Consider the following 113,786-nt stretch of genomic DNA (forward strand, 5'->3'; position numbering starts at 1 on the left):
GGCGACCAGCTGGCCGCCGCGGCCGACCAGCGCCAGGGCCAGGGCCGACTTGCCGGAACCCGACATTCCGAGAATCAGCAGGCCCCGGCCCGCGAAGGCAACCGCAGATCCGTGTACGATGGTGGACAACGGCAATCCCACAGGTTGATTGTTCCCTTCTTTCGGATGCGAACGAAAACGAAAGCGTATCCCAACAGGACGCGACACCGGGAGCCACGGTTTTCGCGGAATTCCCCATTCATTAACCGAATCTGCACGAACGGGGCATGGGCGTCCATGTTATAAGTTCCGTCACGTCCCGCTGCCGTGGCCGCGGGAGCGCGGGTCATTTGAGAGTTCCGGCCCGGTCGGGTGTGGAATAACGGAAGGGTGAGCAGGCATGACGACGATGTTCAAGGTCGCGGAAGAGGTAAACCCTCGTATGACATTGGAAAACACGGGATTTTCTGGCGCTGAGAAGGTTCATTACAACCTGCTGGAGCCGGCGCTGGTCGAGGCCGCGGTCGCGCGCGGCGAAGGGCGGCTGGGGCAGGGCGGGGCCTTCCTCGTCTCGACCGGCCGCCATACCGGGCGCAGCCCCAAGGACAAGTTCGTCGTGCGCGAGCCCTCGGTCGTCGATGCGATCTGGTGGGACAACAACGGCTCGATGACCCCCGAGCATTTTTGCAGGCTGGCGGCCGACATGCGGGCGCACATCCGCGGCGGCGAGCTTTTCGTCCAGGATCTCTACGCCGGCGCCGACCCCGCGCACCGCGTCAATGTTCGCGTCATCACCGAGCTGGCGTGGCATGGCCTGTTCTGCCGTCACCTGCTGCGCCGTCCGGCGCGTGACGAGCTGAAGTCGTTCATGGCCGACTTCACCATCCTGAACTGCCCCACCTTCCAGGCCGACCCGGCCGTCCACGGCTGCCGCTCCGAGACGGTGATCGCGATCTCCTTCGAGCAGAAGCTCATCCTGATCGGCGGCACCGCCTATGCCGGCGAGAACAAGAAGGGCGTCTTCACGCTCTTGAACTACCTGCTGCCGGCCAAGGGCGTCATGCCGATGCACTGCTCGGCCAACCACGCGCGCGACAACGAGGATGACGTCGCCGTCTTCTTCGGCCTCTCGGGCACCGGCAAGACCACGCTTTCGGCCGATCCGGCCCGCATCCTCATCGGCGACGACGAGCATGGCTGGTCGGACGCGGGCACCTTCAACTTCGAGGGCGGCTGCTACGCCAAGACCATCAACCTCTCGCCCGTGGCCGAGCCGGAAATCTACAAGACCACCACGATGTTCGCGACCGTGGTCGAGAACATGGTGTTCGATCCGGTGACGCGCGCGCTCGACTTCGCCGACGACAGCCTGACGGCGAACACCCGTTGCGCCTATCCGCTCGAAGCGGTCTCCAACGCCTCGCCCACGGCGCGGGGCGGCACGCCGCGCAACATCGTCATGCTGACCTGCGACGCCTTCGGCGTGCTGCCGCCGATCGCGCGGCTGACGCCGGCGCAGGCGATGTACCACTTCCTCTCCGGCTTCACCTCCAAGGTCGCCGGCACCGAGCGGGGCGTGACCGAGCCGCAGCCGACGTTCTCCACCTGCTTTGGCGCGCCGTTCATGCCGCGCCGGCCGGAGGTCTACGGCGCGCTGCTGCGCGACCGCATCGCCCAGTCGGGCGCCTCGTGCTGGCTGGTGAACACCGGCTGGACCGGCGGCGCCTACGGCGCCGGCAAGCGGATGCCGATCGCCGCGACCCGCGCGCTGCTGACCGCCGCGCTCGACGGCTCGCTCAACGGCGTGGAGTTCCGGGTCGATCCGAACTTCGGCTTCGAGGTGCCGGTGGACCTGCCGGGTGTCGATGCGGCGCTGCTCGATCCGCGCGGGACGTGGGCCGACCCGACCGCCTACGACGCCCAGGCGGCGAAGCTCGTCGGCATGTTCGCCGAAAACTTCCGGCAGTACGAGGCGCATGTCTCCGACGAGGTCAGGGCCGCCGCCATCGGCTGACGGTCACTCCGCGTGCATCCCTCCGCCGCGCCTCTCCGGGGCGCGGCGGCCTCAGAGCATGCTGCGTCGCAGCAGGTTCAGCCCGGTCAGCAGCAGCACGGCCAGCGTCGCCTTGCGGAACACCGCCTGGTCCAGCCGGTCGTGCACCTGATAGCCGACGAACATCGCCAGCATCGCCGGCAGCGTCATCCACGCGGAGGCGGGCAGGGTGGTGGCGTCGAGCACCCCGGAATGGAGGTGCGCAAAGAACAGCACCACCGACCCGACCAGAAACATCAGGCTCTGCACCCGCACCATTTCCGTCTTGGAAAGGTTCAGGGTTATCAGATACATGACCAGCGGCGGCCCCCAGATTCCGCTCACGCCGCCGAGGATGCCGGCGACGAACGCCACCGCTGCCTCGACCAGCCGCCGGTGGTGGGCCGGGAAGCGCGGCTGCCACCCGACCAGCTGGCTGGCGGCGAAGAGCACGACCACGGCGCCGAGCAGCCCGAACAGCAGCCGCTCTGGCAACAGCACGACCAGTTGTGCCGACAAGGCGATCATCACCGCAAGGACGAGCAGCATCTCCCTGAACCGGCTCGCACTTTCCAATGCCGGCCCGACCCCGTGGCGCAGCGCCTGCACCAGGTTCGACACCAGCATGGGCACGATCAGCAACGCCACGGCGACGTCGAACGGCACGAACGAGCCGGCGAGGCTGACCCCGATCAGCGGCAGCGCGAAGCCCACCACGCCCTTGGCAAAGCCGCCTGCCGCCATGGCAACCGCCGCGCCGATCGCCGCGCCCATGCCGTAGGTGGCGATGAAACTCTCCAGTCCGACCATGACCTTCCTCCCGCTCGCGACTTCGCAGGTCGGACCCTGCGCCGCAACGCTAATAAGATTCCCGTTGGCCCCGCCCTGGCGAGATGATTATTGCGCAAGAAATTGACGCCCCGCCTCACCGCGCCTATCGTCTGCGCAACCGCAACGACCGATTCCGCGCCGCACAACCCCGGCGCCACCCCGAAAGGATCCCGATGCTCAACCCCGCCCGAGCCCTCGAGCCCGCCTCCCCCCTCCTGCCCGACCTGCTCGGCCTCGCTTTCGCGGCGTCGGATGCCGCCGGGGGGCTGGTCCAGGCTGCGCGCAGCGGCCTCGCGGCACGGATCAGCCGCGCCGGGCGGATCTCGAACGCCGCGCTCGAGGCCGACCAGTTTGCGGCTCATGGCCTCGCGTGGATGGCGACCTATGCCGAGTCCCTGCGGGAGATGGCGAACTGGGCACGTCAGCTCGGCCAGGAGGGGCGGTTCGGCGAGACCGAGGCGCTGATCCTGCAGATCGCGTTCGGCGAATACTTGGGCCAGCTCGCGGGCGGCATCCCCATGTCGCAGACCGAAGTCGTCCGCCCGGAGACCGTCGGGCTCGACGACGCCGTGCTCGCGGCGTTCCGCACCGCGGAGGTCCGCACCCTCATCGCCGCCGGCAACACCGACGCCGCCCGCGCCCGCCTTGTCGAGCTGATGGTCGAGCAGGCGGGCAGCACGAGCTTCGGCGCGACCGGCCTCGACGAAGACTACGAGATGATCCGCGACCAGTTCCGCCGCTTCGCCGACGAGAAGGTCGTCCCCTTCGCGCAGGACTGGCACCACGACGATACCCTGATCCCGATCGAGATCCTCGAGGAGATGGGCGAGCTTGGCGTCTTCGGCCTGACGATCCCCGAGGAATACGGCGGCGCCGGCCTCTCGAAGACCGCGATGTGCGTCGTTTCCGAGGAACTCAGCCGCGGCTACATCGGTGTCGGCTCGCTCGGCACCCGCTCCGAGATCGCGGCCGAGTTGATCCTCGGCGGCGGCACCGAGGCGCAGAAGGCGGAATGGCTGCCGAAACTCGCCTCGGCCGAGGTGCTGCCGACGGCCGTCTTCACCGAGCCGAACACCGGCTCCGACCTCGGCTCCCTGCGCACCCGCGCCGTCCGCGACGGCGACGACTGGGTGGTGACGGGCAACAAGACCTGGATCACCCACGCGGCGCGCACCGACCTGATGACCATGCTGGTCAGGACCGACCCGGCCACCACCGACCACACCGGCCTCTCGATGCTGCTGGCGCCGAAGCCGCGCGGCACCGAGGCCGATCCGTTCCCGGCCGAAGGCATGACCGGCGGCGAGATCGAGGTGCTCGGCTATCGCGGCATGAAGGAATACGAACTCGGCTTCGACGGCTTCCGCGTGCCCGGGGCCAACCTGCTCGGTAGCATCGAGGGGCAGGGCTTCCGCCAGCTCATGCGCACCTTCGAGAGCGCCCGCATCCAGACCGCCGCGCGGGCCATCGGCGTGGCGCAGTGCGCGCTCGATCTGGGCATGAAGTACGCCCAGGACCGCAAGCAGTTCGGCAAGGCGCTGATCGCCTTCCCGCGGGTCTACGGCAAGATCGCGATGATGGCTGTGGAGATCATGGTGGCGCGCCAGATCACCTACTACGCCGCCCGCGAGAAGGACGAGCATCGCCGCTGCGACCTCGAGGCCGGCATGGCCAAGCTGCTCGCCGCCCGCATTGCCTGGTCGAACGCCGACGTGGCGTTGCAGATCCACGGCGGCAACGGCTTCGCGCTCGAATACCCGATCAGCCGCGTGCTGTGCGACGCCCGGATCCTGTCGATCTTCGAAGGCGCCGCCGAAATCCAGGCGCAGGTCATCGCCCGCCGCCTGCTGGAAGCGAACTGAGCGGAAAGCCGGCCCGACCGCGGAAAATTCCGGGGCCGGGCCGGCTTGCGTCAAACCGCTTGCGCGACTCCGTGGACTTGGGGCACGCTCAACCCGTCGTACCCCGCGTGCGTGCCCACTCCGGAGGCCAATTGGCGATCACCGCCCAGAACCCCGCGATGCCGGAGGATGCGTCCGACACCATCCTCGAGTTTCCCGACAACCGGCTGCTGATCGACCTGTGCGGCGAGCTTGACCGCAATATCGCGCAGGTCGAGTCGCGCATGGGCGTGACGATCAACCGCCGCGGAAATCACCTGACGCTGCACGGGCCAGGCCCCGACCGCGACGCGGCCGAGGCGGTGCTCCGGTCGCTCTACGAGCGTCTGGAGCAGGGCCGGCCGCTGACGCCCGGTGACATCGAGGCGGCGATCCGCCTCGGGCCCGCGCCGGCGCCGGCCGCGCCGCCGGAGGCGCGCGGCGGTGGCCAGCTCGAGATGTTCTCCGGCGAGTTCGATCGAGATCCGCACCCGCCGCAAGCTCGTCGAGCCGCGCACCACCGCCCAGAAGGTCTACGTGCGCAACCTCTTTCGCAACGAGCTGACCTTCGGCATCGGCCCGGCCGGCACCGGAAAGACCTATCTCGCCGTTGCCGCGGCAGCGGCGATGTACATCGAGGGCCGGGTCGACCGGATCATCCTCTCCCGCCCCGCCGTCGAGGCCGGTGAGCGCCTCGGCTTTCTGCCCGGCGACATGAAGGAGAAGGTCGATCCCTACATGCAGCCGCTCTACGACGCGCTGAACGACTTCTTTCCGCCGAAGCAGGTGCAGAAGCTGATCGAGGAAAAGCAGATCGAGATCGCGCCGCTCGCCTTCATGCGCGGCCGCACGCTCGCCAACGCCTACGTGGTGCTCGACGAGGCGCAGAACGCGACCGCGATGCAGATGAAGATGTTCCTGACCCGCCTCGGCGAGGGCAGCCGCATGGCGGTGACGGGCGATCCCTCGCAGGTCGACCTGCCGAAGGGTGTGCCCTCGGGCCTCATCGAGGCGGAGCGGGTGCTGTCCGGTGTCCCCGGCGTCTCCTTCTCGCGCTTCGGGGCCGAGGACGTGGTGCGCCACCCGCTCGTCGCCCGCATCATCCGGGCCTACGAGACCGCGCGGCCGGCAGATGCCTGACGCGGAGCCACTGGTCGAGGTGATCCTCGAGGATCCGCGCTGGCACGAGGCGGGGCTCGAGCCGATGGCGGAGCGCGCGGCGCGGGCCGCGCTGTCGGCTGTGGGGCGCGATCCCGACCGGCACGAGATCGCGCTGCTCGCCTGCTCCGATGCGCGCATCGCCGGGCTGAACGCCGACTTCCGGGGCAAGCCGAAGCCGACCAACGTCCTGTCCTGGCCCGACCACGACGGCGCCGTGCCCGAGCCGGAGGGCGCGGGGGCCGGGGAGCGGCTGTTTCTCGGCGACATCGCCATCGCCTTCGACACCTGCGCGCGCGAGGCGGAGGAGGGCGGCCTGCCCTTTGCCGATCACGTCAGCCATCTGGTCGTCCATGGCGTGCTCCACCTGCTCGGCCACGATCACGAGGACGACGCCGAGGCCGAGGCGATGGAGGCGATCGAGACGAATGTGCTTGCCAGCATGGGCGTGCCGAACCCATATTCGCGGGAGGAGCGCCCCTCGGGCGCGTCACCTGGATAGGGAGACATGAACGATATACCGGTCGGACAGGCGCCTGGCGCGCCGGGCCTGTCCGTGGACGAGGACCCGGACAGTCCTGACGGCGGCGCGCGACAATCCTTCTTCTCACGCCTGTTCCGCCGCGAGGCCCTCGATGGGGCCGGGTCGCGGCCGCTGGGCGTTGGTGACGCCGATCTTGCGCTGAACCTGCGCCGGATGCTCCGGCTCCGGGTCGACGACGTGAGCGTCCCGCGCGCCGACATCGTTGCCATCCCGAACGACGCCAGCTTTCCCGAGGTCGTGGCCGCGTTCCGCGCCAGCGAGCTGTCGCGCCTGCCGGTCTATGCCGAGACGCTCGACCGGCCCGAGGGGCTGCTGCTGTTCAAGGACGTGGCGCTGCGCTTCGGGTTCGGTGCCGACGACGGCGGACCCGGCGCTGGACAAGACGGCGCTGGACAAGACGACGCTGGGCAGGGAGGCGCGCCGTTCGATCTCGCCGGGATGCTGCGACCGCTGCTCTACGTGCCGCCCTCGATGCCGCTCGCCACGCTGCTGCAGAAGATGCAGTCGGCGCACATCCACATGGCGCTGGTCATCGACGAATACGGCGGCGTGGACGGGCTCGTCACCATCGAGGACGTGGTGGAGCAGATCGTCGGTGCCATCGCCGACGAGCACGACGAGGCCGAGGTGCCGCTCTGGCAGGAGGAGGCGCCCGGGGTCTATCTCGCGCAGGCGCGCATGGACCTCGAGGAAGCGGAGCGCGCGGCCGGCCTGCCGCTGATCGACGCGGACCTCGCTGAGGAAGTGGACACGCTGGGCGGTCTTGTGATCCGCCTCGCCGGCCGGCTGCCGGCCCGCGGCGAGGTGGTGGCGCATCCCGCCGGCCACGAGTTCGAGGTGGTGGAAGGCGACGCCCGCCGGCTCGATCGCGTGCGGGTCCGCCTCGCCCCGGCCCGCTCGGCGGAGGCCGCGGAATAGGCAACGTCGTCGCGCGCCCGTCCGGGCAGGTGGGCGCCGCCGGCGTCTGGCTCAGCCTGCTCCTCGCCCTCGGAGCCGGCGCCGCCCTGGCGCTCGGGCAGCCGCCGCTGTCGTGGCCGCTGGCCGTGCTCGCCGCGCTGCCCGTCCTGTTCCGGCTCTTCGACGCGGCGCAGGGGACAGGGCGGGCGTTCCTTCTCGGCTGGGCGGCGGGCGTCGGCTATTTCGGCGCCGGCATGTTCTGGATCGTCGATCCGTTCCTGGTGCAGCCGGAGATCTTCGGCTGGCTCGCGCCGTTCGCGCTCGTGGGCATGGCGACCGGCCTCGCGCTGTTCTGGGGCGTGCCCTTCGCCGTCGCGCGGGCGATCGTGCCGCGCGGCCGGCGTTCCGGCGTTGCGGGCGCGCTGCTGCTGGCCGCGCTGTGGTTCTTCGCTGAGTATGCCCGCGGCCATGTGCTCACCGGCTTTCCCTGGGCGCTGCAGGCTTATGCCTGGATCGGGACGCCGGTCGCCCAGACCCTCGCCCTCGGCGGGCCCTACCTGCTGACCCTCGCGACCCTCGCGGCCGGCCTCGTGCTGGGCGCGGGATCGTGGCGCGCGGCGGTCGCCGTCGGGCTGCTCGTCGCGGCGGGCTGGGGCTGGGGCAGCTGGCGCCTCGACCAGCCGGTGCCGCCGCGCGCGCCGGCGCTCTCCGTCCGGCTGGTGCAGCCGAACGCCGCGCAGGCCGACAAGTGGCGGCCGGAGAAGGAGCGGGAGTTCTTCGCCCGCCACCTCACGCTCACCGCCGGCGCGCCGCGCGCCGACGTGACGATCTGGTCGGAGACCGCTGTTCCCTTCGCCCTCGGCGACCGCCCGGACCTGCAGGCGGAGAGCGCCGCCGCGGCCGCTCCGGGCCAGCTGATCCTCGGCATCGTCCGCGGCGAGCCCGCCGCCGACGGCACCGCCCGCTGGTTCAACTCGCTCGCCGTCCTCGGCCCCGACGGCGCGCCGCTCGCGATCTACGACAAGCACCATCTCGTTCCCTTTGGCGAGTACATCCCCTTTCCCCGCGCCATCGCGGCGCTCGGCATCCCCGCGCTCCAGCCGCTCACCCAGGGCGGCTTCACGCCCGGGCCCGGCCCGCATCTCGTGCAGGTGCCGGGCCTGCCGCCGTTCCTGCCGCTGATCTGCTACGAGGCGATCTTTCCCGGCAGCCTGCGCGCACCCGAGGGGCGCGCCGAGTGGCTGGTCCAGGTCACGAACGATGCCTGGTTCGGTGAGGCGTCCGGCCCGTGGCAACACCTCGCGCAGGCCCGCGCCCGCGCGATCGAGCAGGGCCTGCCGCTGGCCCGCGCGGCGAATACCGGCGTGTCCGCAATGATCGACCCTTACGGCCGCATCGTCGCGAAGTCTCGGATTAGGAGAGTCGGGTGTTGTCGATACAATGCTGCCGGGTGCCCTACAACCAACGGTCTATGCAACCTTCGGCGATAATCCTGCGATAGTTGTAGGTCTCGCCATTTTGGGATTAACTGTCTTTATTTTTTACAGTGGTATTTTCAGCGACCGCCGGAGATAACTCCCAGTACGGAGGGAGAGGTGGGGTGACCTTGCCGCGCCGGGTGTATCAGGACAAATGGTGAAGGTTGGCATGGTCATGTCAGCGGCAGAGATTGACGTTTACGTCGGGACGAAGATGCGGCGCCGGCGCGAGGCGCTCGGGATCAGCCAGGGGCGGCTTGGAAGGCATCTCGGCCTGACTTTCTCGCAGATTCAGAAGTACGAAAAGGGCACGAACCGCATCGGCGCCGGGCGGCTCTACCAGATCGCGAGCTTCCTCGGCGTGCCGCCCAGCCACTTCTTCGAGGGGCTCGAGGGCATGGATGGGCAGGGGCTGCCGGATGCAGCGCACGGCATGTCGCGCGACGACATGCAGGTGCTCGGTGACGCGTTCAGCGGCATCGTCGATCCAGAGACCCGCGCCTCGGTGCTGGCGCTGGTGCGGCAGCTGGCATCCGACTCCGTCCCCCGCCGCCGCTGACCCGCCCGGGCGCCACCGATCGGTGCCTGCGCCGCACAGCCTGGTGGATCGCGATGCGCGCATGGCCCGGCCATTGCGACGCTGGTCTCCGCCGTGCGAAGCGCGCCGTGCATCCTCGCTGCGTCGATCTTCGGCGGGCCCATCGTTGCCGTGCTGCTGCTTGCGGGACGCGTCCGAGGCCTTGCGGGCAGCTGCGCCGGCCGCCCGGCCCGTCGCGCGTGTCCTTCGTGGCCGCCTGTTCCGGTCACCCGCTCCTGGTCGCGCTTCGGCGCGCGCGGGGGGCGCTTGTTGCCGCTTTCCGCGGTTGACCCAAGGCCCGCTCGCCAATAGGGAGTGGCCGACCGAACGGTAATTGGGTGAACGATGAGCAGTCGCGAGGATTATCTCTTTACGTCGGAATCAGTGTCGGAAGGCCATCCGGACAAGGTTTGCGACCGGATTTCCGACGCCGTTCTCGACGCGTTCCTGACCGCTGAGCCCGAGGCCCGCGTCGCCTGCGAGACGTTCGCCACCACCGACCGCGTCGTCGTCGGCGGCGAGGTGCGCGGCCCCGGCGACATCCTGTCGCACATCGAGGACATCGTCCGCGCCTGCGTCAAGGACATCGGCTACGAGCAGAAGGGCTTTCACTGGGCCAACCTGCGCGTGCACAACTACCTCCACGGCCAGTCCGAGCACATCGCCCAGGGCGTCGACGCGGGCGACGGCAAGGAAGAGGGCGCGGGCGACCAGGGCATCATGTTCGGCTACGCCACCGACGAGACCGCCGAGCTGATGCCCGCGCCGATCCACTACGCCCACGGCATCCTCCGCCGCCTCGCCGAAGTGCGCAAGAGCGGCGAGGAGCCCCGCCTCGGCCCCGACGCCAAGAGCCAGGTGACGCTGCGCTACCAGGGCGGCGTCCCCGTCGAGGTGGCGAGCCTCGTGCTCTCGACCCAGCACCTCGACGAGGACATGACCTCCGCTGACGTGCGCGAGATGGTCGAGCCCTACATCCGCGGCGTGCTGCCCGAGGGCTGGATCACCGATCAGACCGTCTGGCACGTCAACCCCACGGGCAAGTTCGTGATCGGCGGCCCCGACGGCGACGCCGGCCTGACCGGGCGCAAGATCATCGTCGACACCTACGGCGGCGCGGCCCCGCACGGCGGCGGCGCGTTCTCCGGCAAGGATCCGACCAAGGTCGACCGCTCCGCCGCCTATGCCGCGCGCTACCTCGCGAAGAACGTGGTCGCCGCCGGCCTCGCCAAGCGTTGCGTGCTGCAGCTCTCGTATGCGATCGGCGTCGCCCGGCCGCTGTCGATCTACGTCGACACCATGGGCACCGGCACCGTGCCCGAGGCGGTGATCGAGAAGGCCGTCGCCGGGGTGATGGACCTGACTCCCCGCGGCATCCGCACCCAGCTCGGCCTCAACCGCCCGATCTACCAGCGGACCTCGGCCTACGGCCACTTCGGCCGCGCGGTCGACAGCGAGGGCGGCTTCTCGTGGGAGCGGACCGACCTCAAGGACGCGCTGGCAAAGGCCGTCTGAGGCGCGATGACAGACGCTGACCTCCAGGGGCGGGACCGCCCCTGGCGCAACCTCTACGGTCGCCGCCGCGGCAAGAGGCTGAAGCCGAACCAGGCGCGCCTGCTCGAGACGCTGCTGCCCCGCCTCGCCGTGCGGGGCGTCTCGCCCGTCGACAACCCCGACCGTGTGCCGTTTGCGCCGCTGTTCCCGGACGGCCGCCCGCTCTGGCTCGAGGTGGGATTCGGCGGCGGCGAGCACATGGTGGCGCAGGCCGAGGCGCACCCGGGCGTCGGCCTCATCGGCTGCGAGCCCTTCGTCAACGGCGTCGCCATGGCGCTGAACCACATCGACGGGGCAGGGGTGGAGAACATCCGCCTGCACGCCGGCGATGCGCGCGACCTGATCGAGCTGCTGCCCGAGGGCGGGCTCGCCCGGGTCTTCCTGCTCTACCCCGATCCCTGGCCCAAGGCGCGGCATGTGCGCCGCCGCTTCATGAGCCTCGAGAACCTCGCGCTTCTCGCCCGGGCGATGGCCCCGGGCGCCGAGCTGCGCGTCGCGACCGACATCGCCGACTACGCCGACCATGCCCGCGCCATGGCGGCCGAGGCGCCCGGCTTCGCCCGCGTCGGCCGCGACGAGGCGGCGCCGTGGGACGGCTGGCCGGGCACCCGCTACGAGGCCAAGGCGCTGGCAGCGGGGCGGGTGCCGCAATACATGAGCTTCGAGCGCGTCGACTGAGGGCGGGCGCGCCTGTCGCCGGCCATGGACCGATCGGCGCCGATCGCTTAAAGACCCGACGAAACTCACCGGGAGAGTCACGATGGCCGGGCACGGCGCAGCGAAACCGATGGTCGCCACCGCCGGCGCACCGCTCCGCGGCGCGGCCGAGATCCCGGGCGACAAGTCCGTTTCCCACCGCTCGCTGATCCTCGGCGCGCTCAGCCTCGGCGAGACCCGCATCACCGGCCTGCTCGAGGGCGAGGACGTGCTCGACACCGGCAAGGCCATGCGCGCCTTCGGCGCCACGGTCGAGCGCACCAGTCCCGGCGCGTGGACCGTGCGCGGCGTCGGCGTCGGCGGCTTCCAGGAGCCGGAGGACGTGATCGACCATGGCAACGCCGGCACCGGCGTGCGCCTCGTCATGGGTGCGATGGCGACCACCGACATCACCGCGACCTTCACCGGCGACGCCAGCCTGCGCCGCCGGCCGATGGGCCGGATCATCGACCCGCTGGCGCTGTTCGGCGCCGAGGCGCGCGGCCGGCGCGGCGGCCGCCTGCCGATCACGCTGACCGGCGCGGCCAACCCGCTGCCGGTGCAGTACACCACGCCGATGCCCTCGGCGCAGGTGAAGTCCGCCGTGCTGCTCGCGGGCCTCAACGCGCCGGGCGAGACGGTGGTGATCGAGCGCGAGGCGACGCGCGACCATACCGAGCGGATGCTGCGCGGCTTCGGCGCCGAGGTGTCGACCGAGGTCACGGCCGAGGGCCACGTCATCACCCTGCGGGGCCAGCCCGAGCTGCGGCCGCAGACCATCGCCGTGCCGCGCGACCCGTCGTCCGCCGCCTTCCCGGTGGTGGCCGCTCTGCTCGCCGAGGGATCGGACGTGCTCGTCCCCGGCATTGGCCTCAACCCCACGCGCGCCGGGCTCTACGATACGCTGGTCGAGATGGGCGCCGACATCACCTTCGAGAACCGCCGCGAGGAGGGGGGCGAGCCGGTCGCCGACCTGCGCGTGCGCTTCGGGCCGCTCACCGGCATCGAGGTGCCTCCGGAGCGGGCGCCCTCGATGATCGACGAGTACCCGGTGCTCGCCGCGCTCGCCGCGACGGCCGAGGGCACCACCACCATGCGCGGCATCAGGGAGCTGCGGGTGAAGGAGAGCGACCGCATCGACGCGATGGCCCGCGGCCTTGAGGCGTGCGGCGTGACGCTGGAGGAGGGCGAGGACTTCCTCATCGTCCACGGCCGCGGCCCGGGCAGCGTCGCGGGCGGCGCCACCGTCCGCTCGCACCTCGACCACCGCATCGCCATGGCCTTCCTCTGCCTCGGGCTCGCGGCGAAGGCCCCGATCACCGTCGACGACGGCGGCCCGATCGCCACCAGCTTCCCGTCGTTCCTGCCGCTGATGCGCGCGCTCGGCGCCGACATCCGCGAGGCAGCGCCGGAGACCGCCGCATGAGGCCGCGGCAGACCGGCGGCTGCGCCTGCGGGGCCGTGCGCTACCACGTCCACGGCCCGCTGCGCGACGTCATCGACTGCCACTGCTCGGACTGCCGCCACGCCACCGGCCACCATGCCGCGCTGACCGCCGCCGCCCGCGAGGACGTCGAGATCACCGGCGACGTGCGCTGGTACGCCTCCACCCCCGGCACCCGCCGTGGCTTCTGCCCGACCTGCGGCGCGCCGCTGTTCTGGGACGCGCTCGGCCGGCATCGGCTGTGGATCCACGCGGGCAGCCTCGACCAGCCGACGGGCCTTGTGACCCGCGGCCACGTCTTTGTGGCCGACATCCCCGACTACTACGCCATCACCGACGGCCTGCCCCAGCGGCCGGGCGACGACGAGGAGCTCTGCGCGTGATCTTCACCGTCGCGATCGACGGCCCGGCCGCCGCCGGCAAGGGCACCATCGCCCGCGCCGTCGCCGACAGCTTCGGCTTCGGCCACCTCGACACCGGCCTGCTCTACCGCGCCGTCGGCGTTCAGGCGCTGCACGACGGCCGCGGCGTCATCGACCCGCACTGGTCGGCGGAACTTGCCCGGCGCCTGACGCCGGAGGACCTCGCCCGCTCCGACCTGCGCACCGCCCGTGCCGGCCAGGCCGCCTCCAAGGTCGCCGTCCTGCCCGAGGTGCGCGCCGCGCTGCTCGACTTCCAGAAGCGCTTCGCCCGCCGCGAGGGCGGCGCCGTGCTCGACGGCCGCGACATCGGCACGGTCATCTGTCCGCAGGCCGAGGCGAAGCTCTTCGTCACCGCCTCCGACGACGCCCGCGCCGGCCGGCGGGCGGCCGAACTCGGCGCCGATCCTGCCTCGGTGCTCGCCGACCTGCGCGCCCGCGATGCCCGCGACGCCAGCCGCGATGCGGCGCCGATGGTGGCGGCGGCCGATGCGCTCTTGCTCGACACGACGGAACTGTCTATAGACGCGGCCGTCGCAAGGGCCGTCGCCTACGTCAAGGATCGTCTGCCGGACGGGGCCGCGTGAGCCCTGCGCCGGCCATCCCCACATCAGGCACGGACCGGACGACGGGTCAAAGACCGGCGGAATCCAACCGCTTGGCCAGAAAACTGCAATGAACTGGAGAACTGGATGCCAGCTGCGGCACTGAAGGATGATTTCGAGGCCCTTCTCAAGGAGAGCTTCGAGCTTGTGACCCCCGACGAGGGGACGGTCGTCAAGGGCATGGTCCTGGCGATCGAGGCCGGTCAGGCCATCATCGACATCGGCTACAAGATGGAAGGCCGGGTCGACCTCAAGGAATTCGCCCAGCCGGGCAAGGCCCCCGAGATCGAGGTGGGCGACACCGTCGAGGTCTACCTCGACCGCGTCGAGAACGCCCGCGGCGAGGCCGTCCTCTCCCGCGAGAAGGCTCGCCGGGAAGAGGCGTGGGACCGTCTGGAAAAAGCCTACGCCAAGGAAGAGCGCGTCGAGGGTGCGATCTTCGGCCGCGTCAAGGGCGGCTTCACCGTCGATCTCGGCGGCGCCGTGGCGTTCCTGCCCGGCAGCCAGGTCGACGTGCGCCCGGTGCGTGACGCCGGCCCGCTCATGCACATGCCGCAGCCGTTCCAGATCCTCAAGATGGACCGCCGCCGCGGCAACATCGTCGTCAGCCGCCGCGCCGTCCTCGAGGAGTCGCGCGCCGAGCAGCGTGCCGAGATCGTCGCCCGCCTCACCGAAGGCGACACGATCGACGGCGTGGTCAAGAACATCACCGAGTACGGCGCCTTCGTCGACCTCGGCGGCGTCGATGGCCTGCTGCACGTCACCGACATGGCCTGGCGCCGCGTCAACCACCCCTCCGAGATCCTGTCGATCGGCGAGACCGTGAAGGTCCAGGTCATCAAGATCAACAAGGAGACCCAGCGCATCAGCCTCGGCATGAAGCAGCTGCAGGCTGATCCGTGGGACACCGTCGAGAACAAGTTCCCGATCGACTCGCGCCACACCGGCCGCGTCACCAACATCACCGACTACGGCGCCTTCGTGGAGCTGGAGCCGGGGATCGAGGGCCTCGTGCACGTCTCCGAGATGTCCTGGACCAAGAAGAACGTCCATCCGGGCAAGATCGTCTCCACCTCCCAGGAGGTCGAGGTCGTGGTGCTCGAGATCGACAGCCAGAAGCGTCGCGTCTCGCTCGGCCTGAAGCAGACCCAGGGCAACCCGTGGGACAACTTCGCCGCCAGCCACCCGAACGGCACCGTCGTCGAGGGTGAGGTGAAGAACATCACCGAGTTCGGTCTGTTCGTCGGCCTCGACGGCGACATCGACGGCATGGTCCACCTGTCGGATCTCGACTGGGACCGCTCCGGCGAAGAGGCGATCCAGGACTATCGCAAGGGCGACATGGTCACGGCCGTCGTCACCGACGTCGACGTCGAGAAGGAGCGTATCTCGCTCTCGATCAAGCAGGTCGGCGGCGACAAGTTCGCGGAAGCCGTTGCGGGCGTGAAGCGGGGCGACATCGTCACCGTCACCGTCACCGCGATCGAGGACGGCGGCATCGAGGTCGAGCACGACGGCATGAAGTCGTTCATCCGCCGCTCCGACCTCTCGCGCGACCGCGTGGAGCAGCGCCCGGAGCGCTTCACCAAGGGCGACAAGGTTGACGCGCGCGTCACCAACATCGACGCGAAGACCCGCCGCCTCGGCCTCTCCATCAAGGCGCGCGAGATCGCCGAGGAGAAGGAAGCGGTGGAGCAGTACGGTTCGTCCGACTCGGGGGCTTCGCTCGGCGACATCCTCGGCGCCGCGCTGAAGCGCCGCGACAACGTCTGATCCTGACGGCATGGACCCGATCACTCGGGACTTCTACGAGGAGCGGCGCCGCAAGTGGCGCCGCTCCGCGTTCTGGCGGGGTTTCTTCGTCGCCCTTGCCGTGGCTGGCATTGCCGCGGCTGTCTTCGGCAGCGGCGAGATCGAGACCCGCCGCGCCCACATCGCCCGGGTCGAGGTGAGCGGCGTCATCGCCGACGACCCCGACCGCGACCGGATGCTCGAGACGATCGCCGACGACGATGCCGTGAAGGCCGTCGTCCTGCGCATCAACTCGCCCGGCGGCACCACGGCCGGGTCAGAGGCGCTCTACGACTCGCTGCGCATGATCGCCGTGAAAAAGCCGGTGGTGGCCGAGCTTGGCGAAATCGCCGCCTCCGGCGGCTATGTCGCCGCCATTGCCGCCGACCACGTCGTTGCGCGCGGCAACACGCTGACCGGCTCGATCGGCGTCATCATGGAATACCCCGATCTCACGCAGATCATGTCCAGGCTCGGCATCGGCCTCGAGACCGTGCGCTCGTCCGAGCTGAAGGCCGAGCCGTCGCCGTTCCGCCCGACCAATCCCGAGGCGCGCGCCCGCGACGAGGCGCTGGTCGCCGACGGCTTTGCCTGGTTCCGCGACCTCGTTGGTGAGCGCCGGCACCTCGATGGCGCGGCGCTCGACGCGGTGGCGAACGGCGGCGTCTTCTCCGGACGCCTCGCGCTCGACGCCGGCCTCGTCGACGAGATCGGCGGCGAGCCGCAGGCGATCGCCTGGCTCGATTCGCGCGATCGTGCACTCTCGGGCCTGCCTGTCCGCGAATGGCAGGTGGAGCGGGAGGAGCGGGGCCTCGCGGGCCGCCTTCTCGGCAGCATGGGTACAACCGGCGGGATTCTTGGAGAAATATCGCGGCTGACCGGCCCGAAGCTCTATTCCCTCGGCCCCTGAATCCTGCCAGTATGGCCGGGCGCCGCATAACGGCGCTGTCTGCGCAGGGGTGGAGTGCATGGCAAGCGGGTGCCGCCGATGATAAAATCCGAGCTGATCCAGAAGATCGCCGAGGCGAACCCCCACCTGTTCCAGCGGGACGTGGAGCGCATTGTCGGCACCGTGTTCGAGGAGATCATCGAGGCGATGGCCCAGGGGCATCGCGTCGAGCTGCGCGGCTTTGGCGCCTTCTCGGTGAAGAAGCGCGACGCCCGCCAGGGCCGAAATCCCCGCACGGGCGACTCGGTCACGGTCGAGCAGAAGTTCGTGCCGTTCTTCAAGACCGGCAAGCTGCTGCGCGACCGGCTGAACGGCATCGACAATCGGGACAAGGACTGACCTCTTGCGGACGCTCAAGCTCCTGATCCTCGCGATCTTGCTCGTGGTGATCGTCGTCGTCGCGCTGGCGAATCGCGAACTGGTGACGCTGAACCTGCTGCCCGCCGGCATGGCGCGGGTGATGCCGCTGTCCGTGCAGGTGCCGCTCTTCGTCGTCGGCCTCGCCGGGGTCGTGGTCGGCATGCTGATCGGCTACATCTTCGAGTGGCTGCGGGAGCACAAGCATCGCCGCCGTGCCCGGCAGAAGTCTCGCGAGGCCGATCGCCTGTCGACCGAGATGGACCGCCTGCGCAAGACCACTGGCAAGCACGAGGACGACGTGCTGACGCTGCTCGGCAATTGACCGGCGACATGCGGGTCAAGATCTGCGGGCTCCGCTCCCGCGCCGAGGTGCGCGCGGCGGCCGAGGCCGGGGCGTCGTATGTCGGGGTCGTGTTCTTTCCGCCGTCGCCACGGCACATGACGCTGGCCGATGCCCGCTGGACGCTCGAGAACGTGCCCGAGGGCATTGCCCGGGTCGCGCTCACGGTCGACGCCGACGACGCGACGCTGGCGGACATCGTCGGCCTCGGCCGCATCGACCTGCTGCAGCTGCACGGCCACGAGACGCCGGAGCGCGTCGCCGAGGTGCGGTCCCGCTTCGGCCTGCCGGTGATGAAGGCGCTCGGCATCGCCGCGCGCGAGCATCTGGCGGCGATCGACGCCTATGCCGCGGTGGCCGACCAGTTGCTCATCGACGCCCGCCCGCCGCACGACGGCGCGCTGCCGGGCGGCAACGGGCTCGCCTTCGACTGGCGCCTTCTCGCCGGCCGGGCCTGGCAGGTGCCGTGGATGCTGGCCGGGGGGCTCACGCCCGACAACGTGTCGGAGGCGATCCGTCTGACCGGGGCGAACCAGGTGGACGTCTCGTCCGGCGTCGAGGCACGGCCGGGCGAAAAGGACCCCGCGCGCGTCGCCGCGTTCATCCGCGCGGCCCGCGCCGATCCGCTGCCCGCCTGACGGGCGGGGCCACCGCTCCGCCGGAAGCGCCGGATGGGTGCTCTGCACCCGGCGCCTCCGGCATCAAGGCAAGAGTGTTACACGTTAATCTCCGCCTTTTCAGGGGCATAGTGGCCATTCACGCGCGAAGTCGCTTGATTTCCCGCCGCGATCGTCCCTCGACGCGCCGCCGCCGCGCGGCTAGACAGGCGGCACCATCCGAAGGGGGCGCCGCCATGACCGCAGACAAGCCGAATTCCTTCCGCACCGGCCCCGACGAACGCGGCCGTTTCGGCATCTACGGCGGCCGCTTCGTCTCCGAGACCCTGATGCCGCTCATCCTCGACCTCGAAGCCGAGTACGAGAAGGCCAAGATCGACGCCGCCTTCTGGGCCGAGATGGACGACCTCTGGACCCATTACGTCGGCCGCCCGTCGCCGCTCTATTTCGCCGAGCGGCTGACCGAGCGGCTCGGTGGTGCGAAGATCTACTTCAAGCGCGACGAGCTGAACCACACCGGCGCCCACAAGATCAACAACGTGCTGGGCCAGATCCTGCTCGCCCGCCGCATGGGCAAGGAGCGCATCATCGCCGAGACCGGCGCGGGCCAGCACGGTGTCGCCACCGCCACGGTCTGCGCCCGCTTCGGGCTGAAGTGCGTCGTCTTCATGGGCGCGACCGATGTCGAGCGGCAGAAGCCCAACGTCTTCCGCATGCGTCTGCTCGGCGCCGAGGTCGTTCCCGTCACCTCCGGCCGCGGCACGCTGAAGGATGCGATGAACGAGGCGCTGCGCGACTGGGTGACGAACGTGCGGGATACGTTCTACTGCATCGGCACCGTCGCCGGCCCGCACCCCTATCCGGCGATGGTCCGCGACTTCCAGTCGATCATCGGCAAGGAGGTGCGCGAGCAGATCCAGTCCCGCGAGGGCCGCCTGCCGGATTCGCTGGTCGCCTGCATCGGCGGCGGCTCCAACGCCATGGGCCTGTTCCATCCGTTCCTCGACGACCCGGACGTGCGCATCATCGGAGTGGAGGCCGGCGGCCACGGCGTCGACGACCGCATGGAGCACGCGGCGTCGCTGACCGGCGGCCGCCCCGGCGTCCTCCACGGTAACCGGACGTATCTGCTGCAGGACGCCGATGGCCAGATCATCGAGGGCCACTCGATCTCCGCCGGCCTCGACTACCCCGGCATCGGGCCCGAGCACGCCTGGCTGCACGACATGGAGCGCGTCGAGTACGTGTCCGTCACCGATCAGGAGGCGCTGCAGGCGTTCCAGCTCTGCTGCACCACCGAGGGGATCATCCCGGCGCTGGAGCCCGCGCACGCGCTCGCCCACGTGACGAAGATCGCCCCCGGCCTGCCGCGGGACCACCTGCTCGTGATGAACATGTGCGGCCGTGGCGACAAGGACATCTTCACCGTCGCGGACGCCCTCGGCACGGCCCTCTGAACCACGGGCTTGCGGCGCGGGCCGGATCGGCATACATCCGGCCGCTCAGTGCGGCCCCCATGGCCGCCATTGGGGATTCAAGCGACATGGATGTGACTTTCGAGATCGGCGACCTGGTTGTCCTGAACTCGGGCTCGATGCGGATGTCCGTCGAGGGCGTCGAGGGGGGCCGGGTGGCCTGCGTCTGGTGCCACGAGGGCCGGATCGGCCGCGACAGCTTCGACGTGCGCCTGCTGAAGAAGTGGGAGCACCGCGAGGACGAGCCGCGCGCCCCGCGCGGTGACAGCAAGCCCTACCGCGGCGACCGCGAGGGCGGCGGCAAGCCGTTCCGCCCGGCCGATCGCGACGACCGGCCGCGCAAGACCGGCTGGGACGGCAAGCCGCGCGAGAAGAAGTTCTTCCGCAAGGACGGCTGAGCCCGCAACCCGGGCGCCCGGCCGCGCGTCTCATTGTCGGACGGCAAGGAGGGGATCATGCGCCGGCTGCTTCTCGGACTGGTGACGGCGCTTGCCGCCTGCGCGCCCGGCGGCGGCGACGCCTCGCTGCCGGCGATCCGGCCCGGACCTGTGAAGGGCGCGACATTGCCCCCGGCGCAGGGCGAGGCGGAACTCGTGGTCCGCGCCGTCCAGGCGAGCGCGCCGGAGCAGGACATCGCGGGCGCCACCTGTACCGCGGCCTCGCCCTACTTCACCGCGACGTTCGTACCGCCCGCGCGTCTGCTGGTGCCGGATTTCGGCTCGGCCGCGCCCACCGTCACGGTCACGTGCAAGGCGGGGTCGGCCCAAGGCTCGGCGCTGGTCGCGCCCGAGGCGGTGTGGAGCGGCGGCGCGGGCGGTTTTCCGACCGTCGGAATTTCCGTCGGCACCGGCAACATGAGCGGCGTCGGCGTCGGTGTCGGCTGGTGGGGCGGCGGTGGCGCCGGCATGAACGCAGGCCACCCGGTCACGCGCTATCCCGCGGTGCGCATCCCGCTACAGTAGAATCCCTTGTCGGCGGCTGAAGCTCGACGCCGAGGCGGTGCGCCTCGCGCACGTAGAGCCGTTCGAGCAGCGTGTCCGCGAACGCGCCTCCCAGCCGCTTGCGCCGCAGGAGAATGACGCCGCGCAGGAGCAGGCGTTTCTTCTCGTCGTCGGTCTCGTGCCAGTACATCCAGAGCGTGAGAAAGAACTGGCGATAGGGGTCCTTCGACGAGGGGCGAGCAGATGCCATGGCGCGGTCCTCCGATCCCGTCTCCGGGCACTCACCCCATGCAGGGATAGAACCGCGTCACCACCGTGGTCGTGCATCGGCCGTACAGGTCGTAGGCCCGGCAGGCCTCCTGCCAGCCCGCGAACTCGTCCGCGCCGTCATACCCCCAGGCGCGACACCGCCGCCCGGCCTCGGTGGCGGCCTGTCGCCAGTCCGGGCTGACCGGATTGTAGAGCGTGCCGGTCGAGGCCATCGTCACGATGCCATCGTGCCGGCTGCCACCGGCGAAGCCGGGCTTCACCCCCGCCGGCGCACCGGCACAGCCCGCGAGCGCGAGCGCCGCGGCCACCATCAGGAAACGCATTGTCGGACCCCCACCCGAGCGAGCGGGACCACGCTGCCCGCCGGCGGCAAATCCGTCAACTTTGCCGACAACTTGCGGTTAATGCGTCAGACGCCGTTCCGGGCGCTGGCGCGGCGCTCACGCGAGGTCGGCCGCCGGGGCGATGGGGAAGAACCGCCCGCCGGACCAGACGCCGAACTGCGCCACGCCGTCGACGGCCTCATCACGGCCGAGATCGACGAGGCGATAGAAGCTCTTGCGGTCGATGAGCGCCTCGAGGTCGCGGCGGATCAGCACGTAGGGCGCGGGCTCGCCAGTCGCGGGGTCGAGCGCCACGCGGATCGGATGCTCGGGGCCGGCGGTCGCGTGATCGCCGACCTGCGTCTCGAACGTGAGGCACTGGCCGCGGCCGTGGCCTTCGGCGGTGAAATCCACCGCGACGAAGGGCGCGTCGTCGACGGTGATCCCGACCTTCTCCACCGGCGTCACCAGAAAGTAACGCTCGCCCTCCCGCTTCAGGATCGAGGAGAACAGCTTGACCAGCGCCGGCCGGCCGATCGGCGTGCCGAGATAGAACCAGGTGCCGTCGCGCGCGATGCGCATGTCGAGATCGCCACAGAACGGCGGGTTCCAGAGATGCACCGGCGGCGGCCCTCGGCGGGCGGCGCCGGACGCGGCGGCGGCGAGGCCGTCAGCGGTCGGAGGGGGCGTCTCGGGTCCGGCCATGGTCGGATTTCCGTGCTGGTCCCGTCCTCGATAGGCCGGATCGACCCGGGTGGCAACCGACCGGGCCTGCGGAGCACCGCCGAGCGGATGCCCGGATTGTGAACGCGGAAGCCCATTGTGGCCGGGCGGTGGCGGGGTACACTCGCGACGGAACCAAACGCGGAGGCAGACGCGCGATGACCGAGACCGACGACCTGATGCCGGAGATCGAGGCGACCGGCGCGAGGCTCGTCGCGGCGCGCGAGATGATCGCCCGGCGCATCATCGGCCAGGACGACGTGGTGGAGCAGACGCTGATCGCCATCCTGTCCGGCGGCCACGGCCTGCTGGTCGGCGCGCCGGGCCTCGCCAAGACCCGGCTGGTGGAAACGCTCGGGACGGTGCTCGGCCTCGTGGCGCATCGGGTGCAGTTCACGCCCGACCTGATGCCGGCCGACATCCTCGGGGCCGAGGTGCTCGAGACCGGCGCCGACGGGACGCGGGCGTTCCGCTTCATCGACGGCCCGATCTTCTGCCAGCTGCTGATGGCCGACGAGATCAACCGGGCGAGCCCGCGCACCCAGTCGGCGCTGTTGCAGGCGATGCAGGAAAAGGAAGTCTCCGTCGCGGGTCAGCGGCGTTTCCTGCCACGGCCGTTCCATGTGCTCGCCACCCAGAATCCGATCGAGCAGGAAGGCACCTATCCGCTGCCCGAGGCGCAGCTCGACCGCTTCCTGCTGCAGATCGACGTGGGCTATCCCGACCGGGCGTCGGAGCGGCGGATCATCCTCGCCACCACCGGCGTCGACGAGGCGGTGGCCGAGCCGGTGTTCAATTCCGCCAGCCTGATGGCTGCGCAGCACCTGATCCGGCGGCTGCCCGTGGGCGAGGCGGTGGTGGAGCGCATCCTCGATCTGGTGCGCGCGGCACGGCCGGACACGGCCGACGCGCATCCGGCCGTGCGCGATGCCGTCAGCTGGGGGCCGGGGCCGCGCGCGGCACAGGCCCTGATGCTGGCGATCCGCGGCCGCGCGCTGATCCAGGGCCGGCTGGTGCCGAACCTCGACGACGTGGCGGCGCTGGCGCGGCCGGTGCTGATCCACCGCATGGCGCTCGGCTTCGCAGCCCGGGCCGAGGGGCAGACGCTCGATGCGCTGATCGGGCGGCTGGTCCACGACGTGATGGGCGTGGAGGCCGCCGCGTGATCGCCGCCCGCCCCCGCGGCCGGGACAAGCCGCAGGGGCCCGTCGGGCTGCGCCGGGACGCGGAGAAGGTCGGCGGTGCGCTGCCGCCGCTGCTCGCCGAGGCGGAGCATCTGGCGGCGTCGGTGGCCATGGGCTTCCACGGCCGGCGCCGGGCGGGGCACGGCGAGAACTTCTGGCAGTACCGGCAGGCGGTGCCCGGCGATCCGCGCTCGTCGGTGGACTGGCGGCGGTCGGGCAAGTCGGACCAGCAGTTCATCCGGGAAATGGAGTGGGAGGCGGCGCAGACGGTCCATCTCTGGGTCGATGACGCGCTCTCGATGGATTATCGCGACTCCGACGACGTGAAGGCGCGCTCGAAGTTCGAGCGGGGGGCGCTCCTGTCGCTGGCACTGGCGCTGCTGCTCGTGAAGGCGGGCGAGCGCGTGTCGCTGCTCGGGACGGACGCCACGCAGCCGCGCGCCGGACGGACGCAGCTGAACCGCATGGCGCTGGCGCTCGGCGGTGCGGCGCGGGAGGATCGGCCGGACTATGGCGTGCCGCCGGCCGACCGGATGGTACACGGCGCCCGGGCGGTGTTCTTCTCGGATTTCCTCGGCGACATCGAGGCGATGCGGCCCGCGCTCGCCCATGCTGCAGACCAGGGCGTGCGCGGCTGCTTCGTGCAGGTGCTCGACGAGAGCGAGGAAGAGTTTCCCTTTGACGGACGGATGATCTTCGAGAGCATGGGCGGCGGGTCGGAGTTCGAGACCCAGCGCGCCCGGGCGTTGCGTGCCGCCTACCGCGAGCGGCTGGCGGCACGGCGCGGCGCGCTCGGTGACATTGCGCGGCACCTCGGCTGGCGGGCGCTGTTCCACCGCACCAGTGCCAGCCCGCGGCAGGCGCTGCTCTGGCTCTACATGGCGGTGGGCGCGCGGGCGTGATCGGATCTGTCGCCTTCCTCTCGCCATGGCTGCTGGCCGGCCTTGCGGTGCTGCCGGTGCTGTGGTGGCTGCTGCGCGCGGTGCCGCCGGCGCCGGGGCGGCGGGCGTTTCCGGGGGTGCGGCTGCTCCTCGGGCTGAAGGACCTCGAGAAGATGCCGGAGCGCACGCCGTGGTGGCTGCTGCTGCTCCGGATGCTGGCGCTCGCCGCGGCGATTCTCGCCTTTGCCGGGCCGGTGCTCAATCCGCGGCCGGTCGGGTCGTCGGATCCGCTGCTGGTGCTGATGGATGGCGGCTGGGGCGATGCGCCGGAGTGGAACCGGCGGGTGGATCGCGTGGCCGCCGCGCTCGACGAGGCGGCGCGTGACGGACGGCGGGTGGCGGTGCTCGAGGCGGCGGCGCCGCCGCAGCCGGCCGAGGATATCGAGTGGCGGGCGGCGTCCGAGTGGGCCGAGCGGCTGCCCGGGCTGGCGCCGAAGGGCTGGGCGCCGGATCGGGCGGCGCTCGCGGCCTGGATCGGCGGGCGGGTCGGGCGTTTCGAGACGCTGTGGCTGACCGACGGGATCGCGGACGGCGGCGAGGGGCCGCTGGCGCAGGCCCTGCTGGCGCACGGGCCGGTGACGCTGGTCCGGCCGCCGCAGCTTGCCGTGGCACTGACCCCGCCGCGGCTCGAGGGCGGCGAGATGATCGTCACCGCGCTGCGGGCGCAGAGCGGCGCGGCGCGGCCGGTCGGCGTCGTCGCCCTCGGCCCGGATCCGAACGGCGTCGAGCGGGCGCTCGGCGGCGCCGACGGCAGCTTCGCGGCCGGGGCGGATCGGGTGGATCTGAAGATCGACATGCCTGTGGAGCTTCGCAACCGGATTGGGCGCGTCCAGCTCGGCGACGGCCGGTCCGCGGCGGGCGTGGTGCTGGCCGACGACAGCGTTCGCCGGCGCAAGGTGGGCCTCGTTTCCGGCCGCGCGGGAAGCGAGGCGCAGGAGCTGGTCGATCCGCTGCACTATCTGCGCGCGGCGCTGGAACCGTTCGCCGAGGTGATCGAGGCGCCGCTCGGCGAGATGCTGAACGCCGCCCCGGACGTGCTCATCCTCGCCGACGTGGGCAGCCTCGGCGAGGCCGAGCGCGCCGAGCTTCTGCCCTGGGTCGAGAAGGGCGGCCTGCTCGTGCGCTTTGCCGGACCGCGGCTGGCGCAGTCCGGCGTCGGCCAGCTCGACGAGGATCCGCTGCTCCCCGTCCGGCTCCGCGCCGGGGGCCGCTCGATCGGCGGGGCGATGTCGTGGGGCGCGCCGCGCAAGCTGAAGCCGTTCCCGGACACCAGCCCCTTCGCCGGGCTCGCCCTCCCCGGCGACGTCGACATCTCGAGCCAGGTGATGGCCCAGCCCGACCCGGACCTGCCCAGCCGGGTGATGGCGAGCCTCGAGGACGGGACGCCGCTCGTCACCGGCAAGCCGGTCGGCGACGGGCGCGTGGTGCTGTTCCATGTCACGGCCAGCCCGGACTGGTCGAGCCTGCCGCTGTCGGGCCTGTTCGTGCAGATGCTGGAGCGGCTGACGCAGAGCGCGGGCGGCCTCGCCACGGCGCCCGAAACCCTCGCGGGCGTGATGTGGACGCCGCAGCAGGTGCTCGACGGCTTTGGCGAACTCGGCTCGCCGGGGCTGGTCGCCGGCGTCCCGGGCGAGCGTCTGGCCGAGGCGCACCCCTCGCCGGAGACGCCGCCGGGGATTTATGCGAGCGGCGACCGGCGCGTGGCGCTCAACGTCATGCGCGCCGACAGCGCGCTCGCGCCACTGGCGGCGTTGCCGCAGGGGGTCGTCACCGAGACGATGGACCGGCCGGAGGAGATCCGCCTCGGGCCGTGGCTCATCGCGCTGGCGCTGCTCTTCCTCGCCGCCGACGTGATCGCCACGCTGGTCGTCTCCGGCCGGCTCGGGCGGCGCTTTCAGTACGCGCGCGCGGCGGCGGGCGCTGGCGCGCTCGTGCTCGCCGTCGGGCTCGCCGCGGCGCTCGCACCCGGACGCGCCGAGGCGCAGGCGGGCCCGAGCGATGCCGAGGCGATCCACGCCGCCACCCAGACCGTGCTCGCCTATGTCGCGACCGGCGACCCGCGGGTCGATGCGGTGAGCGCCGCCGGGCTGAAGGGCCTCAGCAAGGTGCTCTACGACCGGACCGCGATCGAGCCGGCCGACCCGGTCGCGGTCGATATCGAAGCGCACGACATCTCGCTTTACCCGTTCCTGTACTGGCCGATCACCGAGAGCCAGCCGCCGCCGTCGGACGCGGCCGTGGCGAGGGTCAACGAGTTCTTTCGCTCCGGCGGCATGATCCTGTTCGACACGCAGGACGCCGATCTCGGCGGCGCGGGCGCGGTGACGCCGAGCCGGCGGGCGCTGCAGCGGATCGCCGCGCGGCTCGACATCCCGCCGCTCGAGCCGGTTCCGTCGGACCACGTGCTGACGCGGACGTTCTACCTGCTCCACGACTTTCCGGGGCGCTGGGCGAATTCGACGGTGTGGGTCGAGGCTTCGCCCGCCGCCCAGCCGGTCGACGGGATGCCGTTCCGCAACCTCAACGACGGGGTGACGCCGGTGGTGATCGGCGGCAACGACTGGGCCGCGGCCTGGGCGATCAATGACGGCGGCGCGCCGATGTTCCCGGTCGGCCGCGGTCTCGCGGGCGAGAACCAGCGCGAGATGGCGCTCCGCTTCGGGGTGAACCTCATCATGTATGTGATGACTGGCAACTACAAATCCGACCAGGTGCATGTGCCCGCCCTGCTGGATCGGCTGGGGCAGTAGATGGACGCGATCGACTTCTCGCCGCTGCTGCCGCTGCCGGTGATCGCCGGGCTCGCGCTGATCGCGGCGGTCGCGACGGCGGTTGCGCTCTGGCGCGGGCTGACCGGCTGGTGGCTGCGGGGACTTGCGGCGCTCGTGCTGCTCGCGGCGCTCGCCGGGCCGTCGCTGCGGCGGGAGGATCGCGCGCCGGTCTCCAACATTGCCCTCGTTGTGGTCGACGACAGCGCCTCGAACCGGATCGACGGGCGCGACGGCCAGACCGGCGAGGCGGTGGCGGGCCTCGCGGAGCGTCTCGACCGGCTGGCGCAGGGCGGCAGGCTCGAGGTGCGCACGATCCACGTCGCCGATCGCGGCGAGGATGGCACGAAGCTGCTCTCCGCCCTTGCCGAGGCGGCGGCGGAACTGCCGGCGGACAGGATCGCCGGCGCGGTGCTGGTCACGGACGGACAGGTTCACGACGCCGACGCGCTGCCCGGTTTTCCGGGGCCGGTGCAGGTGCTGCTGACCGGACATGCCACCGACTGGGACCGCCGGGTGGTGGTCGAGACGGCGCCGGCCTTCGCCATCGTCGGCGAGGCGGTGAGCCTGGTGCTCAAGGTCGAGGATCTCGGCGCACCGGCGCAGCCTGCGGGGATCGCCACGCTGTCGATCTCGCTCGACGGCACCGAGCCGATGCGCTTCGACGTGCCGGTCAACCGCAGCGTCACGCTGCCGGTGACGCTGAACCGCGGCGGGGTGAACGTGCTGCAGATCTCGACGCCGGAGGTGGCGGGCGAGCTGACCGGGCGCAACAACGCGGCGATCGTGTCGATCAACGGCGTGCGAGACCGGCTCCGGGTGCTGCTCGTCTCGGGCGAGCCGTATCCGGGCGAGCGGACGTGGCGGAACCTGCTGAAGTCGGACTCGTCGGTCGATCTCGTGCATTTCACCATCCTGCGGCCGCCGGAGAAGCAGGACTTCGTGCCGGTGTTCGAGCTGTCGCTGATCGCGTTCCCGACGCAGGAGCTGTTCATGGAGAAGGTCGACCAGTTCGACCTCATCATCTTCGACCGCTACAAGCGCCGCGGCATCCTGCCGAACGCCTATTTCGAGAACATCGCCCGCTACGTCCGCGACGGCGGCGCGCTGCTGATCGCGAGCGGCGCGGACTTTGCCGGGGCGGAGTCGCTCTACCGCTCGCCGCTCCGCGAGATCCTGCCCGTCGAGCCGACCGCCCGGGTGATGGAGGAGGGTTTCGTGCCCAGGGTGTCGGAGGTCGGGCACCGGCATCCGGTCACGGCGGGGCTCGAGGACCACGCGCCGCGGCCGCCGGCCGAGGACGGCACGCCGGGCTGGGGCCGCTGGTTCCGCATGGTCGACGTGAACGCGACGGCCGGCGAGACGGTGATGGAGGGGCCGGAGGGGCGGCCGCTGCTGGTGCTGGCGCATGAAGGCGAGGGGCGGATCGCGGTCCTGAACTCGGATCAGGCATGGCTGTGGAGCCGCGGCTACGAGGGCGGCGGGCCGCAGCTCGAGCTGCTGCGGCGGCTGGCGCACTGGTTGATGAAGGAGCCGGAACTCGAGGAAGAGGTGCTGCGCGGCACCGGGCAGGACGGCGCGGTGGCGATCGAGCGCCGCACGCTGGCCGACAGCGTGCCGCCGGTGACGGCGACGAGCCCGTCGGGCGTCGAGAGCCAGGTGCCGCTGGTCGAGACCTCGCCCGGGCGCTGGGAGGGCCGGATCGACGATGCCGAGAACGGCCTCTGGCGGCTGGCGAACGGCGACCAGACGGCGGTTGCGGTCGTCGGGCCGTCGTCGCCGAAGGAATTCGCCGACCCGGTGTCGACCGCGGACGTGCTGGCGCCGCTGGCCGGTGCGAGCGGCGGCAGCGTGCGGCGGGTCGAGGACGGCCTGCCGGACGTGCGGCTGGTGCGAGAGGGGCGGGTGGCCGAGGGCCGGGCGTGGATCGGCCTCGCCGACCGCGACGCCTATCAGCTGCGCGACATCCGCCGCGTCGACCTCGCTCCGGGCTGGCTGTCGCTGATCCTCGCCGCCGGCCTCGCATTCATCGCGTGGCGGGTGGAGGGGCGCTGAACGCCTGCCGGGACGATCGGTGGCCGGGACGATCGACGCCGCGCCCGTTCAGCGCGAACGCGCGGCGTTGCGGTTTGCGCCCGGCCGGCTTTCGGACCATAGTCCGCGCCGCGTCTCGGGGGAAGAACAGTGACCGTCGAACTCGGGCATCTTGCCCTCATCCTCGCGTTTCTCGTGGCCGTCGTGCAGATGGTGGTGCCGATGGTCGGCGCCGCGCGTGGCTGGTCAGACTGGATGCGCGTGGCGGTGCCGGCGGCGGGCGTGCAGTTCGGGCTGACGCTCGTCGCGTTCCTCGTGCTGATGGGCGCCTTCGCCACCTCGGACTTCTCGGTGCGGCTGGTCGCGGAGAACTCGAATTCCGGTCAGCCGCTGATCTACCGCATCGCCGGCACGTGGGGAAACCACGAGGGCTCGATGCTGCTCTGGATGCTGATCCTGACGCTCTTCGGCGCGATGGTGGCGCGGTGGGGCGACAACCTGCCGCCGAGCCTCAAGGCTCGGGTTCTGGCCGTGCAGGCGACGGTGGCGGTGGCGTTCTTCGGGTTCATCCTGCTGACCTCGAACCCGTTCCTCCGGCTCGGCAATCCGCCGTGGGACGGGCAGGAGCTGAACCCGCTCCTGCAGGATCCCGGGCTCGCGTTCCATCCGCCGTTCCTCTACCTCGGCTATGTCGGGCTCTCGATGGCCTATTCCTTCGCCATCGCCGCTCTGATCGAGGGGCGCGTGGATGCGGCGTGGGCGCGCTGGGTGCGGCCGTGGACGCTGCTCGCGTGGGTGTTCCTGACGATCGGCATCGCGATGGGGTCGATCTGGTCCTACTACGAGCTCGGCTGGGGCGGCTGGTGGTTCTGGGACCCGGTGGAGAACGTGAGCTTCATGCCGTGGCTCATCTCCTGCGCGCTGCTGCATTCGGCGATCGTGGTGGAAAAGCGGGACACGCTGAAGAGCTGGACGATCCTGCTCGCGATCCTCGCCTTTGCGTTCTCGCTGGTGGGGGCGTTCATCGTGCGCTCGGGCATCCTGACGAGCGTGCATTCCTTTGCCAACGATCCGCAGCGGGGCATGTACCTGCTGATGATCCTCGGCGCGTTCATCGGCGGGTCGCTGATGCTCTACGCCTGGCGGGCGCCCATGCTGCGCTCGGAGGCGGTGTTCGGCATGGTGAGCCGGGAGAGCGGCCTCGTCGTCAACAACCTGCTGCTGGTCACGGCGACCTTCGTGGTGTTCGTGGGCACGATCTGGCCGCTGGTCGCCGAGGTGGCGTTCGGGCGCAAGGTGTCGGTCGGGCCGCCGTTCTTCAACCTCGCGTTCTCGCCGTTCATGATCGCGATCGCGGTGATCCTGCCGGTGTTCTCGGTGCTGCCGTGGAAGCGCGGCAGCCTGATGCGGGCGGTGGCCGACCTGCGCGGGGCGCTGGTGCTCGCCGTGGCGCTCGGGGCGCTCGCGTGGGCGCTGGAGACCGGCGGCTCGATGCTGGCACCGATCGGGATCGCGCTCGGGGTCTGGGTCGTGGCAGGCGCGCTGGCGGAGATGCTGTCGCGCGCGCGGGTCGGACGGGTGGGCATGGGCGAGAGCTGGCGGCGGCTTCGCAACCTGCCGCGTGCCGACTGGGGCAAGGCGGTGAGCCACGCTGGGTTCGGGGTGACGATCTTCGGGATCGCGGCGATCAGCGCGTGGGCGGTCGAGGACATCCGCGCGGTGCAGCCGGGGGACAGCTTCGAGGTCGCGGGGCACACGCTGCGCTTCGTCGGCGAGGCGCCCGGGCGGGGGCCGAACTACGACGTGGAGCGGGGCACGGTCGAGCTGCTGCGGGGCGGCGTGGCGGTGGCGACGCTGTACCCGGAGAAGCGCACCTACGACGTGCAGCGGATGGCGACGACGGAGGCTGCGATCGACCGGGGGGTGACGCGGGATCTCTATGTGGCGCTGGGCGACCGGCAGGCGAATGGCGCCTGGGCGCTGCGGACCTACGTGAAGCCGTTCGCGAACTGGATCTGGGGCGGCGCGCTGCTGATGGCGCTGGGCGGGACGGTGAGCCTGACGGACCGGCGGTATCGGGTGGGCGCCCCGGCGCGAAAGGTGCGCGGCGCGGCGGTGCCGGCGGAATGATCGCGCGCGTGAAATACCGGGGCGCAGGATGGGTCGAGCGGGCGGGAGCCTCCGGCGGGGGTATTTTCCGGCAGGAGGAAGGCGGGGTGTGGCGGTGGGCCGGCATCCGGTCCGCGCTGCTCGCGCTGCTTCTGCTGCTGCCGCTGGCGGCGCAGGCGATCCAGCCGGACGAGGTGCTGCCGGATCCGGCCATGGAGGCGCGCGCGCGGGCGATCACGCGCGAGCTCCCGGTGCGTCGTCTGCCAGTCTGAGTTGATCGACGAGTTGAACGCCGACATCGCCCGCGACCTGCGGCTCATGGTGCGCGAGCGGCTGGTGGCCGGGGACACCGACGGGCAGGTGCTCGACTATGTGGTCGACCGCTATGGCGAGTTCGTGCTGTTCCGCCCGCCGTTCTGGCGCAATCCGGCCCTGTGGCTGGCGGGCCCGGTGCTGTTCCTGCTCGGGGCGGGGCTCGCGTTCGGCTTCGTGCGGCGGCGGGCGGCGGCGCCGGTCGTGGCGCCGCCGCCGCTCAGTGCGGAGGAGAAGCGGCGTGTCGAGGAGATCTCGCGCGGCTGAACGGTGGTTTCCGAGCGCGCCGCCGACCGCTATCGTCGCGGGAAAACGCGGGGGGCGCATGGGCTTCGAGACGATCCTCTACGGCGTGACGGCGGACGTGGCGACGATCACCCTGAACCGGCCGGCGGTGCGCAACGGCCTGTCCTCGCCGATGCGCGCCGAGATCCGCGAGGCCGTGGAGCGCGCCGGCCGCGAGGCGCGGGTGCTGGTGCTGACCGGCGCGGGCCGCGCGTTCTGCTCCGGGCAGGATCTGGGCGCGGCGGCCGGCGTCGCGGCGCTCGACCTCGAGGCGACGCTCCGGGACGAGTACGAGCCGATGCTGATGGCGCTCTACGAGTGTCCGATCCCGACGATCGCGGCGGTGAACGGCGCGGCGGCAGGCGCAGGCGCGAACCTCGCGCTCGCCTGCGACGTGGTGATCGCGGCGCACTCCGCGGTGTTCGTGCAGGCGTTTGCGCGCATCGGCCTCATTCCCGACGCGGGCGGCACGTGGTGGCTGCCGCGGCAGGTGGGCTTTGCCCGCGCGATGGGGGCCGCGCTGTTCGCGGAGCCGGTCGGCGCGGAGGAGGCGGCGCGCTGGGGCATGATCTGGGCGACGGTGCCCGACGCGGACTTCGCGGCCGAAGTGGCGGCGCGGGCGGCGCAGCTCGCGGCGGGTCCGACGGCGGCCTACGCGCGGATCAAGCAGGCCCTGCGCGCGAGCCTCGGCAACGGGCTCGCCGAACAGCTCGCGCTCGAGGCGCGGCTGCAGGGCGAGGCGGGCCGGACGGAGGATTTCCCCGAGGGCGTGCGGGCATTCCTCGAGAAGCGCCCCGCGCGCTACCGGGGGCGGTGATGGGCAGTCTCGCATCCCGGATCGTGCGCGCCCCCCGGCCCCATGACGCAGCGGCGGCGGCGCGGGCTATCGAGGCGTTCGCCGACTTGGAGCCTGTGGCGCGCGAACTGCTGGCCGGGACTGCGGGCTGCTCGGGGTTTCTCGGCGGCCTGATGGAGCGCGAGGCGGCGTGGCTGCGCCGGGCGCTCGGCGAGCCGCCGGAGGCAATGCTGGCCGAGACACTGGCGGCGATGGAGGTCGAGGGGGTCGCGGCGCTCGGGCCGGCGGTGCGCGTGGCGCGGCGGCGGGTGGCGCTGCTCGTCGCGCTCGCCGATCTCGGCGGGGTCTGGGGGCTCGGCGAAGTCACGGGGGCGCTGAGCGCGCTTGCCGATCGCGCGACCGGGCTCGGGTTGTCGGCGCTGGTCGCGGAAGAGGCGGCGCGGGGCAGGCTGCCGGGGGTCGGCGTGGACGACGCCGAGGCGGGGGGCGTGTTCGTGCTCGGCATGGGCAAGCTCGGCGCCTTCGAGCTGAACTATTCCTCCGACATCGACCTCATCGTGCTGTTCGACGAGAGCCGGCACGACCCGGAGGACTACGCCGACCTGCGCAAGGGCTTCATCCGGGTGACGCAGCGGCTGGTGAAGCTGCTCTCGGAGGTGACGGAGGACGGCTATGTCTTTCGCACCGACCTGCGGCTGCGCCCCGACCCGTCCGTGACTCCGGTCTGCATCGCGAGCGAACCGGCGGAACACTACTATGAAAGCGTCGGACGGACGTGGGAACGCGCGGCCTATATCAAGGCGCGGCCGATCGCCGGCGCCGTTGCGGCGGGCGAGCGGTTTCTCGGCCGGCTGACGCCGTTCGTCTGGCGCAGGCACCTCGATTTCGCGGCGATCGAGGACGCGCACGACATGCGGCTGCGGATCCGGGCGCACAAGGGGCTGGGCGGCGCCCTGCAGGTGCCGGGGCACAACATCAAGCTCGGGCAGGGCGGCATCCGCGAGATCGAGTTCTTCACCCAGACACGGCAGCTGATCGTCGGCGGCCGCGACCCGGGGTTGCGCCAGCGCGCGACGCTGGCCGCGCTCGACGCGCTGGCGGGCAAGGGGTGGGTGGACCGCGAGGCGGCCGAGGTGCTGTCCGCGGCCTACGTGGCGCACCGCGAGGTCGAGCACCGGCTGCAGATGCTGGACGACGCGCAGACCCAGACCCTGCCCGAAGGCGACGAGGGCATGGGCCGGCTGGCGGCGTTCTGCGGCCTGACGCGCGAGGCGTTCGAGCGGGAGCTGACCGAGCGGCTGGAGACGGTGAAGGCGCTGACCGAGACGTTCTTCGAGGCCGAGCGGCGGCGGCCATCGGCCGAGGCGCCGGCGCCGGAGGAGATCTTTGCCGACCCCGAGGCCGCACTCGGTATCATCGCCGAGTGGCAGCGGCTGCCGGCGCTGCGCAGCGAGCGGGCGAGGGCGATCTTCAAGCGGCTGGAGCCGGGCCTCCTGCGGCGGATGGCGGGGGCGGCGAGCCCGGACTCGGCGCTGCGCTCGCTCGACGCGTTCCTGCGCCGGCTGCCGGCGGGGGTGCAGCTCTTCTCGCTGATGGAGGCGAACCCGTCGCTGCTCGACCTGCTCGTCGACATCTGCGGCACGGCGCCGGCACTGGCGCAGTATCTCGGCGCCAACGTCGGCGTGCTCGATGCCGTCATCAGCGCGGATTTCTACCGCCCGCTGCCGTCGGCCAGCGAGATGCGGGGCGATCTCGCGGCGCGCATCGCCGGGGCGGCGGACTACGAGGCGGCGCTGAACGCGGCGCGGGTGTGGATGAAGGAGCGGCATTTCCGCATCGGCGTCCTGCTGCTGCGCCAGCTGCTCGAGCCCGAGGAGGGCGCGGCGGCCTACTCGGCCGTGGCCGATGCGGTGATCGGCGCGCTGTGGCCGGCGGTGGTGGCGGAGTTCGCCCGCAAGCACGGCTCCCCCCCGGGAGCAGGGGCGGTGGTCGTCGCCATGGGCAAGCTCGGCAGCCGGGAGATGACGGTGAGTTCGGACCTTGATCTCATCATGATCTATGACGCGGAGGGGGCCGAGGGATCGGAGGGGCCGCGGCCGCTGGCGACGACGGTCTATTTCTCGCGGCTGACCCAGGCGCTGATCTCGGCCCTGACCGCGCCGATGCCGGAGGGGGTGCTCTACAAGGTCGACATGCGCCTGCGCCCGTCCGGCCGGTCGGGGCCGGTCGCGACCTCGCTCGCGGCCTTCCAGCGGTATCAGGCCGAGGATGCCTGGACCTGGGAGCACATGGCGCTGACGCGCGCGCGGGTGGTGGCCGGGCCGGCGGGGCTGGGCCAGGCGGCGACGGCGGCGATCCGGGCCGTGCTCGCCGGGCCGCACGAGGCGGCAAAGGTGCTGGCGGACGCGGCGGACATGCGCCGGCGCCTCGGCGAGGCGCACGAGGCGGCGGGGGGCAATCCGTGGGAGGTGAAGCTCGGGCCGGGGCGGATGATGGACATCGAGCTTCTGGCGCAGACGGGCGCGCTGGTCTGCGACCTCGGCAGCCAGAGGAGCCCGCGGCGGATGCTGGAGAAGCTCGGTGGCCTCGGCTGGATCGCACGCGAGGATGCCGCGATGCTGGCGGGATCGCTCGGTCGCCTCGCGGCGTTCCAGCAGGTGATGCGCCTCGCCAGCGATCACACGATGGACCCGGGCGACGGCGGCGCGGGGCTGGTGCGGCTGGTGCTGGCGGTGACGGGCGAGGACGACCTCGACACGCTCCGCCGCCGGTTCGTGACCGACGCGGCGCGGGCGGCGGCGATCATCGCCGCGCGGCTGGCTGGGTGAGGCGGCATGGCCGGGGGCGCCCGGTGGACCTGATGGCACCCGGATCGCAGTCGCGCGCGGCCGACGGGCTCCGTGCGAGGGGGAACGCCGGGACGGGGCCGGTGCGGGGGAGCGCGTGATGCTGCCGATCGTGTTTCATCCAGACTATCAGGCGCCGCTGCGGGCAAACCATCCGTTTCCGATGTCGAAGTACGGCTACCTTCGCGCGGCGCTGCTGGCCCGGCGCCTGCTGCCGGCGGCGGGCGGGTTCGTCGGGCCGGCGCCGGCGAGCGTCGCGGTGGTCGCGGCGGTGCACGATCGCGGCTATGTCGAGCGGGTGGCGGGCTGCCGGATGGCGCCGGATGAGGTCCGCGCGATCGGCCTGCCGGGGACCGAGGCCGTGGCGCGGCGGGCGTTCCTGTCCTCCGCGGGCACGCTGCTCGCGGCCCGGCTGGCGCTCGAGCACGGCATCGCCTGCAACATGGCCGGCGGCGCGCACCACGCGGGGCCGGAGGGCGGCGCGGGTTACTGCGTCTTCAACGACGTGGCGGTGGCAGCGCGCGCGCTGCTCGACGAGGGGCGGGTCCGCCGGGTGGCCGTCGTCGACGCGGACGTCCATCAGGGCGACGGGACGGCGCGGATCTTCGCGGGCGAGGAGCGGGTCTTCACGCTGTCGCTGCACGCCGAGCGGAACTATCCGGCGCGCAAGGCCAGCTCGACGCTGGACTTCCCGCTGCCGGACGGACTCGGGGATTCGGAGTATCTTCAGGTGTTGGAGCACGGGCTTCGGGCCGCGGAGAGCTTCGGGCCGGAGGTGGTGTTCTACAACGCCGGCGTCGACCCGCACGGGGGCGACCGGCTGGGGCGGCTCGCGCTCAGCGACTTCGGGCTGCGGGCGCGGGAGCGGATGGTGATCTGCTGGGCGCGGGCGCGCCGGGTGCCGGTGGTGGGCGTGCTCGGCGGCGGCTACGACGACGACCCCGAGCGGCTGGCCGGCCGGCACGCGATCCTGTTCGAGGAAGCGGCGCGGGTGGCGGCATGAAGGGCGACGATCCGGACGATCCGCGCGGGTTGATCCGCGAGGCCTATCGCATGGAGATCGGGCCGGCCGAGGCGCGCACGATCTTTCTCGACTGGGCGCTCGGTCTCGTCGCGGGCGACGGGCGCGCCGAGATCGCGCGGCTCCTCGCGCGCCACGGCGCTGCCGCGCCGGAGCACCCGATGACCGCGGTGCTGCGCGAGGGGCTGGAGCCGCCGCGGGACGGGCGGCCCCGGGCGCGGCGGCGGCGGTGACGGGCGTCAGGGGAAGTCGGGGGCGTCAGGGGAAATCGCTACGCGTGACGCCGAGGGCGATGTCGCCGGTGTCGGCCCAGACCCGCGGCGCCTGCCGGTCGCGGAACAGCCAGTGCCAGCCGCGCGGGTAAAGGATGTAGCGGGTGAGGCCGGGAATGGTGAGCGCCACCTGCTCCACGCTCTCCGGGCGAAGCACCTGATCCCGGGCGCCCATCATCACCACCGTCGGCAGGTGGACCGATGGCGCGGCTGCGGCGGCGCGGTCCATGAGCAGCACGAGGCCGTAGAGTTCGCGGCTCGACGGGTCGCCGAAGTGGCGCGGGTCGGCCGCGACGGTGCGGAGCGCGTCGAGGTCGTCGGTCGGCTGGATGCGCACCACGCCCTCGCCGGTCCAGCGCCGTTCCGGCAGCGCCGTGGCGAGCAGCCGCGCGGCGCCGCGCGCGACCTCGCCGAGCGCCTCGCCGCCGGCGATCGCCGGGCCGGCAAGCACGAGCCCGTCGGCATCGAGGCCCTGTCCGGCGGCGACGAGGGCGACCCCGCCGCCCATGGAATGCCCGACGACGGTCAGCGGCAGGTCGGGGAAGCGGCGGCGGAGCGCGTGCGCGTGGGCGCGGGCATCCGAGGCGAGCACATCGACGCCCGGCCAGTGCCGCCGGCTCGGATTGGAGCCGAAGCCGCGCTGGTCCGGGGCGAAGACGGCGATGCCGCGGGCCGTCCAGGCCGCGGCGGCGCGGCCGAAGGTGAGATCGCCGGCGTCGCCGTAGCCGTGCAGCGCGAGGATCACCGCTTTCGGCGCGCCCTCCGGCAGGAAGGCGTGCATGACGAGCCTGTCGTCGTCGGGCTGGCCGAGCGCCATCGGCCCGTCCGGCGACGCGGTGCAGGCGGCGGTGCAGGCGGCGGGCAGGCCAGCGGCGAACGCGAGGAAGCGGCGGCGGGAGACGGGCACGGGCAGGATCCCTGAAGCGCGTGGGTGGGTGGGTGGCGAGGGTAAGCGCTGGCGTGGCGCCGGGGCTTCACCTGATAGCGAGCGGATGCTAGCTCGTGGGACAGGGAACCGGGAGGCTCGATCTTGAATTCGCACGAGGCGTTGCGCTGGCTCGAGGCGCGGCCGGAGATCACCAGCCTGCGCGCGGCGGTCTGTGACCTGAACGGCATCCTGCGCGGCAAGCGGGTGCCGGTGGCGCAGGCGGGCAAGGTGCTCGAGGGCGCGACGCGCATGCCCTATTCCATCGCCTGCCTCGACATCTGGGGCGAGGACGTGGCGGGCAACCCGCTGGTGTTCCAGCAGGGCGACATCGACGGCCGCTGCGAGCCGACGGGACGCGGCTTCCTGCCGGTGAACTGGCTCGGGTCGCCCACGGCGCTGCTGCCGCTCTGGATGCTGGCAGAGGATGGCACGCCGTACCTCGGCGATCCGCGCCGGGCGCTCGCCGGGGTGTGCGAGCGGTATCGCGCGCTCGGGCTGACGCCGGTGGTGGCGACCGAGCTCGAGTTCTATCTCGTCGACACCACGGGCGAGGTGCCGACGCCGCCGAAGTCGCCGGTGACGCACAAGCTGCTCGACGGCGACGGGGCGCTGTCGATCGACGATCTCGACCACTTCGAGGCGTTCTTCACCGACGTCTATGCCGCCTGCGACGCCCACGACGTGCCGGTCGACTCGGCGATTTCCGAGAACGGCGGCGGGCAGTTCGAGATCAACCTGCTGCACGTGCCCGATCCGCTGAAGGCGGCGGACGATGCGCTTTACTTCAAGCGGTTCGTCAAGGGGATCGCGCGGAAGTACGAGCTGGCGGCGAGCTTCATGGCGAAGCCGTTCCTTGACCGGGCGGGCAACGGCTTTCACGTGCATTTCAGCCTGCTCGACCGCGAGGGGCGCAACGTCTTCGACAACGGCACGGCCGAGGGGTCGGAGGTGATGCGGCACGCGGTCGGGGGGCTGCTCGAGATGATGCGGGCCTCGGCGCTGATCTTCGCGCCGCATCGCAACTCCTATCGCCGGCTGACGCCGAATGCGCATGTCGCCTCGGATGTGTGCTGGGGCTACGAGACGCGGGCGGCGGCGGTGCGGATTCCGGGCGGGTCCAATGCGGCGCGGCGGATCGAGCACCGGGTGGCCGGGGCGGATGCCAATCCCTACCTGGTGCTGGCGACGATCCTCGGGGCGGCGCTCGACGGCATGGAGCGCCGGATCGAGCCGCCGGCGCCGATGGTGACGAGCGGGCAGGGCGGCGCGACGCTGCCGATCGACTGGAAGGCGGCGATCGAGGCGTTCGAGGCGAGCGAGGGCATCGCCGGGGTTTTCGCGCCGATCCTGCGCGACACCTTCGTCGGCATGAAGAAGCAGGAGCTGCAGGTGTTCTCGAAGCAGATCAGCCCGTTCGAGCACGAGACCTATCTCGAGACCGTCTGACCCCGGGGACGGCGGAGCGGGGGCATCGAGCCCCCGCCCCGCCGTCGCGGGCGGCACGCCCGCGGGTGCCCCGGGGCGGCGGTCGGCGAGCGGCCGTAGCGCGGGGACGCGGGCATTGCCCGCGATGCGGTGCGCGCGGTGCGCGCTGGTCTTTCTTTGCTGGTTTTCCGGCTGTGGCCGGAAAACGACTGCTCTCCAGGTTTCAAGGCCGTATGAAGACCTGAAGAAGGGCTGTGGGCGGCGGGAGCGGGGGTGAGAGGTGACGGAGTATCCGGGGAGCTATTATGCGGCGTCGGCGCATGCAGCGCCGGAGCGGCCCGCGTTCGAGGGAGAGCGGGCGGTCGAGGTCTGCATCGTCGGTGCCGGGTTCACCGGGCTCTCGGCGGCGATCGAGCTGGCCGAGCGCGGGCACGAGGTGATGGTGCTCGAGGCGGCGAAGGTCGGCTGGGGCGCCTCGGGGCGGAACGGCGGGCAGATCGTGAACGGCCTGAACGCGAGCCTCGAGACGATCGAGGGGCGGTATGGCCGCGGGACGGCGGATTTCGTCGCGACCGTGGTGCAGGAGGGCGGGCGGATCATCCGGGAGCGGGTGGCCCGCCACGGCATCGCCTGCGACCTCAAGGACGGCAACCTCTTCACCGCGTTCACCGCACGGCAGATGCGCGAGCTGGAGGCGAAGCAGGCGCTGTGGCGCGGGTACGGCATCGACAACTTCGAGCTGCTCGACGCGGCGGGCGTGCGGCGGCACGTCGGGAGCGATGCCTACGCCGGCGGGATGCTGGACCGGACGGGGGGCCACCTGCATCCGCTGAACCTGGCGCTGGGCGAGGCGGCGGCGGTGGAGCGGCTGGGCGGCGTGATCCACGAGGAGACCCCGGTGCTGCGGGTCGAGGACGCGGGCGGGCGGCCGGTGGTTCGGACGGCGCGCGGCGTGGTGCGGCCTGAGGTGCTGGTGCTGGCCGGGAACGCCTATCTCGGCGAGGTGGTGCCGGAGATCGCCGACCGGGTGATGCCGTTCTCGACCCAGGTGATGGCGACCGAGCCGCTGGGCGAGCGGGGGCGGGCGCTCTTGCCGACGGACGTCTGCGTCGAGGATGTGCGGTATGTGCTCGACTACTACCGCCTGTCGGCGGACGGACGGCTGCTCTGGGGCGGCGGGACGGTCTATGGCGGCACGGATCCGGCGGATATCCGGGCGAAGCTGGTGCCGAACATGGAGCGGATCTTCCCGGCGCTGCGCGGGGTGCGGATCGAGCATGCCTGGTCGGGGAACTGCGCGATCTCGTTCAGCCGGGTGCCGCAGATGGGGCGGCTCGGGAGCCGGACCTATTTCGCGCAGGGCTACAGCGGGCACGGGGTGGTGGGGAGCCACCTGTTCGGGCGGATCCTCGGCGAGGCGGTGGACGGCGACCGATCGCGCTTCGACGTGTTCGAGCGGGTCCCGTGGATCCCGTTCCCGGGGGGGCGACGGTTCGCGGTGCCGTACTCTGTGCTCGGGTCGTGGTGGTATGGCCTGCGCGACCGGCTGGGCGTCTAGCAGTTTTCAGACCGTCGTCGCGGCAGCCGTTTCCCGGGCGGCCGGGGTCAGTTGGCGTAGTAGTCGCGATAGCGGCCGCGGTAGTAGACGTAGCCGTCGAAGGAGCTGCGCGCGGCCTTGTGCTCGTTCAGCAGGGTGACGACCACGCCGGCGATCGGGGCGTCGACCGTCTCGAGTTCACGCAGGCCCTCGATCACCGCGCCGCGCGGCGTGCCGGCCCAGCGGGCGCAGTAGACCACCGCGTCGCAGAGCGTCGAGAGGATGCGCGCGTCCGAGACGACGAGTGTCGGCGGCGTGTCGAGGATCACGAGGTCGTAGCGCTCCGAGAGCGTCCCGAGCAGTGTCGCGAAGCGGCTCGAGGCGAGCACGTCGGCGGCGTTCAGCCAGCTGCGCGTCTCTTCCGGCCGCGCGAGCAGGGCGTGCAGCCCGGTCACGGGATCATGGAACACCGCCTCGTCGAGCGTCGCGGTGCCGTCGAGCACCGAGAGCAGCCCGAGGCGGTGGGCGCCGGGGCGCAGCGTGGCGGTGGCCGGCGAGCGGCGCAGGTCGCAGTCGACGACGACGGCCGTGCGGCCCATCTGGATGCTGGCGAGCGCGGTCAGGAGCGCGGTGACGGTCTTGCCCTCCTGCGGCACGGTGGAGGTGAACATCACCACGCGCGGCGGGTGGTCGAGGTTCGAGTGCAGCAGACTGGTGCGCAGGTTGCGTACCGCCTCGGCGAGCGAGGAGTTCGGCCGCTCGGACAGGCGCGCCAGCACTTCGGCCCGGCTGCGGCCGGTGCCGATCGAGGGGATCGTCGCGAGCACCGGCCGGCCTGTCACCAGCTCGACCTGCTGCGGCGCCCGGAACGTGGCGTCGAGGAGGTCGAGCACCAGCGCGAGCACCGCGCCCGCCGCAAGGCCGACGAGGCCCGCGAGCGCCACGACGAGCAGCCGGCGGCTCTGATCCGGGGCGAGTGGCGGGTCGGCGGGCGACAGGACGCGGGCGTTCGGCGCCTGCAGGTCGACCTGTTCGCCGGCTTCCTTCAGGCGGTTCAGCATCGTCTCGTAGATCAGCCGGTCGGCGTCGGCCTCGCGCTCGAGCTGGCGCAGGCGCAGGTCTTCGCGCGACTGGCCGAGGGTCTTGGTCTCGAGGCTGCGCACGGCTGCGCCGAGCGAGGCCTCCTCGGCATGGGCCGAGTCGGCGTCGAGGCCGGCGGCGTCGACGAGTGCTGCGGCCTCGGCCTGCATCTTGGCGCGGGTCGCGGCGAGTTCGGCCGTGAGAGCGCTGCGCGACGGGTGCCGGGGCGAGAGGCCGGCGAGGCGGGTGGCGAGGTCGGCCTCGGTCTCGCGCAGGGCGACGATCGGCGCGGCGTCGCGGAATTCGTTCACCGAGGCGAGGTCAGTCCCGGCGGCGAGTGCCTCGGCTAGACGGCGGTGGCGCGCATCGGCCTGCGCCGAGCGGCCGCGCGCCGCGGCCAGCGCCTCGTTGAGCGTGGCGAGCTGCTGCTCGGAGATGTCGAGGCCCTGCCCGGACTGGTCGCTCAGCTCGGCGCGGGCCGCCTCGACCGCGTCTTCCGCCGCCTGGACCTTGGCGCGCGCGTCCTCGACCCGGGTCGCGAGCCACTCCGTCGCGCGGCGCGTCGTGTCGGTCTTGGCCGAAAGCTGGTCGAGGAGGTACTGCCCGGCGATGGCGTTGGAGATGGCCGCCGCGGTCTCGGGCCTGCCGGCGGTGACGGCGATCTCGATCACCCGGGTGCCCTCGATCGGCCGGAGGGTGAGCGCGTCGAGCACGGCGCCGGTGACGAGCTGCCGCTGGCGCACGACCGGGTCGGGCGCCGGTGCCGCGGCGTCCGGAGCGACGCGGAGCGCGAGGCGGGCGAGCCAGTCGGGCGGGGTGAGCCCATCGAGCCAGGCCGCGAGGCGGCCGGGTTCGCGCAGCGCGGGGTTGAATTCCGGGTCGGCGGCGAGGCCGAGCTCGGCCACCACCGCGTTGAGGAGGCTGGTCGAGCGCAGCACCTCGACCTCGTTCTGCAGGGTGTCCTTGCTGAACGCCGGGTCGGCGAGGATGTCCTTGAGGTCGATGACGTTGGGCTTTTCCGCGGCGAACATCACCCGCGCGGTGGCGGTGTAGCGGTCGGGCAGGCGCGCGGTCAGCACGAAGGCGGCGGCGGCGGCGAGCAGGCCCGCGAGCAGGATCATCCAGCGGCCGCGCCAGAGCCGGGCGGCGAGTTCGCGCAGGCCGACGAGGTCGTCCTCGTCCTCGGGCGGGTGGAGGCGGATCGGCGGGCGGTCGTGCTTCAAGGCTCGCTCCGGTCGAGGAAGGCCGCACGGGCGGCGGTGGCGGCGGCGAGTTCCTGCGCCGAGAGGCCGGCGTGGCGCGGCCGGGGCGCGGCCGCCGCGATCGTCGTCCAGCCCGCGGCGAGCGGGTCGCCGGCGCCGGGGCGGGTCGGGGACGCGCGGTAGGCGTTGGTGAGCGGCCGCTCGAGCGCGAGGAAGCCGGTAAGCCGGGCGAGCGCCGCGTCGGGATCCGCGATCAGCGTCTCGTGGCGCAGCGCGAGGCGGCGCTCGGGCGGAAAGCCGTCCCAGAGCGCGGCGAGCCGGGCGAGGCGGGTGGTGTAGTAGGCCGCCGCGCTGGCCGGATCGGGGTACTCGCGGTTGCCGAGCGAGGCGAAGAGCGCGAGGATCGAGGCGATCGACGGTTCCGGCGCCCGGGTGAGGAAGATGGCGCGGCCGGCGAAGAAGGCCGGCGGGACGCCGGCATCCAGATGGTCGTGCAGCACCTTGTCGAACAGGTGGCGCGCCGCCGGCTTCCAGCGGCCCGCGCCGATCTGGTTCAGCACCAGCCGGCCGGGCGCGGAGGGAGCGCCGTGGTCCACGTGGCTCTCGCCGTAGCCGGAGATTTCGGGATGCGCGCAGAGCACGTTCGAGAGCGCGGTGGAGCCGCAGCGCATGTGCCCGAGCAGGAAGAGGCAGCGGTCGTGCCGGGCGTGCGGCGCGAGGCCGAGGCCGGTGCCGGCGAGGCGCTTGGCGAAGGCGGGGACGGGCATCAGGACCACCCGAGCAGGCGGGAGAGGCGAAGCCGCTCGGCGGCGGCCGCGGCCGCGAGCGGCAGGAGCAGTCCCGCGGGGATCACCAGGGCGAGGAGCAGGCCGCGGTCGGTGACGCCGGCGTGGACGAGCACGATGCGCAGGGCGGCGAGGACCAGGATGTGGGTGAGGAAGATCGGCAGGGTGCGACGGCCGAGCGCCGCGAGCGGCGGGCCGAGGGCGGTGCGGGCGAGGGCATCGCCGGCGGCGAGCACGAGGAGGATGCCGCCCGCGGCGGCGGGAAGGTAGCGCAGTTCGGCCGCGGGGTAGCCGGTGAGCGGCGCCGCGGCGGCGAGGGCCGCGAAGACGGCGCCGCTGGCGAGGAGTGCCGCGGCGGCGACCTGGATCGCCGGGCGGGTTGCCTGCCGGCGCACCGTTTCGGCCTCGAGCGTGGTGGCGATCAGGAACAGGCCGGCGAAGCGCAGGTAGGGCAGGAGCCAGGCGTCGAGCAGTGAGCCGGCGACGACCAGGGCGGCGCCGATGCCGCGGGTGGCCGCCGCCGGAAGCGGGCGAAGCAGGCGGGCGGTCGCGAGGGCGGCGGCCAGCACGTAGAGAAACCACATGACCGAGGGCGGCGCCCAGAGGACGCGGAGCGGGTTTGCCAGCGCGACACGGGTGTTGGTGAGGTCGCTGAAGCCGGCGTGGAAGCCGAGCAGGATCAGGCTCCAGAGCAGGTAGGGCCAGGCGAAGCGGGTGGCGAGGCGGCGCGCGAAGGCGGCGGGCGGCTCGGTGAGCGCCGTTCGGGCGAGCAGGCCGGAGAGGAAGAAGAACAGCGGCATGTGCACGGCGTAGATCAGCACGAGGGCGAAGCGGCCGGCCGGCGTCTCGCCGAGCGCCCGCTCGACGCCGATGAGCGCGTGGCCGGCGACGACGAGGGTGATGCCGAGGGCGCGGGCGATGTCGAGGTCGGCGGCGCGGCGGGCGGGGAGGAGCACGCGGGCGGGGTCGGCGAGGGCGGTCATGGCGTCGGGGCCCCCGCGGTGCGCAGCAGCTCGGCGGCGAGGTCGGGGCGGCAGAGGCGGAGGAACCCGGCCCAGAGCGCGGCGCCGGTCGCGACCTGCAGCGCGAGCGTCGCCGGGGCAGGGCCGGTGGCGGCCAGCGGCAGGGCGAGGGCCATGGCGGCGGTGGCGGCGATGGTGGAGGCGGCGGGCAGGAGGCGCGCGGGCGGGGCGATCGGGCGGAGGAGGAACAGGGTTGCCGCGGCGCCGAGGCCCGCGGTGCCGACCTGGGCGAGGGCGACCGCGGTGAGGCCGTGGCGGCCGGCGGCGAGGGTGGCGACGAGCCCGGTCGCGGCGAGGAGGCCCGCGAGGCGGGGCAGTGCGCGGGTCCGGCCGTGGCTGGCGAGGACCGGGGCGGCGAGCGTGACGGGGACGGCGAGCAGGCGGGCGAGGGCGAGCCAGGCGAGGATCGGCGCGGCGCCGCCCCACGTCGGGCCGAGCACGGTCTCGACGAGCGGGTGCGCGGTGAGGGCGAGGCCGGCGAAGACCGGGACAGTGAGCACGAAGGCCCGGTCGAACAGCGTCGCGACCGCATCGGGAGACAGGGGGCCGCGACCGGCGAGGGCCGACCACGCGAAGACGCGGGTGGTTTCGGTCACGACCTCGGCGACGGCGCCGGCGATGCGGGCGGCGATGCGGTAGAGCGCGACGGCCGCGGGTCCGAGGACGAAGCCGACGACGATGTCGGCGCCGGAGGTGCCGGCGAGACCGGCGAGCGAGGCGAGCGTGACGTGGCCCGAGACCGGCAGGAGCGGCCGGGCACGGCCGAGGTCGAAGGCGAGGGCGCAGGCACCGCTGGCGTGCGCGAGGCCCGCGGCGAGGACGGCGGCCCGCAGCACCCGGGCGGCGGCGAGGGCGAGGATGCCCCAGCCGAGCGTGAGGAGCAGGGCGGCGGCGGCCGACTGGACGATCTCGGCGGCGAGGAGCGGCCGGGCGGCGCGGTCGGGGGCACCGTCGCGAAGCAGGGTCCCCTCCCAGACCGCCGCGGCGCCGAGCGGCAGGACCGAGAGGCCGAGGAGCGCGAGCGCGGGCGCGAGGCCGGGGGTGGCGGAGAGATGCGGCGCGGCGAGGGCGGCGGCGAGCGCGACGGGCTGGGCCGCGAGGCCGGCGGCGAGGGCGACGGCAAGGATCGTCGGCGTCGCCTCACCGGTCAGGTCGAGCAGCACCGCCTCGCGCCAGCCGGCGCGCACCAGCAGTCGAAGCAGCTCGATTGCCGCGAAGGCGAGCACGAAGCTGCCGAGTGTCTCGGGGGCGAGGGCGCGGCCGCCGAGCACGAGGAGGACGAGGCCGCTGGCCTGGGGCGCGACGCGGGCGGCGACGACCCAGCCGCCGACGCGGAGCGCCGAGCGGCGCGGGGCGGCGCGCGCCGCTTCGGGCGCCACCTCAGAGCCTCAGGACGTGCTCGGGGTCGAGCTGGCCGGAAAGAGCGTGGACGAGGGCGAGCCAGTTGCCGCGCACCCGGCCGCGGCGGTCGACCCACGGCTCGGGCGACAGCGCGTGCAGGTGGTTCGCGAGCAGGTTCTTCGCGATCAGCCGGGCGGAGCGGAACGGGCGCATCGACCCCTTGCGGGCAAGGTAGACCGGATTGGCCACCTGGGAATAGCCGAGGCGCAGGCCGGGCGTCCTGCCGGATTTGACGCCGCAGTGCACGCCGCCGAACGCGTGGGTGAGCACGAGCCGGCCGTGTGGCCGGAGGCGCGCGGCGAAGTCCACGTCCTCCTGCCAGCCATAGAGCGGCAGGCGTTCGTCGAAGCGGGTCGTACCGATCGCGCCGGCGCGGAACGCCATGTTGCAGCCATAGAGCCCGTCGAGCTCGGCGCGGGGCCGCAGGTCGGCGGGACCGGCGGCATCGGCGGCGTCGACCAGATGCTCGGCCTCGGCGAGCGGGATGCCGGCGGACGAGACGCCGTCGGCGATCACGCGCCCGGTGGCGCCCACCACGTCGGGCCAGGCGAGAAACACCCGCTGGATGCCTTCGAGCGCGTGGCACGACGGCACGAAGTCGTCGTCGAAGAACGCGACGATCTCGCAGTCGCCGAGCACCCGCTCGAGCGCCCGGTTGCGTTGCGCGGCGAGGCCGGCCCCCCCGGTGATGACCTCGACGTCGGGCGGCAGCTCCGGCGGCAGGTCGGCGCTGTCGGCGACGGAGTAGATCAGCCGGTCGGGGCGCCGGGTCTGGACCGCCAGCCGCTCGCCGAAGCGGGCGAGGCAGTCGGGGCGGCCGCGGCTGGCGACGATGAGGGCGAGGCGCGGCGGCATCATCGGGCGGGATCCGGACATTCGGCCTCCAGGATTGCGAGGACGGCCTCCGCCGCGCGGTGCCAGGTGAAGGCACGGGCGTGGTCGCGGCCGGCGGCGCCGCGGGCGCGGGCCTCGTCGGGATCGGCGGCCAGGCGGAGGATTGCGGCGGCCCAGGCGGCGGGATCGTCCGCCGGGGCACGGATCGCGGCGGTGCCGCAGGTCTCGGGCAGGGCGCCGAGCGGCGCGATGATCGCCGGCGTCCCGAGCCGCATGGCCTCGAGCGGCGGCAGCCCGAACCCTTCGGTGGTCGACGGGCAGAGCTGGCAGAGCGCCGCGCCGAGCAGGGCGCGCAGCTCTGCGTCCGAGACGGCGCCGGCAAAGATCACGTTGGCCGGGACCGGCGCGGCGAACGCCTCCGCCCGGGCGGCGCCCGTCAGGACGAGGTGCAGGTGTGCGAGTTCGGGCCGGGCGAAGGCGCGGAGCAGGAGGCCGACGTTCTTGTGCGCCTGGCTGTTCGCGAGCGCGCAGGCGTAGCTGCCGGGCGCCACGCCGAGGCGGTCGAAGATGCTGCGATCCGGCGCGGGACGCAGGATGTGGTCGACGCCGTTCGGCACGACGGTGATGCGCCCGGTGGAAGCGACGCCGTGGCGGGCCAGTTCAGCCGCCGCGAAGCGCGAGACGGTGAGGATGCGCCGGTGGCGGCGGCCGATCAGCGGCAGGCTGGCCATGTACCAGCGCCGAAAGCCCGCGGAATAGGACGCGGGGCTGATGAAGACCTGCGCGTCGTGGATCATGGTGATCGCGTTGCGGGCGAGGACCGGGCCCTGGTTGCCGAGGCCGAGGATCAGCCGTCCGCGCGCGGCGAGGGGCAGCGCCGCCTGCTCCCAGAGCTGCGGCGTGCCGCCCGCGGGCGAGAGCCGGGGCAGGGGCGCGTAGCCGCGTTCGGGCAGCAGGTGGTCGAGCGCGCGCAGCAGTTCGGCGGCGACCCGGCGGACGCCGCCCTCGCCGGTGGCGAGCACCCGGGCGTTGACGGCGACGGGCAGCACGCGCGGCCCGGGCACGTCGTCGAGGAGGTCGAGAAGGGGTGTGGCGGCGGTCAACACGATGGCCGCCATTGGCGGCAATTTTGGTTAACACAACCATAACGTCTGGCGCGCATCTCTGTGGCCGAAGGCCGAGGGAGAGCGATGACGCTGCTGCCGATCGTGGGATTCTGGGCGCTGGCGCTCTGGGGCTTCGCCGGGGCGGGCGGCCGCCGGCTGGTCACGCTGCACCTCGCGCTGCTGCCGTTCGGATCGCTCGCGGTGCTGCCCGCGTCGGCGAGCGGCGGCCTCGCGCTCACGCCCGCGCCGATGCTCGGGGCGCTGCTGGTGCTGCGCTGCGCGCTGACCCGGGGCGGGCTCGCCGGAATGGCCCGGCTGGCGCTGGCGCCGCGGGGGATGCTGCTGCTCGCGGCCTATGCGGTGGTGGCGGTGGTGGCGACGGCGTTCCTGCCACGGCTCTTCGCCGGGACGATCGTCATGCCGTGGCGCGGCGAGGTTCTGGCGCCGACGCCGCTGGCGCCATCGGCGCAGAACGCCTCGCAACTCGCCTACCTGCTGATCTCGATCCTCGTCGCGATCGCCTATGGCCGGCTGCTGGCCCAGCCCGGCATGCGCCAGCACGCGCTCCGGGCGCTGGCGCTCGGCGGCGCGGTGGCGGTGGCGACCGGGCTGCTCGATCTCGCCACCGCCGTCATGCCGGTGGCGCCCCTGCTCGCGCCGTTCCGCACGGCGGCCTATGCGCTGCACGTCAGCCACGTGATCCTCGGCACCAAGCGCGTCGTCGGGCTGATGCCCGAGGCGGCGGCCTTCGGCCTGCTTTGCGTCGGCTACCTGTCGCTGCTCTATTTCCTGCGCCGGGCGCTGCCCGACGGATGGCTGCGCCGGCGGGGCATGCCGGCGCTGATGCTGGGGCTGCTCGCCAGCATCGCTCTCTCGACATCGACGGCGGCCTATGCCGGGCTCTCGGTGCTCGGCGCGGCGGCGGCGGCGGAATGGGGCTGGCGCGCCGTGACGCTGCGCCGGCGGGAGCCGGGCCGGCGCGGGCTCGCGCCCGAGGCGTGGGCGGCGATCGGCGGGCTGGCGGCACTGGCGGCGGTCTTCGCCGTGCTGCCGCACCTGCTCGATCCGGTGGCTGCACTGCTCGAGGCGACGGTGGTCGAGAAGGCGGCCTCCGCATCGTTCGCCGAGCGCAGCGCCTGGACCGAGGTGTCGTGGCGGGCGTTCCTCGCCACCGGCGGCCTCGGGCTCGGCGTCGGCTCGACCAGGGTCTCGACCTCGGTCGTGGGGGTTCTGGCCGGAACGGGGGTGCTCGGCGCCGGGCTCTACTACGGCTTCATCCTGCGCACGCTCACCCGCCGCGCGCTGCCGCGCGACCCGGAGGCGCGCCTGCTGCTCGGGGGGGTGCGCTGGGCCTGGCTGGCGCCCTTCGCCAGCAGCCTGCTGACGGGCATCGGCGCCGACTTCGGGCCGTTTCTCGCCGTCCTCTTCGGCCTCGGGGTGGCGGTGAGCGACTGGCGGGCGGGAGCGCGCGCCGCTCCGCGCCTCGCCGCAACTCCGGCGGGCTGCCCGTAGGGTCGCGCGCCAGGAGGGCGCCCGCCCGGGTGCCGCAGCGGAGGCTTCGGTCCATGGCTACACGGTTGAAGGTGCAGGCGCTGAACGCGATCTGCGTGGCGAAGGGGGGCGTGGGCGGGCACCGGCTGACCATCGCCGCGCTCAACGAGTGGGCGGTGCTCGCGGGCGGCACCGGCGGTCACCGCCGCGGCCTGAGCGCGCTCAACGAGATTAGCCAGCGTCTCGGCGGGACCGGGGGTCATGCGCTGGTCATGGCGGCGCTGAACGCGATCTCCGGTCGCCTCGGCGGCGGCACCTACCGCGGCAGCGTCGCCGTCCTCGACGCGATCGGCGCGAAGCTCGCCGGAGGGACGACCACGCCGACCACGCCGACGACTCCCACGACCCCGACGACTCCCACCACGCCGACGACCCCCACCACGCCCACCACGCCGGTGGACACGGGGAACGACGATCCGGTGCCGATCTACGTGTTCGGCGACTCGAATTCCGATCCGCTCTACTCGCAGGGCTCGTGGATCTACCGCACGATGGCCAAGCTCGACGGCCGGTTCTTCTCGCCGCCGGGGGCGAACTTCGGCTCGGCGGGCAAGAACGCGAACTGGGCGTGGCGCCAGATCCCGTTCCTGCAGTCGCTGACCAAGGCGTGGGGCAAGGGCGTGGTCTGGTATCACCACGGCAGCAACTATTCCGTCACCGCGGCGAGCGAGGCGAAGGCGGTCGTCGATGCGGCCAAGGCGCTCGGGCACAAGGTGGTCTGGATCATCCCGGGCAGCTGGACCTCGAACCTCGGCGAGCTGCTGCCCGCGGCGGCGGCCTATTCCGGCGATGCCGCGGTGCGGGTGATTCGCGGCGACCTTCTGCTGCTCGACCGGATGGCGCAGACCACCGACGGGCTGCATTTCACCGAAGCCGGCGATCTCATCGTGCGCGATGCGCTGCTGCCGGTGATGGCCGAGCTCTATCCGGCGCGGTCGGTCACCTACCTGTCGCGGAACGCGCTCAGCCCGATCGCGATGACCGGATCGACCGGCACGCTGACGGCGCCGGCGACCGGACAGCTGCCGGCGGGCTGGCTCGGCGCGCGGGCGTCGGGCGACGGGGCGGTGAGCTTCGCCTGCGTGACCGAGGGTGGCCAGCCGGCGGTGGAGGTCACGGTCTCGGCGGTGGCGAGCGCCACGACGGCGATCCTGAAGGTGCCCTCGCCGGGCCTGGCGCTGGCGCTGGTGGCCGGCGACTACGTGGACGGCACCTTCTCGGCGCGGCAGGTCTCGGGCACGCTCGACAAGCTCGACATGCTGAACTTCACCACCCGCATCGGCTGTACCGGCGATCCGAGCGACGAGGTGGGTTCGGGCAACTGGCGCGCGGCCGGGTACATCCTGCCGAAGACCGCCGCCGCGGCGGCGCAGGCGGTCGACCTCGAGATCCGGGTGCAGCCGGGGCTCTCGACCGTGGTGCGGATCTGGGACGTGGCGGTCTGGAAGCGCACGGTGCCGGACTACGCGCCGATCGCCGACCGGGGCAGCGCGCCGACGATCGCCGACGCCGTCGTCGGCAATGCCTGCGCCGTCGCGGTCGGGACGTGGTTCGCCAAGCCGCAGGCGATCACCTGGAGCTACCAGTGGCAGGTGAACGGCGCCGACGTGGCCGGCGCGACGGCCGCGAGCTACACGCCGACCGTGGCCGGCGCCGTGCTGACCTGCGCCGTCACCGGGACGAACACCGCCGGGTCTTCGACCTGGCTGACCCAGCCGAAGGCGGTGACGGCGGCCTGACCCTGACGGGACGACCGATCCCGGGCCATCCGATCCCGGGCCATCCGATCCCGGGCCATCCGATCCCGGGCCATCCGATCCCGGGGCAGTCATCCTCGGGGTTGCCGCGGGGCGGATCCCGGGACTAGACGGAGGGAAGCCGAGCACCGGCTTCCCGCCAATCCGAAGGCCACGATTGCCCCGCCTCGACCTTCTCACCGCGAACGATCGGCCGGGCGCCTATCCAGAAAGCTGGTACGCCGCCACGACGCCGCTGTTGCCGCCGTTCCCCGCGCTGGCGGGGGCGGTCGAGGCGGACGTCTGCGTGGTCGGCGGCGGCTATACCGGGCTCTCCGCGGCGTTGCACCTCGCCGAGTGCGGTTTCGACGTGGCGCTCGTCGAGGCGAGCCGCGTCGGGTCCGGTGCTTCCGGGCGCAACGGCGGGCAGGTGCATTCCGGCCAGCGGCAGGATCAGGACTGGCTCGAGGGCCGGCTCGGGCCGGCCGCGGCGCGCACGCTCTGGGATCTGGCCGAGGAGGCGAAGGCGCTGGTGCGCGGCCTTGTGGCGCGGCACGGCATCGACTGCGACCTGCGCGACGGCATCGTCGCGGCGGCGCACCGGGCCGCATACGTGCCGGCGTACCACGCGGAGGCGGCGAAACTCGCGCAGGTGTACGGGTACGACCGCGTCGAGCCGCTCGACGCGGCGGGCATCCGCGACCTGCTCGGGACGGCGGCCTACCATGGCGGCTCTCTCGACCGCGGGGCGGCGCATCTGCACCCGCTCGCCTATGCCATCGGGCTGGCGCGTGCCGCGGACGCGGCCGGGGTGCGGATTTTCGAGACGAGCCGCGTGACGGCGATCGGAGCCGGCGCGCGGCCGGAAGTGCGCACGGCCGATGGCGCAGTGCGGGCGCGCTTCGTCGTGCTGGCGGCCAACGGCTATGTCGGCCACCTCGTGCCGGCGGTCTCGGCGCGGGTGATGCCGATCAACAACTTCATCGTCGCCACCGCGCCGCTGGAGCGGATGCCGCTCGCCGAGCCGGTGGCGGTGGCCGACTCGCGCTTCGTCGTCACCTACTATCGTCCGTCGGCCGACGGGCGGCTGCTTTTCGGCGGCGGCGAGAGCTATGGCTGGCGTTTCCCCGCGGACATCCGCGCGCTGGTGCGGCCGCGGCTTGCGGCGATCTATCCCGACCTTGCCGACGTGGCGCTCGACTATGCCTGGGGCGGGACGCTGGCGATCACCGTCAACCGGATGCCGGCGTTCCAGCGCCTTGCCCCCAACGTCCTGTCGGCCTCGGGCTATTCCGGGCACGGCGTGGCGATGGCGACTCTCGCGGGCAAGCTGCTGGCCGAGGCGGTGGCCGGAACGGCGGAGCGTTTCGACGTCTTCGCCCGCATCCCGCAGCCGGCGTTTCCGGGTGGCGCTGCGATGCGCTGGCCGCTGCTCGTGCTGGCGATGACGTGGTACGCCCTGCGAGACCGGCTCTGATGCCGCTCTGGGCGCTGATCTCCGTCGCCGCGGCCTTTCTCCAGAACGCGCGAACCGCCCTGCAGAAGACGCTGACCCCGCGGGTCGGGATCATCGGTGCCACCTATGCGCGGTTCCTGTTCGCCGCGCCGTGGGCGGTGGCGCTGGTGGCGGCGCTGCTCTGGCACAGCGGCACGGGGCTGCCGGCGATCGGTCCGGCGTTCATCGGCTGGGCGATGGTCGGCGCGGTGGCGCAGATCGCGGGGATGCTGCTCCTGCTCCACCTCTTCAGCCTCCGGAACTACGCCGTCGGCAACACCTTCGCCCGCACCGAGACGGTGCAGTCGGCGCTGTTCGGGCTGGTGCTGCTTGGCGACCGCCTGCACGGCCTCGCGGTCGCCGGGATCCTCGTCAGCCTTGCGGGGCTGATGCTGCTCTCGGCCTCGCGCGGCTTCACGGGCGGGGCGATGAACGCGACGGCGGCGCTGGGGCTTGCCTGCGGCGCGGCCTTCGCCCTCGCGGCGATCGGCTATCGCGCGGCCTCGCTGGCGCTGCCCGAGACCGGCGAGCTGCTGATCCGGCCCGCCGTCACGCTCGCCTGCGTCACCATCGTCCAGTCGGTCATGCTGACGTTCTGGTTGTGGTGGCGGGGCGGGGGCGGGGTCGCCGCGGTGCTGCGCGAGTGGCGGCTCGAGTCGATGGTGGGCGCGGCCGGGATGCTGGCCTCGCTCGGCTGGTTCACCGCCTTCACGCTGGTGCCGGTGGCACAGGTCAAGGCGGTGGGTCAGGTCGAGCTGGTGTTCAACTGGCTGACGGCGCGCTTCGCCTTCGGTGAGCGGCCGAGCGCGCGTGAGACGATCGCGATCGCGCTGGTCTGCGCGGGGATCGTGCTGCTGGTGCTCGGAGGGTGACGGGGCGGGTCAGGCCGCGCGGGACACCACGAAATCCGCCAGCGCCTCGAGCTGGTCGCGCAGCGGGTGCGGCGGCAGCGAGGCGAGCGCGGTGCGGGCGCGCGCGGCGTACGCCAGCGCCGTCTCGTGCGCGCTCTCCAGCGCCCGGTGCCGGGCCATCAGCGCCAGCGCCTGCGCGAGGTCGCCGTCGTGCTGGTCGCCGCGGGCGATGGTGCGGATCCAGAACGCCCGGTCGGTGTCGCCGCCGGCGGCGATCGCCCGGATCACCGGCAGGGTGAGCTTGCGCTCGCGGAAGTCGTCGCCCGCGTTCTTGCCGAGCCGGGCGGAGCGGCCGCCGTAGTCGAGCACATCGTCGGTGATCTGGAACGCCAGACCAAGGGCGTCGCCATAGGCGGCGAGGGCTGCCGCCTGCTCCTCGTGCGCACCGGCGACCTCGGCCCCGGCTTCGGTCGCGGCGGAGAACAGCGCCGCGGTCTTGCCGCGGATCACCTTCAGATACGTGGCCTCGCTGGTGTCGATGTTCGAGGCGGCGGAGAGCTGCAGCACCTCGCCCTCGGCAATGACGGCGGAGGCGTTCGCCAGGATGTCGAGCACGCGCAGCGAGCCGATCTCGACCATCAGCTGGAACGAGCGGGCAAAGAGATAGTCGCCGACCAGCACGCTCGACTTGTTGTCCCACAGCAGGTTGGCGGTCGGCCGGCCGCGCCGCCGCTCGCTCTCGTCGACCACATCGTCGTGCAGCAGCGTGGCGGTGTGAATGAATTCGACCGCCGCGGCGAGGTTCAGGTGATGCGTGCCGGAGTAGCCGCAGAGCTGCGCCGCCGCGAGGGTCAGGAGCGGGCGCAGCCGCTTGCCGCCGGCCTCGACCAGATGCGCCGTGACCTCCGGGATGCGCGGGGCATGCTCGCTCGCCATGCGGGTGCGGATGAGTGCGTTCACCGACTCCATGTCGTCGGCGAGCGCCGCGGTCAGCGCCTCGAGCGGGGACGACTCCGCGCCGCTCGCTTGGCCCTCGACCTCGCGGGGGGTGGCCTCTACGTTGGGTCTCATGCGGGAACTCCTGCGCACCAACGACCCGACAGTGATCGCCTTCAGCACCGCTCTGTTGCGGGCCGAGGATATAGACTGCTTTGTTCTGGACGTCCACATGAGCGTACTCGAAGGCTCGATCGGCCTCCTGCCCCGCCGGGTGATGGTGGCCGAGCCGGACCTGTTCCGGGCGCGGGCGATCCTGCGGGACAACGACGTGGGCGAGTACCTCTCGGAATGAGCCCGGGCGAGACGGGAGAGCTGACCCGCGACGGCTTTCTCGGCGGGCGTCTGGCGATCTGGCAGCCGCGGGACGGGTATCGCGCGGCAATTGACCCGGTGCTGCTGGCGGCCTTCGTGCCGGCCGCCCCGGGCGAGCGGGTGCTCGACCTCGGGTGCGGCGCGGGCACCGCCGCGCTCTGCCTCGGGCGCCGGGTTCCGGGGCTCGATCTGCACGGGCTGGAGCTGCAACCGGCCTATGCGGCGCTCGCCCGGACCAACGCGGCGGAGAACGGCATCGCGCTGACGGTTCACGAGGGAGACCTCGCCCGGCCCCCGGCCGAGCTTCGGGCGGCGAGCTTCGACCACGTGATGATGAACCCGCCGTACCATCCGGCCGACAGCGTGCCGGCCCGGGATGTCGGCCGCGACACCGCACACCGGGAGGGCGAGTCGACGCTCGACCGCTGGCTCGACGCCGGCTTGCGCAGGCTGCGGCCGGGCGGGCGGCTCGCCATCGTCCACGCGCCGGCCCGGCTCGGCGAGATCCTCGGCGCGCTGGCCGGGCGCGCGGGCAGTGTCGATCTGCTGCCCGTGGCGCCGCGTGCGGGGCAGCCGGCACGGCGCGTGCTCGTCTCCGCCCGAAAGAACCGGGGCGCGGACCTGCGCGTTTGGCCGCCGTTTACCTTGCACGAAGAGGGTTCCCACACCCCCCCCGTGAACCGATATACTCGTGACGCGTCTATCGTGTTGCGCGAGGCCGGGGGGCTGTGGCGGGACGGGCGTGTCGGGGTGGCGACTTAACCCGTTCTTAACCACGATCCCCGGCTTTGGTCTCAGGTCTCCGGGGAGCGCGAGATGAATGCCGGTGTCGTCTTTCTCGTCGTGGCAATGCTGTTGACGCCCGCCGTCGACGGCGTGGCCAAGACGCTCTCGGCAGACCACTCGCCGATGATGATCGCCTTTGTCCGCTATCTCTCGGCCGGGCTGATTGCACTCGCCGTGGCGCGCGCGGGCGGCCGGCGGATCGAGGTGGCGCGCGACGACCGGCTGGGGCAGGTGGCGCGCACGGCGCTCATCATGGCCGCGATGACCGCGCTCATCACCGCCCTCGGCATGGTGCCGATGGCCAAGGCGGTGGGCGGCTTCCTCATCGCCCCGATCGTCTCCGGCCTGCTCGGAATTCTCGTCTGGCGCGAGTCGCCGACCCTGCCGCGACTCGCGGGCTCCGGGCTCAGCTGCTGTGGCGCCGCGATCCTGATGCGGCCCGAGGCGGGCATCGAGCCCGGCTCGGTGTTCGCGCTGGCCGGCGGTGCCTTGCTCGGCACCTATCTCGCGGCGACTCGCGGCGCGCGCAGCCAGACCGACGCGCTCTCGACGCTCGCGGTGCAATCGCTCCTCGGCTCCGCGATGCTGGCGCCGTTTGCGCTCTCCGGCGGCCTGCCCGCGCTGACGCCGGCGCTGCTCACCGGGGCGCTGATGCTCGGCGGCATTTCCGCCGCCTGCCATTTCCTCACCGTCGCCGCCTACCAGCGGGCCGACGCGGCGCAGCTTGCGCCGTTCCTCTACTTCAACCTCATCACCGCGATGACAGTCGGATTCGTCTGGTTTGGCGAGACGATAAGCCCGAGCGCGATGCTGGGCCTCGTCGCGATCGCGCTCGGCGGTCTGGTCACGCTGGTCGACCCGGCGCGGGTGCGCGCGCTCGCGCCAATGCGACTGCGGTTCACGTGACAGACGTGTGAATCCATGGTCTACTGTTTTTGTTGGCACCAACCGACCAGGAGGTAAGCATGGCCATGAGTTCTCACCTCAGCGAGCTGCGGAAGAAGCACCAGGCGCTTTCCGTGGAGATCGAGGAGGAACAGAAAAGGCCCTCCAGCGACGACTTCGCCATCAAGCAGCTGAAGCTCAAGAAGCTGCATCTCAAGGAAGAGATCGAGCGGCTGGCCATCCAGGCCTAAGTCCTGATTCCGGCGCTCCGCACCGGCCTCGGCCGCCGGGCGGGGCGCCGCCAAGCCGGCCGGCTGACGGAGTTTGTACTCGCAAGCCGACAGGTTCCGCACGGCCGCAGGCTATTGGCACGTACCGTCATCCGGGCGTCGTTGCGGGGAACCGAAGCGCGGCGCGCAGGCCTGGGTGATTGTCGCCAAGCTCGATGCTGGCGCCGTGCATCCGCGCGACCGAGGCGACGAGCGCGAGGCCAAGGCCGGTGCCCGGACCGCTGCGGCTCGGGTCCAGTCGCACGAATCGGCCGAGTGCACGCGATCGGTCGGCTGCGGGAATGCCCGGCCCTTCGTCGGCGACGACGAGGCTGGGGCGCACGCCGGCGGCCCCGGTGACGCTCTCTGTCGAGACAGTGATGGTCGAGCCGGCAGGCGCGTGCTTCAGCGCGTTGTCGACCAGATTCGATACCGCCAGCGCCAGGATCTGGTCGTGGCCGCGCACCCGCAGCCCGGGCTTGGCCTCCACGGCAATCCGCAGGCCGCGATCCTCCGCGGCGGCCTCGTAGAGTTCGCTCACGTCGGCGGCGAGCCGGCCGAGGTCGACGTCGCTGAACTGGTCGGCGCCGAGCCCCGCGTCGATGCGCGAGATGTCGAGCAGCGCCGTGGCGGTCGACAGCACGTCCTCGGCCTCGCCGAGGGCCGATTCGATCTGCCGCTGCCGCGACTCTGCCGGCGCCGCCTCGTCGGCCGCGCCTTCGAGATGGCGCACCAGACGGCCGAGCGGGGTGCGCAGGTCGTGCGCGAGGCTGTCCGTCACCGTGCGCAGGTCGCTGACCAGGATCTCGATGCGGTCGAGCATGGCGTTGAGCGTGCCGGCCAGCTGGTCGAACTCGTCGCCGGTGCCGCGCAGGCCGATGCGCCGGTCGAGCCGGCCTGCCATGATCGCCCGCGCCGCGCCGTCCACTTCGGCGATCCGGCCGCGGACCAGCCGCGACAGGAACCAGCCGGTGGCGACCGCCAGCGTCAGGATCGCCGCGAGCGCCCAGAGCAGCGCCCGGCCGAGCGTGCGGTCGAAGGCGGCGCGGGCGGCCACGTCGCGGCCCACGAGCAGCAGCTCGCCCTGCGGCAGCCGCACGGCGCGGGCGGAAATCTCGGTCGGGCGCGACCTGTCGGTGCGATAGAGCGACAGCCTCGCCCAGCCGGAACCGGGCGCGAGCGTGGCGGGCCAGCCGGCGAGGTTGCCGGCGATGCGGTGTCCGTCGGCGTCGGCGAGCAGATAGATCGCGTCGCGGTCGTGCGGAATGGCGAGGCGGTTCTGCAGCGCCGCGGCCAGCGCCGGAACGTTGCCGCGCGCATAGTCGTCGAGCAGGCCGGAAATCTCGGCATCGACCACCGCGCGCTGCTCGTCGTCGATGACGCCGCCGACGCGCCAGTAGAGAAAGCCGAGCACGAGGCCCGTCGAAAGGGCGACAAGGACCAGGTGCACGAGAATCAGGCGGAGGGTGGCGCTGCGCAGGAGGGGTGTCATCGAGCGCGCCTCATCGCGTTTCCGGCCGGGAGGGTGAGGGTGTGGGGCCGGAAGACAATCCGCGTCAAGGGTGGGGTGGTGCCACCCTCCGCCGTCAGCTCGCAGTGGCCAGCCTGTAGCCGGCACCGCGAACAGTGTGGATCAGCGCCGGCTCGCCGTCGGCGTCGATCTTGCGGCGCAGCCGCGAGATGTGGACGTCGATGACGTTGGTGCGCGGATCGAAACGATAGTCCCACACGCCTTCCAGCAGCATCGTCCGGGTGACGACGCGCCCCTGCCGGCGCATGAGGTATTCGAGCATCTGGAACTCCCGCGGCAGCAACTCGATCCGACGGTCGCCGCGCCGTGCAGTGCGGGCGATCAGGTCGAGCTCCAGGTCGCCGCAGGCGATCTGCGTCTGTTCCGCCTTTGCCTCCGCCGGGCGGCGCAGCACCGCCTCGAGGCGGGCGGACAGCTCCGCGAAGGAGAACGGCTTGACCACGTAGTCGTCCGCCCCGGCACGCAGTCCGTTCACCCGCTCGTCGATGGCGCTGAGCGCGGTGAGCAGGATCGCGGGCGTCTGCACCCCGGCCGCACGCACCGAGCGCACGAGCGAGAGGCCGTCGAGGTCGGGCAGCATCCGGTCGATCACCATGGCGTCGAAGCCGCCGCTGATGGCGTGGACCAGACCGTCGCGCCCCGAGTCGGTGGCCTCGACGGTGTAGCCCGCCTCGCGCAGCGCCTTGGCGAGGTACGCTTGGGTGTCCTGGTCGTCCTCCACCACGAGGATGCGGCGTGACATGGGCGCGGGCTCCTGCTTTGGTGAGCCGGCCCCTCGGGGGAGGAGCCGGCGGGCTCTGGCGTCAGGCGAGCTTGATGCCGACGAAGATCTTCGCGCCGTGCCGCTCGATCTGCAACAGCACCGCGTCCGACTTCGTCGAGGAGATCGCCTTGTCCACGTCATGCGGCGAGCGCACCGAGGTGTCGCCGACCTGCAGGATCACGTCGCCGACCGCGAGGCCCGCGTCGGCCGCCCGGCCGGTGCCGTCGAGCGAGGTGATGACCACGCCCTCCACGTCGGTGTCGAGGCCGAGCTGTTCCCGCGCGGTCGGCGTGATCGCCTCCAGCGTGGCGCCGAGCTTGTCGGAGGCCGCACTCGCCTGCGGCTTCGCGTCGGTGTCGTTGGACGCGAGCTTGTCGGCGTCGAAGCGGCCGAGCTTCAGCGAGAGCGTCTCGTTCTTGCCCTGACGCAGCACGTCGACCTTCACTTCGGCGTCCGGCGCGGTGGCGGCGACGAGCTTCGGAAGCTCGCGGCTCGAACTCGACCGGCTTGCCGTTGAAGGCGAGGATGACGTCGCCGGTCTTCAGCACGCCCTTGGACGGGCCGTCGGCGATCACCTCGGAGACCAGCGCGCCGTGCTCGTCCTTCAGGCCGATGGCCGCGGCGATCTCGGGCGTCACGTTCTGGATCGAGACACCGAGCCAGCCACGCTCGACCGAGCCCTTGTCCTCGAGCTGCGAGATGATGGTCTGCACCGTGTTCGACGGGATGGCGAAGCCGACGCCCACCGAGCCGCCGTTCGGCGAGTAGATCGCCGAGTTCACGCCGATGACTTCGCCATCGAGGTTGAGCAGCGGGCCGCCGGAGTTGCCGCGGTTGATCGCCGCGTCGGTCTGGATGAAGTCGACGTAGGGTCCGGCGTCGATGTCACGGGCCAGCGCCGAGACGATGCCGCGCGTGACCGTGCCGCCGAGGCCGAACGGGTTGCCGACCGCGATCACGTCCTCGCCGACCCGCACCGCGGCGCTGTCACCGAGCTTCAGCTCCGGCAGATCCTTCGCGTCGATCTTCAGGAGCGCGAGGTCGGTCTGCTCGTCGGTGCCCATCACCTTGGCATCGAACTCGCGATCGTCGGACAGGCGCACCTTCACGCTCTCGGCGTGGTCGACGACGTGGTTGTTGGTGACGATGAGGCCGTCGTTCTCGATCACGAAGCCGGAGCCGAGCGCAACGCCGTGCGGTCGCTCCTGCGGCTGCTGGCCGTTCTGGCCGTTCTGGCCGAACGGGCCCTGCATACCCGGGCCGTCGGGGATGCCGAAGCGGCGCAGGAACTCGTCGAACGGCGAGCCGGGGCCGAAGGGCGAGCCCTGCTGGCCGCCGTCGCCGTCATCCTCGTTCGCCGCGGCCTGGTCGTCCTGGGTGGCAAGCACGGTCACGACGGCCGGGCTCACCCGCTCGACCAGATCGGCGACCGCGTTCGGCGCCTGGGTCTCGGCATTTGCCACGGGGGTCCAGGCGATGAAGGCGGCCGAAGCCGCCGCGATCGCGGTCGCGCCGACCGGGACCGGGTGAAGGAATGTCGCTCGTCGCGTCATGGGAGTCGAAACCTCTGTCTGCTCGCGCTCTTTCGGGAGCGTCGCTGGCAAACATCGGGGACGCACCTGACGCGGTGGTCGCGCGAAGATTAAACATCCTTCATGTTCGCCCGGGCCCGGCCGCGCGGTGCCGGCGCGGGCACGAGACCCGCGAGCGTCGGCGACGAGGCGAGCACCGCATAGCGTTCGCGGGCATCGAGCGAGTCGAGCCCCATCCCGTCGGCGATCTTCAGGAGGGCGCTCGCCAGCGCCGCATCGGGCTCGCCGGGCCGGCGGGCGGTCGGCGGGTCGCTCCAGGCGAAATGCCGCTCCACCGCCTCGGGCGCGGACAGGAACTCGATCAGGCTCGGCGGCACCACGGCGCGGGCACGCAGCGCCTCGGCCTCGGCCACCGCCTCGGCGACCAGCGCCGGCGGATCGCGCTCCTCCGGCGTGGTGAGCAGGCCCATCCGCCGCAGCATCCGCCCCATCCGCGCGCTGCCCATGAACGCCGAGAGCGGGATCGCGAGCACGAGGCCGAGCAGCGCCGGGCTCATCCACGCGAGCAGCCGCCACGAGATCGCCCCGGCCGCGACCGCCAGGATGACGCCCGCAAGGATGTGCCGGCGGTGAAACTGCCAGAGCACGCGCCATGGCACATGGTCGGCGTCGCGCTCCTGCGAGGGCCAGCCGCTGTCGGCGCCGGTGAGGATCTGGGCGATCGAGCTGGTCTGCACCAGCATCATGATCGGCGCGACCAGCGCGGTCAGCAGGATTTCGACGATGAGCCCGAACACCGTGCCGATGCGCAGGCCGCGCGATTCGCCCGCGCGCAGGAACGACGCCGTGCCGAAGAGCTTTGGCGCATAGAGCACCAGCATGCAGAGCCCGAACAGCGTCATCGCGCGCTCGGGGTCGATACGCGGCCAGTCGGGGAACAGCGACCACTGGTCGAGGAAATAGTCCGGCGGCACCAGATAGGCATGCAGCGCCAGCGACATGCCGGCGAGCAGGAACAGGAGCCACAGCGGCGACGAGAGATAGGACATCACCCCCATGGCGAGGTGCAGCCGGCTGAGCGGATGGAACCCCTTGGTGCGGAGCAGGCGGGTGTGCTGAAGGTTGCCCTGGCACCAGCGGCGATCGCGCTGCGCCAGCTCGAGCAGGTTGGGCGGCGCGGCCTCGTAGCTGCCGCCGAGATCGTCGGCCATGCGCACGGCCCAGCCGCCGCGCCGCACCAGCGCCGCCTCGACGAAGTCGTGGCTGAGGATCAGCCCGCCGAACGGCGGCTTGCCCTTCAGCTCCGGCAGACCGGCGCACTCGGCGAACGCCTTGGTGCGGATGATGCAGTTGTGGCCCCAGTAGTTGCCGGCGTTGCCGAACCACGCGCGCAGCCCGCGGGTCAGCACGCCGCCATAGACCCGGCTGGCGAACTGCTGCACCCGGGCGGTCGGGGTCTCGCCGCCGATCAGGTTGGGCGAGGTCTGCAACATGCCGAGCTCGTCGTCCGCCTCCATCCGGCGGGCGAGCTCGATGATCGTGTCGGCCTCCATCAGGCTGTCGGCGTCGAGCACCAGCATGTGCGGATAGGCGCCGCCCCAGCGCTCCACCCAGTCCTCGATGTTGCCGGCCTTGCGGCGCAGGTTGCGGCCGCGGTGGCGGTAGAACACGCGATGGCCGATCTCCGGGTCCTGGCGCGCGGCCGCGACCATCGCCTCCTCGGCCAGCCAGAACCGGGCCTGATTGGTGTCGCTGAGCAGGAAAAGGTCGAAGGCGTCGCCCGCGCCCTTGCGCTCGATTGCGCGCATCATCGCCATGGCGGCGCCGAGGATGCGCGCCGGATCCTCGTTGTAGGTCGGCATCAGCAGCGCCGTGCGCCGCTTCGGCGGCGGGCCGTCGGCGACCTTCACGTGCCCGGCGCCGAGCAGGAAGCCCATGAGCGGCGAGATGCTGCCGAGGCCGATCCACGCGATGTTGATGACGAAGAGGCCCAGCATCACCCGCTCGACCCCGGTCAGCTCGCCCACCTGCAGCACCAGATACATCTGGTGCGTGAGAAAGACCGTGCCGAGGATGGTGATGAGCGCGAGCGCCGCCCGTGCGACACGCACCCGCGGCTCGCCCTTCAGGCGGTGGCGCAGGCGGCGGTCGTAGGTTTTGAGCGACTGGGTCGGCATCGCCACCGGCGCCTGTGGCGGCAGCGGCGCGTCCGGCCCGGGGGCGAGGGTCACGTGCTCCATCGGTAGACCCAGGTTTCGGCGATCCGCCGGTCGCCCGATCGCAGCTCGACACGCATCTCCACCACGTCGGAGCCGTCGGGATCGAGGTCGAACTGCAGGCGCAGTCCGTTCACCTGCGGGTTCTCGGAGACGATGGCGTCGTGGATGCTGCCCGGGTTGGCCTGCGCCACAAGCTGGACCGCCGAGGCGCGCACCGGCGTCTGCTGGCCCTCGCCGGCGAAGTCGACGACGAAGCGGCGCCGCCCGTTCGGGCCAGCGCCCGAGAGCGTGTTCGCGACCTTGAGAAGTCCTTGCAGATCAGGGACATCCCAGCCCCAGGTGAGGCGGTAGGTGAGCGAAATTTCGGAGCCTGCGGCGATCGGCTGCAACGGGCGCCAGTAGGCGACCATGTTGTCATGGATCTCGTCGTTCGACGGGATCTCGATCAGCACGACATGGCCGCGCCCCCAGTCGCCGATCGGCTCGACCCAGAGGCTCGGCAGCCGGTCGAACTGGTTGGTCAGGTCCTGGTACTGGTCAAACCGCCGCTCGCGCTGGATCAGGCCGAAGCCGCGCGGGCCGGAATCGGAAAAGGCGCTGACCTGTAGCAGGCGCGGCGAGTGCAGCGGCCGCCAGAGCCGCTCGTCGGAGCCGTTCCAGATGGCGAGACCGTCCGAATCATGGACGCCGAGGCGATAGTCATCGTGCTCGCCATGATCCTTGGCATCGAACAGGAACATCGACGTCAGCGGCGCGAGGCCGATGTGGGCAATGTCGGCGCGGGCGAAGATCGTCGCCTCGACATCGAAGCTCGTCGGATCGCCCGGCCGCATGGTGAAGCGATAGGCGCCCGTCGCGCTCGGCCCGTCGAGCAGCGAGTGGACGACCATGCGGTCCTCGCCCGGCTCCTCGATCCAGTGGGCGCGGAAGAACGGAAATTCCTCGCCCTCCGCCTCGCCGGTGCCGATGGCGAGCCCGCGCGCGCTGAGCCCGAAGACCTGATTCTTCGACACCGCGCGGAAATAGCTCGCTCCGGCGAAGACGGTGAAGGGCGTCAGCTGGTCCGGCTGGTTCAGCGCCTTCAGCGCGCGGAACCCGGCAAAGCGCAGCACAGACGGGTCGGCCGGCGGCTGCACCGGGCCGAAATTGTAGAAATCGGGCGAATAGGCCACCGGCTGCGCCACACCGCCGCTGACGACGGAGATCTCGACCGGAACGGTATAGATGAAGCCGGTATGGAGCAGCTCCATCGCGAAGCCGGTCGGCGGATCGACGAAGAGCCGCTTCTCCGGGCGGAACTGGATCGAGGCGTAGTCTGCCGCGGACAGCGAGGCGAACGGCTCGGGCACGGCCGGCGTCGGCGCCGCGAACGGCTTGGCCGCAAGGGCGCGCGCCATGTCGAGGACGACCGAACGGGAGAACGCCGGTGCCTGTGCCAGGGCACCACTCGCCCGGGCCGCCAGCGCGACCGTCGCCGCGCCTGCGAGGAACTCTCGCCGCTGCATCAGGGGACCTCCACTCACATACGGCCCCCGTGGGCCCCCGAGGCCGCGAAAGCAATTCGAATCTGTCACTACGCCCCCTCCGCGTCGTGTCGATATCATTACAAGCCGGCCGGAGCCGCAAGGGATGCGTCTCGCTTCGCCGGCTCAAGGGCTGCGATTCGGGCACACCTGCCATGGATCGGTCGCCGCGGTGTCATTAAGGATCTTTCACGCCGGGTAAATCTGGCGCAAATGCGGCGTGGGTAGCGTGCCCGAGCCAGCCGACGCCGTGCGAGAGGATTCCCTGATGTCGTTCGAGCCCGATCTCGCAGGGGAGGAGGCTGCGACCCCGGCCAGGGGCCCGTTCGGCCTTCTGTCGCAGTGGGCGCAGAATCGCCGCTCGACGCTCTGGGCGGTGTTCTCCCTGATGATGGTCGCGCTGGCGCTGTTCGCGCTGGTCCGCCTCGCCTCGGAGACGAGCTACGGCGCGGTGGTCGCGGCGATCATGCACACGTCGCCGCTCCGCCTGATCGCGGCGGTTGTGTTGACCGCGGTCAGCTTCCTGTTGCTGACCCTCTACGACTATCACGCCTTCGAGGCGATGGGCCGCCGGCAGCCCTGGGTGCGAATCGCCCCCGGCGCGGTCGCGGCCTATGCGGTGGCGCAGACCACCGGCTTCGGGCCGTTGAGCGGCGGCGCCATCCGAATGCGCTACTACACCCCGCTCGGCTTCACGACCGTCGAGATCGCCCGCGTCGTCGTCTTCGTCACCGCCGCCTTCGGCATCGGCGTGGCACTGACCGGCGCCGTGGGCGCGTTCTGGGCCGGTGACGCGCTCGCCACGGTGACGCGGCTGCCGGTCGAGATGGTCCACCTGATCGCGGGGGCGACGCTGGCGGGCGGCGCGCTGCTGGTGGTGCTCGCCGGGCGCCGGGTGGTGCTGCCGTTCTCCGGCGGCCGGGAGGTCGAGCTGCCGTCCCGCTCGCTGGTCCTGCGCCAGATCGCCGTCACGGCGCTGGAGACGGCGGCCGCTGCCGGCACGCTCTGGGTGCTGATGCCGTCGGGGACGATCAGCTACGCCGCGTTCCTGCCGGTCTATACCGTCGCGCTGGTCCTCGGCATTCTCAGCCACGTTCCCGCGGGCCTGGGCGTGTTCGAGGCGGTGCTGCTCGCGGCACTCGGCGGCGTCGCCCCGCCGGCGGAGCTGCTCGCCGCGTTCGCGCTCTACCGGCTCATCTACCAGGTGCTGCCGCTCGCCCTGTCGAGCTTTGGCTTGGCGCTCGCCGAGGGGCGGCGGCTGACGGCGCAGGGGCCGGCGGCGGCGGCGCTCCGGGCCATGGGCGGGCTGGTGCCACAGGTGCTGGCGGCCTTTGCACTGGTGCTCGGCACCATGCTGGTGTTCTCGGCGGTGACGCCTGCGCGCGGCATCGACCTCGAATGGCTGGCGAGCTTCCTGCCGCTGACCCTGATCGAGGGCGCCCACCTCATCGCCTCGATCCTCGGGGCGGTGCTGATGATCTCCGCCCGCGGCCTCGCGTTCCGCCTCGATGGCGCGTGGTGGGCGGCGATGGTCGCGTCGCTCGGCGCGCTGGTGCTGTCGCTGGTCAAGGCGGTGGCGGTCTACGAGGCCGCGACGCTCGCCCTGTTCGCGGGCGCCCTGTTCCTGTCGCACCACGAGTTCAACCGGCGGGCGCGGCTGCTGGCGCAGACCCTGTCGCCGCCGTGGATCGCCGCGGTCGCGGTGGTGATGATCGCGGCCTGGGTCATCCTGCATTTCGTGTTCCGCCACGCCCAGGTCGGCACCGAGAGCTTCCTGCGCTTCGAGATCTCGGCGCAGGCGCCGCGCGGCATCCGGGCGTTCTTCGGCGCCAGCCTGTTCGCCGGGCTGGCGGCGATCTGGTCGCTTCTGCGTCCGGTCAGGGGCACGGACCGCGCCGCCACGCCGGAGGAGATCGCGCGCGCGGTGGCGATCGTCGAGGCGCAGCCGGTGGCGTCGGCAAATCTCGTGCGCATGGGCGACAAGCGGCTCCTGTTCTCCGAGGATGGCCGCGGCTTCGTGATGTACGGCCGGCAGGGGCGCAGCTGGATCGCGCTCTTCGATCCCGTCGGGCCGCTCGACGTCTGGCCGGAGCTGATCTGGCGCTTCGTCGAGTCGGCGCGGCAGGCCGGCGCGCGCGCCGTCTTCTACGAGACATCGCCCGAGCAGCTGGCGCTCTACGCCGACGCGGGCCTGCGCTTCTACAAGATGGGCGAGCAGGCGCGCGTCGACCTCGAGGGCTTCAGCCTGACCGGCGGCAAGAAGTCCGGCTGGCGCAACACGCTCAGCCGCGGCGCGCGCGAAGGGCTCGCGGTCGAGATCCTGCCGCCCGAGCAGGTGCCGGAGGTGGCGCCGCGCCTGCGCGCCATCTCCGACCACTGGCTCGGCGAGCGCGGCGCGGCGGAGAAGGGCTTTTCGCTCGGGGCGTTCGAGACGGACTACGTCTGCCAGCAGCCGGTGGCCGTCATGCGCTCGGGCGAGGAAATCGTCGCCTTCGCCTCGCTGATGACCACGTCGGTCGGCGAGGAGGTGGCGATCGACCTGATGCGCCACGAGGACGGAATGCCCAACATCGCCATGGAATTCCTGTTCCTGCGGCTCTGCGAGATCCTGAAGGAGCAAGGTGTGCGCTGGTTCGACCTCGGCATGGCACCGCTCTCGGGCTTCACCGAGAGCGATGCGGCGCCGCTCTGGCACCGGCTCGGCCGGGCAATCTACGAGGAGGGTGTGCCATCCTACAACTTCAAGGGACTGCGCAGCTTCAAGAACAAGCTTCAGCCGGAGTGGCGGGCGCGCTATCTCGCGGTGGCTGGTGGCGCCGCCCCGGCGCTGGTGCTGCTCGATGCAACCCGCCTCATCGGCCGGCGGCCGAAGGAGGAGAAGTGAGGCAGATGTCGCGTGACGGTCTCGGAGCTTCGCTCCGCGCAGGGAGCCTTGCCCTGCCATTCATCCTGGCGCTGGCCGCGGCCGCGCACGCCGACGACGCCCCGACGTTCGACACCGGCCAGATCCCCGATCCGGTGATCCTGCTGCCCGACGGGGCGGCGCTGGGGTCGGTGATGCTGTTCTCCTCCGAGGACGGCTGGGGGTCCGAGGACGACGCACTCGCCGCCCGGCTGCAGGCCGAGGGCGCGGCGGTGGTCGGCATCGACCTGCCGAGCTATCTCGCGGCGCTCGATGCCGAGGGCAAGGATTGCGTCTACCTCGTCGCCGACTTCGAAAGCCTCGGCCATCAGCTCGAGCGTGCGACGGGCTCCACCACCTTTCACGCGCCGATCGTGGCCGGCACCGGGCAGGGTGGGGCGCTCGCCATCAACATCCTGGCGCAGACCCCGTTCGACACCCTCGGCGCGGCGATCGCCGGCGACCCGTCCGACGGCGTGCCGCTCACCACCCAGTTCTGCACCAAGCAGCCGCGGAACGAAGGCTCCGACGGCTGGACCTACGCGCTGCCCGCGGGCAACCAGCCGGCGCCCCTGACCGTCGTGCTCGGGCAGGGCGCCACCGGCGAGAGCGCGGGCCGGGTCGCCGACCTCTCGGCGGCGGGCGTCACGTTTCAGGTGGACGGGGCGGACGATTCGTCCTCCCCGGCCTTCGGCGATGCGGTCGCGGCGGCGGTGGCGCGCAACGCCGGCACCAGCGACGCCCCCGCGATCGTCGAGCTCGGCACCACGCCGACGCAGGGCGTGATGGCCATCGTCCTGTCCGGCGATGGCGGCTGGCGCGACCTCGACAAGCAGATTGCCGGCGTGCTGCAGAGCAAGGGCGTGCCGACCGTGGGGCTCGACACCCTGCGCTGGTTCTGGTCGCCGCGCACGCCGCAGGAGACCGGCGCCGAGCTGGCCCGGCTGATCGACCTCTACACCGACAAGTGGAAGGTGCCGAAGGTGATGCTCGTCGGCTATTCCTTCGGCGCCGACGTGCTGCCCGACGCCTACCTCGCGATCCCGCCGGAGGCGCAGGCGAAGGTGGGCCAGATCTCGCTCCTCGGCCTCGCCGACGTCGCCGACTGGCAGATCACCGTCTCGGGCTGGCTCGGCAAGGCGTCGTCGACGGCAAAGCCGACCGGCCCGGCGCTGGCCAAGCTGCCGCCGGATCTCGTCCAGTGCATCCACGGCGAAGAGGAAGACGACAGCGCCTGCCCCTCGCTGCAGGGCACGGGAGTGGAGATCATCACCACCAAGGGCGGCCACCACTTCGACGGCAACTATCAGGCGCTCGCCCAGAAGATCATCGACGGCTTCCAGCGCCGGCAGCAGCCGGCGGCCCCAGCCTCGGCGCCGGACCCGGCGCCCGCTACCGCGCCGGCGACCGGAACCCCGTGACGCGGCCCGGCTAACCCTCCGGGAACAGCGCGAGCGGTGCGCGGTTCCCGGCGAGGAACCGGCGCAGCACCGCGGGATAGAGCCGATGCTCGAGCGGCAGCACGCGCGCCGCCAGCGTCTCGTCCGTGTCGTCCGCCGCGACCGGCACCACCGCCTGACCGAGGATCGGCCCGGCGTCGAGGTCCGGCGTCACCTCATGCACCGTGCAGCCATGCACCGCCATCCCGGCGGCGAGGCACTGCGCGTGGGTATGCAGCCCGGGAAACAGCGGCAGGATCGACGGATGGATGTTCAGCATCCGCCCGGTCCACTGCGCGATGAACCCCGGCGTCAGCACCCGCATGAAGCCGGCGAGGCAGACGACCTCGGCGCCGCTCGCCCGCAGCGGCGCCATCATCGCCGCCTCGAAGCCCGCCCGGTCGGCAAAGCCGCGGTGGTCCACCACCGCCGTCGCAATCCCCAGCTCCGCGGCCCGGGCCAGCCCGCCGGCATCGGGCCGGTTCGAGAGCACGAGGCAGGCCGTGCCCGGATGCCCGGGGTCCACCATGTCGCGCGCCAGCGCGAGCATGTTCGAGCCGCCGCCGGAAATCAGGATGGCGACGCGGGTGCGGCTCACAGCGTCCCCGAGTACCGGACGCCGGCGCCCGGCGCGATCACGCCGATCCGCTGCACCCGGTCGCCGGCGTCGAGGAACGCCGCCGCCACCGCATCCGCCGCCTCCGGCGCCGCGACGGCGACGAGGCCGATGCCGCAGTTGAACGTCTTCAGCATCTCGGCGTCGGCGATCCCGCCCGCCGCGCGCAGCCAGCCGAAGACCGGCGGCAGCTCCCAGGCGTCGAGGTCGATCTCGGCGCCGAGCCCGGCTGGCAGGACGCGGGGCAGGTTTTCCGTCAGCCCGCCGCCGGTGATGTGCGCCAGCGCGTGCAGCCCGCCTGTCGCGATCGCCGCCAGCGCCGGCCGCACATAGATCCGCGTGGGCGCGAGCAGCGCCGCCCCGAGGCTCCCCCCCGCGCTGCCGGTCGTGGCGAACGGCGCGGCGTCGTCCCAGCCGAGCCGCTTGGCCTCGGCCACCCGCCGCACCAGGCTGAAGCCGTTCGAGTGCAGCCCCGACGAGCTGACCCCGAGCAGCACGTCGCCCGCGGCCACGTCGCGGGGCAGGGCGCCCGCCCGCTCCATCGCGCCGACGGCAAATCCCGCGAGGTCGAAGTCCTCGGGATCGTACATCCCCGGCATCTCCGCCGTCTCGCCGCCGACAAGCGCGGCGCCGGCCATCCGGCAGCCCTCGGCAATTCCCTCGATCACGGCCGCCGCCGCGTCGACATCGAGCCGCCCGGTGGCGAAATAGTCGAGGAAGAACAGCGGCTCCGCCCCCTGGCAGACCAGATCGTTCACGCACATCGCAACGAGGTCGATCCCCACGGTGTCGAGCGCGCCGGTGTCGATGGCGAGGCGCAGCTTCGTCCCCACCCCGTCGGTCGCCGACACCAGCACCGGATCCTCGAACCCGGCCGCCTTCAGGTCGAACAGCGCCCCGAACCCGCCGAGGCCCGCCATGACGCCGGGCCGGATCGTCGAGGCCGCCGCCGGCTTGATCCGCTCGACGAGCGCGTTGCCCGCATCAATGTCGACGCCCGCCGCGCCATAGGTCAGCCCATTGCCGCGGTTCTCGCTCACGCTGCCACTCCGTCCGGGGTTGATTGCTCGGTTGATTGCTCGGGGGCTGCTCTAGCGCACATCCCGGCCCAAGGGAACGGGTGCCGCGCCTTGACGGCGCCACCGCCGCGGCGCTAGCACCGGAGGCGGTAGGGGCCTGTAGCTCAACGGTCAGAGCAGAGCGCTCATAACGCTTTGGTTGCGGGTTCAAATCCTGCCGGGCCTACCAAACGTCCCCCTTACGTCCGATGCTGCGGGCCGCAGCGCGGGGCGCCGCCGAGGCTCTCGCGCCGCCCCGCTTTGCGGCCTCAGGCGAGGTCGAAGTCGCTGGCCGTCACCGCGCCGGTGTAGTTGCTGAGCACGATCGTCTGGATGTCGATGAAGTCGACGCCCGAGGTGTCGAACCGCGCCTCCACGATCGTGTCGCCGCCGTCCCGGTGATACGCGATGTCACCCGGATCCAGCGCCTCCCAGTTCTTCGCGCCGACGAACCGCATGTCGACGTCGGTGTCGAAGCCGATCTTGTCCTGGCCATGCGCGAAGTCGGTGATCGTCGTGACCGGGAACTCCGGGACGAAGCTGTGATAGACCTGTTCGGGCAGCACCACGAAGGTGTCCCGGCCGCTGCCGCCGGTCATCGTCTGGGTCGCCGCCCCGCCGAAGAGGGTGTCGTTGCCGGCGCCGCCCGAGAACACGTCCGTCCCGGTGAACGCGTCCGGATCGCCGGGCTGGCCGGCGTAGTCGCCATACGAGCCCATGCCGTGGATCGCGTCGTTCCCCGACCCACCGTCCAGGATCTCGACGCGCGCGTCGCTGCTGAACGGATAGAGCGTGGAGCCGCCCACGATGGTGTCGTCCCCCGCGCCGGCATAGACCACGTTCGCGCCGGCGCCGGCGCGGATCAGGTTGTCGGCGCTGCTGCCGTTGATCGAGTCGTCGCCGCTGCCGGTCGTGATGTTCTCGATCGAGAGCAGGCTCGAGCGGTTGGCGCTGTCGCCGATGCGCAGCGTCCCGGCGCCGAGATTGGCGCGCACCGCCGGGGCGCCGAAGTCGCCGCCATAGCCGGAGCCGGCGGCGCCGCTGTCCTCGACGAAGGTGGGGGGACCGTCGACGATCAGCGTGTCCTGGCCCGTGCCCCCGTCGATGGCGTCCCTGCCGGTCTCCACCGGCGTCAGGGTGTAGACGTCTTCCAGACGGTTGGTCGGCCCGATGCGGAAGACGTCGTTTCCGGCGCCGCCCGACATCGTATCGTTGCCGAAACCGCCGAGCAGGGTGTCCGCCCCGAGCCCGCCGAACAGCGCGTCGTTGCCCGTGCCGCCGATCAATCCGTCATTGCCGGCGTCGCCGAACAGCACGTCATTTCCGCCAACTCCGCTGATCGTGTCGTTGCCGCCGAGACCGTGGATCGTGTCCCCCGATGCAGTTCCCTTCAGGACGTCGCCGCCCGCAGTGCCAAGGATGTTCGCCATTGGAAATGTTCCTTTTTTGCACAATGCAACAAAAGGTTAGCGCGTTCCGGCGATTCCCTGCAACGATCTTTGGCGAGTGATACGTACTTGAATCCCAAGCCGGCACTTGAGGGTGTCGGTCTCGGCGGCGCGCTAGTGAGCCATGTTGATGAAATTATCCAGGATCCCGATCACCGCGGGGCCGATCAGCACGACGAAAAGCGCCGGCAGGATGAACAGCATCATTGGCACGGTCATCGTCGCGGGCAGGCGGCCGGCCTTTTCCTCGGCCCTCAGCATCCGCTCCGTGCGCTGCTCCTGGCTCAGCACCTTGAAGGCGCGGGCCAGCGGCGTGCCGTAGCGCTCCGCCTGGATCATGGTGTTGACGAAGGCGTTGACGGACGGCACCGGCGCGCGCGCGGCGAGGTTTTCCAGCGCCTGCCGACGTTCCGGCATGAAGGCGAGCTCGAGCGCGGTCTGGTGCAGCTCCTCGCCCAGCACCGAGGACTTGCGCGTCGTCTCGGCAACCACCCGCTTCAGCGCCGCGTCGGAGGCAAGGCCGGCCTCGGCGCAGATCACCAGCATGTCGAGCGTGTCGGGCAGCGCCTTGCGGATCGCGTCGAGCCGCTTGCCGCGCGCGTTCTTCACCACCAGATCGGGCAGCTTGCTGCCGAACAGGCCCGCGGCCATCACCGCGGCGGCGTCGAGCATCGGACCCTTGCCGAGCGACTCGACCCCGTAGATCCACAGGGCCGCCCCGGTGACGAACACCAGCGGTGCCGCCACCTTGAAGAAGGTATAGACCACGATCGCGTCGCGGCCGCGATAGCCGCCGCTGACGAGCAGCGCCTTGGTATCGGCCACCTGCCGGCCCTTCAGGATCGACAGCCGCCCCGTCGAGGCGCGCATGAAGGCGAGCGCGCCCCGCTGGATCTGGCCGTGCCCTGCCTTCTGCGTGGCGGCGGCCGCTGCGGGCGCCCGCCCGCGCCGGTCGACGGCGGTGCGCAGACGGGCGAGGCGGATGCTCCGCTCATAGAACCAGAGGCTCGCGCCGACGGCGAGCAGCAGCGATCCGGCGCCGAGCGACAGGACGAGGACGGCAAACGGTGCGGGCATGTCTCCTCCTCAGAATCTCGAACTGCGTCATCCGCCACATGACGAACCCGCCGATGCTGATGCTGGCGAGGCCGCCCGCCAGCATCATGTGCCCGCGCGGATCGGTGAACAGCTTCATCACGTAGTCCGGGCTCATCATCAGCAGCAGGCCGAGCATCAGGAAGGGCAGGGCGCCGATGATGCAGGCGCTCGCCTTCGCCTCCGACGAGATCGCCTTGATCTTGAGCTTCATCCGCTCGCGCGCGCGCAGCAGGTCGGCGAGGTTGCCGAGGGCGTCCGACAGGCTGCCGCCCGTCTCCATCTGGATCGAGATGGCGATGGCGAGGAAATCCATCTCCGGCCGGTCGATCACCCGCGCCACGCGCCAGAGCGCCGCCTCCAGCGGCTCGCCCAGCGCCACCCGCTCGCTGATCGTGCGAAAGTGGCTGCCGACCGGCTCGTCGAACTCCTGACCGACGCTGGCGATGCACTCGATCACCGGCAGGCCGGAGCGGATGCCGCGGATGATCGTGTCCATCGCATCGGGCAGCTGCTTCATGAACCGGCCGGACATCCGGTTGCCGAGGAAGCCCACCAGCCCGTCCATCAGCAGCATCGCGACGAGCTGGCACGGCACCAGCAGGACGAGGATCGACCGCCCCGTCACGAGCGCCAGCGCCAGCACCAGCACCAGCCCGAGCGCCACCGAGAGGCCGACGAAGCCCGTGACCCGCCAGCCGAGCCCCGCGCGCCGGAACTTCGCCCGCAGCCGCTCCGGCTCGAGCAGCGGCAGGAAGCGGGCCAGCACGTGCGTGACCCCGACCAGCGCCCCCTGCTCCTCCTTCGGCTTCACGAGCGACAGCCGTGCATCCTCGAGGTCGAGCCGGCCCGACAGCCGCCGCCGCCCGACCCGCGCCAGGCGCTTGCGGTGCTCGGCCTGCGCCTTCAGCACCACGGTCAGCGCAAAGAGCCCGAGGCCGATCGCCACCAACGCCGATGCGAGAAACAGCGAGGCGGCGACGATCAGGTTGCCCGACATCCCATCGCCTCCAGCAGCCGGGTGCCGAGCCCGAAATACTCGGCCCGCGGCAGGAAATGCGGGCGCAGATAGCTGCACTCGTACCGACCCGACAGGCTGCCGTCGGCATTCTCGCCGTCGTAGATGTACTTGAAGAGGTCCTGCGTGGTGACGACCTCGCCCTCCATGCCGGTGATCTCGGTGACCTGCGTGATCCGCCGCTTGCCGTCGCGCATCCGGCTCACCTGCACGATCAGGTGGATCGCCGACTGGATCTGCTCGCGCACCGCCTCGGGCGGCAGCTTGAAGCCGGTCATCGCCACCATGTTCTCGAGCCGCGTCAGCGCGTCGCGCGGCGTGTTCGAGTGGATCGTGCCCATCGAGCCGTCATGGCCGGTGTTCATCGCCTGCAGCATGTCGATCGCCTCCTCGCCGCGGATCTCGCCGAGGATGATCCGGTCGGGGCGCATACGCAGCGCGTTCTTGACCAGATGCCGCATGGTGATCTCGCCCTCGCCCTCGATGTTCGCGGGCCGGGTCTCGAGGCGCACCACGTGCGGCTGCTGGAGCTGAAGCTCGGCCGCGTCCTCGATGGTGATCGTCCGCTCGCCGTGGTCGATCATCCGGGACATGGCATTGAGGAGCGTGGTCTTGCCCGAGCCGGTGCCGCCGGAGATGAGGATGTTGAGCCGCGCGCGCCCGGCGATCTTCAGCACGGTCGCCATGTCGAGCGACATGTTTCCCTGCCGCGCCATCACGTCGAGGGTGATCTCCTTCTTGGAGAACTTGCGGATGGCGATCGTCGGCCCGTCGATCGCGAGCGGCGGGATGATGATGTTGACGCGGCTGCCGTCCTTCAGGCGGGCGTCGACCAGCGGCGTCAACTCGTCGACCCTGCGCCCCACGTCGGTCACGATCCGCGTCGCGACGTGCAGCACGTGCGGGTCGTCGCGGAACTGCACGTCGGTCAGCTCGAGCTTGCCGCGGCGCTCGACGTAGATCATGTGCGGGCCGTTCACCATGATGTCGGTGACGGTCTCGTCGGCGAGCAGCGGCTCCAGCGGTCCGAGGCCGACCATGTCGTCGACGAGCAGTCGCACGATCGAGCGCAGCTCGTTCGCGTTCAGCTGGATCTTCAGGTCGACGATGATCTCCTCGACGATCTCCGCGATCTGCATCCGCAGCTCGTTCGGCCCGAGCGCCGAGGCGACGGAAATGTCGATGCGCTGCATGAGCAGCGGCATCACCTGGGCCTTCACCTGCAGCTCGCGCTTGTTCTTCGCCTCGGGCGCGTTCCTGGTCTGGACGTCCGCCAGCGGGTCCTGCGGCTCGCGCGCCTCGGCGGGCTCGGGAGCGGGGGCGGGCGCCCCGCGCTCGGCCTTCAGCACCTCGACGATCTCGCGCAGCAGGCCGCGTTGCTCCATCAGCGTCGGGCGCGCCTCGAGCCCCGCCACCAGCGTGTCGAGCGCGTCGTTCGCCGCCTCGGCGAGCACGATCGGCGACGCCTTGGCCAGCCCCTCGGCGCCCAGCGCCTGCCGGATCCGCTCGGTCGCGGCCGAGCGCAGCATCGACAGGCTGTCCGGCTGCGCGAGGCGGGAGGGATCGAAACCGTCGTCCATCGCCTACTTCCGCACCTTGCGGCGGAAGAACCCGCCCTTTGTCTTGGTCTCCTCCGGCACGCCGGCCAGCTCGATGCAGAAGCGGTGCAGGTCCGTCACCATCTTGTGCTTCGGATCGGCCATGGCCAGCGCCTTGCCCTGAAGCAGGGACTTCGCCATCGCTCTCGGATCGCTTGCGAAGACGCAGCGCAGCTTGCCCTCCAGGCCGGCCTCGAACTCCGCGACCGTCACGTCGGGCTTGGCGGACACCTGGTTGGCGATCACGTGGATCTTCGCCTGCCTGTTCCTGACCGACATGAGCTTGGACAGGCGGTTGGCGTCGCGCAGCGCCTGCAGCGTCAGCTCGGCCACGATGACGATGTCGTCGAAGCGCGAGAACAGCGCCGGCTCGCGCATGACGAAGTGCCGCGGCACGTCCATCACCGCCATGTCGTAGTTGGCCCGGATGGTGTCGGCCAGCATCAGCACCTTGTCGTCGTTCATCCGTACCGTGTCGTCGAACGCCTCCTCGGTCGCCAGCACGTGCAGGCCGCGGCCGATCTTCGCCATGGCGTTCTGCAGGAAGACCTCGTCCACCCGCTCGGGGTCGTCGAGCGCCTCGCGCAGGCCGCGCGTCGGCTCCAGGTCGAGGGCCAGCGCGATGTTGCCGGAGTAGATGTCCATGTCGACCAGCGCGGTGCGCCGGGACAGCTTCTCGGCCATGATCGTCGCCGCGTTGATCGCAACCGTCGTGACACCGACGCCGCCGCGCGCGCCGACGAGGCCGACGACGCGGCCCTGTGCCTTCGCCCCGTCGCTCGGCAGCTCCAGCCGTACCAGCGCCTCGGCAAGCCCATCGGCATCGACCGGCTTCAGCAGGTAGTCGCGCGCGCCGGTGCGCATGACCCGGCGGAAGTGGTTGACGTCGTTCACCGATCCCAGCGCGATCACCGACGCGCCGAGCCGGGCGAGCTCGGTCAGGCCGCCCTCCGCCTCCTCGATCGGCAGCCCCTCGATGTCGACGATCAGGAAGCGGGCCGGCGGAGCGACCCCAAGCAGGCGCAATGCGGCGGCGAGCCCGCCCTTGCGCACGTTGGCCGTCGACCAGCCGTGCGGCGCCGCGACCGCCTGTGCCGCCGCCTGGCTCGCGTCGTCGGTCAGGTAGGCGGCGAACGGCTCGCGCTCGTCCTGTGCCGCGTCGAAGGTCATGCCCGCCCGGGCGGCCTGTGCCATGGCGTCAGTCTCCCATCACTGCCGTCAAGTCCATCTGCCGGTAGGGCACCTTGCCGTCCTGCTGCTGCTTGACCGCCGCGGCCGAGAGGCCCGCGGGCGTGCCGCCGAAGGCGTCCGGCGCGACCAGAATCCCGCGGGTTCGCCGCCATCGTCGCGCGGTTGAACGCGTTGGCGCAGGTCATTTCCGGCAACGGTGTCGTCAGCTCCAGCGGACCGGCGGTGTTGCCGGGACACTCGATGGTGATCTTCCCGTAGCTCACCGTGCGCACCACCACGCCGTCCGGCCCGACCTCGACACCCGCCGCCTCCGGCGCCGCGACGACGCGCACCCGGGCCCGTGTCGCGGGAAAGACCTTTGCGAGCTTGCCGAGCCGCTCGGCATCCAGCCGCCGCGAGCCGCTGGGGCCGACGTAGAGCACCACGTCGTCGTTCGCTCCGAGCATCCCGCCGCGCACGTAGGAGTCGAGCCGCGCCACCTCGCCCGGCGCCAGCGTCGCTCCGCCGGGCGCGAAGCTGAGAAGCAGGTCGGGCTGGGTCGGGCTGGCCATGTAGCGCGCCGACTGGAAGCTGCCCAGCGGCTGCGCCTCGCATCCGGCCAGCGCCAGTCCGAACAGCAGCCCGATGAGCCCGAAGCGCGCGAAGGGAGAGAGGGTCATCGCCGGCCTCACTTGAACACGAAGCCGGAGGGTCCGGCCAGCCGCCGCTGCTGCAGCTTGCTCGCCACGTCCTTGGCCTTCGGCGTGCCCTGGAAACGGCCGAGCAGGATGCGCTCCACGTCGTTCGGCGGCACGTAGCCGTCGATCGGGGTCGCGATCCGGCGCCCGTTCGTGGCCGGCTGGGCCAGGATCGGCGTCACGATGATGACCAGCTCGCTCTGCCCGCGCTTGAACGCCTGGCTCTTGAACAGCGCGCCGATCACCGGCAGCGTCGCGAGGCCCGGCAGCTTCGTCGCGCTCTGCGACGAGGTGTTCTGCATCAGCCCGGCGATGGCAAAGCTCTGCCCGCTCGCGAGGTCGACCGTCGTCTCGGCCCGCCGGGCGATGATCGCCGGTATCGTGTCGGAGTGGCTGAAGTCGAGGTCGCTCACCTCGGTGCCGACCTTGAGGCTGATCCGGCTGCCGTCGATCACCGTCGGCGTGAAGTTCAGCCCGATGCCGTAGTTCTTGAACGATATGTTGGTGCCGTCGTCGCTGACCGTCGCATAGGGATACTCGCCGCCCGCGAGGAAGCTCGCCGCCTCGCCGGAGCGCGCGGTCAGGTTCGGCTCGGCCATGATCGTGACCAGCCCTTCCTCGGCCAGCGCCTGCAGCACCACGTCGATGCTGAACGACCCGCGCGTCAGCCCGCCTCCCACGGAATAGCCGCCGGTGCCGCTGACGCCGCTGCCGCCGACGAAGCCGATGCGCGAGCCGCCGAAGCTGCCACTGATCGCGTTCCACTGGATGCCGAGCTGGCGGTCGACGTTGCGCGAAACCTCGGCGATGCGCACCTGCAGGTTCACCTGCACCGGCGTCGCCACCGTCATGCGGTTCACCACGCGCGCCGGATCGTCGACGAACTGGTTTGCCACCTGGACGATGTTCTGCGCCTGCTCCGCGTCGGCCACCGTCCCGGTCAGGACGAGCGACTGGTCGACCGTGGTCGCGCTCACCTTCTGCCCCGGCGCCAGCTTCGCGATGCCCGCCTGCAGCGCCGCGATGTTGTGCGTGACCTTGATCTTGGTCGACATGAGAACGGTGTCGTTGTCGTCGACGGCGAACAGCGTCGTCTCGCCCACGCCCACCCCGGTCAGGTAGAGCAGCTTCGGCGACTTCACCTCCACGTCCGCCACCTCGGGGTTGGCGACGAACAGGCTCGAGAACTCGTCGTCCACCTTGATGAGCTGGCCGGTGCCGACCACGAGCGAGACCTCGTTGCCGGTCTGCGGCGCGACCAGCTCGAAGGCGGCGAGGCGGGCCGTCGGAAATCCGGGCAGCGGCACAGGCAGCGTCAGGATGGCGGCCGCGAGGGCGGCGGTGAGGGGCGAGGGGCGTTTCAACGGCGTGGTCCCGTTCGGGGGCCTAGTCCACGGCCGCGGGGGCGGCGGCGGCGTCGGCGGAGGGAGAGGGCACGGTGGCGTGGGCCTTGACGCCACGCACCACCTGGACACGCGAGGTGGACGTGACGTCGGAAGAAAGCGTCAGCCGGGGCGGGCGGTCGGCCGCCGGCCGGGGTCCGCCGGTCAGCTCGAGCTTGCCGGGGGCCGCTCCGTCCGTGCCGTTCCCGTCCGCGCCGTCGCGCACCGAGTTCAGCACCAGCGAGAGCGTGCCGAGCGTCTGGGCCAGCGTGATGACTTCTGCTTCGCGCGAAGTCACCTCGAGCGTGGCGGTCTTCGCCACCGGCGCGCCGTCGATCTTGTCGGCCAGATCTTCGTTGCGCGCGCTCAGCCGCTGGTCGAAGGCGAGCACGCGCAGGTTCGAGAGCACGGTCTCGCTCGCCCGCACCGGCTCTTCCTTGTCGTCGCTGTTGCTGACGATGGCATAGGTCAGGATCACGTCCACCCGATCGCCCGGCAGCGCCAGCCCGCTCAGGCTGCCGACCTCGTCGACCGGAATGGTGATGGCCCGCTTGCCGCTGGGCAGGACGGCGGCGAGGAAACCGCGATCGCCGGGCTGGACCACCGCCGAGCGGGCGATGGGCACGCCTTCGGCCAGCGGCTGGCGCGCGACGCTGCCGACCAGCATGTCGCGCCCGGCGTCGTCCGCCACGATCATCTCGGGGCTCACCGTCCCGTCGCTCACCGGCATCCGCCCCAGGTGGTCCGGGGTGAGGATGGTGCCGATCGGGATTTCCTGGGCGGCGACATAGACCTGCTGGCGGGGTGCGGGCGCAGCCGCCCGCACCGGCTCCGGCTCTTCGGTCCGAAGTCCCTGCATGACGTAGAACCCCGTGCCGCCCGCCACGATAAGCGCCGCGAGAAGGATGAGGAGTATCCGCATGGCAGGGCCTCCGCCCTTGTGAGCGACAGATTGTTACTTCTGGGCTTCGGTAAGCTTGGTATCCACGGTCTCGAAGGTGGTCTTCATCGTCTTGCCGAGGGTTCCCACGGCACCGATGATGACGACGGCGATCAGCGCCGCCAGAAGGCCGTACTCGATGGCGGTCGCGCCGGACTCATCATCCCACAGCGACTTGCCAAAGTTAAGGAAGTTGTTCATCTTCATCTCCTGCTATACGCTACTCAACTTGGGTGGCGTCGCCACACGGACTTCTGTATTTTGCGGGTTCCCTCCTGTCAAACTTGTTATACTTCGAGTTGTTCCCATTGTGTTCACCCGTTCATAACGGGCGGTCACGGGGCGGCTGACTTGGCGATCTCCGCCTGCAGGGTGTCGCTGGTGCTGGCGAAGAAGCTGGCAAACGTCCGGCCGGTGGTTCCGACGGTGACGAGGATGGCTCCGGCCAGCAAACCGGCCAGCAGGGCATACTCGATGGCCGTCGCGCCGCGCGTGTCGCGCAGGCACCGCTGCCACAGGGTCCAGAGGCTCGCCATCGTCGGATCTCCCGCCCGCCAGGGCAGGAGCCAAGGAGACCCGAGAGGCGTTGAAATTCCCTTATCGGCGCAAGGGACCGGAAACCCTGTACAAACGCCCGGAGTCAAAACGGGCCGCAAGGCTCCCGCCCGCGGCCCGATCCAGCGCCGGGGCGCTGTCGATGTCGTTCAGATGCCGTCCCGCCCGAACAGGCGGCGGGTCACATCACCGCGCCGACCTGCCAGGGCACGAACTCGTTGTCGCCGAGCCCGAGCGCCTCGCTCTTGGTCTTCTCGCCGGACGCCACTGCCAGGATGCGGTCGAGGATCTCCGCGCCCTTTTCCTGAAGCGTCACGCCCTTCGACACGATATCGCCGCAATTGATGTCCATGTCGTCAGGCATCTGCGCATAGAGCCGGTCGTTCGTCGCCACCTTGATCGTCGGCGACGGCTTCGACCCGAACGCCGAGCCGCGCCCGGTGGTGAACACCACCACCTGCGCCCCGCCGGCAATCTGCCCCGTCGTCGCCACCGGGTCGTACCCCGGCGTGTCCATGAACACGAACCCCGGCGTCGTCACCTGCTCGGCGTACTGCACGACGTCCGCGAGCGGCGTCGAGCCGCCCTTGGCCGCCGCGCCGAGCGACTTCTCGAGGATCGTGGTCAGCCCGCCCTGCTTGTTGCCGGGCGAGGGGTTGTTGTCCATCGAGCCGCCGTTCATCTCGGTGTACCGCTCCCACCAGCGGATCCGCTCGATGAGCTTCTGGGCCACCTCCGGGCTGACCGCGCGGCGCAGCAGCAGCTGTTCCGCCCCGTAGATCTCCGGCGTCTCCGCCAGGATCGCCGTGCCGCCGAGCCCGACCAGCATGTCGGAGGCGACGCCGAGCGCCGGATTGGCGGTGATCCCGGAGAACCCGTCAGACCCGCCGCACTCCAGCGCCACCTTCAGCTCCGAGGCCGGTACGGGCTCGCGCGTGACCGCATTCACCTCCGGCAGCAGAGCGTGGATGCGCGCCACGATGTCGGCGATCGTCCTGGTCGTGCCGCCGGTCTCCTGGATCGTCAGCCCGTGGAAGCGCTGCGGGGCGCCGGTGCCATAGGACTGCTGCATCCGTGCCACCTGCATCACCTCGCAGCCGAGGCCGACGAACACCGCGGCGCCGACGTTCGGGTGCGTCGCGTGGCCCCAGAGCACACGCTGGAGGTTGTCGAAGCCGACGCCCTCGGCCGCCATGCCGCAGCCGGTGCCATGGGCGAAGGCGACCACGCCGTCGACGTTGGGATAGTCCGCGAGGATGCCGGAGCGCATCACCTGGTCGGCAGCCCGCCGGATCACTGTCGCGGAGCAGTTCACCGTCGCGCAGACCGCGATGTAGTTGCGCGTGCCCACCTGGCCGTTCGCGCGGCGATAGCCGAGGAACGTCCGCGGCGCGAGCACCGGAATCGCGGCGCGCGCGGCCTCGAGGTCCACGCCGATCTCGTAGGCCTGATCGTGCGCCCCGAACGCGCAGTTGTGGGTGTGGATGTGCTCGCCCGCGGCGATCGGCACGGTGGCATAGCCGATGATCTGGCCGAACTTCACGATGGCGCCGCCCACGGGGATGTCGGTGCGGGCGAGCTTGTGCCCCGGCGACACCGGATGATCGAGCGCCACCCCGGCGCCGAGCGGGCGGGCGCCCTGCGGCGCGCGCAGCGTCAGGATCGCCACGTTGTCGGCGGGGCTGAGAATGAGCGGAGTGGCTGCGTCGAGCATCTGCGTCTGCCTTGGCGAAAGCGGCTGTCGGTGGTCGCGTGGGTTATCCTTGCGCCTTCCTCATGGCCTTGGGCAAGGCGAATGTAAAGCATTTAACAATTAAATACCGCGCCACGGCCGAAAGATGCCGGCGCCGGCCCCGGGTTGCGGTCGGCGGCGGCAGCGTCCTATGACTGGCTTCGCATCTTCCAGGCGGAGGCAAGGGGTGGCGGACGAACTGGCAGAGACACCGCTGCATGCGTTGCACGTCGGGCTCGGCGCCCGCATGGTGCCGTTCGCGGGCTATGACATGCCGGTGCAGTATCCGACCGGCATCCTCAAGGAACACCTGCACACGCGCACGGCGGCCGGTCTCTTCGACGTGAGCCACATGGGCCAGATCGCGCTGCGCCCGGTGTCGGGCGATGTCGCCGACGCGGCGCGGGCGCTGGAGCGGCTGGTGCCGACCGACATCCTCGGCCTCGCGCCGGGACGGCAGCGCTACGGCTTCTTCACCGACGCGGCCGGCGGCATCCTCGACGACCTGATGGTGGCGAATCGTGGCGACCACCTGCTGCTGGTCGTGAACGCGGCCCGAAAGGCCCACGACCTCGCCCTCCTTCAGGCCGGCCTCGATGGCGTGGAGGTGGAGCCGCTCGACCGCGGCCTCGTGGCGCTGCAGGGGCCGGCCGCCGAGGCGGCGCTGGCCGAGCTTTGCCCCGACGTGCGCGGCATGCGCTTCATGGACGTGCGGGCGCTCGAACTCGGCGGCGTGCCGGCGATCGTGTCGCGCTCCGGCTATACCGGAGAGGACGGCTTCGAGATCTCGCTTGCCGCGCGCGACACCGCCGACGTGGCGCAGCGGCTGCTGGCGAGCCCCGGCGTTCTGCCGGTCGGCCTTGGCGCCCGCGACTCGCTCCGGCTCGAAGCCGGGCTGTGCCTCTGGGGCCACGACATCGACGAGACGACGACCCCGGTCGAGGCGGCGCTGGAATGGGCGATCCCGCCGGCCCGCCGCGCCGGTGGCGCGCGTTCCGGCGGCTTTCCCGGCGCCGAGGTGATCCTCGGCCAGATCGCCTCGGGTGCCGCGCGACGCCGCGTCGGCCTGCTGCCCGAGGGGCGGGCGCCGATGCGCGAGGGGGTGGCGCTCTTCGGCGCGGAGCCGGGCGGGCCGGTCGGGCGCATCACGTCCGGCGGCTTCGGCCCCAGTCTCGACGCGCCGGTCGCCATGGGCTACGTGCCGATGGAGTTGGCGGCGCCTGAGACTCGGCTCTCGGGCGAGTTGCGCGGCCGGATGCTGCCTGCGACAGTGACGAGGCTGCCCTTCGTCCGCCCCGGATACCGCCGGGCGTGAACGGCAACGGGAGTCGAGGAGGAACGATGCTGCGCTTCACCGAAGAGCACGAGTGGCTGAAGCAGGACGGCGACGAGGTGGTCGTCGGGATCACCGAGTACGCGACGGAACAGCTGGGCGACCTGGTGTTCGTGGAACTGCCGGAAGAGGGCCGCACCGTGGCCAGGGGCGACGAGGTGGTGGTGATCGAGTCGGTCAAGGCCGCGAGCGACATCCTCGCACCGCTCGACGGCCAGATCACCGAAGTCAACGTGGCCATCGTCGCCAACCCGGCGCTGGTAAACGAGGATCCGCTGGAGGACGGCTGGTTCTTCAAGATGACGCTGGCCGAGCCGGCGGACCTCGACGGGCTGATGGACGAGGACGCCTATCGCGAGTACGTCGAGTCCTGACGCCGGACCTCCCACGCGCCATGGCCTTGCGGGCGGCGCGTGGGATCGCCGCTGCCACCCGCAGACCGAGCAGCGTCCGCCCTTGATCCCTTTGATTTGAGAGTCTTGTCAGGCTTCTCGCACGTGGGACGGCAGGTTCACGCCGCCCCGTCGGTGAACTGCAGCCGGGCCAGCCGGGCGTAGAGCCCGTCCTCTGCCACCAGCGCCCCGTGGGTGCCCTGCGCGACGATGCGGCCCTCCTGGAAGACGACGATGCGGTCGGCCCGCTTCACCGTCGCCAGGCGATGGGCGATGATGAGCGTGGTCCGGCCCCTGGCCAGCGTCTCGACCGCCGCCTGCACCGCCCGTTCGCTCTCGGCATCGAGCGCGCTTGTCGCCTCGTCGAGCAGCAGCACCGGCGCATCCCGCAGGATCGCCCGCGCGATCGCCAGCCGCTGGCGCTGGCCGCCCGACAGCATCACGCCGCGTTCGCCGACGTGGGTGTCGTACCCGTCGGGCAGGCGCGCGATGAACTCGTGCGCCGCGGCGGCGCGGGCCGCCGCCTCGACCTCGGCGTCGCTCGCCCCGGGCCGGCCAAAGCGGATGTTGTCCCGCGCCGTGGTGGCGAAGATCACCGGCTCCTGCGGCACCAGCGCGAGGTTCCGCCGCAGGTCGGATCGCGTCATGTCGCGGATGTCGATGCCGTCGAGGCTCACCCGGCCGGCGGCAGGATCGAAGAACCGCAGCAGCAGCTGGAAGACCGTGGTCTTGCCCGCCCCCGAGGGCCCGACGAGCGCCACGGTCTCGCCGGGCTCGATGGTCAGCCGCACGTCGTCGAGCGCGCTCTGGGTCGGCCGGGCGGGATAGTGGAAGGTCACGTCGTCGAAGACGATCCGCCCGACGACCGGCGCGGGCAGGGGCAGCGGATGCTCCGGGTCCTCGATCGGGTCCACCGCGGCGAGCAGCTCGGTCATCCGCTCCGTCGCCCCGGCGGCGCGCTGCAGCTCGCCCCAGATCTCGGACAGCGCCCCGACCGAGCCGGCGACGATCACCGAATAGATGACGAACTGCACCAGCTCGCCGGAGGTCATCGTGCCGCCGCGCACGTCGCGGGCGCCGATCCAGAGCACCGCGACGATCGCGGCGAAGACCAGGAAGATCACGATCGCCGTCATCACCGCGCGCGTGCGGATCCGCGACTGGGTGGCGGCAAAGCTCGCCTCGGTCAGCGCGCCGAACGCGGCGCGGCTCGGCTCCTCGTGGGTGTACGCCTGCACCGTCTGCGCGGCGAGCAGGCTCTCGCTCGCCTGCGCCGCGGACTCGGCGATCCGGTCCTGGCTGAGCCGCGACAGCCCGCGCAGCCGCCGCCCGAGCGTCAGGATCGGAACGACCACGAACGGCACGCCGATCAGCACCAGCCCGGTCAGCTTCGGGCTGGTCCAGAACATCAGCCCGAGCCCGCCGACCAGCATCAGCAGGTTGCGCAGCGCGATCGACACCGACGAGCCGATGACCGACAGGACGACGGTGGTGTCGGTGGTGAGCCGCGACAGCACCTCGCCGGTCATCAGCCGCTCGTAGAAGCCCGGGCTCATGCCGATCACACGGTCATAGATCGCCCGCCGGATGTCGGCCACCACCCGCTCGCCCAGCCGGGTGACGAGGTAGTACCGCGCGGCAGTGCCGACCGCGAGCAGCGCGGCGATCGCCAGCGCCGCGGCGAAATAGGCGTTCACCAGCGCCGACGACTGGCCGAAGAAGTTGTCCACCACCCGCCGCACGGCCAGCGGCAGGCTGAGCGACAGGGCTGCCGTCGCGGTGAGCGCGACGAGCGCGCCCCACACTGTCAGGCGATAGGGCCTGAGAAACGGCCATAAGCCTCGCAGGGGGCCGACACTGCTTGCCTTGGCCCGATCTGCGCCGATCTCGTTGCGCGCCATCGCCTCTCTCCGCCTGGGTGCCCGCGCCTTAGCAAAGCCAGGGCGCGGCGCCAAGCCGACGGAACGTCTCAGGAGAGGCGCACGTGGGCGGCGGGGGTCATCCCGCCGCGGCGACCGCCCGCTTCGTCATCACGCCCACCAGATGCGCGCGATACTCCGGGGTGCCGTGCATGTCGCCGATCATCCCGTCCGGATCGGCCGCGAGGCCCTGGACCGCCGACGGGCTGAAGCTCGACGACAGCGCCCGCTCCGCCTCGGTCCAGCGGAAGACGCCGTTCGCCGAGGCGCCCGTCACCGCCACCCGCACGCCGTCCGCGAACCGCGCCACGAACACCGCCACCAGCGGGAAGCGCGAGGCGGGCTGGCGGATCTTCTCGTAGTGCGCGGCCTGCGGGATCGGGAACACCACCTCGGTGATGATCTCGCCTTCGTCGAGAGCGGTGGCGAACATCCCCTGGAAGTAGTCGTCCGCCGCGATCTCGCGCCGGTTCGTGACGATGGTCGCGCCCGACGCCAGCGCCGCCGCAGGATAGCAGGCCGAAGGATCGTTGTTCGCCAGGCTGCCGCCGATGGTGCCGCGATTGCGCACGTGCGGATCGCCGATCCGTTCGGCCAGCGAGGCGAGCGCGGGATAGGCGCTGGCCGCCTCCCGCGCGACGGTGGCGTGCAGCGTGCCGCCGCCGATCCGCACCTTGCCCCCTTCGGTCCGAACGCCCTTCATCTCGGAGATGCCGCCGAGGCAGACCAGCTTCTCCGGCATGGCGAGGCGGGCCTTCAGGGTCGGGATGAGCGTCTGCCCGCCCCCGAGCGCCTGCGCGCCGTCCTCGGCGAGGGCGGCAACCGCGTCCGCGACCGTGGTCGGCCGCACCAGTTCGAATGCGTACATGCTTCCCTCCCCCTCAGGCTTTCGCCGCCTGGATCGCCGCCCAGACCCGTGCGGGCGAGAGCGGCATGTCGATGTGGTCCACGCCGATCCCGGCGCCGTTCAGCGCGTCGAGCACGGCGTTGACGAGGGCGGGCGGCGAGCCGATCGCGCCGGCCTCGCCGCAGCCCTTCACGCCGAGCGGATTGTGGGTGCAGGGTGTGACGCACGAGTGGTCGACCCTGTAGCTCGGCACGTCGTTCGACCGCGGCATGGCATAGTCCATGTAGCTGCCGGTGGTGAGCTGGCCGTTCTCGTCGTAGCCGGCCGCTTCGAGCAGCGACTGGCCGATGCCCTGGGCGATGCCGCCGTGAACCTGGCCCTCGACGATCATCGGATTCACCACGTTGCCGAAGTCGTCGGCCGCGGAGAACGCCAGCACCTTCACCCAGCCGGTTTCCGGATCGACCTCGACCTCGCAGGCATAGCACCCGGCGGGGTAGGTGAAGTTCGACGGATCGTAGAACGCCGTCTCCTCCAGCCCCGGCTCGATCTGGTCGAGCGGATAGTTGTGCGGCACGTAGGCCGCGAGCGTCACGTCGGTCCACGCCACCGACTTGTCGGTGCCCGCGACGGAGAAGCGCCCGTCCTTCAGCTCGATATCGGCCTCGCTCGCCTCCATCAGGTGCGCGGCGATCTTCTTTGCCTTGGCGACGATCTTGTCGACCGCCTTGACGATGGCCGATCCACCGACCGCCAGCGAGCGCGAGCCGTAGGTGCCCATGCCGAAGGGCACCTTCGAGGTGTCGCCGTGCGAGATCTCGATCTGGCCCGCGTCGATGCCGAGCATCGAGGCGACCACCTGCGGGAACGTCGTCTCGTGCCCCTGGCCGTGGCTGTGGCTGCCGGTGAAGACGGTGATGCCGCCGGTCGGGTTCACCCGCACCGTTGCCGCCTCGTAGAGGCCGGCGCGGGCGCCGAGCTGGCCCACGAGGTTCGACGGGGCGATGCCGCACGCCTCGATGTAGGACGAGATGCCGAGGCCGCGCAGCTTGCCGCGCCCGGCGCTCTCGGCCTTGCGGGCCGGAAAGCCGGCGACGTCGGCGATCTCCACGAGCTTGTCCATCAGCGCGTGGTAGTCGCCGGTGTCGTAGTTGACCGCGACCGGGGTCTGGTAGGGGAATTCGGTGACGTAGTTCTTGCGCCGGATCTCGATCGGGTCGAGCCCGAGCTCGCGCGCCGCCTTGTCGATGACCCGCTCGATCTGGAACGTCGCCTCCGGCCGCCCGGCGCCGCGATAGGCGTCGACCGGCACGGTGTTGGTGAAGACCGCCTTCACGTTCACGTAGATCAGCGGCGTCTTGTAGTTGCCGGCCATCAGCGTGCCATGCAGGTAGGTCGGGATCGACGGCGCAAACGTCGAGAGATAGGCGCCCATGTTGGCGAGCGTCGAGCTGCGGAGGGCGAGGAACGTGCCGTCGGTCTCGGTCGCAAGCTCGATCTTCGTCACGTGGTCGCGGCCGTGGGCGTCGGACATGAACGCCTCGGAGCGCGTCGACGTCCACTTCACCGGGCGGCCGACCATCTTGGCCGCGGCGGTGACGAACGCCTCCTCGGCGTAGTGGAAGATCTTCGAGCCGAAGCCGCCGCCCACGTCGGGGGCCACCACCCGGAGCTTCTGCTCCGGAATGCTGAGCACGAAGGCGCCCATCAGCAGGCGGATGACGTGCGGGTTCTGGCTCGTGGTGTAGAGCGTGTGCTGGTCGTCGGCGGAGTCATAGTCGCCGAGCGCGACGCGCGGCTCCATCGCGTTCGGGATCAGCCGGTTGTTGACCAGCTCCAAGGTCGTCACATGCGGCGCCGCCTTGATCGCGGCATCGACCGCCTCGCGGTTGTCCTCGATGAAACCCCAGTCATAACAGAGGTTCGTGCCGGCATCCTCATGCACCAGCGCGGCGCCGGGCTCGAGGGCCGCGCGCATGTCGACGACGGCGGGCAGCTCCTCGATCTCGAGGTCGATCGCCTCGGCCGCATCGCGGGCCTGCGCCCGGGTTTCGGCCACCACCGCGGCGATCGGGTCGCCGACGTGGCGCACCTTGCCCTCGGCGAGGATCGGGTGCTTCGGCTCCTTCATCGGCTCGCCGGCGCGGTCATGGATCTGCCAGCCCGCGGGGATGCCGCCGGCGGAGGCGAAGTCGGCGGCGGTGAAGACCTTCACGACGCCGGGCATCGCCTCGGCGGCGCTCACGTCGAGCCGCGTGATCCGCCCGTGCGCCACGTCGGAGCGCAGGAACCAGACATAGGTCTGGTCCGGGCGGTTGAAATCGTCGGTGTAGCGGCCTTTCCCGGTCAGGAAACGCACGTCTTCGCGGCGCTTGGTGCTCGCGCCGATTCCGCCATCCGGCATCGTGACCTCCCTCGGGCTTATTCGGCTGCGACGCGGGTCGACGCCAGCTCGACGGCTGCCGCCTGGATCGCCTTGACGATGTTGTGGTAGCCGGTGCACCGGCAGATGTTGCCCTCGAGATACTCGCGGATCTCGGCCTCGGTGGGGTTTGCGTTTTCCTTCAGCAGGGCGGTCGCGGTCATCACCATGCCGGGGGTGCAGAAGCCGCACTGCAGGCCATGGTGGGTCTGGAACGCGGCCTGGACCACGGAGAGCGCGCCGTCCTTGCCGGCGATGCCCTCGATCGTCGTCACCTCGGCGCCGTCGGCTTCGAGGGCGAAGATGTTGCACGACTTGATCGAATTGCCGTTCAGGTGCACGACGCAGGCGCCGCACTGCGCGGTGTCGCAGCCGACATGCGTGCCGGTCAGTCGCAGTCCCTCGCGCAGGAACTCGACGAGGAGCGTTCGCCCCTCGACCTCGCCGGTTACCTTCCGGCCGTTCACGGTCATCGATACCTGTGGCATACGATCCTCCCAAACCGATGTGCCTCCGGCCGCGGACGCGGATCCGGCGGGTGTCTGTCTCATATCTGATGCGGAACCGGCCCGGATGCCAAGGGGCTTTTGGTATGGGACGGGAAACGGCGCGGGCGGCGGCTCGGGACGGCACTCCGGCGCGTCGCTGCGCGCTTCGGCCGCCTTGCCGTGGTGGCGGCGATGGCTTACCCCCGTGGGAGAAGCGATCGAGGGGAACACATGATCGGCCGTCTCAACCATGTCGCGATCGCCGTGCCCGACCTCGACGCAGCGGCGGCGCAGTACCGCGACACGCTGGGCGCCTCGGTCGGGGCGCCGCAGGCGGAGCCCGACCACGGTGTGACGGTGGTGTTCATCGAGCTGCCCAACACCAAGATCGAGCTGCTGCATCCGCTGGGCGAGGGCTCGCCGATCGCGGGTTTCCTCGCGAAGAATCCGGCCGGCGGCATCCATCATATCTGCTACGAGGTCGACGACATCCTCGCGGCGCGCGACCGGCTGAAGGCGTCCGGGGCGCGGGTGCTGGGCGATGGCGAGCCGAAGATCGGCGCCCACGGCAAGCCGGTGCTCTTCCTGCACCCCAAGGATTTCACCGGCGCCTTGATCGAGCTCGAGCAAGCATGACCGTCATCTCGGCGCTGGTCCTGTTCTGGCTGATCTGGTTCATCACGCTCCAGTGCATCATTCCGATCGGGCTGAAGACTCAGGGCGAGGCCGGCGAGACGGTGGAGGGAACGCCGTCGTCGGCGCCGGTCAATCCGATGATCTGGCGCAAGGCGGTGCAGACCACCGTGGTGACGGTGGTGATCTGGGGGCTGACCTGCGCGTTCATCCTCTGGAGCGGGCTGACGGTGCGGGACATCGACTTCTTCCACCGCATGAGCCCGCCGCCGGCGACGGAGCCGGCGAAGTAGGGCTGCCGGCGGGCCGGTGACGGATCGGGCATTCCCGAGGCACGGGCGCGCACGGGGCGCGCGCGAAGGTCGTCAGTGGGCTATGCGGAAGGGCGCCAATCCGGCCGTGGCTGCCTCGTCAGATGCGCGCTGCTTCTTCGACGGACGGTCCGCCTTCGCCAACGGATGACCCGCGGGAGGCGGGCGGTCTTGACTGTCGCGCAGTGTACGCCGGGCGCGACGGCGTGCGCGGGGAAAGACCCGCCAGCCGCGCCCCTGTATCGCCAAAAATGCAACCTGAGATAGAATTGCAATTGCATCGGGATGGTTAAAATACGATAAACGGCGGATCACCGTCCGTCCCGGAGGAGCCAATGCCTCGTGCCCGGGCCTGTGCGCTCATGGCGCGGGCCGCCGTCGCGCTCGCGCCTGCCGCGATCCTGCTCACGCCCGGCCCCGGCGAATCGGCGGCGATCGAGCGGTCAGTGCCGTCCACCAGCCGGATCCTGTTCGAGCCCGGCCGGTACGGGGAGATCGGCGCCACCTGGGTCGATCCGCGGCAGAACGGGTCCGGGGCCGACCTGACCGTACTCGGCGCCCCGGCGGTGATCGCGGGACGCACCGGGGACATGTTCGATCCGGAGTGGACGCTGAACGGTGCCCTGAAGACCGACCTCGGCAGGCGGCTCTCGTTCGCGCTCATCGTCGACCAGCCGTATGGGGCGCGCACCACCTATCCCGGCGGCGCCTCGCCGGTGGCCGCGCTCTATGCCGGGACGCTGGCGCGGCTCGACACCTGGGAGGCGACCGGGGTGCTGGCGTGGGACGTCGCCACGGGGGTGAAGGTCTATGCCGGCCTGCGGGCACAGTGGCTCGAAGCACGGTCGGAGATCCCGTTCATCGCCGGCTACAGCGTCGAGGGCGCCGGCGACTGGGGCGTCGGCTACCTCGCGGGTGTGGCCTACGAGCGGCCGGAGATCGCCTTTCGCGCGGCGCTCACCTACTACTCCCCGATCCGCCACCGGCTCGAAACCGCCGAGACCGCCGCGCTGGGCAGCGAGACGAGCACCACCGAGATCAGCACGCCGCAGTCCGTCGCGCTGGAGGTCCAGTCGGGCGTGGCGCCGCGCACCCTCGCCTTCGGATCGGTGCGCTGGGTCGAATGGTCGGACTTCGACATCTCCCCGCCGCTCTACGGCGCGATCGTCGGCGAGCCGCTGGTCGACTACAGCGGCGACTGGTGGACCTGGACGGCGGGCGTGGCGCACCAGCTGACCGACACGCTGGCGGGCTCGCTCTCCGTGACCTACGAGCCGTCGATCGGCGGGGCGCTGACCACCCTCGGGCCGCACGACGGGCGCACCACGGCGACCGCGGCCCTGAGCTACGATTTCGGCGCGGTCAACCTGACCGGCGGCGTCACGTATGGCCGGCTCGGCGATACCGCGAACGCGCTCGAAACCCAGTTCGACGACGGCTCGGTGCTGGGGCTCGGGATGCGCCTCGGGATGCGGTTCTGACTTTCTGAGACGGTTGCCATCCCCGCCGATGCCGGCCTATGCAGCGGCATCATGGCGCGGAGAGGCGGGATGGACGGGGACTTCGTTGCGGCGGTGCGCGGGGCGGCGGTGGCACTGGCGCCGGTGCTGGAGCCGACGCCTTTGCAGCGCAACGACTTCCTGTCGGCGCGCTATGGCGCCGATGTCTGGCTGAAGCGCGAGGACCTGACGCCCGTGCGCTCGTACAAGCTGCGCGGCGCCTTCAACGCCATGCGCAAGGTGCTGGCGCGGCCGCGGGCGCCCTCGCGTTTCGTCTGCGCGTCGGCCGGCAACCACGCGCAGGGACTGGCTTTTGCCTGCCGGCACTTCGGGGTGGATGGCGTGGTGTTCATGCCGGTGACGACCCCGCAGCAGAAGATCGACAAGACCCGCGCATTCGGCGGCGGCCGTGTCGAGATCCGGCTGGTCGGCGATTATGTCGACGCAACGCTGGCGGCGGCGAAGACCTTCGCTGCGGCACAGGGGGCGCATTTCCTGCCGCCGTTCGACGATCCGGACGTCATCGAGGGGCAGGCGACCTGCGGGCTCGAGATCCTCGAGCAGCTCGGCCGGGCGCCCGACATGCTGGTCGTTCCGGTGGGCGGCGGCGGGCTGCTGTCCGGCCTTTGCCGGATCGTCGAAGCCATGGCACCGGGGACGCCGCTGGTGCCGGTGGAGCCGCGCGGGGCGGCGAGCCTGCAGGCGGCGCTCGGGGCCGGTCATCCGGTGACGCTGCCCGATGTCGACAATTTCGTCGACGGCGCCGCCGTGGCGCGGATCGGCGAGCTGAACTTTGCCGCCTTCGACGGCTTGCGCGCCGAAGACGTGGTGCTGGCGCCCGAGGGGCGGATTTGCGCGACGATGGTCGAGATGCTGAACGTCGAGGGCGTGGTGCTCGAGCCCGCCGGGGCGCTTGCGATCGACGCGCTGCGCGATCTCGACATCGCCGGGCGCACCGTCGTCGCGGTGGTCTCGGGCGGCAACTTCGACTTCGAGCGGCTGCCCGACGTGAAGGAGCGGGCGCTGCGCTGGGAGGGGCGGAAGAAGTACTACATCCTCCGCCTGCCGCAGCGGCCGGGTGCGCTGCGTGAATTCCTCGAGACGCTGGGGCCGGACGACGACATTTCGCGCTTCGAGTACCTGAAGAAGTCGGCCCGCAACTTCGGCTCGGTGCTGATCGGTATCGAGACCAGCGCGCGCGAGAACTTCGCGGGGCTTGAAGCGCGCGTGGCGGCGGCCGGGTTCACCTGGCTCGACATCTCCGACGATGCCGTCATCACCAGCCTGATCATCTGACCCGTGCAGCTCGCGTCCGCCATCTTCGGCACCGCCACGGAGCGCCCGGCTCTGCTCGTCGTCCACGGTCTGTTCGGGTCGCAGCGCAACTGGAGTTCGATCGCCAAGCGTCTGGCACTGCTCCGGGAAGTGGTGACGGTCGATCTGCGGAACCACGGCCAGAGCCCGCGGAGCCCGGTCCACGACTATCCGGCCATGGCGGCGGATCTGGCGGAGACCATCGCGGGTCACGGTGGGCCGATGGATGTCCTCGGGCACTCGATGGGCGGCAAGGCGGCGATGACGCTGGCGTTGACCCGGCCGGAGCTGGTGCGGCGGCTCGTCGTGGCCGACATCGCGCCGGTCGCCTATGACCACGACCAGATGCGCTATGTCGACGCCATGCGCGGCGTCGATCTCGCCCGGATCACCCGGCGCGGCGAGGCCGATGCGGCGCTGGCCGGGGCGGTGCCGGAGGCGGCCGTGCGCGCGTTCCTGCTGCAGAGCCTCGTCGTCGAGGACGGCCGGGCGGAATGGCGGATCAATCTCGATACGCTCGCGGCCGAGATGCCGAAGATCCTCGATTTCCCCGCGACCGACGCGCGCTTCGACGGCGCGACGCTGTTCCTGACGGGCGCGGCGTCGGCATATGTGAAGCCGGCTTACCGCGCGCGCGTCCTCGCGCTGTTCCCGGCGGCGGAGCATCATGCGCTGGCGGGCGCAGGCCACTGGCTGCACGCGGATGCGCCGAATGCGTTCGTCGCGGCGGTCGAACGGTTTCTCGATCGAGACTAGGCTCTGGACGCGCGCGGCGGCGGTTGCTAAGGGAGGCGCGCGCCGCAGTAGCTCAGCTGGTAGAGCACGTCATTCGTAATGATGGGGTCGGGGGTTCGAGTCCCTTCTGCGGCACCACTTCTCCCTTTCCGCTGCGATGCAGCATCCGGTGATGATCGGGGCGAGCCTGTTCGCGATGCGAGTGGATGCGAAAGGGCGGTTTTCGATCAGCCGGTTACGTGCGCCGGCCGATCTATTGTGCGGTCCTGCCGCCTTGCAACCATAGGTTGATCTTCGGCAAGTATCCGCCACCTCGCAGCGTTCTGATCGCTCTCGCGTTGCACTGCACCTGTATCGTTTTTAGACACCCTGCGGTGGGGGGCAAACGCCGCCGAGGGGATAACAACCAGGGGGCGAGCGTGGGGTCACTTCGGCGACGTGTAAACGGCGGGCTCGCGCGCGTTATCCCGGAGAAGCACCTCCTCATCCAGACGCCAAGGTCCACCCGGTCGCTGCGCTTTACCCCGCTCGTCCAGCTGATGTCCGGCACGGCGTTCGCCGGGATCGTCGGCTGGGTCGCGGTATTGTCGGCGACGCTGGCGATCGAAGCGGTGGGGCCGGATCACCGGCTCAGTTCGGCGGCGGTGCTGCAGTCGGCCTATCAGGAGCGGCTCGAGTTGGTCGCGGGCGAGCGCGACCAGCGGGCGGCCGAGGCGCGCTCGGCTCAGGAGCGCTTCCAGGTCGCGATGGACCAGATCAGCCGGCAGCAGACCCAGATCCTGCAGGCGGTCGAGGAGCGGCGCGAGCTCAGCACCGCGCTCGACCTGATGCGGCAGCGGTTGTCCGACGCAGTGGCGCAGCGCGATGCGGTGGCGGCGGCGAACGAGCGGCTGGTGAACGAGGTGAGCGCCTCGATCGGCCGCGAGGCGGACGGGGCCGGCCTGACCGACACGCTCGGCACCGTGTCGCAGGCGCTGTCCGAGGCGGTTGCCGCGCGCGACAAGGCGGCGGCCGACCGCGAGGCGCTGAGCCAGCAGCTCGCGGATATGGAGCTGAAGGCGCGGGTCGACGGCCAGCGCCAGAACGAGATGATCGACGAGCTGGAGCAGGCGGTGGCCATGTCGTTCGGCCCGCTGGAGAAGATCATCGGCAAGACCGACCTCGACGTCGACGGGCTGATCGCGACGGTGCGGTCAAACTATTCCGGCGTCGGTGGCCCGCTCGAGGGGGTGTCGCTCAACACCCGCTCGATGGACGGGCCGAACGACGGACGCTTCGACAAGCTGATGCTCGACATCGACCGGATGAACCTCATGCGTGTCGCGGTCGAGAAGCTGCCCGTGGCGATGCCGGTGCTGAACACGTTCCGCTTCACGAGCCCGTTCGGCTATCGCAACGACCCGAAGGGCGCGGGGCGTCGGATGCACGCTGGGGTTGATATGGCCGGGCCGCGCGGCACGCCTGTCTACTCGACCGCCGATGGCGTGGTGATCGCGGCGGAGCGTGAGAGCGGGTATGGCAACGTCGTGAAAATCCGGCACGATTTCGGTCTGGAGACGGTCTATGGCCACCTCAGCCGGATTCGGGTGGCCATCGGACAACAGGTATCGCGTGGCGTGCAAATAGGTGATATGGGTTCAACCGGGCGTAGTACGGGCTCGCACCTCCACTACGAGGTTCGGGTCAACGACCAGCCCGTGAACCCGATGTCCTATTTGGAGGCCGCAAAGGATGTTTACTAAGCCGAAGCCGGAGACGAAGCCCGAGGAGCCGCGCGCCACCGCGCCGATCATCGAGCCGGTCTCCTTCGCCTCGCCGATCGAACGGCAGGCTCCCGCGCCGGTTGCCGCCGCGCCGAAGCCGAAGCCGGCGGCCTCGATCCTGTCGTCCGACATCACCATCACCGGCAACGTCCGTTCGAGCGGCGACATCCAGATCGAAGGCACCGTCGAGGGCGACATCCGTGCGCACACGCTGGTCGTCGGCGAGGGTGCGACGGTGAAGGGCGAGGTGATGGCCGAGGACGTGGTGGTCCACGGCCGTGTCGTCGGACGGCTGCGCGGGCTCAAGGTGCGGCTCAGCCAGTCGGCGCGCTGCGAGGGCGACATCGTGCACAAGACCATCGCCATCGAGAGCGGTGCGCATTTCGAGGGCTCGGTCCAGCGCCAGGAAGATCCGCTCGGCAAGGGCAAGGACGCTCCGCTGCGCGGCGTTGCCCAGGGCGCGGAGCTCGCCTCCGCCTGAACCCGACGCGCGGGTCCGCCGATGCGGACCGGGGGGCGCGCGCCCATTTTCCACCAAGTCATCGACCAGTTCATTTTTTCAAGCCGTCCGCGCCGATTGTCCGGCGTCCGCCGCGGCCTACGCGGCAGAATCGACCATCAGACAGAGGCAGGGCACGGTTTCCGCGGCACGGGGCACGTCGGCCAGCCCGGCGAGGCAGTCGCCGGGGCCGAACGTCATCGCGGCGGCCAGCGCCGTGCCGGAGAGGAGCAGGCCGGTCGCCCCGCCCGACTCGCCGGGCCCGCGCAGCGGCGCGCCGGCGGCCGCGCGGCGGATCGTCACGCACTCGCCCGGAAAGCCGTCGAGGCGGCTCGCCTCCAGTCCCGGGGCGACGGCGGCAAAGGCAAGCTCGCGGATCGGCCGCTCCAGCCGGCGGCAGAGCGGCCGGGGCAGCGGCCAGCCGTCGGCATCGAAGCACGGCTCGGCGCGCTCGGCCGCCTCGATGCGGGCGAGTGCGGCCTCGAGACAGCGCGGCGCGGGCGCGACCGGGTCGGCCTCGGCGAGAAGCGCGCCGCCGAGCGCCTCGAAGCGCGCGGCCTTGGCCCGGCAGCACGGGCACGAGGTGAAATGGCTGGCGACGAGCAGGCTCAGGCCGGGCGGCAGCAGGCCGGCGGCGTAGTCGGAGATCATCGCGGCCGGGACGTGCGCGTGCGGCCCGCCGGCGCAGGGGGCGGGGTCGGCGGCGAGAGGCGAGGCGGTCGTCGGAATCTTCACGGGCGGGCCACCTGTTTCTGCCTAGGTCGGGGTGCTACGACGGCACTCGATAAATGGATCACCGGAGGCACTTTGGCCACGCTCTTCCTGCACCCGCCCTTTGACGCTCCCGACGTGCTCGCGGCGATCCTGCCAGACGGCCCTCCACTTGCCACCCGGGCGGCCACGCTGGGCGACCTTGCGCTCGCGGGCGACGGCGGCGTGCGTGCGGCGCTGGTCCGCCGGCCGGGCGCGGAGGTCGCGGGCCACCTCGCGGAGCCGACGGCCGGGCAGCGCGCCCGGCTCGATTTCGCCATGGCCGCGCTCGGGGCCGCGCCGGAGCCGGTCGCGGGCGGGGCGGAGGCGTATGTGTTCGCCGATGCGCCCGACGGCGCGGCGGAGCCCCGGCCGGCGGGCGAGGCGCGCCAGCGGCTGATCGAGGCGCTGACCGAGGCGATGGACCACTTCGGCCGGCGGGCGGCGGCCGACATGCCGTTCCTGATGCATGGCATCGCGATCCGCGCGCTCGGCCGCGCCCGCGGCCCGGAGACCCGCGTTCCCCACACGCTCGGCTCCGGCTTCGGCACCGGCGACGTGACGCGCGAGCGGCTGCTGCGGCCCTACGCGCACTACTTCGGCATGGAGGAGCATCGCGTCCGGCACCGGCGTCATGACGGCGGCCAGTCCGCAATGCTGGAGCGTGCGGTCTTCACCAGCGGCGATGCGGTAACGGTGCTGCCCTACGATCCGCGGCGGGACGCGGTGCTGCTGATCGAGCAGTTCCGCGCCGGTCCCTGGGCCCGGCAGGATCCGCGGCCGTGGTGCCTCGAGACGGTCGCCGGCCGCTCCGACCGGGCCGAGCCGCCGGAGGCGACGGCGCGCCGCGAGGCCGAGGAGGAGGCGGGCCTGGTCCTCGGCCGGCTGGAGCGGATCACCGCGTACTACCCGTCGCCCGGCATCATGTCGGAATACATCGTCGCCTTCGTCGGCGAGGCCGACCTGAGCGCCGCGGGCGGGACGCACGGGCTGGCGGAGGAGGACGAGGACATCCTGTCGATGGTCGTCTCGCGGGCCGATGCCGGGGCGGCGGTGGCCTCGGGCGAGATCAACTGCGCGCCGCTGATCCTGTCGCTGCTCTGGCTCGACGCCAACGCGGCCCGGCTGCGGGCGGAGTGGGCCGGTCTCTGACGGGGCTTCCGTGATGGGCTCGGCCGGCCTTCGGTGGAGGCTGGCGGGGCTCCGCGCACGAAGCCGGGAGGCCGGTTGATGGCCGGAGGCGAAGCCGGTAAGTCTCGGGCCGGCCGCAGGGCAGGGGGAAGTCTGAATGATCGTCGCACCGGATCTGCCGGCTGCCGTTGGAAACACGCCGCTGATCCGGCTGCGCCGGGCGTCGGAGGCGACCGGCTGCGAGATCTGGGGCAAGGCCGAGTTCATGAACCCGGGCCAGTCGGTCAAGGACCGGGCCGCTCTGTCGATCATCCGCGACGCCGAACGCAGCGGCGCGCTGCGGCCGGGCGGGACGATCGTCGAGGGGACGGCGGGCAACACCGGGATCGGCCTCGCGCTGATCGGCGCGGCGCTCGGCTACCGCACGGTGATCGTGATCCCCGATACCCAGAGCCAGGAAAAGAAGGACATGATCCGGCTGGCGGGCGCGACGCTCGTCGAGGTGCCGGCAGTGCCGTACCGCGATCCGAACAACTATGTGAAGTATTCCGGCCGTCTCGCTGCGGCGCTGGCCGGGACCGAGCCCGGCGGGGCGATCTGGGCGAATCAGTTCGACAACGTGGCGAACCGGCAGGCGCACGTCGAGACGACGGCGCCCGAGATCTGGGAGCAGACCGGCGGCCGGATTGACGGATTCATCTGCGCCGTCGGCTCCGGCGGCACGCTGGCGGGCATCGCGGAGGGGCTGCGCGCGCGCAATCCGGGGGTGAAGATCGGGCTCGCCGACCCGGAGGGCGCGGCGCTCTACAGCTGGTACGCCCACGGCGAGCTCAAGGCCGAGGGGTCGTCGATCACCGAGGGCATCGGGCAGGGGCGGATCACCGCAAACCTCGAGGGGCTCGCCGTCGACCTGCCGTATCGCATTCCCGATACCGAGGCGATCCAGCAGGTGTTCGACCTCCTGTCCGGGGAGGGGCTCTGCCTCGGCTCGTCGTCGGGCATGAACGTCGCCGGCGCGGTGCGCATGGCGCGCGACATGGGGCCGGGCAAGACCATCGTCACCGTGCTCTGCGACTATGGCACGCGCTATCAGTCCAAGCTCTTCAATCCCGAGTTCCTGCGGTCCCGGGGCCTGCCGGTCCCTGCGTGGCTCGAGGCGCATCGAGATCTGCCGGATGTCGCGGAGGGTTGACCCCCGCCCGTTCGGGCAACTGCTGGCGGCGCTGCTCGTCTGGCTGACGCTGGCGCTGCCGCTGGCGGCGCAGCCGAACGACCGGGCCAACGTCTGGGACGCCACGGCGACGCGCATCGAGGAACGGGTGAACGACGCCGATACCTCGACGTCGGTGCTCGACCTGATGCGTGCCGAGCTGGTGCAGATCCGCGACGAGGCGGTTCAGGTCCAGAAGCAGCAGGAACCGGCGCTCGCCGACCTGAACGGCCGGCTGAAGGCGCTCGGCGACCCGCCGGCGGAGGGGGCGAGCGAAGCGCCGGAGATCGCCCAGCGGCGCGCGACGCTGAACCAGCAGATCGCCGATGCGCAGGCGCCGGTGCTCGAGGCGCAGGAGGTGCTGGAGCGGGTCAACGGGCTGGTCGATCAGATCGACCGCATCGTGCGGGCGCGCTTTTCCGCCGAGCTGCTGTCGCGCGGCCCGAGCCCGCTGCTGCCCGGCACCTGGATCGCGGCTGGCGAGGAGGCGTGGACCCGGCTCGCCGCCGCCAAGGACCGCGTGGTCTCCGAGATCTCGGACACGACCAACCGGCAGGCGGCGGCCCGGCGGCTGCCGGTGAACCTCGCGCTGCTGATCGGCGGGGTGGCGGCGGCGGTGATGGTCCGCCGGACGATCGGGCGCTGGATCGAGCGGCGGGCGGCCCGGGTGGTCAAGGGCGCGCGCGCGTTCGACCTGCTCGTCGCCCTGCGCAACCTGGTGCGGCTGGTGGTGCCGGTGGTCACGACCGGGCTGATCTTCGCGGCGTTCGACCTCGGCGTGCTGTTCGCCCGCGAGCCGAGCGGCGGCTTCTTCGAGCTGCCGCTGCCGGTCGGGTTCCTGATCGGGGCGTTCTGGCTGTCGTCGAGCCTGATGGCGCCGGACCATCCGAACTATCGCCTGGTGCCGTTCGACGACGAGGAGGCCGGGCGGGCAAGCCGGCTGACCATCTACCTCGGCGCGCTTCTCGCGCTCGCGGTGGCGTTCAAGGGCGCGGCGCCGCAGTGGGACGTGTCGCAGGGCACGCAGGCGGCGGTGTTCTATCCGCTGCTGGTGCTCGGCTCGGTCGGGCTGTGGCGTGCGTCGCGTCTGCTGCGCCTGCTGCCGCAGCGGCTGCAGCCCGAGGAGGCGTCCGACGCCCCCGCGCTTGCGACCGGGCTCGGCTTCCTCGCGGGGATCGCCCGGGTGCTCCGGGTGTTCGCGGTGCTGGCCCCGATCCTCGGCGCGGCCGGGTACATGGCGGCGGGCGGCTTCCTCGTCTACCCGACGATCCTGACGCTCGGGCTGATCGGGGCCGGCTATGTGGTCTATGATCTGCTCTGCAAGGTGATCTGGGCGACGATCGGCCCCCCCGGCGAGGGCAAGGACGGCGGCCTGATGCCGGTGGTGATCGGCACGCTCGTCTGCGTCGCCGTCGCGCCGCTGCTGGCGCTCACCTGGGGGGCGCGGTGGAGCGACCTCGCCGAGGTGTGGGCGCTGCTCAACAACGGCGTGACCATGGGCGGCATCCGCCTTTCGGCCGGCGTCATCCTGACGCTGGTGGTGGTCTTCGCCGTCGGCGTGGCGCTGACCCGGCTGCTGCAGCGGCTGATGCGCTCCACGGTGCTGCCGCGTACCCGGCTCGACGCGGGCGGGCGCAACGCGGTGCTGGCCGGTATCGGCTACATCGGCTTCGCGGTGGCGGGGCTCGCGGCGATCTCCGCCGCCGGCCTCAACCTCTCGAGCCTCGCCATCGTCGCCGGCGCGCTGTCCGTCGGTATCGGTTTCGGCATGCAGAACATCGTGTCGAACTTCGTGTCCGGCATCATCCTGCTGGTGGAGCGGCCGGTGAAGGAAGGCGACTGGATCGAGGTCGGCGGCTATTCGGGCTATGTCCGCGGGATCAACGTCCGCTCGACCGAGGTCGAGACCTTCGACCGGGCCAGCGTCATCCTGCCGAACAGCTCGCTGATCGGCGGCGCCGTGCTGAACCGCACGCACAAGAGCATGGCGGGCCGCCTGCAGGTGCCGGTGAGCGTCACCTACGAGGCGAACCCCAAGGACGTCGAGCGCATCCTGCTCGAGATCGCCGACACGCACCCGCTGGTGCTGCAGGAGCCGGCGCCGCGGGTGCTGTTCATGGACTTCGGCGCCGACTCGATGAACTTCGAGCTGCGCTGCTGGCTGCGCGATGTGAACTTCCAGTTGTCGGCGAAGTCGGACATGAATTTCGAGATCTTCGAGGCGTTCCGCAAGGCCGGCATCCGGATCAACGCCTATGGCCGCGACCTGCCGCCCGTCCCGCCGGTGCCGGAGCACATCGAGGCGCCGCAGGCCGACGCGCCGGTGCCTGCGATGCCGCGCTGACGCGGCGGCGGCGTCACCTGTTGATCTCGATCACCAGCACCCAGGCGTCGAGCGTCGCCTTGCAGAACGACAGGATGATGGCCAGCGCGATCAGGTAGAGCCCGGCGGGCCGGCCGGCGACGAGAGTGGCGGCGCCGGCGAGATAGGGCAGGGTGGCGACCTGGAGCACGGCCAGATTGCTGCTCGGCGTCGGAGCGTGCGTGCCGCAGGATGGCGACCCCGATCGCGGTGGTGATGCCCCACGCGAGCCCGGCGGCGAGCAGCACCTCGACTCCGACGAGCGCGAGGCTCTGACCGGGGATCAGCGCGATGGATGCGACGACCAGCTGCAGCACCAGGAGGACCATCGAGATCTCCGCCCGGCGCGGCAGGTTCTCTTCGGAGAGGATGCGGGTCAGGTTCAGCGACAGGCCGACGAAGATCAGGCCGAGCAGCGCCGCGCCCGCCGCGAACTGTGCCGAGAAGAACCCCGCCCGCGTGTCCAGTGTCACGGCCTCCATCTCCTAGCTCCCCTTTCGCTGGCTCTTGCCGCGATAGGCGCGGGTGCCGCCCCTGCCGGCCTTCGAGCGCGGAGAGGCGGTCGCGGCCTCGACCTCGATCTCGATCGCCGACTGTCGCGCCAGCGGATCGTCGTGGATCGCGAGATCCACCGCCTCCAGCCGCTTCACCTCGTCGCGCAGGCGGGCGGCCTCCTCGAACTCCAGGTTTTCCGCGGCCTTCAGCATCGCCTTGCGCAGCGCATCGAGGTGCGCGGCGAGGTTGCCGCCCACCATCGGCCGCTCCACCTGCGCGGTGATGCGCGACTGGTCGGTGTCGGCGCCGAACAGCCCTTCGAGCACGTCCGCCACGTTCTTCTTCACCGTCTCGGGGGTGATGCCGTGCAGCGCGTTGTAGGCCATCTGCTTCTCGCGCCGGCGATTGGTCTCGGCGATCGCGCGTTCCATCGACCCGGTGATGCCGTCGGCGTACATGATGACCCGGCCGTCGACGTTGCGCGCGGCGCGGCCGATCGTCTGGACCAGCGAGGTCTCGGAGCGCAGGAACCCCTCCTTGTCGGCGTCGAGGATCGCGACCAGCGCGCACTCGGGGATGTCGAGCCCTTCGCGCAGCAGGTTGATGCCGACGAGCGCGTCGAACGCCCCGAGCCGCAGGTCGCGCAGGATCTCGATGCGCTCCAGCGTGTCGATGTCGGAATGCATGTAGCGCACCCGGATGCCCTGCTCGTGCAGGTATTCGGTCAGATCCTCGGCCATCCGCTTGGTCAGCACGGTGACGAGCGCCCGGTTGCCCGCCGCGGCCACCCGGCGCAGCTCGTCGAGCAGGTCGTCGACCTGCATCGAGACGGGACGGATTTCCACCGGCGGATCGAGGAGCCCCGTGGGGCGGATCACCTGTTCCGCGAAGACGCCGCCGGCCTGCTCGATCTCCCAGGCCGCGGGCGTGGCCGAGACGAACACCGACTGCGGGCGCATCGCGTCCCACTCCTCGAACTTGAGCGGGCGGTTGTCCATGCACGAGGGCAGGCGAAAGCCGTGCTCGGCCAGGGTGAACTTGCGCCGGTAGTCGCCGCGGTACATGCCGCCGATCTGCGGCACGCTGACGTGGCTCTCGTCGGCGAAGACGATAGCGTTGTCGGGGATGTACTCGAACAGGGTCGGCGGCGGCTCGCCGGGCGCCCGTCCGGTGAGGTAGCGCGAGTAGTTCTCGATGCCGTTGCAGACGCCCGTTGCCTCCAGCATCTCGATGTCGAAGTTGGTCCGCTGCTCCAGCCGCTGCGCCTCGAGCAGCTTGCCGTCGGCGACGAACTGGTCGAGCCGGGCGCGCAGCTCCGCCTTGATCGACTTGATCGCCTGCTGAAGCGTCGGGCGCGGCGTGACGTAGTGCGAATTCGCATAGACCCGGACCTGGCGCAGGTCGGCGGTGCGCGCCCCGGTCAGCGGGTCGAACTCGTGGATCGACTTCGAGCTCCTCGCCGAAGAACGACAGCCGCCACGCCCGGTCCTCGTAGTGGGCCGGCCAGATTTCGAGCGAGTCGCCGCGCACGCGGAAGTTGCCGCGCTGGAAGCCCGCGTCGCTGCGGCGGAACTGCTGCGCCACGAGGTCGGCGAGAAGCTGGCGCTGCGCATAGGGGCGCCCGACCACCAGGTCCTGCGTCATCGCGCCGTAGGTCTCGGCCGAGCCGATGCCGTAGATGCAGGAGACGGAGGCGACGATGATGACGTCGTCGCGCTCCAGCAGCGCCCGGGTGGCCGAGTGGCGCATCCGGTCGATCTGGTCGTTGATCTGGGATTCCTTCTCGATGTAGGTATCCGAGCGCGGGACGTAGGCTTCCGGCTGATAATAGTCGTAGTACGACACGAAGTATTCGACGGCGTTCTCCGGGAAGAACCCCTTGAACTCGCCGTAAAGCTGCGCCGCGAGCGTCTTGTTCGGCGCGAGAATGATCGCCGGGCGCTGGGTCGCCTCGATGATCTTTGCGGCGGTGAAGGTCTTGCCCGTGCCGGTGGCCCCGAGCAGCACCTGATTGCGCTCGCCCGACGTCAGCCCCTCGACCAGCTCGGCGATGGCGGTGGGCTGGTCGCCCGCGGGGTGGAACTCGGAGACCAGCTTGAACGGCTTGCCGCCTTCCAGCTTGGCGCGCCGCGGATCCTGCGGCGTCACGGTCAGCATGTCGGCGAGCGCCATGGGGCGGTTCCTCGGACTGGGGCGCGAGAGCGAAGCGCAGGAGACTTGGGGCGCGAGTCAGATGGCAAGTCTCGCCCGAATGACAAGGTTAAGTCGAGATGAAGCGTCCAGCCGCAGTGCTGCTCGTGGCGAGTAACATTTTATGTAACTAAACCCTTGCGTGTGGAAGGGGGATGGCGGTACAACGGGACCTGCAAGCAGCAAGTGGTCGTCGTTCGGGTGCGTACACCCACCCCACCCCTCGCTCCCTCGCAGTCGGACGGCGACCCGCTGCTGCTCGCGATCCTCCCGCACCGCCCTATTCACCCGGCCCGATCCACCCCGCTTGATCCCGGGGCCGCAATTGGCGATACAGCAGCCAGTGCCGTCGGAGGTGTGTTCATCAATGCTCGCGAAGATCTATCAGCCAGCCAAGAGCGCCATGCAGTCGGGCCAGGGCAAGACCAAGACCTGGGTCCTCGAGTTCGTGCCGGCGTCGGCGCGATGGATCGACCCGCTGATGGGCTGGACCGGCTCGGGCGACATGAACAGCCAGGTGACGCTGCGCTTCCCGACCCGGGAGGAGGCGGTGGAGTACGCCCAGCGCTACGGCATCCCGTTCGAGATCATGGAGCCGAAGAAGCGCACGCCGGTGGTGCGCCAGAACGGCTATGGCGACAACTTCGCCTTCAACCGCCGCACCGCCTGGACCCACTGACCGCCGGCCCCGAACCCGCGGCCGCATCGCCCGCGGCCTCATAGCTCAGTGGCCCCGTAGCTCAATGGATAGAGCACCGACCTTCTAAGTCGATGGCTGCAGGTTCGAGCCCTGCCGGGGTCGCCATTTCTTCCGACAAGAACGAACCACAAGTCGTTGCGGACGCGGCGGGAACGGCCGCGTCCGAGCGGGATCCGGGTGCTTGCGGAAAGCGGTGCCGCGGGGTGATCCCGCGGCACGCGTGGCCTCACGCCTTGCGCTTGCAGACGCCGTGCCCGACCGCGAAAATGTCGCCGGAACGCAACTTGCGGCTCTTCTGCTCGAAGTACGCGACGAACCGCTGGCCGGCATTCGACAGCTTGACCCGCAGGTTGTGGATCGTGCCGCTCGCCTCGCGCCCGCCGATCTCGTAGGTGCCGAGCGTGCCCCAGGTGCCGTCTTCGTCCCGGCCGCGGACCGTCACCTTGAAGCCCTCGGTCGGGCGCTGGTCCCAGGCGTCCACCAGGGACAGGACGGCCGACGTCTTGCCGGCCTCGGCCTTGCCCGAATAGCGCAGGCCGCTGATGCCCCCGGAATTGACGTAGGAACCAGTGGCGCGCTCGCCGGCGTTGTACTGGTTGTTCACCGTCTCGCCGGCGCGCTCGTGCACGCGGCCGCCCCAGGCTCCGATGCGGCCGGTGCGCATGAAGTCCTCGGTCTTGGGCGTGACGATCTCCATGCCGTTCGGCAGGGTCAGGATCTCCGAGACGTTTCCGCTGGAGCGGTTTTCAGCGAACGCCGGAGCGGAAACGGCCACGGCGGCAGCGAGAAGAACGATACGGTACATACTGGTCACTCATGGTTGAGAGTCAAAGAAAGCGCCAAATCGGGCGACACAACGCCCGACATCCCCACCCGGGCGATCTCTCCTTGCGCCAATGATCGGATCGTCTTCACGGCAACGACTTCAGTGCCAGGAGCCGCCGGGGCGGTGAACGTTGGCACGAGCGAGAGGTTGCTTAACGAACGGGACACGATACTGGACACAGGAACGACGCTCAGGCCCTGTACTTACCACGGGCGCGTGCCGTCGCGCACGAGGATTGTTGAGTTATCGTAAAAGTCGCTGGCGCGGGGTTGCCTCGCCCTCGGCGTGCCAGAGGGCCGGACAGCAACCTGAAGGTTGAAGCGACGATCGTCCTGGGCGAGGCTGGCTGAAGGCATTGCGGGGAGGATGGCATGACTTTGGCGACTGGACGTCGGGCCGGGGCGATCGCGGGAGCCGCGGGATGGCGCCTGACGATCACCTTCACGCTGCTGGCCGGCGGCGCGTCGGGGGTGCTCGCGGCGTCGCCGGCACCGGCGGAGGGCGAGAGCGGCATGGTGGTGACGGCGCAGCACCTCGCCACCGATGTCGGGATCGAGGTGCTGAAGGCCGGCGGCAACGCGGTCGATGCCGCGGTCGCCGTCGGCTACGCGCTGGCCGTCACCTATCCGACCGCGGGCAACCTCGGCGGCGGTGGCTTCATGACCATCCGGCTCGCGGACGGGACCACGACGTTCCTCGATTTTCGCGAGCGTGCGCCCGGCGCGGCGACGAAGGACATGTATCTCGACGCGAAGGGCGATCCCGTCCCGGGTGCGAGCACCGACAGCTATCTCGCCGTCGGCGTGCCGGGTTCGGTGGCGGGCTTCGAGATGGCGCGGGAGAAATACGGCACGAAGACGCGGGCGGAGCTGATCGCCCCGGCCCTGAAGCTGGCGCGGGACGGTTTCGCGCTGGAGCAGGGCGACGTCGCGTCGTTCGCCGAGGGCAACGCCATGCTGGCGCAGGATCCGGCGGCGGCGAAGATCTTCCTCCGGGACGGCCAGCCGCTGCCGCTCGGCGCGACGCTGGTGCAGGACGACCTCGCCGGGACGCTGCAGGCGATCTCCGACGGCGGGGCGGATGCCTTCTACAAGGGCGCGACGGCCGACCTCATCGTCAAGGCCAGCGCTGCGCAGGGCGGCATCCTCGCGAAGACCGACTTCGAGGGCTACAAGGTGCGCGAGCTTGCGCCGGTGACGTGCAACTACCGCGGCTACGACATCGTCTCCTCGCCGCCGCCGTCCTCCGGCGGGCTCATCATCTGCGAGATCCTCAACATCCTCGAAGGCTATCCGATCGGCTATCTCGGCTATGGCTCGGCCGAGACGACGCACCTGATGGTCGAGGCGATGCGCCACGCCTATGTCGACCGCAACACCGCGCTCGGCGACCCGGACTTCGTGGAGAACCCGGTCGCGAAGCTGACGAGCAAGGGCTACGCCGAGGCGATCCGCGCGCAGATCGACCCGTACCGCGCCGGCGTCTCGGCCGACCTGACGCCCGCGGGCTTTGGCGAGCACAAGGAGACGACGCACTATTCGATCATCGACAAGGACGGCAACGCGGTCGCCGTCACCTATACGCTCAACGGCTCGTTCGGCACCGGAAAGGTCGCCGAGGGCACGGGCGTGCTGCTCAACAACGAGATGGACGACTTCACGATGAAGCCGGGGGTGCCGAACCTCTACGGTCTGGTGCAGGGCGAGGCCAACGCCATCGCGCCGGGCAAGTCGCCCCTGTCCTCGATGAGCCCGACCATCGTCTCGAAGGACGGCAAGCCGTTCATGGTGATCGGCTCGCCCGGCGGCTCCCGGATCATCACCATCACGCTCGAGGCGATCATGAACGTGATCGACCACGGCATGAACCTGCAGGAGGCGATCGACGCGCCCCGGGTGCATCACCAGTGGCTGCCCGATCGCGTCTATATCGAGCCGCGCGCGCTGTCGCCCGACACGCTGCGCATCCTTGCGGGCGAGGGCTACACCGTCGGCACCGATCCCGACTGGACGATCTGGGGTGAGGCGGCCGGCATCCTCGTCGGTGGCCGCGACGTCGACGAGATCGAGGCGGGCACCGGCCCCCGCTACACCGGAGCGATCGACAGCCGCGCGGTGGCAGGCTCGGCGAGAGGCTACTGAAGGCCGGCGTCGGCGGGCACCTCCGTCCGTCCCGCCGACGCGCTCACCGTCTGGTGCGACGCACCGCCCAAAATTCTGCTTGCTTATTATAATCCGGGTTATTATATGCCGGCCATGCAGAACAACAGCCCCAGCCTCGGATACCTGCTCGCGGATGCCTCCCGGCTCCTGCGGCGCCGGTTCGACCAGCAGAGCCGCGACCTGCCGATGACCTCCGCTCAACTGCAGGTCATCGCCCGGCTCGCGCGGAACGAAGGTATCAGCCAGGCGGCGCTCGCCGGCCTGCTCGACATCGAGCCGATGACGCTCAGCCGGCACGTCGACCGGATGGAGGTCGCGGGCCTCGTCGTGCGCCAGCCCGACCCGTCCGACCGGCGCGCCCGGCGGCTCTTCACCACCGAGCTGGCGCGCGACCTGCTCGCGCCGATGCGCGCGCGGGCCGAGGCGCTGTACGAGGAGGCGCTCGCGGGCGTCGGGCCGGCGCAGCGCGAGACGCTTTTCGTCGCGTTGCAGGCGATGATCGACAATCTGTCCGCCGGCCTCGCGGCGGGACACGAGACGAACCCGGACGACCGCGGGGCCGCGGAGAAGGAAATCGCATGAACGCCCAGCCCTCCCTCGACGACTTCAAGGCCCTTGACCTGCCGCCGGCACGGCCGAGCCGCCTGCGCCGCAACCTGCTCATCGCCGCGGTGCCGCTCGCGCTGGCGCTCGGCGGCGGCTACGTCTGGGTGACGGGCGGGCGCTACGTCGCCACCGACGACGCCTATGTGAAGCAGGACCGGGTGACGGTGATGCCGCAGGTGAGCGGCCAGATCGCCTCGGTTTCGGTTGCCGAGAACCAGACGGTGAAGGCGGGCGACCCGCTCTTCACCATCGACGACTCGGCCTATCGCGCCACGGTGGCCGCCGACGAAGCCCGGCTGCAGTCGGCCCGGCTCGACGTGGAGAAGCTCAAGGCGGCCTACGCGCAGGCCGTCTCCGAGGCGTCGACGGCCCGCGACGCGCTCGCGACCGCAGAGACCCAGGACGAGCGTGTCCAGTCGCTGCGCAAGTCGGGAGTCGTCGCCCAGTCCGATGCCGACACCAGCGCGCTGGCGCTGCAGCAGGCGAGGGGCGCGGTCGCGGCGGCCGACAGCCAGGTGCTGAGCGCCAAGGCCGCGCTTGCCGGCAACCCGGAGATCCCGACCGACAGCCACCCGGAAGTGCTGGAGGCGCAGGCCGCGCTCAATGTGGCGCAGCTCAACCTCGCGCACACGGTCGTCACTGCGCCGCAGGACGGCGTTGCCACCCAGACCAGCCGCCTGCTGAAGGGCCAGTACGTCACGCCCTCGACGGCGGTAGTTGCGCTGATGGCCACCGGGAACACGTGGATCGAGGCGAACTTCAAGGAGACCGACCTCGAGCACATGCTCGACGGCCAGCCGGTCAGCGTGCGCTTCGACGGCTATCCGGGCCGGAGTTTCGAGGGTCGGCTCGAGTTGATCGGCGCGGGCACGGGGTCGGAATTCGCTCTGATCCCGGCGCAGAACGCCAGCGGCAACTGGGTAAAGGTCGTTCAGCGCGTGCCGGTTCGGGTCGATCTGGCCGGCGCCGACCTGCCGCCGGTCCGCGCCGGGATGAGCGCCAGCGTCGATGTCGACACCGGCCGCTCCCGCGGGCTGCCGGCGCCTGTCGGCCGGGCGCTCGCGGCGATCGGGATTGGCGGCTCGCCCGCGGCCGCAGCGGGGCAGGACGCGAAATGAGCGCCGTCGCCGCCGGCGCCGCCGGGGGCATCCCGACGGCGGCAAGCCCCGTCGCCAACAAGGGCCTCATCACCGTCTCGATCATGCTCGCGACGGTGATGCAGGTGCTCGACACCACCATCGCCAATGTCGCGCTGCCCTCGATGCAGGGCTCGCTCGGCGCGGCGCAGGACCAGATCACCTGGGTCCTCACCTCGTACATCGTCGCGGCCGCGATCATGACGCCGGTCACGGGCTGGCTCTCCGACCGCATGGGTCTGCGCCAGCTGTTCATCGCCTCGGTCGCCGGGTTCATCGTCACGTCGATGCTGTGCGGCATGGCGACGAGCCTCGTCGAGATGGTGCTGTTCCGCACGCTGCAGGGCGTCTGCGGCGCGGCGCTGGTGCCGCTCAGCCAGACCGTGCTGCTCAACATCAACAGCCGCGAGGAGCACGGCCGCGCCATGGCGATCTGGGGCGCTGGCATCATGGTCGGGCCGATCATCGGCCCGACGCTGGGCGGCTGGCTGACCGAGACGTTCAACTGGCGCTTCGTGTTCTACGTCAACCTGCCGATCGGCCTGCTGGCGCTGGCGGGGCTGATCCTGTTCCTGCCGCGCTCGCCCGTCCGGCGCCGCAGCTTCGACTTCTTCGGCTTTGCCATGCTGTCGATCGCCATCGGCGCGCTGCAGCTGATGCTCGACCGGGGTGAACAGGTGGAGTGGTTCGCCTCGGTGGAGACCTGGATCTACCTGTGGCTGACGATCTCTGGCGCGTGGGCGTTCGTCTGGCACATCACGGGCCGCGAGCACGCGTTCATCGACCCGCACATCTTCCGCGACTCGAATTTCGTCATGGCGCTGGTGATGATCTTCATGGTGGGCGTCATCCTGCTGGCCGGGCTCGCGCTCATGCCGCCGATGCTGCAGGGGATCTTCGGCTATCCGGTCGTCACCACCGGCATGGTGCTGGCGCCGCGCGGCGTGGGGACGATGATCTCGATGATCGTCGTCGGGCGGCTGGTCGGCAAGGTCGACGCGCGGCTGCTGATCCTGACCGGGCTCTCGCTCACGGTGATCTCGCTCTGGCAGATGAGCCAGTTCTCGCTCAACATGGACGCGACGCCGATCCTCGTCTCCGGTGTGGTGCAGGGGCTGGGGCTCGGGCTGGTGTTCGTGCCGCTGTCCACCACCGCCTTCGCGACGCTCGATCCGAAGTACCGGGCGGATGCGGCGGCGCTGTTCAGCCTGGTGCGCAACATCGGCTCGTCGGTCGGCATCTCGGCGGTGTCGGTGATGCTGGCGCACAACATCATCATCGCCCGCGGCGACATCACCTCGGCGCTGACGCCGTTCGACGCGAACGTCGACCAGATGTCGGCGCTGGGGCTCGACCCGACGACGACGACGGCGATGCTGAACCAGATCGTGCAGACCCAGGCGGCGTTCATCGCCTATCTCGACGACTTCCGCCTGATGATGTTCGTGACGCTGGCGGTGATCCCGCTGGTGCTGTTCCTGCGGAAACCCAAGGGCGCGCCTTCGGACGGCGCGACCGCGGCGGCGATGGAGTAGGGGGCCGTCTCACGCGTGAAATCGAGGGATTTCGCGCGTGAGACGGTGACAGGTCTCCGCATCCGAGTGGGCGGCTCAGGCCCTCAGAGGCTCTTCACCCGCACCGCCGCCGGCCCCGGCTCTGCCAGCTTCAGCGGGTTCGTCAGGGGCAGGCCGAAGTCGGCCACCTCGATCTCGAAGACGTCGCCCGGCTCGGTGCGCACGTTGTCGGCGAACGACAGGGTGGCCGTGCCGAACATGTGGACGTGCACGTCGCCGGGCTCGCGGAAGATCGGGTACTTGAAATGATGGTGCTCGAGGTTGGCAATGAAGTGGCTCATGTTCGCCTCGCCGGAGAGGAAGGGCTTCTTCCAGATCACCGTGCCGCCGCGACGGATGCGGCTCTCGCCCTCGACGTGCTGCGGCAGGTCGCCGAGCCGCAACTCCGGGCCGAAGGACGCGGGGCGGAGCTTGGAGTGGGCGAGGAACAGATAGTTCTGCCGCTCCGTCACATGGTCGGAGAACTCGTTCGCCAGCGCGAAGCCGAGGCGGTGCGGCGCGCCGTCGGGGCCGATCAGGTAGATGCCGGCGATTTCCGGCTCTTCCCCCGCGTCGAGCGCGAAGGCGGGGCTGATGAGCGCAGCACCCGGGCCGATCGCCTGGGTGCCGTTGCCCTTGTAGAACCATTCGGGCTGCACCCCGGGCAGCTCCGCCGGCTTGCCCTGCTCCACGCCCATGCGGAACATCTTCATGGAATCCGTGAGCTTTTCCACGTCGGCCGTCTGGTGCATCGAGTCGCGCGTCGCGGCGCTGCCGAGATGGGTCAGGCCGGTGCCGGTCAGGTGCAGGTGCGCCGGATCCGGGTGCGCGATCGGCGCGAGCAGCCTGCCCTCGGCCAGCGCCGCCGCGAGGTCCACGGTTTCGCCGAGGCCGTGCGCGTCGATCGCCTGCCGGAGGGTCTGGCCGGCGATGATCGCCTCGTGCGCGAGGTTGTAGGTGGTATCGCTGCCGGCGACGATGCGCGCGGTCGCAGCCTCGCGGAAGGCCACCCGCCGGTTGCCGCCCTCGTCGATGATCTGGCTGATGTGCATGGAGGTTACGCCCTGTTCTTGTTGTAGACGTCGAAGATCACCGCGGCGAGCAGGACCAGCCCCTTGATGACCTGCTGGAAGTCGATGCCGACGCCCATGATCGACATGCCGTTGTTCATCACCCCCATGACGAAGGCGCCGATCACCGCGCCGAGGATGCGGCCGACGCCGCCCGAGGCCGAGGCGCCGCCGATGAAGCAGGCGGCGATGACGTCGAGCTCGAAGGCGACGCCCGCCTTGGGCGTCGCGGTGTTGAGGCGCGCGGCGAAGATCAGGCCGGCGAGCGCGGCCAGCATTCCCATGTTGACGAAGACGAGGAAGACGAGCCGGTCGGTCTTGATGCCCGAGAGCTTCGCCGCCTTCTCGTTGCCGCCGAGCGCATAGATGCGCCGGCCGATCGTCGTCTTGGTGGTGACGAACGTATAGATCGCGATCAGCACCGCCATGGTGATGAGCACGTTCGGCAGGCCCCGGCCGGAGGCGAGCAGCCAGGCGATGAAGATCAGCGCAAAGGCGATGATGCCGTTCTTCGCCACGAAGAAGGCGAAGGGCTCTTCGACCGCGGCATAGCGCGCCTGCTTCGCGCGGGTGCGGGTGGCCGAGACGATCAGGCCGACGGCCGCCGCAACGCCGAGGACGAGCGCGGTGAGATTGAGCCCGGCGGCGCCGAAGAAATCCGGCACGAAGCCGGAGGAAAGCGCCTGAAAGCCCTTGGGAAACGGCCCGACCGACTGGCCCTGCAGCAGGGTGAGCGACAGGCCGCGGAAGACCAGCATCCCGGCGAGCGTCACGATGAACGACGGGATCTTCCAGTAGGCGATCCAGTAGCCCTGCGCCGCGCCGATGGCCGCGCCGATCACGAGGCAGGCGACAATCGTCGGCACGGTGGGGATGTGGTAGCGGACCATCATCACCGCGGCCAGCGCGCCGACAAAGCCCGAGACCGATCCGACCGAGAGGTCGATGTGGCCCGAGACGATGACGAGCAGCATGCCGAGCGCCATGATGACGATATAGCTGTTCTGCAGGAACAGGTTGGTCAGGTTGACCGGCTTCAGCAGCACGCCGGCGGTCGCGACCTGAAAGAATGCCATGATCGCGATGAGCGCGAGCAGCATGCCGTACTCGCGGATGTTCGCCTTCAGGTGGCCGCCGAGCGACTGCTGGGACGGGGTCTCGCTGATGCTGGCCATGGATTATCCGTTCACGATCATGCGCATGATGCGCTCCTGGCTCGCCTCGGCGCCGGGCAGCTGGCCGACGAACGCGCCCTCTTTCATCACGTAGATGCGGTCACACATGCCGAGCAGCTCGGGCATCTCGGAGGAGATCATGATGACCCCCTTGCCGGCCTCGGCGAGGGCGTTGATCAGCGTGTAGATCTCGTACTTCGCGCCCACGTCGATGCCGCGGGTCGGCTCGTCGAGGATCAGCACCTCGGGGCCGGAGAACAGCCATTTCGACAGCACCACCTTCTGCTGGTTGCCGCCGGAGAGGTTCACCGTCTTCTGGAACACGCTGGCGCAGCGGATGTTCATCCGGGCGCGGTAGTCCATCGCCACCTTGCGCTCCTCGTGGCCGTCG

Annotated in this window: 98 protein-coding genes, 3 tRNA genes and 4 pseudogenes (2 of these 105 running past the window's edge); 62 read left to right on the plus strand and 43 right to left on the minus strand. The window is 71.2% G+C overall.

The window, feature by feature from the left end:
- A protein-coding gene (locus QM699_RS05555; RefSeq protein WP_415010183.1) for an HPr kinase/phosphorylase crosses the window boundary here: on the minus strand, nt 1-207 show its beginning. 294 nt of this gene lie to the left of the window's left edge; the window shows 207 of its 501 coding nt (coding positions 1-207); its start codon is at nt 205-207; its stop codon lies off the left edge, out of view.
- Between the two features lie 181 nt (nt 208-388).
- Here QM699_RS05555 and QM699_RS05560 point away from each other — a divergent pair, with 181 nt between their 5' ends.
- Nucleotides 389-1,993 (plus strand): phosphoenolpyruvate carboxykinase, encoded by a 1,605-nt coding sequence (locus tag QM699_RS05560; protein WP_415012705.1) that lies wholly within the window; start codon nt 389-391, stop codon nt 1,991-1,993.
- A 51-nt stretch (nt 1,994-2,044) separates the two neighbouring features.
- Here QM699_RS05560 and QM699_RS05565 read toward each other — a convergent pair whose 3' ends face one another.
- Nucleotides 2,045-2,821: a sulfite exporter TauE/SafE family protein gene (locus QM699_RS05565; protein ID WP_415010184.1), complete on the minus strand. Its 777-nt coding sequence runs from the start codon at nt 2,819-2,821 to the stop codon at nt 2,045-2,047.
- 194 nt (nt 2,822-3,015) lie between these two features.
- On the opposite strand from QM699_RS05565, the gene QM699_RS05570 reads away from it, so the two are divergent.
- The 19 genes and pseudogenes from QM699_RS05570 to QM699_RS05660 all read left to right on the plus strand — a co-directional run bounded on the left by QM699_RS05570 (nt 3,016) and on the right by QM699_RS05660 (nt 20,588).
- A complete protein-coding gene (locus QM699_RS05570) occupies nt 3,016-4,704 on the plus strand; it encodes an acyl-CoA dehydrogenase family protein (protein ID WP_415010185.1) in 1,689 nt (562 codons plus the stop codon).
- Nucleotides 4,705-4,862: 158 nt separating this feature from the next.
- Nucleotides 4,863-5,862: pseudogene (locus QM699_RS05575) on the plus strand (PhoH family protein).
- Entirely contained in the window at nt 5,855-6,382 is a 528-nt protein-coding gene (gene ybeY / locus QM699_RS05580; protein WP_415010186.1) for an rRNA maturation RNase YbeY, read from the plus strand. The pseudogene QM699_RS05575 and the gene ybeY overlap by 8 nt, the downstream one beginning before the upstream one ends.
- Nucleotides 6,383-6,388: 6 nt before the next feature.
- Nucleotides 6,389-7,342, plus strand: coding sequence for a transporter associated domain-containing protein (locus QM699_RS05585; RefSeq protein WP_415010187.1), 954 nt, complete (start codon nt 6,389-6,391; stop codon nt 7,340-7,342).
- Between the two features lie 29 nt (nt 7,343-7,371).
- Complete coding sequence (gene lnt, locus QM699_RS05590) at nt 7,372-8,811, plus strand: apolipoprotein N-acyltransferase (protein WP_415010188.1); 1,440 nt, start codon at nt 7,372-7,374, stop codon at nt 8,809-8,811.
- A gap of 163 nt (nt 8,812-8,974) precedes the next feature.
- Entirely contained in the window at nt 8,975-9,358 is a 384-nt protein-coding gene (locus QM699_RS05595; RefSeq protein WP_415010189.1) for a helix-turn-helix domain-containing protein, read from the plus strand.
- Nucleotides 9,359-9,721: 363 nt separating this feature from the next.
- Nucleotides 9,722-10,891: a methionine adenosyltransferase gene (metK, locus tag QM699_RS05600; RefSeq protein WP_415010190.1), complete on the plus strand. Its 1,170-nt coding sequence runs from the start codon at nt 9,722-9,724 to the stop codon at nt 10,889-10,891.
- A 6-nt stretch (nt 10,892-10,897) separates the two neighbouring features.
- On the plus strand, nt 10,898-11,608 hold the full coding sequence (gene trmB / locus QM699_RS05605) for a tRNA (guanine(46)-N(7))-methyltransferase TrmB (protein WP_415010191.1): 711 nt from the start codon (nt 10,898-10,900) through the stop codon (nt 11,606-11,608).
- An 82-nt stretch (nt 11,609-11,690) separates the two neighbouring features.
- A complete protein-coding gene (gene aroA / locus QM699_RS05610; RefSeq protein ID WP_415010192.1) occupies nt 11,691-13,052 on the plus strand; it encodes a 3-phosphoshikimate 1-carboxyvinyltransferase in 1,362 nt (453 codons plus the stop codon).
- Nucleotides 13,049-13,453: a GFA family protein gene (locus tag QM699_RS05615; protein WP_415010193.1), complete on the plus strand. Its 405-nt coding sequence runs from the start codon at nt 13,049-13,051 to the stop codon at nt 13,451-13,453. Before aroA ends, QM699_RS05615 begins: the two co-directional genes overlap by 4 nt.
- Nucleotides 13,450-14,076, plus strand: a complete 627-nt coding sequence (gene cmk, locus QM699_RS05620; protein ID WP_415010194.1) for a (d)CMP kinase — start codon at nt 13,450-13,452, stop codon at nt 14,074-14,076. The genes QM699_RS05615 and cmk overlap by 4 nt, the downstream gene beginning before the upstream one ends.
- 105 nt (nt 14,077-14,181) lie before the next feature.
- Nucleotides 14,182-15,867 (plus strand): 30S ribosomal protein S1, encoded by a 1,686-nt coding sequence (rpsA, locus tag QM699_RS05625; RefSeq protein ID WP_415010195.1) that lies wholly within the window; start codon nt 14,182-14,184, stop codon nt 15,865-15,867.
- Between the two features lie 10 nt (nt 15,868-15,877).
- A complete protein-coding gene (gene sppA, locus QM699_RS05630) occupies nt 15,878-16,795 on the plus strand; it encodes a signal peptide peptidase SppA (RefSeq protein ID WP_415010196.1) in 918 nt (305 codons plus the stop codon).
- A 78-nt stretch (nt 16,796-16,873) separates the two neighbouring features.
- On the plus strand, nt 16,874-17,173 hold the full coding sequence (ihfB, locus tag QM699_RS05635) for an integration host factor subunit beta (protein ID WP_415010197.1): 300 nt from the start codon (nt 16,874-16,876) through the stop codon (nt 17,171-17,173).
- A 4-nt stretch (nt 17,174-17,177) separates the two neighbouring features.
- The gene (locus QM699_RS05640; RefSeq protein WP_415010198.1) at nt 17,178-17,516 is read left to right on the plus strand and encodes a lipopolysaccharide assembly protein LapA domain-containing protein; all 339 of its coding nucleotides are present in this window, start codon (nt 17,178-17,180) and stop codon (nt 17,514-17,516) included.
- Nucleotides 17,517-17,524: 8 nt separating this feature from the next.
- Nucleotides 17,525-18,172 (plus strand): phosphoribosylanthranilate isomerase, encoded by a 648-nt coding sequence (locus QM699_RS05645; RefSeq protein WP_415010199.1) that lies wholly within the window; start codon nt 17,525-17,527, stop codon nt 18,170-18,172.
- A gap of 215 nt (nt 18,173-18,387) precedes the next feature.
- Nucleotides 18,388-19,608, plus strand: coding sequence for a tryptophan synthase subunit beta (gene trpB, locus QM699_RS05650; protein ID WP_415010200.1), 1,221 nt, complete (start codon nt 18,388-18,390; stop codon nt 19,606-19,608).
- 86 nt (nt 19,609-19,694) lie between these two features.
- A complete protein-coding gene (locus QM699_RS05655) occupies nt 19,695-20,024 on the plus strand; it encodes a hypothetical protein (RefSeq protein ID WP_415010201.1) in 330 nt (109 codons plus the stop codon).
- A gap of 57 nt (nt 20,025-20,081) precedes the next feature.
- Nucleotides 20,082-20,588, plus strand: coding sequence for a hypothetical protein (locus tag QM699_RS05660; RefSeq protein WP_415010202.1), 507 nt, complete (start codon nt 20,082-20,084; stop codon nt 20,586-20,588).
- Here the strand turns inward: QM699_RS05660 and QM699_RS05665 are convergent.
- From QM699_RS05665 to QM699_RS05675, 3 genes are all read right to left on the minus strand, one after another.
- The gene (locus QM699_RS05665; RefSeq protein ID WP_415010203.1) at nt 20,551-20,817 is read right to left on the minus strand and encodes a hypothetical protein; all 267 of its coding nucleotides are present in this window, start codon (nt 20,815-20,817) and stop codon (nt 20,551-20,553) included. The two genes, QM699_RS05660 and QM699_RS05665, sit on opposite strands and share 38 nt — an antisense overlap.
- 31 nt (nt 20,818-20,848) lie before the next feature.
- A complete protein-coding gene (gene yecR, locus QM699_RS05670) occupies nt 20,849-21,160 on the minus strand; it encodes a YecR family lipoprotein (RefSeq protein ID WP_415010204.1) in 312 nt (103 codons plus the stop codon).
- A 117-nt stretch (nt 21,161-21,277) separates the two neighbouring features.
- Entirely contained in the window at nt 21,278-21,865 is a 588-nt protein-coding gene (locus QM699_RS05675; protein ID WP_415010205.1) for a DUF1285 domain-containing protein, read from the minus strand.
- A gap of 176 nt (nt 21,866-22,041) precedes the next feature.
- Here QM699_RS05675 and QM699_RS05680 point away from each other — a divergent pair, with 176 nt between their 5' ends.
- From QM699_RS05680 to QM699_RS05725, 10 genes and pseudogenes are all read left to right on the plus strand, one after another.
- Nucleotides 22,042-23,049 (plus strand): AAA family ATPase, encoded by a 1,008-nt coding sequence (locus QM699_RS05680; protein ID WP_415010206.1) that lies wholly within the window; start codon nt 22,042-22,044, stop codon nt 23,047-23,049.
- Complete coding sequence (locus QM699_RS05685) at nt 23,046-23,969, plus strand: DUF58 domain-containing protein (protein WP_415010207.1); 924 nt, start codon at nt 23,046-23,048, stop codon at nt 23,967-23,969. The genes QM699_RS05680 and QM699_RS05685 overlap by 4 nt, the downstream gene beginning before the upstream one ends.
- Nucleotides 23,966-26,758, plus strand: a complete 2,793-nt coding sequence (locus QM699_RS05690) for a DUF4159 domain-containing protein (RefSeq protein WP_415010208.1) — start codon at nt 23,966-23,968, stop codon at nt 26,756-26,758. Before QM699_RS05685 ends, QM699_RS05690 begins: the two co-directional genes overlap by 4 nt.
- Nucleotides 26,759-28,831, plus strand: coding sequence for a hypothetical protein (locus QM699_RS05695; RefSeq protein ID WP_415010209.1), 2,073 nt, complete (start codon nt 26,759-26,761; stop codon nt 28,829-28,831).
- 129 nt (nt 28,832-28,960) lie between these two features.
- A complete protein-coding gene (locus QM699_RS05700) occupies nt 28,961-30,940 on the plus strand; it encodes a heme lyase CcmF/NrfE family subunit (RefSeq protein ID WP_415010210.1) in 1,980 nt (659 codons plus the stop codon).
- Nucleotides 30,941-31,044: 104 nt separating this feature from the next.
- Nucleotides 31,045-31,498: pseudogene (locus tag QM699_RS05705) on the plus strand (cytochrome c-type biogenesis protein).
- Nucleotides 31,499-31,556: 58 nt separating this feature from the next.
- Nucleotides 31,557-32,333 carry an enoyl-CoA hydratase-related protein gene (locus QM699_RS05710; protein ID WP_415010211.1) on the plus strand — a complete coding sequence of 259 codons (777 nt, stop codon included), beginning with the start codon at nt 31,557-31,559 and terminating at the stop codon, nt 32,331-32,333.
- Nucleotides 32,333-35,140 (plus strand): bifunctional [glutamine synthetase] adenylyltransferase/[glutamine synthetase]-adenylyl-L-tyrosine phosphorylase, encoded by a 2,808-nt coding sequence (locus QM699_RS05715; protein WP_415010212.1) that lies wholly within the window; start codon nt 32,333-32,335, stop codon nt 35,138-35,140. The genes QM699_RS05710 and QM699_RS05715 overlap by 1 nt, the downstream gene beginning before the upstream one ends.
- 118 nt (nt 35,141-35,258) lie before the next feature.
- Complete coding sequence (locus tag QM699_RS05720; RefSeq protein WP_415010213.1) at nt 35,259-36,161, plus strand: histone deacetylase; 903 nt, start codon at nt 35,259-35,261, stop codon at nt 36,159-36,161.
- A complete protein-coding gene (locus QM699_RS05725; protein ID WP_415010214.1) occupies nt 36,158-36,412 on the plus strand; it encodes a hypothetical protein in 255 nt (84 codons plus the stop codon). Before QM699_RS05720 ends, QM699_RS05725 begins: the two co-directional genes overlap by 4 nt.
- A 25-nt stretch (nt 36,413-36,437) precedes the next feature.
- On the opposite strand, the gene QM699_RS05730 is transcribed toward QM699_RS05725, so the two are convergent.
- The gene (locus QM699_RS05730; RefSeq protein ID WP_415010215.1) at nt 36,438-37,358 is read right to left on the minus strand and encodes an alpha/beta fold hydrolase; all 921 of its coding nucleotides are present in this window, start codon (nt 37,356-37,358) and stop codon (nt 36,438-36,440) included.
- A gap of 123 nt (nt 37,359-37,481) precedes the next feature.
- On the opposite strand from QM699_RS05730, the gene QM699_RS05735 reads away from it, so the two are divergent.
- Both QM699_RS05735 and QM699_RS05740 read left to right on the plus strand, forming a co-directional pair.
- The gene (locus QM699_RS05735) at nt 37,482-38,825 is read left to right on the plus strand and encodes a glutamine synthetase family protein (RefSeq protein WP_415010216.1); all 1,344 of its coding nucleotides are present in this window, start codon (nt 37,482-37,484) and stop codon (nt 38,823-38,825) included.
- A gap of 259 nt (nt 38,826-39,084) precedes the next feature.
- Nucleotides 39,085-40,362 (plus strand): NAD(P)/FAD-dependent oxidoreductase, encoded by a 1,278-nt coding sequence (locus QM699_RS05740; protein ID WP_415010217.1) that lies wholly within the window; start codon nt 39,085-39,087, stop codon nt 40,360-40,362.
- Nucleotides 40,363-40,409: 47 nt separating this feature from the next.
- Here the strand turns inward: QM699_RS05740 and QM699_RS05745 are convergent, their stop codons facing one another.
- From QM699_RS05745 to QM699_RS05770, 6 genes are read right to left on the minus strand one after another with little or no spacing between them, the layout of a single operon-like run.
- Nucleotides 40,410-42,644, minus strand: coding sequence for a GumC family protein (locus tag QM699_RS05745; protein ID WP_415010218.1), 2,235 nt, complete (start codon nt 42,642-42,644; stop codon nt 40,410-40,412).
- Complete coding sequence (locus QM699_RS05750) at nt 42,641-43,390, minus strand: sulfotransferase family protein (protein ID WP_415010219.1); 750 nt, start codon at nt 43,388-43,390, stop codon at nt 42,641-42,643. Before QM699_RS05750 ends, QM699_RS05745 begins: the two co-directional genes overlap by 4 nt.
- Entirely contained in the window at nt 43,390-44,391 is a 1,002-nt protein-coding gene (locus QM699_RS05755; RefSeq protein WP_415010220.1) for an acyltransferase family protein, read from the minus strand. The genes QM699_RS05750 and QM699_RS05755 overlap by 1 nt, the downstream gene beginning before the upstream one ends.
- Complete coding sequence (locus tag QM699_RS05760) at nt 44,388-45,809, minus strand: oligosaccharide flippase family protein (RefSeq protein WP_415010221.1); 1,422 nt, start codon at nt 45,807-45,809, stop codon at nt 44,388-44,390. The genes QM699_RS05755 and QM699_RS05760 overlap by 4 nt, the downstream gene beginning before the upstream one ends.
- Nucleotide 45,810: 1 nt before the next feature.
- Nucleotides 45,811-46,707: a glycosyltransferase family 2 protein gene (locus QM699_RS05765; protein ID WP_415010222.1), complete on the minus strand. Its 897-nt coding sequence runs from the start codon at nt 46,705-46,707 to the stop codon at nt 45,811-45,813.
- Entirely contained in the window at nt 46,686-47,783 is a 1,098-nt protein-coding gene (locus QM699_RS05770) for a glycosyltransferase family 4 protein (protein WP_415010223.1), read from the minus strand. The genes QM699_RS05765 and QM699_RS05770 overlap by 22 nt, the downstream gene beginning before the upstream one ends.
- Before the next feature lie 72 nt (nt 47,784-47,855).
- On the opposite strand from QM699_RS05770, the gene QM699_RS05775 reads away from it, so the two are divergent.
- From QM699_RS05775 to QM699_RS05790, 4 genes are all read left to right on the plus strand, one after another.
- The gene (locus QM699_RS05775) at nt 47,856-49,283 is read left to right on the plus strand and encodes a hypothetical protein (protein WP_415010224.1); all 1,428 of its coding nucleotides are present in this window, start codon (nt 47,856-47,858) and stop codon (nt 49,281-49,283) included.
- A gap of 53 nt (nt 49,284-49,336) precedes the next feature.
- Nucleotides 49,337-51,061: a hypothetical protein gene (locus QM699_RS05780; protein ID WP_415010225.1), complete on the plus strand. Its 1,725-nt coding sequence runs from the start codon at nt 49,337-49,339 to the stop codon at nt 51,059-51,061.
- Between the two features lie 175 nt (nt 51,062-51,236).
- Nucleotides 51,237-52,535 carry an NAD(P)/FAD-dependent oxidoreductase gene (locus tag QM699_RS05785; protein ID WP_415010226.1) on the plus strand — a complete coding sequence of 433 codons (1,299 nt, stop codon included), beginning with the start codon at nt 51,237-51,239 and terminating at the stop codon, nt 52,533-52,535.
- Nucleotides 52,535-53,425 (plus strand): EamA family transporter, encoded by an 891-nt coding sequence (locus QM699_RS05790; protein WP_415010227.1) that lies wholly within the window; start codon nt 52,535-52,537, stop codon nt 53,423-53,425. The genes QM699_RS05785 and QM699_RS05790 overlap by 1 nt, the downstream gene beginning before the upstream one ends.
- Before the next feature lie 9 nt (nt 53,426-53,434).
- Here the strand turns inward: QM699_RS05790 and QM699_RS05795 are convergent, their stop codons facing one another.
- A complete protein-coding gene (locus QM699_RS05795) occupies nt 53,435-54,373 on the minus strand; it encodes a polyprenyl synthetase family protein (protein ID WP_415012706.1) in 939 nt (312 codons plus the stop codon).
- 100 nt (nt 54,374-54,473) lie between these two features.
- On the opposite strand from QM699_RS05795, the gene QM699_RS05800 reads away from it, so the two are divergent.
- Genes QM699_RS05800 through QM699_RS05815 form a run of 4 tightly spaced genes read left to right on the plus strand, consistent with a single transcriptional unit; the run spans nt 54,474 to nt 56,637 of the window.
- Nucleotides 54,474-54,695 (plus strand): DUF2007 domain-containing protein, encoded by a 222-nt coding sequence (locus tag QM699_RS05800; protein ID WP_415010228.1) that lies wholly within the window; start codon nt 54,474-54,476, stop codon nt 54,693-54,695.
- The gene (locus tag QM699_RS05805) at nt 54,692-55,477 is read left to right on the plus strand and encodes a tRNA1(Val) (adenine(37)-N6)-methyltransferase (RefSeq protein ID WP_415010229.1); all 786 of its coding nucleotides are present in this window, start codon (nt 54,692-54,694) and stop codon (nt 55,475-55,477) included. The genes QM699_RS05800 and QM699_RS05805 overlap by 4 nt, the downstream gene beginning before the upstream one ends.
- Before the next feature lie 54 nt (nt 55,478-55,531).
- Nucleotides 55,532-56,407: a DMT family transporter gene (locus QM699_RS05810; RefSeq protein ID WP_415010230.1), complete on the plus strand. Its 876-nt coding sequence runs from the start codon at nt 55,532-55,534 to the stop codon at nt 56,405-56,407.
- A 59-nt stretch (nt 56,408-56,466) separates the two neighbouring features.
- On the plus strand, nt 56,467-56,637 hold the full coding sequence (locus QM699_RS05815; RefSeq protein WP_415010231.1) for a YdcH family protein: 171 nt from the start codon (nt 56,467-56,469) through the stop codon (nt 56,635-56,637).
- A 127-nt stretch (nt 56,638-56,764) separates the two neighbouring features.
- On the opposite strand, the gene QM699_RS05820 is transcribed toward QM699_RS05815, so the two are convergent.
- From QM699_RS05820 to QM699_RS05845, 6 genes and pseudogenes are all read right to left on the minus strand, one after another.
- Entirely contained in the window at nt 56,765-58,147 is a 1,383-nt protein-coding gene (locus QM699_RS05820; RefSeq protein ID WP_415010232.1) for an ATP-binding protein, read from the minus strand.
- Nucleotides 58,148-58,241: 94 nt separating this feature from the next.
- Nucleotides 58,242-58,928: a response regulator transcription factor gene (locus QM699_RS05825; RefSeq protein WP_415010233.1), complete on the minus strand. Its 687-nt coding sequence runs from the start codon at nt 58,926-58,928 to the stop codon at nt 58,242-58,244.
- 61 nt (nt 58,929-58,989) lie between these two features.
- Nucleotides 58,990-59,394 carry a PDZ domain-containing protein gene (locus QM699_RS05830; RefSeq protein ID WP_415010234.1) on the minus strand — a complete coding sequence of 135 codons (405 nt, stop codon included), beginning with the start codon at nt 59,392-59,394 and terminating at the stop codon, nt 58,990-58,992.
- 112 nt (nt 59,395-59,506) lie between these two features.
- Nucleotides 59,507-60,502, minus strand: a pseudogene (locus QM699_RS05835) (trypsin-like peptidase domain-containing protein); the annotation flags it as partial.
- Nucleotides 60,503-60,591: 89 nt separating this feature from the next.
- Nucleotides 60,592-62,721 carry a glucans biosynthesis glucosyltransferase MdoH gene (gene mdoH / locus QM699_RS05840; RefSeq protein ID WP_415010235.1) on the minus strand — a complete coding sequence of 710 codons (2,130 nt, stop codon included), beginning with the start codon at nt 62,719-62,721 and terminating at the stop codon, nt 60,592-60,594.
- Entirely contained in the window at nt 62,709-64,205 is a 1,497-nt protein-coding gene (locus tag QM699_RS05845) for a glucan biosynthesis protein (protein WP_415010236.1), read from the minus strand. Before QM699_RS05845 ends, mdoH begins: the two co-directional genes overlap by 13 nt.
- Nucleotides 64,206-64,491: 286 nt before the next feature.
- Here QM699_RS05845 and mprF point away from each other — a divergent pair, with 286 nt between their 5' ends.
- Together mprF and QM699_RS05855 are read left to right on the plus strand one after the other, a co-directional pair.
- On the plus strand, nt 64,492-67,107 hold the full coding sequence (gene mprF, locus QM699_RS05850; RefSeq protein WP_415010237.1) for a bifunctional lysylphosphatidylglycerol flippase/synthetase MprF: 2,616 nt from the start codon (nt 64,492-64,494) through the stop codon (nt 67,105-67,107).
- Nucleotides 67,108-67,112: 5 nt separating this feature from the next.
- Nucleotides 67,113-68,546, plus strand: a complete 1,434-nt coding sequence (locus QM699_RS05855; protein WP_415010238.1) for an AcvB/VirJ family lysyl-phosphatidylglycerol hydrolase — start codon at nt 67,113-67,115, stop codon at nt 68,544-68,546.
- A gap of 10 nt (nt 68,547-68,556) precedes the next feature.
- On the opposite strand, the gene purN is transcribed toward QM699_RS05855, so the two are convergent.
- The gene (gene purN / locus QM699_RS05860) at nt 68,557-69,162 is read right to left on the minus strand and encodes a phosphoribosylglycinamide formyltransferase (RefSeq protein ID WP_415010239.1); all 606 of its coding nucleotides are present in this window, start codon (nt 69,160-69,162) and stop codon (nt 68,557-68,559) included.
- Nucleotides 69,159-70,220, minus strand: coding sequence for a phosphoribosylformylglycinamidine cyclo-ligase (gene purM / locus QM699_RS05865; RefSeq protein WP_415010240.1), 1,062 nt, complete (start codon nt 70,218-70,220; stop codon nt 69,159-69,161). The genes purN and purM overlap by 4 nt, the downstream gene beginning before the upstream one ends.
- A gap of 132 nt (nt 70,221-70,352) precedes the next feature.
- On the opposite strand from purM, the gene QM699_RS05870 reads away from it, so the two are divergent.
- Nucleotides 70,353-70,428 (plus strand) — tRNA-Ile (locus QM699_RS05870).
- 79 nt (nt 70,429-70,507) lie between these two features.
- Here QM699_RS05870 and QM699_RS05875 read toward each other — a convergent pair.
- The 11 genes from QM699_RS05875 to QM699_RS05925 form a co-directional block, all read right to left on the minus strand.
- Nucleotides 70,508-71,668, minus strand: coding sequence for a calcium-binding protein (locus QM699_RS05875; RefSeq protein WP_415010241.1), 1,161 nt, complete (start codon nt 71,666-71,668; stop codon nt 70,508-70,510).
- 132 nt (nt 71,669-71,800) lie between these two features.
- Nucleotides 71,801-72,763: a type II secretion system F family protein gene (locus QM699_RS05880; RefSeq protein ID WP_415010242.1), complete on the minus strand. Its 963-nt coding sequence runs from the start codon at nt 72,761-72,763 to the stop codon at nt 71,801-71,803.
- Nucleotides 72,678-73,781, minus strand: a complete 1,104-nt coding sequence (locus QM699_RS05885) for a type II secretion system F family protein (RefSeq protein WP_415010243.1) — start codon at nt 73,779-73,781, stop codon at nt 72,678-72,680. The genes QM699_RS05880 and QM699_RS05885 overlap by 86 nt, the downstream gene beginning before the upstream one ends.
- Nucleotides 73,766-75,379: a CpaF family protein gene (locus tag QM699_RS05890; protein WP_415010244.1), complete on the minus strand. Its 1,614-nt coding sequence runs from the start codon at nt 75,377-75,379 to the stop codon at nt 73,766-73,768. The genes QM699_RS05885 and QM699_RS05890 overlap by 16 nt, the downstream gene beginning before the upstream one ends.
- A 3-nt stretch (nt 75,380-75,382) precedes the next feature.
- A complete protein-coding gene (locus tag QM699_RS05895) occupies nt 75,383-76,591 on the minus strand; it encodes an AAA family ATPase (protein WP_415010245.1) in 1,209 nt (402 codons plus the stop codon).
- Nucleotides 76,564-77,247, minus strand: a complete 684-nt coding sequence (locus QM699_RS05900) for a hypothetical protein (RefSeq protein WP_415010246.1) — start codon at nt 77,245-77,247, stop codon at nt 76,564-76,566. The genes QM699_RS05895 and QM699_RS05900 overlap by 28 nt, the downstream gene beginning before the upstream one ends.
- 8 nt (nt 77,248-77,255) lie before the next feature.
- Complete coding sequence (locus tag QM699_RS05905) at nt 77,256-78,629, minus strand: type II and III secretion system protein family protein (protein ID WP_415010247.1); 1,374 nt, start codon at nt 78,627-78,629, stop codon at nt 77,256-77,258.
- A gap of 22 nt (nt 78,630-78,651) precedes the next feature.
- Nucleotides 78,652-79,569 (minus strand): Flp pilus assembly protein CpaB, encoded by a 918-nt coding sequence (cpaB, locus tag QM699_RS05910; RefSeq protein WP_415010248.1) that lies wholly within the window; start codon nt 79,567-79,569, stop codon nt 78,652-78,654.
- 33 nt (nt 79,570-79,602) lie between these two features.
- Nucleotides 79,603-79,788, minus strand: coding sequence for a Flp family type IVb pilin (locus QM699_RS05915; protein ID WP_415010249.1), 186 nt, complete (start codon nt 79,786-79,788; stop codon nt 79,603-79,605).
- A gap of 134 nt (nt 79,789-79,922) precedes the next feature.
- Nucleotides 79,923-80,123, minus strand: coding sequence for a Flp family type IVb pilin (locus QM699_RS05920; protein WP_415010250.1), 201 nt, complete (start codon nt 80,121-80,123; stop codon nt 79,923-79,925).
- Between the two features lie 200 nt (nt 80,124-80,323).
- Nucleotides 80,324-81,856: a UxaA family hydrolase gene (locus tag QM699_RS05925; RefSeq protein WP_415010251.1), complete on the minus strand. Its 1,533-nt coding sequence runs from the start codon at nt 81,854-81,856 to the stop codon at nt 80,324-80,326.
- A gap of 205 nt (nt 81,857-82,061) precedes the next feature.
- Between QM699_RS05925 and gcvT the strand changes: the two genes are divergently transcribed.
- Nucleotides 82,062-83,189 (plus strand): glycine cleavage system aminomethyltransferase GcvT, encoded by a 1,128-nt coding sequence (gene gcvT / locus QM699_RS05930; RefSeq protein WP_415010252.1) that lies wholly within the window; start codon nt 82,062-82,064, stop codon nt 83,187-83,189.
- A gap of 29 nt (nt 83,190-83,218) precedes the next feature.
- The gene (gene gcvH / locus QM699_RS05935) at nt 83,219-83,581 is read left to right on the plus strand and encodes a glycine cleavage system protein GcvH (RefSeq protein ID WP_415012707.1); all 363 of its coding nucleotides are present in this window, start codon (nt 83,219-83,221) and stop codon (nt 83,579-83,581) included.
- A gap of 137 nt (nt 83,582-83,718) precedes the next feature.
- Here the strand turns inward: gcvH and QM699_RS05940 are convergent, their stop codons facing one another.
- The 4 genes from QM699_RS05940 to QM699_RS05955 form a co-directional block, all read right to left on the minus strand.
- Nucleotides 83,719-85,500, minus strand: a complete 1,782-nt coding sequence (locus tag QM699_RS05940; protein ID WP_415010253.1) for an ABC transporter transmembrane domain-containing protein — start codon at nt 85,498-85,500, stop codon at nt 83,719-83,721.
- Nucleotides 85,501-85,597: 97 nt separating this feature from the next.
- A complete protein-coding gene (locus tag QM699_RS05945; protein WP_415010254.1) occupies nt 85,598-86,386 on the minus strand; it encodes an FAD binding domain-containing protein in 789 nt (262 codons plus the stop codon).
- Nucleotides 86,387-86,399: 13 nt separating this feature from the next.
- Nucleotides 86,400-88,769: a xanthine dehydrogenase family protein molybdopterin-binding subunit gene (locus tag QM699_RS05950; RefSeq protein WP_415010255.1), complete on the minus strand. Its 2,370-nt coding sequence runs from the start codon at nt 88,767-88,769 to the stop codon at nt 86,400-86,402.
- 17 nt (nt 88,770-88,786) lie between these two features.
- Entirely contained in the window at nt 88,787-89,275 is a 489-nt protein-coding gene (locus QM699_RS05955; RefSeq protein WP_415010256.1) for a (2Fe-2S)-binding protein, read from the minus strand.
- A gap of 231 nt (nt 89,276-89,506) precedes the next feature.
- Between QM699_RS05955 and mce the strand changes: the two genes are divergently transcribed.
- The 8 genes from mce (at nt 89,507) to QM699_RS05995 (ending at nt 96,011) form a co-directional block, all read left to right on the plus strand.
- Nucleotides 89,507-89,911 carry a methylmalonyl-CoA epimerase gene (mce, locus tag QM699_RS05960; protein ID WP_415010257.1) on the plus strand — a complete coding sequence of 135 codons (405 nt, stop codon included), beginning with the start codon at nt 89,507-89,509 and terminating at the stop codon, nt 89,909-89,911.
- A complete protein-coding gene (locus tag QM699_RS05965) occupies nt 89,908-90,201 on the plus strand; it encodes a DUF1467 family protein (RefSeq protein WP_415010258.1) in 294 nt (97 codons plus the stop codon). The genes mce and QM699_RS05965 overlap by 4 nt, the downstream gene beginning before the upstream one ends.
- A gap of 353 nt (nt 90,202-90,554) precedes the next feature.
- A complete protein-coding gene (locus QM699_RS05970; RefSeq protein WP_415010259.1) occupies nt 90,555-91,700 on the plus strand; it encodes an OmpP1/FadL family transporter in 1,146 nt (381 codons plus the stop codon).
- A gap of 69 nt (nt 91,701-91,769) precedes the next feature.
- Complete coding sequence (ilvA, locus tag QM699_RS05975) at nt 91,770-93,014, plus strand: threonine ammonia-lyase IlvA (protein ID WP_415010260.1); 1,245 nt, start codon at nt 91,770-91,772, stop codon at nt 93,012-93,014.
- A gap of 3 nt (nt 93,015-93,017) precedes the next feature.
- The gene (locus QM699_RS05980) at nt 93,018-93,788 is read left to right on the plus strand and encodes an alpha/beta fold hydrolase (protein ID WP_415010261.1); all 771 of its coding nucleotides are present in this window, start codon (nt 93,018-93,020) and stop codon (nt 93,786-93,788) included.
- Nucleotides 93,789-93,829: 41 nt separating this feature from the next.
- Nucleotides 93,830-93,905, plus strand: a tRNA-Thr gene (locus tag QM699_RS05985).
- A 281-nt stretch (nt 93,906-94,186) separates the two neighbouring features.
- Nucleotides 94,187-95,509 (plus strand): DUF5930 domain-containing protein, encoded by a 1,323-nt coding sequence (locus QM699_RS05990; protein WP_415010262.1) that lies wholly within the window; start codon nt 94,187-94,189, stop codon nt 95,507-95,509.
- Nucleotides 95,499-96,011 carry a bactofilin family protein gene (locus tag QM699_RS05995; protein ID WP_415010263.1) on the plus strand — a complete coding sequence of 171 codons (513 nt, stop codon included), beginning with the start codon at nt 95,499-95,501 and terminating at the stop codon, nt 96,009-96,011. Before QM699_RS05990 ends, QM699_RS05995 begins: the two co-directional genes overlap by 11 nt.
- Before the next feature lie 117 nt (nt 96,012-96,128).
- Here QM699_RS05995 and QM699_RS06000 read toward each other — a convergent pair whose 3' ends face one another.
- Nucleotides 96,129-96,764, minus strand: coding sequence for a hypothetical protein (locus tag QM699_RS06000; RefSeq protein WP_415010264.1), 636 nt, complete (start codon nt 96,762-96,764; stop codon nt 96,129-96,131).
- Nucleotides 96,765-96,836: 72 nt separating this feature from the next.
- Between QM699_RS06000 and QM699_RS06005 the strand changes: the two genes are divergently transcribed.
- The 3 genes from QM699_RS06005 (at nt 96,837) to QM699_RS06015 (ending at nt 101,464) form a co-directional block, all read left to right on the plus strand.
- Nucleotides 96,837-97,931, plus strand: coding sequence for an NUDIX domain-containing protein (locus tag QM699_RS06005; RefSeq protein ID WP_415010265.1), 1,095 nt, complete (start codon nt 96,837-96,839; stop codon nt 97,929-97,931).
- Between the two features lie 136 nt (nt 97,932-98,067).
- A complete protein-coding gene (locus QM699_RS06010; RefSeq protein ID WP_415010266.1) occupies nt 98,068-99,102 on the plus strand; it encodes a cysteine synthase A in 1,035 nt (344 codons plus the stop codon).
- Nucleotides 99,086-101,464 carry a DUF3772 domain-containing protein gene (locus QM699_RS06015; RefSeq protein WP_415010267.1) on the plus strand — a complete coding sequence of 793 codons (2,379 nt, stop codon included), beginning with the start codon at nt 99,086-99,088 and terminating at the stop codon, nt 101,462-101,464. The genes QM699_RS06010 and QM699_RS06015 overlap by 17 nt, the downstream gene beginning before the upstream one ends.
- Here QM699_RS06015 and QM699_RS06020 read toward each other — a convergent pair.
- Together QM699_RS06020 and uvrB are read right to left on the minus strand one after the other, a co-directional pair.
- Complete coding sequence (locus QM699_RS06020; protein WP_415010268.1) at nt 101,374-101,955, minus strand: hypothetical protein; 582 nt, start codon at nt 101,953-101,955, stop codon at nt 101,374-101,376. The two genes, QM699_RS06015 and QM699_RS06020, sit on opposite strands and share 91 nt — an antisense overlap.
- A 12-nt stretch (nt 101,956-101,967) precedes the next feature.
- Nucleotides 101,968-104,149, minus strand: a pseudogene (gene uvrB / locus QM699_RS06025) (excinuclease ABC subunit UvrB).
- 385 nt (nt 104,150-104,534) lie between these two features.
- Here uvrB and QM699_RS06030 point away from each other — a divergent pair.
- Nucleotides 104,535-104,846, plus strand: coding sequence for an ETC complex I subunit (locus QM699_RS06030; RefSeq protein ID WP_415010269.1), 312 nt, complete (start codon nt 104,535-104,537; stop codon nt 104,844-104,846).
- A gap of 50 nt (nt 104,847-104,896) precedes the next feature.
- Nucleotides 104,897-104,972, plus strand: a tRNA-Arg gene (locus QM699_RS06035).
- 121 nt (nt 104,973-105,093) lie between these two features.
- Here the strand turns inward: QM699_RS06035 and QM699_RS06040 are convergent.
- The gene (locus QM699_RS06040; protein WP_415010270.1) at nt 105,094-105,672 is read right to left on the minus strand and encodes a hypothetical protein; all 579 of its coding nucleotides are present in this window, start codon (nt 105,670-105,672) and stop codon (nt 105,094-105,096) included.
- A gap of 392 nt (nt 105,673-106,064) precedes the next feature.
- Between QM699_RS06040 and ggt the strand changes: the two genes are divergently transcribed.
- From ggt to QM699_RS06060, 4 genes are all read left to right on the plus strand, one after another.
- Nucleotides 106,065-107,834, plus strand: a complete 1,770-nt coding sequence (gene ggt, locus QM699_RS06045) for a gamma-glutamyltransferase (RefSeq protein ID WP_415010271.1) — start codon at nt 106,065-106,067, stop codon at nt 107,832-107,834.
- A 105-nt stretch (nt 107,835-107,939) separates the two neighbouring features.
- The gene (locus tag QM699_RS06050; protein WP_415010272.1) at nt 107,940-108,437 is read left to right on the plus strand and encodes a MarR family winged helix-turn-helix transcriptional regulator; all 498 of its coding nucleotides are present in this window, start codon (nt 107,940-107,942) and stop codon (nt 108,435-108,437) included.
- Complete coding sequence (locus QM699_RS06055) at nt 108,434-109,579, plus strand: HlyD family secretion protein (protein ID WP_415010273.1); 1,146 nt, start codon at nt 108,434-108,436, stop codon at nt 109,577-109,579. Before QM699_RS06050 ends, QM699_RS06055 begins: the two co-directional genes overlap by 4 nt.
- On the plus strand, nt 109,576-111,132 hold the full coding sequence (locus QM699_RS06060; RefSeq protein ID WP_415010274.1) for a DHA2 family efflux MFS transporter permease subunit: 1,557 nt from the start codon (nt 109,576-109,578) through the stop codon (nt 111,130-111,132). Before QM699_RS06055 ends, QM699_RS06060 begins: the two co-directional genes overlap by 4 nt.
- An 83-nt stretch (nt 111,133-111,215) precedes the next feature.
- Here QM699_RS06060 and araD1 read toward each other — a convergent pair whose 3' ends face one another.
- The 3 genes in view from araD1 to mmsA are tightly spaced (at most 5 nt apart) and all read right to left on the minus strand, a layout consistent with a single transcriptional unit that may run on beyond the window.
- A complete protein-coding gene (araD1, locus tag QM699_RS06065; RefSeq protein WP_415010275.1) occupies nt 111,216-112,202 on the minus strand; it encodes an AraD1 family protein in 987 nt (328 codons plus the stop codon).
- A gap of 5 nt (nt 112,203-112,207) precedes the next feature.
- Nucleotides 112,208-113,395: a multiple monosaccharide ABC transporter permease gene (mmsB, locus tag QM699_RS06070; protein ID WP_415010276.1), complete on the minus strand. Its 1,188-nt coding sequence runs from the start codon at nt 113,393-113,395 to the stop codon at nt 112,208-112,210.
- 3 nt (nt 113,396-113,398) lie between these two features.
- Nucleotides 113,399-113,786 carry the 3' portion of a multiple monosaccharide ABC transporter ATP-binding protein gene (gene mmsA / locus QM699_RS06075; RefSeq protein WP_415010277.1) on the minus strand. It continues 1,133 nt past the right edge of the window, so 388 of the gene's 1,521 nt are visible here — the last part of the coding sequence; its start codon lies beyond the right edge, outside the window; its stop codon occupies nt 113,399-113,401.

The sequence above is a fragment of the Amaricoccus sp. genome, assembly GCF_047602525.1.
Lineage (GTDB): Bacteria > Pseudomonadota > Alphaproteobacteria > Rhodobacterales > Rhodobacteraceae > Amaricoccus.

Bases quoted from the DNA above. Each gene is read 5' to 3' on its own strand.
- QM699_RS05895 (WP_415010245.1), bottom strand. From the start codon at position 76,591: ATGGCACAGGCCGCCCGGGCGGGCATGACCTTCGACGCGGCACAGGAC.
- cpaB (WP_415010248.1), bottom strand. From the start codon at position 79,569: ATGCGGATACTCCTCATCCTTCTCGCGGCGCTTATCGTGGCGGGCGGC.
- trmB (WP_415010191.1), top strand. From the start codon at position 10,898: ATGACAGACGCTGACCTCCAGGGGCGGGACCGCCCCTGGCGCAACCTC.
- QM699_RS05915 (WP_415010249.1), bottom strand. From the start codon at position 79,788: ATGAACAACTTCCTTAACTTTGGCAAGTCGCTGTGGGATGATGAGTCC.
- QM699_RS06010 (WP_415010266.1), top strand. From the start codon at position 98,068: ATGATCGTCGCACCGGATCTGCCGGCTGCCGTTGGAAACACGCCGCTG.
- QM699_RS05950 (WP_415010255.1), bottom strand. From the start codon at position 88,769: ATGCCGGATGGCGGAATCGGCGCGAGCACCAAGCGCCGCGAAGACGTG.
- QM699_RS05920 (WP_415010250.1), bottom strand. From the start codon at position 80,123: ATGGCGAGCCTCTGGACCCTGTGGCAGCGGTGCCTGCGCGACACGCGC.
- QM699_RS05710 (WP_415010211.1), top strand. From the start codon at position 31,557: ATGGGCTTCGAGACGATCCTCTACGGCGTGACGGCGGACGTGGCGACG.
- mprF (WP_415010237.1), top strand. From the start codon at position 64,492: ATGTCGTTCGAGCCCGATCTCGCAGGGGAGGAGGCTGCGACCCCGGCC.
- QM699_RS06060 (WP_415010274.1), top strand. From the start codon at position 109,576: ATGAGCGCCGTCGCCGCCGGCGCCGCCGGGGGCATCCCGACGGCGGCA.
- QM699_RS05845 (WP_415010236.1), bottom strand. From the start codon at position 64,205: ATGCAGCGGCGAGAGTTCCTCGCAGGCGCGGCGACGGTCGCGCTGGCG.
- sppA (WP_415010196.1), top strand. From the start codon at position 15,878: ATGGACCCGATCACTCGGGACTTCTACGAGGAGCGGCGCCGCAAGTGG.
- QM699_RS05585 (WP_415010187.1), top strand. From the start codon at position 6,389: ATGAACGATATACCGGTCGGACAGGCGCCTGGCGCGCCGGGCCTGTCC.
- QM699_RS05790 (WP_415010227.1), top strand. From the start codon at position 52,535: ATGCCGCTCTGGGCGCTGATCTCCGTCGCCGCGGCCTTTCTCCAGAAC.
- QM699_RS05805 (WP_415010229.1), top strand. From the start codon at position 54,692: ATGAGCCCGGGCGAGACGGGAGAGCTGACCCGCGACGGCTTTCTCGGC.
- mmsB (WP_415010276.1), bottom strand. From the start codon at position 113,395: ATGGCCAGCATCAGCGAGACCCCGTCCCAGCAGTCGCTCGGCGGCCAC.
- ybeY (WP_415010186.1), top strand. From the start codon at position 5,855: ATGCCTGACGCGGAGCCACTGGTCGAGGTGATCCTCGAGGATCCGCGC.
- QM699_RS05795 (WP_415012706.1), bottom strand. From the start codon at position 54,373: ATGGAGTCGGTGAACGCACTCATCCGCACCCGCATGGCGAGCGAGCAT.
- QM699_RS05775 (WP_415010224.1), top strand. From the start codon at position 47,856: ATGACGCTGCTGCCGATCGTGGGATTCTGGGCGCTGGCGCTCTGGGGC.
- QM699_RS05655 (WP_415010201.1), top strand. From the start codon at position 19,695: ATGGATGTGACTTTCGAGATCGGCGACCTGGTTGTCCTGAACTCGGGC.
- QM699_RS05825 (WP_415010233.1), bottom strand. From the start codon at position 58,928: ATGTCACGCCGCATCCTCGTGGTGGAGGACGACCAGGACACCCAAGCG.
- QM699_RS05965 (WP_415010258.1), top strand. From the start codon at position 89,908: ATGACCGTCATCTCGGCGCTGGTCCTGTTCTGGCTGATCTGGTTCATC.
- QM699_RS05800 (WP_415010228.1), top strand. From the start codon at position 54,474: ATGCGGGAACTCCTGCGCACCAACGACCCGACAGTGATCGCCTTCAGC.
- ilvA (WP_415010260.1), top strand. From the start codon at position 91,770: ATGGACGGGGACTTCGTTGCGGCGGTGCGCGGGGCGGCGGTGGCACTG.
- QM699_RS05810 (WP_415010230.1), top strand. From the start codon at position 55,532: ATGAATGCCGGTGTCGTCTTTCTCGTCGTGGCAATGCTGTTGACGCCC.
- QM699_RS06015 (WP_415010267.1), top strand. From the start codon at position 99,086: ATGTCGCGGAGGGTTGACCCCCGCCCGTTCGGGCAACTGCTGGCGGCG.
- QM699_RS05660 (WP_415010202.1), top strand. From the start codon at position 20,082: ATGCGCCGGCTGCTTCTCGGACTGGTGACGGCGCTTGCCGCCTGCGCG.
- QM699_RS05770 (WP_415010223.1), bottom strand. From the start codon at position 47,783: ATGGCGGCCATCGTGTTGACCGCCGCCACACCCCTTCTCGACCTCCTC.
- QM699_RS05890 (WP_415010244.1), bottom strand. From the start codon at position 75,379: ATGGACGACGGTTTCGATCCCTCCCGCCTCGCGCAGCCGGACAGCCTG.
- QM699_RS06050 (WP_415010272.1), top strand. From the start codon at position 107,940: ATGCCGGCCATGCAGAACAACAGCCCCAGCCTCGGATACCTGCTCGCG.
- QM699_RS05945 (WP_415010254.1), bottom strand. From the start codon at position 86,386: ATGTACGCATTCGAACTGGTGCGGCCGACCACGGTCGCGGACGCGGTT.
- araD1 (WP_415010275.1), bottom strand. From the start codon at position 112,202: ATGCACATCAGCCAGATCATCGACGAGGGCGGCAACCGGCGGGTGGCC.
- trpB (WP_415010200.1), top strand. From the start codon at position 18,388: ATGACCGCAGACAAGCCGAATTCCTTCCGCACCGGCCCCGACGAACGC.
- QM699_RS05720 (WP_415010213.1), top strand. From the start codon at position 35,259: ATGCTGCCGATCGTGTTTCATCCAGACTATCAGGCGCCGCTGCGGGCA.
- rpsA (WP_415010195.1), top strand. From the start codon at position 14,182: ATGCCAGCTGCGGCACTGAAGGATGATTTCGAGGCCCTTCTCAAGGAG.
- QM699_RS05560 (WP_415012705.1), top strand. From the start codon at position 389: ATGTTCAAGGTCGCGGAAGAGGTAAACCCTCGTATGACATTGGAAAAC.
- QM699_RS05680 (WP_415010206.1), top strand. From the start codon at position 22,042: ATGACCGAGACCGACGACCTGATGCCGGAGATCGAGGCGACCGGCGCG.
- QM699_RS05815 (WP_415010231.1), top strand. From the start codon at position 56,467: ATGGCCATGAGTTCTCACCTCAGCGAGCTGCGGAAGAAGCACCAGGCG.
- QM699_RS05875 (WP_415010241.1), bottom strand. From the start codon at position 71,668: ATGGCGAACATCCTTGGCACTGCGGGCGGCGACGTCCTGAAGGGAACT.
- QM699_RS05765 (WP_415010222.1), bottom strand. From the start codon at position 46,707: ATGTCCGGATCCCGCCCGATGATGCCGCCGCGCCTCGCCCTCATCGTC.
- QM699_RS06055 (WP_415010273.1), top strand. From the start codon at position 108,434: ATGAACGCCCAGCCCTCCCTCGACGACTTCAAGGCCCTTGACCTGCCG.
- QM699_RS05725 (WP_415010214.1), top strand. From the start codon at position 36,158: ATGAAGGGCGACGATCCGGACGATCCGCGCGGGTTGATCCGCGAGGCC.
- QM699_RS05715 (WP_415010212.1), top strand. From the start codon at position 32,333: ATGGGCAGTCTCGCATCCCGGATCGTGCGCGCCCCCCGGCCCCATGAC.
- QM699_RS05595 (WP_415010189.1), top strand. From the start codon at position 8,975: ATGTCAGCGGCAGAGATTGACGTTTACGTCGGGACGAAGATGCGGCGC.
- metK (WP_415010190.1), top strand. From the start codon at position 9,722: ATGAGCAGTCGCGAGGATTATCTCTTTACGTCGGAATCAGTGTCGGAA.
- QM699_RS05820 (WP_415010232.1), bottom strand. From the start codon at position 58,147: ATGACACCCCTCCTGCGCAGCGCCACCCTCCGCCTGATTCTCGTGCAC.
- QM699_RS05565 (WP_415010184.1), bottom strand. From the start codon at position 2,821: ATGGTCGGACTGGAGAGTTTCATCGCCACCTACGGCATGGGCGCGGCG.
- QM699_RS05970 (WP_415010259.1), top strand. From the start codon at position 90,555: ATGCCTCGTGCCCGGGCCTGTGCGCTCATGGCGCGGGCCGCCGTCGCG.
- QM699_RS05885 (WP_415010243.1), bottom strand. From the start codon at position 73,781: ATGTCGGGCAACCTGATCGTCGCCGCCTCGCTGTTTCTCGCATCGGCG.
- QM699_RS06030 (WP_415010269.1), top strand. From the start codon at position 104,535: ATGCTCGCGAAGATCTATCAGCCAGCCAAGAGCGCCATGCAGTCGGGC.
- QM699_RS06040 (WP_415010270.1), bottom strand. From the start codon at position 105,672: ATGTACCGTATCGTTCTTCTCGCTGCCGCCGTGGCCGTTTCCGCTCCG.
- ihfB (WP_415010197.1), top strand. From the start codon at position 16,874: ATGATAAAATCCGAGCTGATCCAGAAGATCGCCGAGGCGAACCCCCAC.
- QM699_RS05940 (WP_415010253.1), bottom strand. From the start codon at position 85,500: ATGGCGCGCAACGAGATCGGCGCAGATCGGGCCAAGGCAAGCAGTGTC.
- QM699_RS05900 (WP_415010246.1), bottom strand. From the start codon at position 77,247: ATGACCCTCTCTCCCTTCGCGCGCTTCGGGCTCATCGGGCTGCTGTTC.
- QM699_RS05755 (WP_415010220.1), bottom strand. From the start codon at position 44,391: ATGACCGCCCTCGCCGACCCCGCCCGCGTGCTCCTCCCCGCCCGCCGC.
- QM699_RS05695 (WP_415010209.1), top strand. From the start codon at position 26,759: ATGGACGCGATCGACTTCTCGCCGCTGCTGCCGCTGCCGGTGATCGCC.
- QM699_RS05645 (WP_415010199.1), top strand. From the start codon at position 17,525: ATGCGGGTCAAGATCTGCGGGCTCCGCTCCCGCGCCGAGGTGCGCGCG.
- QM699_RS05855 (WP_415010238.1), top strand. From the start codon at position 67,113: ATGTCGCGTGACGGTCTCGGAGCTTCGCTCCGCGCAGGGAGCCTTGCC.
- QM699_RS05780 (WP_415010225.1), top strand. From the start codon at position 49,337: ATGGCTACACGGTTGAAGGTGCAGGCGCTGAACGCGATCTGCGTGGCG.
- QM699_RS05665 (WP_415010203.1), bottom strand. From the start codon at position 20,817: ATGGCATCTGCTCGCCCCTCGTCGAAGGACCCCTATCGCCAGTTCTTT.
- QM699_RS05995 (WP_415010263.1), top strand. From the start codon at position 95,499: ATGTTTACTAAGCCGAAGCCGGAGACGAAGCCCGAGGAGCCGCGCGCC.
- mdoH (WP_415010235.1), bottom strand. From the start codon at position 62,721: ATGGAGCACGTGACCCTCGCCCCCGGGCCGGACGCGCCGCTGCCGCCA.
- aroA (WP_415010192.1), top strand. From the start codon at position 11,691: ATGGCCGGGCACGGCGCAGCGAAACCGATGGTCGCCACCGCCGGCGCA.
- ggt (WP_415010271.1), top strand. From the start codon at position 106,065: ATGACTTTGGCGACTGGACGTCGGGCCGGGGCGATCGCGGGAGCCGCG.
- QM699_RS05955 (WP_415010256.1), bottom strand. From the start codon at position 89,275: ATGCCACAGGTATCGATGACCGTGAACGGCCGGAAGGTAACCGGCGAG.
- mce (WP_415010257.1), top strand. From the start codon at position 89,507: ATGATCGGCCGTCTCAACCATGTCGCGATCGCCGTGCCCGACCTCGAC.
- QM699_RS05925 (WP_415010251.1), bottom strand. From the start codon at position 81,856: ATGCTCGACGCAGCCACTCCGCTCATTCTCAGCCCCGCCGACAACGTG.
- QM699_RS05750 (WP_415010219.1), bottom strand. From the start codon at position 43,390: ATGCCCGTCCCCGCCTTCGCCAAGCGCCTCGCCGGCACCGGCCTCGGC.
- QM699_RS05615 (WP_415010193.1), top strand. From the start codon at position 13,049: ATGAGGCCGCGGCAGACCGGCGGCTGCGCCTGCGGGGCCGTGCGCTAC.
- QM699_RS05570 (WP_415010185.1), top strand. From the start codon at position 3,016: ATGCTCAACCCCGCCCGAGCCCTCGAGCCCGCCTCCCCCCTCCTGCCC.
- QM699_RS05880 (WP_415010242.1), bottom strand. From the start codon at position 72,763: ATGCCCGCACCGTTTGCCGTCCTCGTCCTGTCGCTCGGCGCCGGATCG.
- yecR (WP_415010204.1), bottom strand. From the start codon at position 21,160: ATGCGTTTCCTGATGGTGGCCGCGGCGCTCGCGCTCGCGGGCTGTGCC.
- QM699_RS05675 (WP_415010205.1), bottom strand. From the start codon at position 21,865: ATGGCCGGACCCGAGACGCCCCCTCCGACCGCTGACGGCCTCGCCGCC.